This window comes from Epilithonimonas caeni DSM 17710, assembly GCF_000426465.1.
Classification (GTDB): domain Bacteria; phylum Bacteroidota; class Bacteroidia; order Flavobacteriales; family Weeksellaceae; genus Epilithonimonas; species Epilithonimonas caeni.
The window spans coordinates 210,543-325,885 of record NZ_KE384527.1 but is presented as its reverse complement, the minus strand read 5'-3'; the positions used below and the strand labels follow the sequence as shown (position 1 = coordinate 325,885).

Annotated in this window: 91 protein-coding genes (1 of these 91 only partly in view); 38 read left to right on the top strand and 53 right to left on the bottom strand. The window is 37.2% G+C overall.

From position 1 onward, the window contains the following. Positions 1 to 295, bottom strand: partial view of an SAM hydrolase/SAM-dependent halogenase family protein gene (locus K319_RS0116535; protein ID WP_027384611.1) — the start only. 533 nt of this gene lie to the left of the window's left edge; only the first 295 of its 828 coding nucleotides appear in the window; its start codon is at positions 293 to 295; the stop codon falls past the left edge of the window. A 102-nt stretch (positions 296 to 397) separates the two neighbouring features. Here K319_RS0116535 and K319_RS0116530 point away from each other — a divergent pair, with 102 nt between their 5' ends. The 8 genes from K319_RS0116530 (at position 398) to hemL (ending at position 9,251) form a co-directional block, all read left to right on the top strand. Then, a complete protein-coding gene (locus tag K319_RS0116530; protein ID WP_027384610.1) occupies positions 398 to 1,351 on the top strand; it encodes a PhoH family protein in 954 nt (317 codons plus the stop codon). Between the two features lie 54 nt (positions 1,352 to 1,405). Beyond that, positions 1,406 to 1,933, top strand: coding sequence for a hypothetical protein (locus tag K319_RS0116525; RefSeq protein ID WP_027384609.1), 528 nt, complete (start codon positions 1,406 to 1,408; stop codon positions 1,931 to 1,933). 173 nt (positions 1,934 to 2,106) lie between these two features. Beyond that, positions 2,107 to 2,958 (top strand): transketolase, encoded by an 852-nt coding sequence (locus K319_RS0116520; RefSeq protein ID WP_027384608.1) that lies wholly within the window; start codon positions 2,107 to 2,109, stop codon positions 2,956 to 2,958. 11 nt (positions 2,959 to 2,969) lie between these two features. Beyond that, entirely contained in the window at positions 2,970 to 4,070 is a 1,101-nt protein-coding gene (locus K319_RS0116515) for a hypothetical protein (RefSeq protein WP_156907121.1), read from the top strand. Positions 4,071 to 4,157: 87 nt separating this feature from the next. Beyond that, a complete protein-coding gene (locus K319_RS0116510) occupies positions 4,158 to 5,111 on the top strand; it encodes a transketolase family protein (protein ID WP_027384606.1) in 954 nt (317 codons plus the stop codon). Positions 5,112 to 5,675: 564 nt separating this feature from the next. Further along, entirely contained in the window at positions 5,676 to 6,602 is a 927-nt protein-coding gene (locus tag K319_RS0116505; RefSeq protein WP_034672003.1) for a 1-aminocyclopropane-1-carboxylate deaminase/D-cysteine desulfhydrase, read from the top strand. A gap of 134 nt (positions 6,603 to 6,736) precedes the next feature. After that, a complete protein-coding gene (locus tag K319_RS0116500; protein WP_027384604.1) occupies positions 6,737 to 7,801 on the top strand; it encodes a glucosaminidase domain-containing protein in 1,065 nt (354 codons plus the stop codon). Positions 7,802 to 7,970: 169 nt separating this feature from the next. Beyond that, complete coding sequence (hemL, locus tag K319_RS0116495; protein ID WP_027384603.1) at positions 7,971 to 9,251, top strand: glutamate-1-semialdehyde 2,1-aminomutase; 1,281 nt, start codon at positions 7,971 to 7,973, stop codon at positions 9,249 to 9,251. A gap of 34 nt (positions 9,252 to 9,285) precedes the next feature. Here hemL and K319_RS20655 read toward each other — a convergent pair whose 3' ends face one another. The 10 genes from K319_RS20655 to K319_RS0116440 all read right to left on the bottom strand — a co-directional run bounded on the left by K319_RS20655 (position 9,286) and on the right by K319_RS0116440 (position 22,680). Next, positions 9,286 to 10,074, bottom strand: a complete 789-nt coding sequence (locus K319_RS20655; protein WP_051230766.1) for a GLPGLI family protein — start codon at positions 10,072 to 10,074, stop codon at positions 9,286 to 9,288. 188 nt (positions 10,075 to 10,262) lie between these two features. After that, positions 10,263 to 11,165 carry an Abi-alpha family protein gene (locus K319_RS0116485; protein WP_027384602.1) on the bottom strand — a complete coding sequence of 301 codons (903 nt, stop codon included), beginning with the start codon at positions 11,163 to 11,165 and terminating at the stop codon, positions 10,263 to 10,265. 68 nt (positions 11,166 to 11,233) lie between these two features. Beyond that, complete coding sequence (locus K319_RS0116480; RefSeq protein ID WP_034672001.1) at positions 11,234 to 12,454, bottom strand: DUF3999 family protein; 1,221 nt, start codon at positions 12,452 to 12,454, stop codon at positions 11,234 to 11,236. Further along, on the bottom strand, positions 12,438 to 14,996 hold the full coding sequence (locus K319_RS20650; protein ID WP_051230765.1) for a DUF2339 domain-containing protein: 2,559 nt from the start codon (positions 14,994 to 14,996) through the stop codon (positions 12,438 to 12,440). Before K319_RS20650 ends, K319_RS0116480 begins: the two co-directional genes overlap by 17 nt. Positions 14,997 to 15,133: 137 nt before the next feature. Then, positions 15,134 to 17,464 carry a T9SS type A sorting domain-containing protein gene (locus K319_RS0116470; RefSeq protein ID WP_027384600.1) on the bottom strand — a complete coding sequence of 777 codons (2,331 nt, stop codon included), beginning with the start codon at positions 17,462 to 17,464 and terminating at the stop codon, positions 15,134 to 15,136. 108 nt (positions 17,465 to 17,572) lie between these two features. Then, positions 17,573 to 19,201 carry a tetratricopeptide repeat protein gene (locus tag K319_RS0116465; RefSeq protein WP_027384599.1) on the bottom strand — a complete coding sequence of 543 codons (1,629 nt, stop codon included), beginning with the start codon at positions 19,199 to 19,201 and terminating at the stop codon, positions 17,573 to 17,575. 170 nt (positions 19,202 to 19,371) lie between these two features. Beyond that, on the bottom strand, positions 19,372 to 20,856 hold the full coding sequence (locus tag K319_RS0116460) for a T9SS type A sorting domain-containing protein (RefSeq protein ID WP_027384598.1): 1,485 nt from the start codon (positions 20,854 to 20,856) through the stop codon (positions 19,372 to 19,374). 300 nt (positions 20,857 to 21,156) lie between these two features. Next, positions 21,157 to 21,471, bottom strand: a complete 315-nt coding sequence (locus tag K319_RS0116450; RefSeq protein WP_027384597.1) for a nuclear transport factor 2 family protein — start codon at positions 21,469 to 21,471, stop codon at positions 21,157 to 21,159. A gap of 77 nt (positions 21,472 to 21,548) precedes the next feature. Further along, positions 21,549 to 21,869: a nuclear transport factor 2 family protein gene (locus tag K319_RS0116445; RefSeq protein ID WP_235696127.1), complete on the bottom strand. Its 321-nt coding sequence runs from the start codon at positions 21,867 to 21,869 to the stop codon at positions 21,549 to 21,551. A gap of 19 nt (positions 21,870 to 21,888) precedes the next feature. Continuing rightward, a complete protein-coding gene (locus K319_RS0116440) occupies positions 21,889 to 22,680 on the bottom strand; it encodes an SDR family oxidoreductase (RefSeq protein WP_027384595.1) in 792 nt (263 codons plus the stop codon). A 127-nt stretch (positions 22,681 to 22,807) separates the two neighbouring features. Here K319_RS0116440 and K319_RS0116435 point away from each other — a divergent pair, with 127 nt between their 5' ends. Continuing rightward, the gene (locus K319_RS0116435) at positions 22,808 to 23,170 is read left to right on the top strand and encodes a winged helix-turn-helix transcriptional regulator (protein WP_027384594.1); all 363 of its coding nucleotides are present in this window, start codon (positions 22,808 to 22,810) and stop codon (positions 23,168 to 23,170) included. 154 nt (positions 23,171 to 23,324) lie between these two features. Here K319_RS0116435 and namA read toward each other — a convergent pair whose 3' ends face one another. From namA to K319_RS20645, 5 genes are all read right to left on the bottom strand, one after another. Then, entirely contained in the window at positions 23,325 to 24,386 is a 1,062-nt protein-coding gene (namA, locus tag K319_RS0116430) for an NADPH dehydrogenase NamA (protein WP_034671999.1), read from the bottom strand. A 106-nt stretch (positions 24,387 to 24,492) separates the two neighbouring features. Continuing rightward, a complete protein-coding gene (locus tag K319_RS0116425) occupies positions 24,493 to 24,939 on the bottom strand; it encodes a hypothetical protein (RefSeq protein WP_156907120.1) in 447 nt (148 codons plus the stop codon). Positions 24,940 to 25,054: 115 nt separating this feature from the next. Continuing rightward, complete coding sequence (locus tag K319_RS0116420) at positions 25,055 to 25,510, bottom strand: DUF1569 domain-containing protein (protein WP_027384591.1); 456 nt, start codon at positions 25,508 to 25,510, stop codon at positions 25,055 to 25,057. Positions 25,511 to 25,513: 3 nt separating this feature from the next. Continuing rightward, entirely contained in the window at positions 25,514 to 26,635 is a 1,122-nt protein-coding gene (locus K319_RS0116415; protein WP_027384590.1) for a tetratricopeptide repeat protein, read from the bottom strand. Continuing rightward, on the bottom strand, positions 26,632 to 28,203 hold the full coding sequence (locus K319_RS20645; RefSeq protein ID WP_051230764.1) for a helix-turn-helix domain-containing protein: 1,572 nt from the start codon (positions 28,201 to 28,203) through the stop codon (positions 26,632 to 26,634). Before K319_RS20645 ends, K319_RS0116415 begins: the two co-directional genes overlap by 4 nt. A gap of 254 nt (positions 28,204 to 28,457) precedes the next feature. Here K319_RS20645 and K319_RS0116405 point away from each other — a divergent pair, with 254 nt between their 5' ends. The 4 genes from K319_RS0116405 to K319_RS0116385 all read left to right on the top strand — a co-directional run bounded on the left by K319_RS0116405 (position 28,458) and on the right by K319_RS0116385 (position 35,318). Continuing rightward, entirely contained in the window at positions 28,458 to 30,455 is a 1,998-nt protein-coding gene (locus K319_RS0116405) for a GEVED domain-containing protein (RefSeq protein ID WP_027384589.1), read from the top strand. A 307-nt stretch (positions 30,456 to 30,762) separates the two neighbouring features. Further along, a complete protein-coding gene (locus K319_RS0116400) occupies positions 30,763 to 32,376 on the top strand; it encodes a CTP synthase (protein ID WP_027384588.1) in 1,614 nt (537 codons plus the stop codon). 169 nt (positions 32,377 to 32,545) lie between these two features. Then, positions 32,546 to 34,333 carry a membrane protein insertase YidC gene (gene yidC / locus K319_RS0116395; RefSeq protein WP_027384587.1) on the top strand — a complete coding sequence of 596 codons (1,788 nt, stop codon included), beginning with the start codon at positions 32,546 to 32,548 and terminating at the stop codon, positions 34,331 to 34,333. Positions 34,334 to 34,658: 325 nt separating this feature from the next. Continuing rightward, positions 34,659 to 35,318, top strand: a complete 660-nt coding sequence (locus K319_RS0116385) for a TrmH family RNA methyltransferase (protein WP_027384586.1) — start codon at positions 34,659 to 34,661, stop codon at positions 35,316 to 35,318. A 97-nt stretch (positions 35,319 to 35,415) separates the two neighbouring features. Here the strand turns inward: K319_RS0116385 and K319_RS0116380 are convergent, their stop codons facing one another. The 5 genes from K319_RS0116380 to tsaD form a co-directional block, all read right to left on the bottom strand. Further along, positions 35,416 to 36,537, bottom strand: a complete 1,122-nt coding sequence (locus K319_RS0116380; RefSeq protein WP_034671997.1) for an NAD(P)/FAD-dependent oxidoreductase — start codon at positions 36,535 to 36,537, stop codon at positions 35,416 to 35,418. 130 nt (positions 36,538 to 36,667) lie between these two features. Next, positions 36,668 to 37,399: an RsmE family RNA methyltransferase gene (locus K319_RS0116375; protein ID WP_027384584.1), complete on the bottom strand. Its 732-nt coding sequence runs from the start codon at positions 37,397 to 37,399 to the stop codon at positions 36,668 to 36,670. 27 nt (positions 37,400 to 37,426) lie between these two features. Further along, positions 37,427 to 38,305: a DUF808 domain-containing protein gene (locus K319_RS0116370; protein WP_027384583.1), complete on the bottom strand. Its 879-nt coding sequence runs from the start codon at positions 38,303 to 38,305 to the stop codon at positions 37,427 to 37,429. Between the two features lie 74 nt (positions 38,306 to 38,379). Beyond that, a complete protein-coding gene (locus K319_RS0116365) occupies positions 38,380 to 38,796 on the bottom strand; it encodes a hypothetical protein (protein ID WP_027384582.1) in 417 nt (138 codons plus the stop codon). Positions 38,797 to 38,958: 162 nt separating this feature from the next. Further along, the gene (gene tsaD, locus K319_RS0116360; protein ID WP_027384581.1) at positions 38,959 to 39,975 is read right to left on the bottom strand and encodes a tRNA (adenosine(37)-N6)-threonylcarbamoyltransferase complex transferase subunit TsaD; all 1,017 of its coding nucleotides are present in this window, start codon (positions 39,973 to 39,975) and stop codon (positions 38,959 to 38,961) included. Positions 39,976 to 39,980: 5 nt separating this feature from the next. On the opposite strand from tsaD, the gene K319_RS0116355 reads away from it, so the two are divergent. The 4 genes from K319_RS0116355 to K319_RS0116340 all read left to right on the top strand — a co-directional run bounded on the left by K319_RS0116355 (position 39,981) and on the right by K319_RS0116340 (position 46,153). Next, a complete protein-coding gene (locus K319_RS0116355) occupies positions 39,981 to 44,630 on the top strand; it encodes a translocation/assembly module TamB domain-containing protein (protein WP_027384580.1) in 4,650 nt (1,549 codons plus the stop codon). A 129-nt stretch (positions 44,631 to 44,759) separates the two neighbouring features. Then, positions 44,760 to 45,230: an Lrp/AsnC family transcriptional regulator gene (locus tag K319_RS0116350; protein ID WP_027384579.1), complete on the top strand. Its 471-nt coding sequence runs from the start codon at positions 44,760 to 44,762 to the stop codon at positions 45,228 to 45,230. Between the two features lie 65 nt (positions 45,231 to 45,295). Next, entirely contained in the window at positions 45,296 to 45,664 is a 369-nt protein-coding gene (locus K319_RS0116345) for a hypothetical protein (protein ID WP_034671995.1), read from the top strand. Between the two features lie 30 nt (positions 45,665 to 45,694). Beyond that, on the top strand, positions 45,695 to 46,153 hold the full coding sequence (locus K319_RS0116340) for a VOC family protein (protein WP_235696126.1): 459 nt from the start codon (positions 45,695 to 45,697) through the stop codon (positions 46,151 to 46,153). Between the two features lie 349 nt (positions 46,154 to 46,502). Here the strand turns inward: K319_RS0116340 and K319_RS0116335 are convergent, their stop codons facing one another. From K319_RS0116335 to radA, 3 genes are all read right to left on the bottom strand, one after another. Further along, positions 46,503 to 47,963: a hypothetical protein gene (locus K319_RS0116335; RefSeq protein WP_027384576.1), complete on the bottom strand. Its 1,461-nt coding sequence runs from the start codon at positions 47,961 to 47,963 to the stop codon at positions 46,503 to 46,505. Positions 47,964 to 48,070: 107 nt separating this feature from the next. Continuing rightward, on the bottom strand, positions 48,071 to 48,643 hold the full coding sequence (locus K319_RS0116330; protein ID WP_027384575.1) for an acyl carrier protein phosphodiesterase: 573 nt from the start codon (positions 48,641 to 48,643) through the stop codon (positions 48,071 to 48,073). A 35-nt stretch (positions 48,644 to 48,678) separates the two neighbouring features. After that, the gene (gene radA, locus K319_RS0116325) at positions 48,679 to 50,022 is read right to left on the bottom strand and encodes a DNA repair protein RadA (RefSeq protein ID WP_027384574.1); all 1,344 of its coding nucleotides are present in this window, start codon (positions 50,020 to 50,022) and stop codon (positions 48,679 to 48,681) included. Between the two features lie 141 nt (positions 50,023 to 50,163). Between radA and K319_RS0116315 the strand changes: the two genes are divergently transcribed. Next, a complete protein-coding gene (locus tag K319_RS0116315; RefSeq protein ID WP_027384573.1) occupies positions 50,164 to 50,664 on the top strand; it encodes an FKBP-type peptidyl-prolyl cis-trans isomerase in 501 nt (166 codons plus the stop codon). Between the two features lie 78 nt (positions 50,665 to 50,742). On the opposite strand, the gene K319_RS0116310 is transcribed toward K319_RS0116315, so the two are convergent. Both K319_RS0116310 and K319_RS0116305 read right to left on the bottom strand, forming a co-directional pair. Continuing rightward, positions 50,743 to 53,511 carry a M4 family metallopeptidase gene (locus tag K319_RS0116310; RefSeq protein ID WP_027384572.1) on the bottom strand — a complete coding sequence of 923 codons (2,769 nt, stop codon included), beginning with the start codon at positions 53,509 to 53,511 and terminating at the stop codon, positions 50,743 to 50,745. 143 nt (positions 53,512 to 53,654) lie between these two features. Further along, on the bottom strand, positions 53,655 to 55,097 hold the full coding sequence (locus tag K319_RS0116305; RefSeq protein ID WP_027384571.1) for an aminoacyl-histidine dipeptidase: 1,443 nt from the start codon (positions 55,095 to 55,097) through the stop codon (positions 53,655 to 53,657). A gap of 139 nt (positions 55,098 to 55,236) precedes the next feature. On the opposite strand from K319_RS0116305, the gene K319_RS0116300 reads away from it, so the two are divergent. Further along, positions 55,237 to 55,752 (top strand): FUSC family protein, encoded by a 516-nt coding sequence (locus tag K319_RS0116300; protein WP_027384570.1) that lies wholly within the window; start codon positions 55,237 to 55,239, stop codon positions 55,750 to 55,752. 175 nt (positions 55,753 to 55,927) lie between these two features. On the opposite strand, the gene ahcY is transcribed toward K319_RS0116300, so the two are convergent. The 3 genes from ahcY to K319_RS0116285 all read right to left on the bottom strand — a co-directional run bounded on the left by ahcY (position 55,928) and on the right by K319_RS0116285 (position 58,999). After that, positions 55,928 to 57,241 carry an adenosylhomocysteinase gene (gene ahcY / locus K319_RS0116295; protein WP_027384569.1) on the bottom strand — a complete coding sequence of 438 codons (1,314 nt, stop codon included), beginning with the start codon at positions 57,239 to 57,241 and terminating at the stop codon, positions 55,928 to 55,930. 87 nt (positions 57,242 to 57,328) lie between these two features. Next, positions 57,329 to 58,015 carry an FAD-binding oxidoreductase gene (locus tag K319_RS0116290; protein ID WP_169712677.1) on the bottom strand — a complete coding sequence of 229 codons (687 nt, stop codon included), beginning with the start codon at positions 58,013 to 58,015 and terminating at the stop codon, positions 57,329 to 57,331. Positions 58,016 to 58,135: 120 nt separating this feature from the next. Then, the gene (locus K319_RS0116285) at positions 58,136 to 58,999 is read right to left on the bottom strand and encodes an AraC family transcriptional regulator (RefSeq protein ID WP_027384567.1); all 864 of its coding nucleotides are present in this window, start codon (positions 58,997 to 58,999) and stop codon (positions 58,136 to 58,138) included. A 132-nt stretch (positions 59,000 to 59,131) separates the two neighbouring features. On the opposite strand from K319_RS0116285, the gene K319_RS0116280 reads away from it, so the two are divergent. Continuing rightward, on the top strand, positions 59,132 to 59,656 hold the full coding sequence (locus tag K319_RS0116280) for a HugZ family pyridoxamine 5'-phosphate oxidase (protein ID WP_027384566.1): 525 nt from the start codon (positions 59,132 to 59,134) through the stop codon (positions 59,654 to 59,656). A 149-nt stretch (positions 59,657 to 59,805) separates the two neighbouring features. On the opposite strand, the gene fabF is transcribed toward K319_RS0116280, so the two are convergent. The 12 genes from fabF to K319_RS0116215 all read right to left on the bottom strand — a co-directional run bounded on the left by fabF (position 59,806) and on the right by K319_RS0116215 (position 74,934). Beyond that, the gene (gene fabF / locus K319_RS0116275) at positions 59,806 to 61,041 is read right to left on the bottom strand and encodes a beta-ketoacyl-ACP synthase II (protein WP_027384565.1); all 1,236 of its coding nucleotides are present in this window, start codon (positions 61,039 to 61,041) and stop codon (positions 59,806 to 59,808) included. Between the two features lie 95 nt (positions 61,042 to 61,136). After that, the gene (locus tag K319_RS20640; RefSeq protein ID WP_235696125.1) at positions 61,137 to 61,472 is read right to left on the bottom strand and encodes a PaaI family thioesterase; all 336 of its coding nucleotides are present in this window, start codon (positions 61,470 to 61,472) and stop codon (positions 61,137 to 61,139) included. A 111-nt stretch (positions 61,473 to 61,583) separates the two neighbouring features. Continuing rightward, a complete protein-coding gene (locus K319_RS0116265; protein WP_027384564.1) occupies positions 61,584 to 62,306 on the bottom strand; it encodes an SDR family oxidoreductase in 723 nt (240 codons plus the stop codon). A gap of 13 nt (positions 62,307 to 62,319) precedes the next feature. Continuing rightward, complete coding sequence (locus K319_RS0116260; RefSeq protein WP_027384563.1) at positions 62,320 to 63,321, bottom strand: NADP-dependent oxidoreductase; 1,002 nt, start codon at positions 63,319 to 63,321, stop codon at positions 62,320 to 62,322. Positions 63,322 to 63,361: 40 nt separating this feature from the next. Continuing rightward, positions 63,362 to 63,955 carry a TetR/AcrR family transcriptional regulator gene (locus K319_RS0116255; protein ID WP_027384562.1) on the bottom strand — a complete coding sequence of 198 codons (594 nt, stop codon included), beginning with the start codon at positions 63,953 to 63,955 and terminating at the stop codon, positions 63,362 to 63,364. Positions 63,956 to 64,084: 129 nt separating this feature from the next. After that, on the bottom strand, positions 64,085 to 65,737 hold the full coding sequence (locus K319_RS20635; protein ID WP_051230762.1) for an ELWxxDGT repeat protein: 1,653 nt from the start codon (positions 65,735 to 65,737) through the stop codon (positions 64,085 to 64,087). A gap of 156 nt (positions 65,738 to 65,893) precedes the next feature. Then, positions 65,894 to 67,003: a tetratricopeptide repeat protein gene (locus tag K319_RS0116245; RefSeq protein ID WP_156907119.1), complete on the bottom strand. Its 1,110-nt coding sequence runs from the start codon at positions 67,001 to 67,003 to the stop codon at positions 65,894 to 65,896. Between the two features lies 1 nt (position 67,004). Continuing rightward, positions 67,005 to 68,438 carry a helix-turn-helix domain-containing protein gene (locus K319_RS0116240; RefSeq protein ID WP_027384560.1) on the bottom strand — a complete coding sequence of 478 codons (1,434 nt, stop codon included), beginning with the start codon at positions 68,436 to 68,438 and terminating at the stop codon, positions 67,005 to 67,007. Positions 68,439 to 68,592: 154 nt separating this feature from the next. After that, positions 68,593 to 70,038 (bottom strand): TolC family protein, encoded by a 1,446-nt coding sequence (locus K319_RS0116235; protein WP_027384559.1) that lies wholly within the window; start codon positions 70,036 to 70,038, stop codon positions 68,593 to 68,595. Continuing rightward, positions 70,016 to 73,207 (bottom strand): efflux RND transporter permease subunit, encoded by a 3,192-nt coding sequence (locus K319_RS0116230; protein ID WP_027384558.1) that lies wholly within the window; start codon positions 73,205 to 73,207, stop codon positions 70,016 to 70,018. Before K319_RS0116230 ends, K319_RS0116235 begins: the two co-directional genes overlap by 23 nt. Before the next feature lie 85 nt (positions 73,208 to 73,292). Continuing rightward, positions 73,293 to 74,375: an efflux RND transporter periplasmic adaptor subunit gene (locus tag K319_RS0116225; RefSeq protein WP_027384557.1), complete on the bottom strand. Its 1,083-nt coding sequence runs from the start codon at positions 74,373 to 74,375 to the stop codon at positions 73,293 to 73,295. Positions 74,376 to 74,556: 181 nt separating this feature from the next. After that, positions 74,557 to 74,934, bottom strand: a complete 378-nt coding sequence (locus K319_RS0116215) for a hypothetical protein (RefSeq protein ID WP_027384556.1) — start codon at positions 74,932 to 74,934, stop codon at positions 74,557 to 74,559. Between the two features lie 143 nt (positions 74,935 to 75,077). On the opposite strand from K319_RS0116215, the gene K319_RS0116210 reads away from it, so the two are divergent. Continuing rightward, a complete protein-coding gene (locus tag K319_RS0116210) occupies positions 75,078 to 75,689 on the top strand; it encodes a 4'-phosphopantetheinyl transferase family protein (RefSeq protein WP_027384555.1) in 612 nt (203 codons plus the stop codon). On the opposite strand, the gene K319_RS0116205 is transcribed toward K319_RS0116210, so the two are convergent. The 3 genes from K319_RS0116205 to porU form a co-directional block, all read right to left on the bottom strand. After that, a complete protein-coding gene (locus K319_RS0116205) occupies positions 75,665 to 77,923 on the bottom strand; it encodes an FUSC family protein (protein WP_027384554.1) in 2,259 nt (752 codons plus the stop codon). The two genes, K319_RS0116210 and K319_RS0116205, sit on opposite strands and share 25 nt — an antisense overlap. A gap of 71 nt (positions 77,924 to 77,994) precedes the next feature. Further along, positions 77,995 to 79,128 (bottom strand): type IX secretion system outer membrane channel protein PorV, encoded by a 1,134-nt coding sequence (porV, locus tag K319_RS0116200; protein ID WP_027384553.1) that lies wholly within the window; start codon positions 79,126 to 79,128, stop codon positions 77,995 to 77,997. 42 nt (positions 79,129 to 79,170) lie between these two features. Next, positions 79,171 to 83,145, bottom strand: coding sequence for a type IX secretion system sortase PorU (gene porU, locus K319_RS0116195; RefSeq protein ID WP_027384552.1), 3,975 nt, complete (start codon positions 83,143 to 83,145; stop codon positions 79,171 to 79,173). A gap of 160 nt (positions 83,146 to 83,305) precedes the next feature. On the opposite strand from porU, the gene gldJ reads away from it, so the two are divergent. Next, positions 83,306 to 84,916: a gliding motility lipoprotein GldJ gene (gene gldJ, locus K319_RS0116190; protein ID WP_027384551.1), complete on the top strand. Its 1,611-nt coding sequence runs from the start codon at positions 83,306 to 83,308 to the stop codon at positions 84,914 to 84,916. An 82-nt stretch (positions 84,917 to 84,998) separates the two neighbouring features. Continuing rightward, positions 84,999 to 86,270, top strand: a complete 1,272-nt coding sequence (locus tag K319_RS0116185; RefSeq protein WP_027384550.1) for a UDP-N-acetylmuramoyl-tripeptide--D-alanyl-D-alanine ligase — start codon at positions 84,999 to 85,001, stop codon at positions 86,268 to 86,270. A gap of 15 nt (positions 86,271 to 86,285) precedes the next feature. Here the strand turns inward: K319_RS0116185 and K319_RS0116180 are convergent, their stop codons facing one another. Beyond that, positions 86,286 to 86,897 (bottom strand): NUDIX hydrolase, encoded by a 612-nt coding sequence (locus K319_RS0116180; protein ID WP_027384549.1) that lies wholly within the window; start codon positions 86,895 to 86,897, stop codon positions 86,286 to 86,288. Between the two features lie 36 nt (positions 86,898 to 86,933). Between K319_RS0116180 and K319_RS0116175 the strand changes: the two genes are divergently transcribed. Further along, a complete protein-coding gene (locus tag K319_RS0116175; RefSeq protein WP_027384548.1) occupies positions 86,934 to 87,320 on the top strand; it encodes a hypothetical protein in 387 nt (128 codons plus the stop codon). Positions 87,321 to 87,430: 110 nt separating this feature from the next. Here K319_RS0116175 and K319_RS0116170 read toward each other — a convergent pair whose 3' ends face one another. From K319_RS0116170 to K319_RS0116160, 3 genes are all read right to left on the bottom strand, one after another. Further along, positions 87,431 to 88,486 carry an anhydro-N-acetylmuramic acid kinase gene (locus tag K319_RS0116170; RefSeq protein ID WP_027384547.1) on the bottom strand — a complete coding sequence of 352 codons (1,056 nt, stop codon included), beginning with the start codon at positions 88,484 to 88,486 and terminating at the stop codon, positions 87,431 to 87,433. Beyond that, positions 88,487 to 89,023: an LPS export ABC transporter periplasmic protein LptC gene (lptC, locus tag K319_RS0116165; protein WP_235696124.1), complete on the bottom strand. Its 537-nt coding sequence runs from the start codon at positions 89,021 to 89,023 to the stop codon at positions 88,487 to 88,489. It lies immediately after the preceding gene. A gap of 93 nt (positions 89,024 to 89,116) precedes the next feature. Next, positions 89,117 to 90,397 (bottom strand): membrane protein, encoded by a 1,281-nt coding sequence (locus K319_RS0116160; RefSeq protein WP_027384545.1) that lies wholly within the window; start codon positions 90,395 to 90,397, stop codon positions 89,117 to 89,119. A gap of 298 nt (positions 90,398 to 90,695) precedes the next feature. On the opposite strand from K319_RS0116160, the gene K319_RS0116155 reads away from it, so the two are divergent. The 6 genes from K319_RS0116155 to K319_RS0116130 all read left to right on the top strand — a co-directional run bounded on the left by K319_RS0116155 (position 90,696) and on the right by K319_RS0116130 (position 97,444). Then, entirely contained in the window at positions 90,696 to 91,802 is a 1,107-nt protein-coding gene (locus K319_RS0116155; RefSeq protein ID WP_027384544.1) for a DNA polymerase III subunit, read from the top strand. 328 nt (positions 91,803 to 92,130) lie between these two features. Continuing rightward, positions 92,131 to 92,763, top strand: a complete 633-nt coding sequence (locus K319_RS0116150; protein WP_027384543.1) for a TetR/AcrR family transcriptional regulator — start codon at positions 92,131 to 92,133, stop codon at positions 92,761 to 92,763. 29 nt (positions 92,764 to 92,792) lie between these two features. Beyond that, a complete protein-coding gene (locus K319_RS0116145; RefSeq protein ID WP_027384542.1) occupies positions 92,793 to 94,091 on the top strand; it encodes a TolC family protein in 1,299 nt (432 codons plus the stop codon). 67 nt (positions 94,092 to 94,158) lie between these two features. After that, positions 94,159 to 95,274 (top strand): HlyD family secretion protein, encoded by a 1,116-nt coding sequence (locus tag K319_RS0116140; protein WP_034671991.1) that lies wholly within the window; start codon positions 94,159 to 94,161, stop codon positions 95,272 to 95,274. A gap of 78 nt (positions 95,275 to 95,352) precedes the next feature. Continuing rightward, entirely contained in the window at positions 95,353 to 96,933 is a 1,581-nt protein-coding gene (locus K319_RS0116135; protein WP_034671988.1) for a DHA2 family efflux MFS transporter permease subunit, read from the top strand. Between the two features lie 109 nt (positions 96,934 to 97,042). Further along, a complete protein-coding gene (locus K319_RS0116130; protein ID WP_235696123.1) occupies positions 97,043 to 97,444 on the top strand; it encodes a hypothetical protein in 402 nt (133 codons plus the stop codon). A gap of 74 nt (positions 97,445 to 97,518) precedes the next feature. On the opposite strand, the gene K319_RS0116125 is transcribed toward K319_RS0116130, so the two are convergent. Further along, on the bottom strand, positions 97,519 to 98,274 hold the full coding sequence (locus K319_RS0116125; RefSeq protein WP_027384538.1) for a response regulator transcription factor: 756 nt from the start codon (positions 98,272 to 98,274) through the stop codon (positions 97,519 to 97,521). A 75-nt stretch (positions 98,275 to 98,349) separates the two neighbouring features. Here K319_RS0116125 and K319_RS0116120 point away from each other — a divergent pair, with 75 nt between their 5' ends. Next, positions 98,350 to 98,910 carry a sugar O-acetyltransferase gene (locus tag K319_RS0116120; RefSeq protein ID WP_034671986.1) on the top strand — a complete coding sequence of 187 codons (561 nt, stop codon included), beginning with the start codon at positions 98,350 to 98,352 and terminating at the stop codon, positions 98,908 to 98,910. A gap of 129 nt (positions 98,911 to 99,039) precedes the next feature. Further along, complete coding sequence (locus tag K319_RS0116115; protein ID WP_027384536.1) at positions 99,040 to 99,690, top strand: DUF1349 domain-containing protein; 651 nt, start codon at positions 99,040 to 99,042, stop codon at positions 99,688 to 99,690. Between the two features lie 330 nt (positions 99,691 to 100,020). Here the strand turns inward: K319_RS0116115 and K319_RS0116110 are convergent, their stop codons facing one another. From K319_RS0116110 to ligA, 3 genes are read right to left on the bottom strand one after another with little or no spacing between them, the layout of a single operon-like run. Next, positions 100,021 to 100,818, bottom strand: coding sequence for a WG repeat-containing protein (locus K319_RS0116110; RefSeq protein WP_027384535.1), 798 nt, complete (start codon positions 100,816 to 100,818; stop codon positions 100,021 to 100,023). A gap of 54 nt (positions 100,819 to 100,872) precedes the next feature. Beyond that, positions 100,873 to 101,385, bottom strand: a complete 513-nt coding sequence (locus K319_RS21165; RefSeq protein ID WP_051230760.1) for a hypothetical protein — start codon at positions 101,383 to 101,385, stop codon at positions 100,873 to 100,875. 21 nt (positions 101,386 to 101,406) lie between these two features. Next, the gene (gene ligA, locus K319_RS0116100) at positions 101,407 to 103,410 is read right to left on the bottom strand and encodes an NAD-dependent DNA ligase LigA (RefSeq protein ID WP_027384534.1); all 2,004 of its coding nucleotides are present in this window, start codon (positions 103,408 to 103,410) and stop codon (positions 101,407 to 101,409) included. 246 nt (positions 103,411 to 103,656) lie between these two features. Between ligA and K319_RS0116095 the strand changes: the two genes are divergently transcribed. From K319_RS0116095 to K319_RS0116085, 3 genes are all read left to right on the top strand, one after another. Further along, complete coding sequence (locus K319_RS0116095; RefSeq protein ID WP_027384533.1) at positions 103,657 to 104,403, top strand: glycerophosphodiester phosphodiesterase family protein; 747 nt, start codon at positions 103,657 to 103,659, stop codon at positions 104,401 to 104,403. A gap of 344 nt (positions 104,404 to 104,747) precedes the next feature. Continuing rightward, positions 104,748 to 105,461: a 3-ketoacyl-ACP reductase gene (locus tag K319_RS0116090; RefSeq protein ID WP_027384532.1), complete on the top strand. Its 714-nt coding sequence runs from the start codon at positions 104,748 to 104,750 to the stop codon at positions 105,459 to 105,461. A gap of 102 nt (positions 105,462 to 105,563) precedes the next feature. Continuing rightward, positions 105,564 to 107,132 (top strand): M20/M25/M40 family metallo-hydrolase, encoded by a 1,569-nt coding sequence (locus tag K319_RS0116085; protein ID WP_027384531.1) that lies wholly within the window; start codon positions 105,564 to 105,566, stop codon positions 107,130 to 107,132. 72 nt (positions 107,133 to 107,204) lie between these two features. Here the strand turns inward: K319_RS0116085 and K319_RS0116080 are convergent, their stop codons facing one another. After that, complete coding sequence (locus K319_RS0116080; RefSeq protein ID WP_027384530.1) at positions 107,205 to 109,328, bottom strand: Tex family protein; 2,124 nt, start codon at positions 109,326 to 109,328, stop codon at positions 107,205 to 107,207. Between the two features lie 526 nt (positions 109,329 to 109,854). Between K319_RS0116080 and cas9 the strand changes: the two genes are divergently transcribed. From cas9 to cas2, 3 genes are read left to right on the top strand one after another with little or no spacing between them, the layout of a single operon-like run. Next, the gene (gene cas9 / locus K319_RS0116075; protein ID WP_027384529.1) at positions 109,855 to 114,069 is read left to right on the top strand and encodes a type II CRISPR RNA-guided endonuclease Cas9; all 4,215 of its coding nucleotides are present in this window, start codon (positions 109,855 to 109,857) and stop codon (positions 114,067 to 114,069) included. 1 nt (position 114,070) lies between these two features. Beyond that, the gene (gene cas1, locus K319_RS0116070) at positions 114,071 to 114,964 is read left to right on the top strand and encodes a type II CRISPR-associated endonuclease Cas1 (protein ID WP_027384528.1); all 894 of its coding nucleotides are present in this window, start codon (positions 114,071 to 114,073) and stop codon (positions 114,962 to 114,964) included. Beyond that, positions 114,961 to 115,299 carry a CRISPR-associated endonuclease Cas2 gene (gene cas2, locus K319_RS0116065; RefSeq protein WP_007842732.1) on the top strand — a complete coding sequence of 113 codons (339 nt, stop codon included), beginning with the start codon at positions 114,961 to 114,963 and terminating at the stop codon, positions 115,297 to 115,299. The genes cas1 and cas2 overlap by 4 nt, the downstream gene beginning before the upstream one ends. The last annotated feature ends 44 nt before the right edge of the window (positions 115,300 to 115,343 follow it).

Here is a 115,343-nt window from a genome sequence, read left to right as displayed (position 1 = left end):
AATTTATTATACCATTGTCTGCGGAGATGAAATAATGTCCGTCTATTTTTGTAATGATATTTTTTCTGGCCTTGCTATAAAAGCTGTCCACACAGATTATGTGGATGCTTCCTTCCGAGAAGAATTTGTAAGCATTTCGAACGATGTAGGCTGTTTGTAAAAGATTATAAGGTGTAATGTCATGTGTTATATCTACCGCTTTCACTTCCTCGCTCCAGCTGAGGATTTTACCTTTCATACTTGCAACTCGGTGGTCTACAAGCCCGTAATCTGAAGTAAGGGTTATAACTGACATTGTTTTTCGGATTTGTTGCAAATTTAATATAATTCAATTTTTTAACCGCCATAACTTATCAAACTATTCATATATTTGTTACACTAACCACTAATATTATATATGTTCGAAATAAATTATGAACTTGAAGGGATAAACACCAAAACATTTTATGGTGTTCAGAATCAAAATTTCAATCTAATAAAATCCAGTTTTCCTACACTTAAGATCACGGGCAGGGACAATTTTGTATTTGCGATGGGAAATCGGGAGACCTTGGACCTGCTGAAGAAGAAACTTGATGATGTTTCGGATTATATATCTAAACACAATTCTCTGGAAATCAAACAACTGGAGTCTCTTCTGAAACTCAAAGACGATTCTGAGAAACACTTGGTCTTTGACCAGGACATCATTGTAAAAGGTGTTAATGGAAAAGTTATCAAGGCCAAAACGACAAACCTGAAGAAGCTGGTGAAAGTTTCGGAGAAAAAAGATATGGTCTTTGCGATAGGACCGGCGGGAACAGGTAAAACTTATACAAGCGTGGCCCTTGCAGTTAGGGCGCTCCGTGACAAAGAGGTCAAAAGAATTATTTTGACAAGACCTGCTGTAGAAGCCGGGGAAAGTTTAGGTTTTCTTCCGGGGGATCTCAAGGAGAAGCTTGACCCGTATTTACAGCCTCTTTATGATGCGCTGAGAGACATGATCCCACACGAGAAACTCGAAGGTTATATGGAGAAGAAAGTTATAGAGGTTGCACCATTGGCCTTTATGAGAGGGCGAACTTTGGATGAAGCCTTTGTAATTCTGGATGAAGCTCAGAATACTACACATTCTCAGATGAAAATGTTTTTGACGAGAATGGGAATGAATGCCAAGTTCATCATTACAGGTGATCCGAGTCAGGTCGATCTGCCCCCGAAACAACAGTCTGGACTTAAAGAATCTATGACGATTTTGAAAGATGTGGAAGAGATTGGATTTGTGCATCTTACGGAGGAAGATGTCGTTAGGCATCCCGTGGTCAAGAAGATTATTGTTGCTTATAATAATAGCGAGAAAAATAGGTCTTGACATTTGGTATAAAACTTGGTAATAGTTATTTGAAAAATTTAAATTTTTACAACTATGAAAAAGTTTTTTTTACTGACTGCTTTTGCGGTTTTCGGACTTGCCAGTGCGCAAGAAGGTTTCAAATTGGGTGCTCATATTGGTGTTCCTACAACAGGGAATTCTGATTTCACATTAGGATTAGATGCAGCTTACAGATGGAATCTTGCAAAAGGTTTTGATTTAGGTGTTGCAACTGGATATTCACATTACATTGCAAAAAGTTATGATTCTCCTGGATATGGATCTTTTAAAGGTGAAGATTTCGGATTTATTCCGGTAGCAGTGTCCGGTAAATATTCATTTAGTGGTGCTCCTATTGCTGTTGGTTTAGATTTAGGTTACGGAATATCAACAAATGATAATGTAAACGGAGGATTATATGCGTTGCCAAAATTTATGTATAATATGCCTGTTGGAGAATTATATGTAGGTTACCAAAGTATTTCAGGAAAGTATGATAGAGGGTATTATGATGATCATCCAGGAATAGGGAAAGAAACCGTAGGTGCGGTCATTGTAGGGTTCAACTTTAATTTGAAGTAGTATATTTATAATCACAATAGTTTAAAAAACTCCAGTTAATACTGGAGTTTTTTGATGTCCAAACTGTTTGTTTGGGAAGTTGGTTTGTTTCTCTTTTTGTGCAAATTTCATATGTATAGATTTTTAGAGGTCATTTAAAAATCGTATTTTCGCAAGAAAGCAAATCTAACAAAATGAGCAAATCAATCGAAGAGCTTAAAAGCCTTTCAACGCAGATCAGAAGAGATATTCTGAGAATGGTTCACGCTGTAAATAGTGGTCACCCGGGAGGGTCTCTTGGCTGTACAGAATATTTCGTGGCACTTTACGGAGAAATCTTGAATTACAAATTACCATTCACGATGGAAGGTAAGAATGAAGATCTCTTTTTCCTTTCCAACGGGCACATTTCTCCCGTATTTTATAGCACTTTGGCGAGATTCGGGTTTTTCCCGGTTTCAGAATTGGCAACTTTTAGAAAACTGAATTCCAGATTACAAGGTCACCCAACGACTCACGAGGGTTTACCGGGGATCAGGGTCGCGTCAGGGTCTTTGGGGCAAGGTCTGTCTGTAGGTTTGGGCGCTGCACAGGGTAAAAAATTGGATAAAGACGATGCATTGGTCTACACACTTCACGGAGATGGTGAGTTGCAGGAAGGTCAGGTCTGGGAAGCTTTTATGTATGCCGCTGCTAAAAAAGTAGACAATATCATTTCAACAATAGATTATAATGGGAGACAGATTGATGGAGATACAGATGATGTGCTGTCACTGGGTGATCTTCATGCAAAACTAGAAGCCTTTGGATGGTTGGTGCTGGAAGAGAAAAATGGTAACGACCTGGAGGCTGTTATCGCGATTCTTAACAAGGCAAAATCTGAGACAGGAAAAGGGAAACCTGTAGCGATTCTTCTTCATACGGAGATGGGAAGCGGAGTGGATTTCATGGTAGGAAGTCATGCTTGGCATGGCAAGGCACCAAATGATGAGCAGTTGGAAACGGCTTTCAAACAACTGTATTTAGAAGCACCCGCTGATTATTAATCATCATTGTTTTGAAAAAGATCACAGTATTTTTTCTTGTCTTTAGTTGTATTTTGACTTTTGCTCAGAACAAAAAGATTTTGTTCACAAAGGAACTGAAATACGGTGTTGTTGATTCTAAAAATAAGAATAGAACCATCGATATAGATGTTTTCGGGAATACATCCAATGAATTATTGGTAAATGCAAAGGTCGACCAGTTTCCACTGAATATCTTTGTTGATAATTTAGGAGTAAGTCCGGTAAGTTTTGGCATGAATAGTCAGTTGGAAAATAGTTTTTATTCACCTTTTTTTTCTCAGATAGCTTACGAGGCTTCTCCGGATGGAAAAGGCAAAGATATCGAGGTCAAAAAAATTGAAGGGACAGAGACTATCTTAGGATTACCTTGTCAATATTATTTGATGAATTTCAAGGAAGCCAATAAAGATGAATCCTTGAAGGTCTGCGTCAATGAGAATTATCCCATTAATACTTTCAGTGCGCTTAATGGTATAATCAAGGTTTTTACAAGAAGCAATTATTCCAATGGGTTGAAAGGTCTTGTTCTGAAAGCTGGAATTAATGATGATAAATTCGATACGGAACACTTTGTTCTGAAAAGTATCAAAGATTCTGAGGCCTATGTTTATTTTGATCATAAACAAAGTATGATGAAGCATCAGAGAAGAATGGACTCCCTGATGTTGGAACAGAAAAGATGGGAAGAAGACAATGCAGATTCTGCTGCCGTATATTCTGATAGTGCTTACAGTTATGACAAGTATATTCCGGAATATGTCTCTACTTACAAGCAAGAGAATGAGGAAATGGCGACGCTGTCAATAGATAACCCGGACTCAAAGGATTTATTGAAAGGGGCTCCGAAATACTGTACCAATATCCAAAATGGATTACCGACCTTTGAAAATAAGAACTTATCAAAACATCTATACAATTATGTAGGACAAGTTTGCGATATGTATCTTACGCAGTCATACTCGGAAACAGTGGATGAAAAAGGCACTATGGATGAGATTAGAAGAGAGGTTCTGTATCTTCTCAATATCCGTGATGAGCTTTCCAAATCCGACAGGAAAAAGCTAGACAAATATCTGGATCAATTGGATTAGATCTAAAAACAAGTACTTAAAAAAATTAAAATTACATTTTAGATTCTTAGTTCAATCTATATCTAAAATCAAAAATCACTCTATAAAATGAAATATACATACACAGAAAAAAAAGATACACGTTCAGGCTTCGGGGCCGGATTGGCGGAATTAGCTGATACAAACCCTAATGTAGTGGCACTTTGCGCCGACCTTATTGGTTCTCTAAAAATGGAAAAATTCATAGAGAAAGCACCGCAAAGGTTTTTCCAGACAGGTATTGCGGAAGCTAATATGATGGGCCTGGCGGCAGGGCTTACAATCAACGGCAAGATTCCTTTTGCGGGAACTTTCGCCAACTTTGCTACATCCAGGGTGTATGACCAGATCCGTCAGTCGATCGCTTATTCCAATAAAAATGTAAAAATCGCCGCTTCTCATGCCGGAGTAACATTGGGCGAAGATGGTGCTACACATCAGGTTTTAGAAGATATCGGGATGATGAAGATGTTGCCGGGGATGACGGTGATCAATCCTTGTGATTACAATCAGACCAAAGCGGCGACTTTGGCTGCAGCGGCACATGAAGGTCCTGTTTACCTTAGATTTGGTCGTCCTGTGGTTCCTGTGTTCATCCCGGAAGATATGCCTTTCGAAATTGGGAAAGGAATCCTTTTGCAGGAAGGAACTGATGTGACGATTGTTGCGACCGGGCATCTGGTTTGGGAATCTTTGTTAGCGGCTGATGAGTTGGAAAAAGAAGGCATCTCTTGTGAGATCATCAATATTCATACGATCAAACCTTTAGACGAAGAAATTATTCTTACATCTGTAGAAAAAACAGGGAAAATTGTTACTGCAGAAGAACATAACTATCTTGGGGGATTAGGAGAATCTGTTGCCGGAGTTTTGTCCAGAAGAAGACCAACGCCTCAGGAATTTGTTGCTGTACATGATACTTTCGGAGAGTCCGGAACGCCGGCTGAGCTGATGAAGAAATATCAGATCGACGCAGACGCTGTCGTAAAAGCCGTGAAAAAGATCATTGAAAGAACAAAATAAATTTCGAATTTATATTGCTTTAAAGTCCGCCATTGGTGGACTTTTTTATTTGATTTTCTGTATCTCTAATCTTCTGGGGATGAATGAAAATTGCCCTACTACCGAATGCTAAAATTTTATTCAGAAGCAGGGCGAATGATGATTTTCTCCATCATTTGTTTTTTTTATTTTTTGAGATTAAAAAAGAATATTGTTCCTTAAATCTTTAACAATATTACAAGGAAGATTTTGATTAAAAAACTAAAGTATTTAATGAATTCCGAAATTATTCTATTATGGAAAGTATTTTACAAATAAATATGTTTGATTTTCAGTTGTTTGTGTTTTTATTTATGTTTTTGATATTTATAATTAATTATTGTTAAATAATTCACTTTATGTTTTGGTCTAATTAGAATCGATTGTTAAATAGGGAAATAAGGTAAACTAATGAAATAGATCCATGTCCTGATATTTCAATTCTGTTGATTGATTTTCATATTGTTGAGGAATGATCAAAGAGGTTTTCAAAAATAGAGATTTGATTAATATTTACAGATCCAATGAATTTCTTTATTTTTGATAATGCTTCAGATTACGGAATATAAAATCCCAATTGTCGAGATCAAAACTGATTTTGATGTTCAGATTTTTATTAAAAGAGAAGACTTGATCCATCCGGAAATTTCTGGGAACAAATTCTGGAAACTCTTTTTCAATGTCAATCAATATTTGGAATCGAAACCTGAAAATCCTTTGTTGATCACTTTCGGTGGCGCTTTTTCTAATCATATCGCTTCAGTTTCTGCCTTTGGAAAACAGTTTGATATTCCTACAAAAGGGATTATAAGAGGAGATGAATTAGAAAATCATTGGCAAAATAATCCGACATTATTTGAAGCTTCCAGAAACGGAATGCAATTCTTTTTTGTTTCGAGAGAAGATTATCATAACAAAGAAAAATTAACACAAGAATTTTCCGGAAAATATCCGAATGCGCTCATTATCCCGGAAGGCGGAAGTAATGAAATGGCGGTTGAAGGTGTCCAATATATGACAGGAAATGACACCAAAGATTTTGACTATCTTTGCACCGCGGTTGGAACTGGCGGAACAATTGCCGGAATCTCGAAGTTTGCAGAGAAACATCAGAAAGTTTTCGGAGTCAAAGTTGTCAAGGATGATTCTTTGCAAAAAACAATTTCGGAATGGAGTGGGAGAAACAATTTTGAATTGATCGACGCAGATGAATATCGATACGGGAAAATATCGGATGAGAATATCCGTTTTATAAATTGGTTTTATAATGAATACGATATTCCGCTGGACCCGATTTATACCGGAAAGATGTTGCAGAAGATTTTTGATCTGGCTGGGAAAGGTTTCTTTCCGAAAGGTTCCAAGATTCTGACATTTCATACCGGAGGATTACAGGGGATCAAAGGAGCGAATCTGTTTTTGAAAAATAAAAACAGGGCATTGATTGATTTTGAAAATTCGATTTTTGACTAAAATTGGATTGATGTTGAGACCCATAGCCCCGATAGTAGCGACATCCTTTTTCTTTTTTGCTAAAAGAAAAAGATATAGCGGATAGCGGGAATTGCTCCTGAAAATTAGAAAATAAATATTTTAAAATATTGAAAATGAAAAAGTTATTGGCGATTGGTTTTGTTTGTGTTTTGGGATTCGTGAAAGCACAGACCTGGAAAACGGAAGACCAATATATCCAGAAATTTGCGCCTTATGCGGTGGAAGAAATGGAGAAATATAAAATTCCTGCGAGTATCACTTTGGCTCAAGGACTATTGGAAACCGGAGGCGGGCAAAGCCGATTGGCGCAATTGGGAAAAAACCATTTCGGAATCAAGTGTAAGGAAGACTGGACGGGAAAAACAATGAGCCATACAGATGATGCGCCCAACGAGTGTTTCCGCGTCTATGAAGACCCGAAGCAGTCTTATGAAGACCATTCGATTTTTTTGGCGACGAGAAAATATTACACAAAACTTTTTGACCTGGACCCAAAAGATTACAAAGCTTGGGCACACGGTCTGAAAAAAGCCGGATATGCCACCAATCCAAGATATGCATACATCCTGATTGATAAAATAGAGCGGTATAAATTGTATGAATTTGATAATACAACCAAGGATGAGGTTTATTATGCGATTTTGAAATTGTACCCGAATCTGAACAACGATGCGGTTTTTATGGCGCAACTGAACCAGGAAAAACAAAATGAAAAAGTAGCACCACCAACCATCAATGTGAATTACACCCAAGGCTCTTATGCCAGGCAGCAAAGTAAGGTTTCCGAATTGGTCGATGCAAAAAGCAAGGCTGAACTTCTGAAAAATATCCTTGTTAAAAATCATCCGAATGGCGACCTGAAATTCTTTGTGATGCCTGTGGATGCGGATGTCTCCGATATTGCCAAAAAATTCGGAATCAGCGAAAAGCGTCTGATGAAATACAACGAGCTGGAAACTGGTAAGCTGATGAAAAACGACATTGTTTTCTTGGAGGGCAAAAATTCATCAGGAAACAAGCAGACTTACAAAGCGGGAATTGGTGAGACCATGCACGACATAGCGCAAAAATTTGGGATAAAGGAGAAAAAACTTTACGCCAAAAACCGGATGGAATCCGGAGAACAGCCAAGAGCCGGACAAACGATTTATCTGCAAAGTAAAAAACCGAGAAGCTAGAAAAATCATTAACCAAAATAAAATTTCTCGCAGATAATGCTTATTAGTGGATTTGCTAAATCTGGAAAATCTGCGAGAAATTTTGAATTTAATTCAGGCTTATATCTTATACATAAACTAAAAGTTAGAATTTAGACTAACAACTATCAACCAACAACTATCAACTAAAATGTTATACCAAAGAAGTTCAGCGCTTTTTGAGGAAGCGTACAAATATATTCCGGGCGGTGTGAATTCTCCGGTTCGTGCCTTCAAATCTGTAGGCGGGGTTCCGGTTTTTATGAAATCTGCAAAAGGGGCTTACCTTACAGATGAGGATGACAGAACCTACATCGATTATATCAATTCGTGGGGACCAGCGATTCTCGGCCACACACATCCCGAAGTTTTGGAAGCTCTGAAACTGCAGGCTGAGAAAGGATTTTCTTTCGGTGCACCGACAGAATTGGAAACCGAAATCGCCAAATTCATTGTAGAAAACGTTCCTAATGTTGACCAGATCAGAATGGTCTCTTCGGGTACCGAAGCTTGTATGAGCGCGATCCGTTTGGCGAGAGGTTATACGGAAAGAGAAAAAATCATCAAGTTCGAAGGCTGTTATCATGGCCATTCGGATTCGTTTCTGATTCAGGCGGGAAGTGGAATGGCGACATTCGGAAGTCCCAATTCTCCGGGTGTTACCCAAGGAACGGCAAAAGATACTTTATTAGCCGAATACAATAATATCGAACAGGTTGAAGAACTTTTCAAAAATAATCCTGGGCAGATCGCGGCAATTATCGTAGAACCGATTGCCGGAAATATGGGTTGTATTCTGCCGGAAAATCACTTCCTTCAAAACCTTAGAAAATTGTGTGATGAGAACGGTGCATTATTGATTTTTGACGAGGTAATGACAGGCTTCCGTTTAGCTTTTGGTGGAGCGCAGGAAGCTCTGGGCGTAAAGGCAGACCTGGTAACTTATGGAAAAGTCATTGGTGGCGGTTTGCCGGTTGGTGCATTTGCCGGAAGAAACGAAATCATGAACTGGCTTTCGCCAAGAGGACGCGTTTATCAAGCCGGAACGTTGAGCGGCAATCCTTTGGCAATGAGAGCCGGACTTAAAACGTTGCAATTGATAAAGCAGGATGCTGATTTTTATAAAAAGCTTGATAAAACAACCGAAACTTTAGATTTTGAAATTGGAAAAATTTTGAATGAAAAAGGAATCCGACACAGAATCAACCGAAAAGGAAGTATGATGTCTATTTTCTTTGATGTGACTTCTGCAAGTAATTTTAATGAAGTGAATAATTCCAATATTGGTTTGTTCAACAATCTGTTTCATCAGGTTTTGGAACAAGGGATTTATCTTCCGCCAAGTGGCTATGAGACCTGGTTTATCTCATCTGCGATTGGCGATACAGAGATTGACAAAACGCTGGAAGCTTTTAGGAAGTTTCAGTATTAGTTAAAGAAAAACCTTCCGATTTTGGAGAGGTTTTTTATTTATAAATTATTTTATGATTTAATTCGATTGGATTATTTTCTTGTAGAAGATTATTTTGTATTTCTCTATTTTTTACAGAAATATCTACTGTTGTACCATTTGGGTCGGTAAATGTAGCTGTTTTCCACCCTCTTGAATTTATATTAAATGGGTCATTAAAATATGATTTTGCAAGTGCTTCATATTTTTTCCAATCAATTTTTATTGTTTTTGTGCGTGCGTCAAATAGATTCCCGCCTTTTTTGACTTCTATCAAATTAAATGAATAATCATTGTTTGAATCATGAATAGAAACAATCAATCCGGGTAAACCATTGAAAATATATGGACCATCTCCAAAAGGTAATTCTGTTGTAAACCAAGCAATCCAGTTTCTTCCTCCATACGTAGTTTCTGCTTTTTGAGATTTGTATTTTCCAATCATTTTTTGTTCGGAAGATATTTTCCAATTTAATATTTCCTCAATTGGAAGAAGATAATCTTTTCCCAAATAAGTTATTACTTTTTCAATTCTTTTTTGAGCAAGATTCTTTTTGACATAGAATTGGTTTTCAACGCCCATTTTAAATATTTCCTTTCCATTATTCAGCTTTAGTGAATCTGCTTCTTTTTCTACTGAATCTCTAAAAATTGAAATATTATCTTTTAAATCCAAAATCATTCTCTCGGAATTGACATCATCCGGATTTTCTGAATTCAGTTTGTATTTTGTTTCGTAAATGAAACTAATTTTTTGTGAGGAGCAAAAGGTAGAAATTCCAAGAAAAAATATAATTAATTTCATTTGTGACGAGTGTTTGTTTAAACTTCCTTCTAATACAAGGATAAACGAAGTTCTAATATTTATATTTTTTAAAAGTAAAACAAAAACGCTGGAAGCTTTCAGGAAGTTTCAGTATTAGATAAAGAAAACCTTTCCGATTTTGGAAAGGTTTTTTTTGGTGGATTATTTTCGACCACATTTTGCTAATATTATGTTACCTGCAGTTTCTCTTTGCATAATTTTATGAACAATTCTCCAAATTCAGTTAAATAATAATCAATGTCAGAATGAACATCTATTTCTAAGTCAACAGTAGTATGAGTTTCATAATCATCCCTTTCATTTGGGATTTTTAATGGTTGAGGGTTAGCATAAAACTCTTTTTCCTCTTTAATTAAACCTAATCTTAATAAATTTGATAACTCAAATTTTTCAACACTTCCTGTTGGAATCGTTTCTAATTTATCTAATGAATATTTTAAAATTACCTCTTTTTGCTTGTATGTATTAAGTTTACTATTAATTGCAGATTTTTCCCGATATAGCTTAGTTAATTCATAATCTATGTAACCATCAGTTTCATCAAAAAAAATAATTTTTCTATCAATATCTTTTAATTCTTTTTTAATTTCTTGCTCGATTTTTTCTCGATTTTGATAATAGTGATTTAAATCTTCTCTTATTTTTGATAATCTATTATCTTTTTCGTCAAAAACATTTTCTAATATTTGAAACTCTTTTGTTGAAATTTGACTTAAAATATATGGGAAAACGTGGTTTTGAATATTCTGTTCTGAATCAACAAGATTTGAGAGAAGTATTGCCCATTTATCTGTTAAGAAATCGTCTTCTTCAAGACTAGAATACTCTAATATTGGACAAAGTAATTTTAGTGATATTTGTTTGGGGGAAATATTGTTTTTGGCACATATTTCTTTTGCTTTAACCAAAGTTTTTATTTGATTTTTAAATCTCCAAAGTGAGATTTGGTCTTTCAATAAAAGTCCTGTTTCTTCAACGGAAGGAATAATTAGTTTATCAACAAAATCTTTAGCAATGTCAACTCCTTTCTCTAATAAACTTGAAGTAATATTTATTTTGTTATCGCTCATTTTGGTAGCATTTTTTTGTGATTTTGATTCTTCGTCCGGTTTTGCGTTTAAATAATCTCAATTCAAATTTACTGATTCTCCCTATTCATATCCTTAATCAACCCAACCGCAAAATAACCAATAATCGCTACAGCTAAAACAATACAAATCCACATAAAGAAAGGTGTTTGCCAAAAGGTTTTCGCATTTTCCTTGGATTTTGATTGTTCAATTTTTTCTAAGTTTGAAATAGTTGCAGTAGGATAATTCTGATTAAAATCGATTCCAGAGTTGACTAAATCATATTGTGGTGCAGACCAGGTGGAATCAATTTTTAAAGTATAATTTTCATTTGCCTTCAAATCGGTTAAAATACTGATTGGCGATTGGAAAAGATTGATTTTTTTAATTTCTAGAGCCGGATTATCTTGATTATCAATTTCGATTATGAATTCTTTGACAAAAAAACTTTGGACATCAAATCTGTTTTTACTTTTTGAATTGAGTTGAAAAGCAGAAATATTCTCAACATAATTCTCATTCGATTTTTTATAAACTCTGGTTTTATTAATCAGAATTCTTGCATCACGCAGATAATAACTCGGCGCAGAAATTTCGAAACCAATTCCGTCAATCACTTGTGGAGCATGAAAAGTAATCGTGATTTTGGTTTGTTTTAATTTTTTATCTGTCTCAATTTTTTGAGTGAAGTTTTGCAATTCAGTCTTCGATTGATTGACTGAATGATTTTCTTCTAAACTGGCTCCAAGAATATTAATAGGCAACGAGTTTTTATCGATGAAATCAAATCTCAGGAACTTGTAATTGTTCAAAGGAAAAGCAAAATCACGTTCCACAAAGTTTTCACCGGCATCATTCAGCCCGATTACTTTCTGGTTACCGACCAAACCAAACCATTCTTTCTGGTCGTTGCTTCCGCTGATATTGTACTTTTTTTCGACATCCGTATTGGCGATTTTCAGCGTCAGATGGTCAATGTTCAATGCGTTTTCATTGGAGATAATGATGGAAGTAGCGACATTCGGAACGGCAGTTTTTGAAATTATTGTAAAATTATTTGAACTGGAATTACTGTATTTTCCTTCATAGACCACATAAGGAACTTCGTTGTTTTTAGAATCGAAAATCCTTAAAAAATCGATATTATTCTGTGACGCAGACCGAACTTCTGGAGTTAGCAAGATCTGATGCAATCCGCTTTCCGGGACTTTATTGATTTTTCCCCGATAATTTTGAGCGAAGGAAAAACAGATTGTTAATAAAAATATGAGACTAATTGATTTCTTCATCGTTTGGGTTTTTAGTTTCTGTTGGGTCTTCAGGATTTACAATTTTATCCGAAGAGATTTTTGTTTCATCTACGACCAGTCTTTTAATCTTTTGATAAACGAACGAAATAATCAAAATCAACACACCTAATAAGATGAAAGCAATGATTTTCCCTGTTTCCGAAACGTTTTGGATGTCGTAAACAAATAATTTGATAATCGTAATGCCGAGCAAAGCCAAAGCGATAATCCTTAGCGGTTGATTTTGTTTTTTGATACCAATAATCAGGAAAACAAAGGATAAAACGCCCCAAAGAATCGGATAGCCAATTTTGATGATTTGAAGTTTTATAGCTTCGAATTTCTCATCGATGAAAATCTCTTTTTCATAGCTGTGACCCGTTTTATTCAATGGGTATTTTGCTAATTCGGCTGATGAAATAATGCCATTATTGAACATCAATCCGTGCATCATTACTTCATTGCTCAAAACGTAAACGATGCAAAATGCGAAAACCCACAGCGCCAATTTGTGATTCAGATATGTTGAAAAATGGCTTTCATTTCTGAATTTAATCAAAACATATCCAAAATAAGCCAGACAAATCAGTAAAATGTAATGAATAAAATAAGCTGATCTGGAAGACAGATTAATCACGAAATTTTCCGTCATCTCGTTGTAAGTCAATTTGTAGAAAATTGCGATATATAAAAGGATGTTAACAGAAGACAAAAGAATTGTAAAACTGTTCCAAAATTGATCCTTCAGTTTTAAAACGAAATAAATGATACCAACGCTGAACAAAAAATGATACAGAACCGAATACGATAATGCTGAATAGTAATTGCTCATATGATCGTTAGCTTGATAACTGATTTCCAGCATTCCGGTGAAATATCCGACCAAAATACCAACTCCTAAAATAATATTTCTGTAATAAGAAGGATGGAATTCGAAACTGAAAATATTGGTAATTTCTTTCTCTTTTTTTAATAAAATATAAGTAAAAATCAATGAGGCCAGGGAAACGATTCCTGTGATGAACATTCGGTTGAGGAAAGGTTTTAGTTCCATCACATTGCCGGAATAATATTTTTCCCAATCCATGATCAGACTTCCCAACATCAAAATTTGAACAATTATTGCACCCAATTTGAAGGTTGCAATTTTCGATTTTTGAGAAAGCCAGAACAATAAAACGGCTTCTCCAGCCCAGAATAATGTAATGTAATTGCCGCTAAACTGAATTGGAATTGCCAATGTAACAAAGGTTAAAGTCAGTCCTAACAAAAGATAGATCGCATTTTTGTCCAACCCGAATTTTCTATATAAAAATATCGCGTAGACCAAATTGTAAAAAGCCAATGCAATGGTAAACAAACCTTTCAATTCTGGTTTCCAATTTTCGATAATGCTGATTCCCATTCCGAAATAGAAGAACGTGTTAGCGACCATTATGAAATACTCCAGCTTCGTAAAAGTACCTTTATTCCTCAGGTTATTGATAACTGTAGCAACACTGAAAATAATATAAAATATTGTCGCAAAGAATAATGCACCCCGACAAGGTAATTGGTCGTCGTAAAACCCTTTTCCAAACCAAGCCGAATAAAGCAGGCAACTGAAAATGAAAGCCAGTAAAGTAACGAGATTCCATTTTTTGAAGTAAGCAATCATCAACATTCCAATATTGAGAACCGCAATGTAAGTGAACAAAACTTTGTAATTTCCTTCGCCTGTACTCACCATAAAAGGAACGGCAAAACCACCAATCAATGCTAAAACCGCCAATTCTTTCCGGTCATAAGAAACGGAGACAAACACACTGAAAATGGTGATCACCACCATAATAATGAACGCCACAGTCTGACTGAACAGGTGATAATCGTGGAATGCAATCCCAATCGTAAGATAAAAAATGCTGATCGCCCCAGCCACAAAAACCGAACTGAAAGCTGCATAATTTTTCCTCAATCGATGCGCAATGCCCATTACCAAAGCGCCAGCCAAAATACCGATTCCGACACGCGCAGGTTCATTGATCCAATCTTTGTCGATCGCATATTTTACGAAGAAACTGATTCCGAGAACCAGAATCAGAATTCCGATTTTATTGATGAGGTTTTCTCCGATGAATTTCTCGATGTCAGGATTATTTTCCTTGAAGCTTTCCAGCCACGATTTTTTAGGTGGCAGAATTTCCTTTACTCTGTGTTCTGCCAAGAAAGCGACCTTTTTTTCAGGTTGCTCAAGTTCTTCCACAATTGGTGGAATATTTTCAATGATTTCTGGCTGAATTTCTTCTTCCGGAATCTTTCCTTCTTCGATGATTTCTGGAGTTTCTCTAAAAGATATTTTATCTTCCTGTTTTATTTCTTCTTTTATAATTGGGATTTCAGGCTCGGTTTTGCTGACAGGTCTCGTATTGATTTCTGTTTTCAGGGCATTCAATTTTTCCTGAAGCTGATCAATTGAATTTTGAGTCGCCTGATGATTTGCAGTCGATTTGTTGTGAATGATGATCACAAAAACCAAAATGAGCAATAGTAAGAATATCTCCATAAAAAGTGTTTCTGTTAACAAATATAACGAAATAGAGTTTGGTTTTATTAGAATAGGAAATATGAGACCAATCTTTTATCTAAAAACAAAAGAGACTTAACAAAATTGCTAAGTCTCTTTCCTGATATGAAGAAATTTTAGTTTTTAATCACTTTTTTCGAGATAGATTTTCCGTTTTCCAGTGTTGCGTTCAGGATGTAAACTCCTTTTGGGAGATTCGATAGATCGATTGTTTTCGAAGTTGACTTCAATACGGTTTTTCCTGTGAAATCTGCAATCGCTGTTTCTTTGACTTTGTCACTGGCGATGTTGATGTAATCCGAAGTTGGATTTGGATAAATGATTAAATCTGCCTTTGATAAAGAATTATTATTTGTTCCCAAAGTTTCCAGACTGATCTGATATTTTATCAATCCTAGATCTGACGTACTGAAGTAGATATCAGCTTTTTCATCATCCAGAAAATCAATTGCAGAAGATTCTGAGAAAAGATAACCCAATTTCTCAGGAGCAACTTCATTCCAGGTTTGTCCGGAATTAGTTGAATAAATGATTCTCACTTGCGAAGGCGGATAAACATAACCTTCGCCGCTTCCGTTCATAAAATTGGAGGTTGCCACGATAGCACCGTTTTTATAAGGCGAAAATTCGGCTCTGTTGATGACATTACCACTATAGATTTGGGTCCACTTCACTCCGGCATCATTAGATATAAAGATTCCCTGAGTGGTAGACAAAAGCAGTTGGTCTTTGTTGAAAGGATTTTTGTTAATGTCATAAATGAAATCGGCATTGCTTTCCAGTATTTCCAATCCGCTTTCTGATGGTGTCCAGTTTTGTCCGCCGTCTGTGGTTCTGTAAACATTGTTATTCTGGGAAAGAATCACATTATTCTCATTAGTTTCATCAATGCTGATTCCGAAAACAGGTCCGAATGAAGGCAGCATCACTTCTTGACTTGTGATTCCGCTCATATCGGTGAAATCAAATTTCCTTACAGTCTCATCGAAAGAAACCCAGGAATGATTGGTGTTCGATTTGGATGTGGCGACTCTCATAATATTCAATCCATAATCACTGTAACCTGTAGAATAATTGGCGCCGTGATTGGTGCTTACAGCAAAGGTAGAACCCATGAAATTGCTTGAGGTGACATAAACTCTTCCTGCAACCAACGGGTCAGCATAGAGGCCGGTACTTCTGAAATTCGGAAAGAAGTTGATGGCCATAAGTCCAATTCCTGTTTCTTGTCCGGTCTGGAAATCCTGATGGATGAAACCTCTTCTCAAGCCATAATACAAATGCTTTTCCGAATTTTTATGAAAGGTGACTCTGTCGGTGTTGTTCGCAAACGGATTTTTGAATCTCGACAATGTAATTCCGCCATCCAAAGAATGGAAAGGGTAATAATTGGAACTGATGATCACTTCATTGCTGTTCGAAGGATTATAGGTTGCATTCAGTCCGTAATAATATTTATTTTCCAGATCATTGTTCGGATAAACATAATTCGTCCAGGTGTTTCCGCCGTCTTTTGAGATCACGATCTCATTTTCTTCGAGAACCATGATATCATTAGTGTTTTTTGGATTGATGACGATCTTTTGTATGCTGTTTGTAGAAAGTGTGGTCCAAGTGATGGGAACAATGTTCCAGCTTTCGCCGCCGTCTGTAGATCTGTAAAGATTTTCGGTCTGGGTCTCTGTTAGGTAGAACGATCCCAAAAACATCTTTTGAGAATCTGCCGGGTCAAATGTTATCGCAGAATAATTAGTACCAGCAATTTTTTCTGTCCAGGTTACTCCGCCATTGACCGAAACAAATAATCCACCGTTTTTTTCGCCGGGAGAAAATCCTCTTGCCAGGAAAAGCTTATTAGGGTTGTTCGGATTTATCGCAACATTATTGATGTGAACACCGTCATTATTAGAACTTGTATAAACTTTTTGCCAGCTGTCTCCGCCATTTTTGGTGTAAAAAACATCAGTTACAAGACCAAAATTGTACATATAGGTCGTATGCAGAAGAATGTTCTCGTAATCGTTTCCTGTAACAGAATAGGACATTATCAGGTTGCCGGACATATTCCCGTTCGGAGAATCTATCCTTTTGATCACGTTTCCATTGGCTGGGTCGATGATGATCACCTGATTATGAGTGGTTCCTTCGGCAGTCACAATAAAACTGAGGTATTTCTGGTCCAGTGTCCATCGCAGGTCCTTGATCGTTCCCAAACTTATGTCTAATGGGAAAGAATACAAAACTTCCCAGTTTTTTCCATTATCAGAACTTTTCACAATGTGATTAGTTACTGTATTGGCGTACAAAACATCTGGCTTGATAGGGTCATAAGTCACATCAAACACTTGTCCATAATCTGGGGAAGTTAAAAATGACAACTGAGCCGCCAACTTTGTAGAAAGGCTGGAGCAGATTGCCAATAAAAATAGAGTTAATATTTTCTTCATATTCAAAAATTTTATTGATGTAAAATTGATGATAAATCAAAAAAAATCTATCAATAAAGGCGTGACATTACGTGACATCAATCCAATTTCTGCGTGACATGGTTTTATCTATATTGCTGATATATAGTCATATAAGTTTATTTTGTCGGGAAGATTGAGTTTTTTGCTGATTCTTTCCTTTCTTTTTCTGCAGGATTCCGGACTGATGTTGAGAATCGAGGCAATTTCTTTATGACTCAGATTCATATAAACATAACAGATGAATCTGATTTCGGAAGAACTCAGATCCGGATGTCTTTCTTTCAAAGTGGTGATGAAATTCTGATTGACACCTTCAAAATGTTTGAAAAAACTATCCCATTGATTATTGCTTTTAAGCTGAATTTTCAAATCCTTGATAGAGTTGACCAATTTGGAATTGTTAGAGATCTCCGGTTGATTGACGATCGCTTCAATGATTTCTTCTACTACTTCATTTCTGCTGGAGATGGTTAAAGCTTGTGAAGTGAGCTGGCGGTTTTGTTGCTCGATTTCGTTTTTAAGACGCTCTTTTTCCAGTAAGGATAGAGTTTCCTGCTCTTTCAGTTGTTGAGTCAGAATCAGGTTGTCGCTTTGCTTTTTCTCAAATTCCAGCTGCGTGATCTTTTTCTGCTGTTTGTATTTTATCGAGTTATTATAAAGGAAAAGAAGCACCAGCAAAATGATGATGACGGCAGAAGCGATAATGATGTAGAATATTTTCCTCTCATCTTTCAAACGTTGATGGCTTTCTTTGAGTTCGAACTGGTAATTCTGCATTTCGAACTTGATTTTACCATTATTGAACAGCGCCGAATTATTAATTTTCGAAATCGAATCATTTGCAATAATGACCGAATCTTTATATTTCAAAGACTCATCATAATTCTTGGTTTCGGCATTGATTTTTGAAAGGTAATTGTAAACCTCTTCTCTGTTATTGATATTTGGAGAAAGTTTTCTGGCCTGCAAAGCCAAAGATTTTGCTGAGGTAAGATCACCTTTTTTCTCATTGATCTGAGCTTTTATCAGGAGAAGGAAAACCAGATTTTCATTTTCATCAGGTGATTGAAGCTGTGGAATCAGATTGTCAATGATAGCTTCGGATTCTTTATATTTTTTCTTGAGATAAAGATTTTCTGCCAAAGCCATCTTGTACATGATGTTGACTTTCGGGTCGTCTTTGGTCAGGGTTTCCGCTTCCTGAATGTATTTGTAAGCTTCGTTGACTTTCTTCAATTTATTCAACACCAAACCGAGATTTACGGCATAAGCGCCGGCTTTATCATTCCGGTTGTTTTCTTTTGCTGTCTGATAAGCTTTTAGGAAATATTCGTAGGCTTTTTTGTTGTTCTTTTCCTGAAAATAAAGGACTGCAATATTATTAACAACCGTCATCACATGCTTTTTGTCTGGCATATTGGTCGCGATATCATAAGCTTCGAGATAATATTTCAAAGCTTCGCCAAAGTCCGTCATCAGATAATAATTCAGTCCGATGTTATTCGTTGCTCGGAAGTTTTGCTTTGCCCACTTCTTCTGTTCGGCAACCGTTTTTACCCGAATCAGCATTTCCAGAGATTTCGTATGTTCTTTTCTGAACATCTTCTGAATAGCAGAATCGATGATGACTTCATATTCTTTTTCGGACTGCCCGGATATTGTGGAAGGCAGAATAAAAAGTACAATTATTGAGGTTATTTTCAGAAATAATTTCATCTTCTAGTCAAATCGATAACGAAATATAGATATAATTAATCGTAAAAACAAAAAGATGAGATTGTGAATGGTATAATTCAAACTCTTCGACTACGCTCAGACCGACACACTAGAGATATAAATTTAGTATTAGAGTTGTCACACTGAGCGAAGCCGAAGTGTTTTTATAATTATTGTTTGATCAGTTTCTGAATGGATGAACTTCCGTTCGAGAATTTTATTTTCAGAATGTAAATTCCCTTTGAAAGATGAGAAACATTGATCTTTGATTCTTTGGATTCAGAAATTCTTTTTCCGGATTGGTCCAGAATTTCAACCGAATTAATTTCCTTTTTACTCTTAATATGGACGAGATATTTAGCCGGATTTGGATAGATTTTCACATCATTTTTAGAAAGGTCATTTTCATGCGTCGCAAGATCTAATGAGGTGAATATATAAGCTGAACCTGCATCGTTAAGCTCGTTTTCACCATTATTGTCAAAGTTTTCTCTGGATGCGCCCACAATGATTTCATTATCATTCATAGCAAGGCTCCACCCATAAAAATCCTCGGTTACATCATCTTCAGGTTTCAGTTCCTGATCCAGTTCCCAATCGTTTTGGCTGTTCTTTTTGTAGAGCAGGGTTCTTCCTTCGTCTGTCCCATAAAGATGCGGGGCACTGATTATAAGTTTGTCATTTTTCAGTTCGCACATCCAGGCGAAATAAGTGTGTTCGGAAGATTCGTAACTCGGGATCTTCTGTATTTCTTCCCAGTTTCCACTATCATTTAATTTGAAAATATACGCCATTGATGGATTGCCTGTGTCGGCTTCCGTATAGGCGCCTACTACCAATTCATTACCAAAAATACTAACCGAATTTCCAAAATAAGAGTTCTCAAAACTATCTGATGAAGTTAAACTTTGATGAAAGATCCATTCTCCGGAAGTGTTCTTTTTATAAATATAGATTTTTCCTGCACTGTTGTTGACACCACTTGCGCCAATCACAAGATAATCGCCATAAAGTCCAACACCAATCCCGAAATTTCCAAAATCCACGCTTTCCGGCGAAGTGATTTTCTGTGTTTCTTCCCAATCATTGCCGTTTTTTTCAAAAATGTAAACTGCGCCGTTCCAACTGCTGAATCCAGGAGCTCCTGCAACGATCGTGTTTCCATCGACAGCAAGGGAAGTCGGATTGACAGCCAGCAAAGCATCGTTATCATAATCCGAAGCAACTAATTTCTTTGTAAAATTCCATTGATTATTAGAATCCAAATCGTAAACATACAGAGCTCCGGCCCGGATTGTATTTTCGATGTCCGCTCTGCCTGCGGCAATCAAAAGAAAATCGGTTCCAAACTTGATACTCCCACCGAATTCTGCCATTTCTACACCGTCTGGGGCTTTAATTTTTTGATTGAAGTCCCAATTGCTTCCATTTTTTCGATGAATGTAAACGGCACCTTTTGCAACTTCTTCCCTGGAAGCGCCGACAGCAATGAATTGGTCATTGATCGCAACCGATGTTCCGAATTCTGCCCGGCTTTCTCTGGTGGAAGCGGTGATTTTTTTTGATTGATATTGCCCTGAAACCAACGTCAAACTGAAAACAGCAATTGATAAAATGCCTGTGTTTAAAATTTTTGAGAATAGATTATTTTCCATATATGATTCTTTTGTTGCGTAAAGTTATATATTGGAAATTCAAATCTTTTAAACAGACCGTGACATTATGTGACAGCGGGTATGATTTTCTGTGAAAAAGAAAAAACTTTCCTTTTTGGAAAGCTTTTTTACAACACTATTCTTTGGAAGATAAAAAATCTTAATATTTTCGACGATAGATATAGGAGAGCTTCCTTCGATTTTTTATCAAAAGAAAGTAACTGACCAAACTGCTGAAAACTTTTTATCATTTATCAAATTTACTTTCCAATAGCCGAACAAATTATTCAAAACTTAATCCTAAACAATTTCTAGCGATTGAATCAATCCGTCCTCGAATTCATAATGATAAGTCATTGTGATCGGGCTTCCCGGGAAATTCCCCGAAACTTCAGTTTTTAGCGTCTGTTCTGTTTCCGAATATTCCAAGGGTTTCATTGTGGCGCGGTAATCCTGATTGGCTTTGTCTATCCATTGTTCAATTTCTTTTCTGCCTGTATGCGTTTTGCCCTCGTCATAGACTATTGCTGTTTCCGTAAAACATTGGGCATAGGCTGCGCTGTCAAAATCGTTTTGTGTTTTTATTAGTTCTTCGACTACTTTTGGTAAGTTCATAATTTTTTATTTTTAAAGATCATAAAATAGGTGGGCACTGTATCGCCATCAAACATTGTTTTTTTTAGACAGATGTTTTACTCGGTTACTTTTAGATTCTGAATTTTTCCATCGACAATCTTCAAATGAAATTTCAAAACAAGAGGACTGCCCGGAAATGACCCAGTAACTTTTGCCGACAATATATCTTCTTTTTCATCGTAATCAACGGGTTCCAGCGTATCTTGATGTTGTTTGTTGGATCTATCGATCCATTGCTCGATTTCTTTTCTGCCAGTATGTGTCTTGCCTTCGTCAAAAACTACGGCTTTCTCTGCAAAACATTCTGCAAAGGCAGCACTATCAAAACTGTTTTTTGCTTTTACTAATTCCTGAATTACATTTGGTAAGTTCATCATATTAAATTTTTAAAGGTTATTAAATAGTCGGTACAGTTCCGCCATCAATGACGAAATTGGTTCCTGTCAGATATTTTGCTCTTGGAGAAACTAAAAAGCCAACAAATTCTGCGACTTCCTGCGGTTCAGCAGGTCTTCCGAAAGGGATTCCGCCCAAAGCATCCATTACCCCTTGTTGCGCTTCTTCAACCGTACTGTTGGCATTTCTGGCAATCTCGCCCAACCAGGCTTCCGATGCTGTCGTATTGATCCATCCGGGTGAAACAGTAAGCACACGAACACCTTTTGGTGTCACTTCGTTGGACAGGCTTTTACTGTAATTAATCAGTCCTGCTTTTGAAGCGGCGTATGGCAAAGTAGAATCGTAAAGTGGTAATATACCTTGTATCGAAGCAATGTGAATGATTACACCTGTCTTGTGTTCAATCATTTGAGGCAGAAATCCTCTGTCCAGTCGGACCGGAGCCAGCAGGTTGGCCTGCAGTGTAGATTCCCAGTCTTCATCCGTTAATGCGGCAAAGCCTCCGGCAGGCGTGGATGAACCGCCAAGGTTGTTTACCAGGATGTCTAGCTTGCCATAAGCCGAAAGCACTTCACGGATTACTTTGTTGGCGCCCTCTGACGTGCTAAGGTCGGCCGCAATAAAATGCAGTTGACTGTTTTCTTGTTCAGGAGCGTTTCTTGCGGTAATGATGACGGTTGCCCCCGCTTGTAAAAGTCTTTCTGCAATGGCTCTGCCTGCTCCTTTTGTTCCTCCGGTTACCAAAGCAATCTTGCCGGATAACTCATTGTTGAAATTAAATTGTTCCATTTGTCTAAATATTTATAGGGCAAAATTGGGGCGTAAAAACAGTTCTTACAAGTACGGAAATACGATTCATATAGGGATAAATTTTTCCCCTATTGTACAAATCGGAACATAGGTTTAGTTTTGTAATATGTATGAAAGAAAAATAATCCCGAATCTGAACTGCGGCCTGGATTTGATAGGTGAAGTACTTTATGGCAAATGGAAAATCCGTCTGTTATGGTTTATCCATCAAGGGCATAAAAGGCCCAGTGAGCTGCAACGGAAGATACCGGATGCCTCGCGCCGGGTTTTGAATATCCAGCTGAAAGAATTGGAAGACCACGACCTGGTGACCAAGATCATCTATCCCGTGGTTCCGCCAAAAGTAGAGTACAGCTTGACCGAATTTGGTAAAACGCTGATTCCCGTGATCGCAGCAATTGGAGAATGGGGCGATGCCAATGAAGAGCATCTTAGAGAAGTTATCCTGAAAAGGTTGAATTTTAAGTAAAAACAAAAACTTTCCGAAAAGGAAAGTTTTATTGATATTCTGTCAAAAGTCAGCGCTGGAAAATTGGGACAGGTTTTCTTATTCTTTACCTTAGTAGTTCCAAAATGATAAACCCAAATTCATTTATAACCGTTCTTTTCTGTGAGAGCGGTTTTTATTTTGTTGGCTTCGCTCTCAGATATTGATGCGGATAAAAGCAATCATCCCCATTTTCCCAGGAAGATTGAACGGCGAAATATGGATTTCTCAGAATTTCTCTAGCCAGGAAAATCAAATCAGCTTGTCCGTTTTGAAGGATTTCTTCCGCCTGTTCTGCAGAAGTGATAAGACCAACTGCACCGGTCTCAATTTCTGAAATTCTCTTAACATCTTCTGCTAACGGAACTTGGTAACCAGGTCTCAAAGGAATGGTTACGCCATTGATATTTCCACCACTGGAAACATCAACTAAATCTACATTCTTGGTTTTTAGAACTTTTGCCAATTCTACACTGTCGGAGATTTCCCAGCCGTTTTCTGCGTATTCTGTTCCGGAGATTCTTACGAAAAGTGCTTGTTTTTCTGTGATCTCTGAATTAACTGCATCCACGATTTCCATTAGGAATCTTGCCCGGTTTTCTGGATTTCCGCCATATTCGTCGTTTCTGGTGTTAGAAAGTGGTGATAAGAATTGATGGATCAAATAGCCATGCGCACCGTGAATTTCTATTACATCAAATCCAGCGGTAACCGCTCTTTTCGCTGCTTTTCTGAAATCTTCTACCAGATTTTTGATTTCTTCCACTGATAATTCGTGGGGAACTCTTTCCGAATGATGAAACGGAATCGGACTTGGCGCAATGGTTTCCCAACCATCTTCCAAACTCATTTGTCGGTTGGTTTCAGCTGAAACAGAACCTTTTCGCCCGGCATGAGCCAACTGGATCCCGATTTTGCTTTCCGAATTCTGATGAACAAAGTCAACGATTTTTTTCAAGGCTAAAGCTTGTTCATCATTCCAGATCCCCAGACATTTGTTCGTGATTCTTCCGCGGGGTTCTACTGCGGTTGCTTCTGTTATTAATAAACCAACGCCGCCTTGAGCACGACTGCCATAATGAACAAAGTGGAAATCATTCGCAACGCCTTCTTCTGCGGAATACATACACATTGGCGACATTACGATTCGGTTTTTCAGTTCTATATTTCTGAATGTTATGGGTGTGAAAAGTTTCATTTTTAGAATTTTTATTATTGAATGGCTTCGAGAGCCTCAGTGTGACAACGCTTAGTGTTAGAGATGTCACACTGAGATTGTCGAAGTGTCTTTTGTTTATATTGATTTAGTTATTGAAATAAAAAGGAAATTTCAGAGTGTTTCCATAATTGGTCCATGTTCCTTCGAATTTCAGTTGGTTTGTGTCCGATGATTCTTTGATGATTAATTCTCCGGAGAAAATTCCATTGTGTTTGCCGTTTCCTTTTTCCGACAATTTCAAATCGTAGATTTTAGATTGGTCCTTTGCATTTCTTGTTTTTTCTGCGTCAAAAGTTATAGTTCCTTCGAAGTAAGCTTTTGTTCCTTCTACATCCGAGAAGCCAAAAACTTTGTAAATGTCTCTTTCCTGATCTTCTGTAGAAACAGTTTCGAAAAGAACTTTCAGATTGGCAGAATTGTCGATTTTTCCTGCGAAAAACCCGCTGTTGTTTTTGATTAATTTCTCGATATCTTGTGCATTGAAAACTGTAAATCCAAAAAACATTACTAAAAGAAAGAAAACTTTTTTCATAACCATAATTTTAAAATGTTGAATTGCCCGCAGCCCGACCTGAGTGGAGCTCTTTTTCTTTTTCTGAGAAAAAGAAAAAAGCGGGAACGGAGGGCGGATAAAGCTGCCCTAAAAATTAGACCCCAAATTGTGTCAAATGATGATCGAGATGTTTGGACATCATATTGTTCCATTCGGTTGCGGTGAGTTTCCCGAAGTTGAAACTTTCCTTACCTTCAAAAGCTTCTGCTCCCAATTGTTGCGTTTTCTGGATAAATCCGATAATTCTCTTTTTCTCTTCTTCAAAGCTTTTGTTGTCTGTAATTACGAACATTGCAGAAGTGGGGGAGTTATGTTTATAAGGTACCTCGTTTACGACTTTTGGTTTTACAAACTGTTTCAGAATCCATTTCGTTAGACGATTTGGTTTTTTGTGTTTTTCCTGTTCGTAGATGAGTTCATACGTTACGTTGCAGTGGGCCAGCATTTTGTCAACAGACATTACACCCCATTTTGGGAAAGAATCTTCCGTGAGCGCATTGATTCTTTTGATGAAATACGATGTGTCGTTTTGGTCAAAAATATTCTTCATTTTTCAGGTCGTGATTTTGTTTATTTGATTGAGCTTTTCTATTAATAATTTGTTGCGTTTTTTGTGCTGGATAAATTTAAGAAGAAACCAAATAAACAAGGTTGAAGAAATGGCGATAATAATGAAGCTTATGATTCTCAATCTGTTTTTTTGTTCCTCTATTTTTTTATTGTTTTCCTGATTCAGGACATCGATGCTTTTGTTGAGGGAAGCAAGCTCGCTTTGTTCTCTTGCAAATTTGGTCTCGATGTACAGCTTATTGTACACTTCATAATTGTTCCAATCTTGAAGAGCGAGATAATTGTCAGAAAAACCTTTATAAATTCCTTCGCTCAGGACAAGGTCGCCTACTTTTTTGGACAGATTGACAGATTTTTTCAAAAGCTCTATCGCTTCCTGATGTTTTCCCAAAACAGTGAAGTTTTCCGAAAGACCTTTGTAAGCGAAGGCTTCTAAACTTTCTGCATTAGCAGCTTTTGCGACTTCGGCAGATCTCAGGAAGTACTTTTCAGCTTCTTGATATCTTTTCAGATAAAAATAACAATAACCGATATTGTACAGGAAAACACTGGTGTTGGGAATGGCGTTATCATAGTTTCCGACTTTTTTTATGTAATCCAGACCGATGAGAAGTTTTTCCAAAGCCAGCTCGTTGTTGTCCTGAGATTTATAGACCAAACCTCTTAACGCAGAATTGAGACCAAGATAATAGGTCTTGAATTTTCCGTCCGGAAGCTGATTGCAAATTTGATAAGATTCATCCAGGATTTCCAAGGTCTTGCTGTTGAGTCCCATCTGCTGATATTGTATAGACGTGGCGTTTAGGATTTTTACTTTCTGTTCTGGGTTGGTAACATTTTTACTTAGTTCTTTCATCTTCAGGATCCAATCCAGCGATTTGTCAAAATCCCTTTTTGAAATGTAAGAATGTGACATCAGTTTGTAAAGCTTGATGAGGTTGTCCGGGTTTTTCTCATCTTTCAACATTTCCTGAGCTATTTTCTGGGAGTTATCAGGGTTTTGGTAAATGTCGGAAAGTGCCTTTTTATACAATTGCTCGTTGTACTGGGATTTGAAAATCCCGGCAAATGAGAAAATAATTAATATGAAAAGGTAGCGTTTCATTGTTTGTTCTGGGTCAATTGTTGGATGTAAGTGTTTGGAGAAATCCCAGTTACAGACTTGAAAACTGTAGTGAATGCACTGTGGGAGGAGAATCCTGCTTTCTCGGCCAAATAACTTACTTTATAATTAAGATAAGCAGAATCGGTTTTCAGGAGATAGGCAATGTAATTGATTCTTAGTTCGTTGATGTAATTGTTGTAATTTTTTTCTTTGTATTTGTTGATGACTTCCGAAAGATATTTTGTATTGGTTTCCAATTGTCCTGCGAGAACAGCAAGAGACATATCGCGATTCAGGAATTTTTCTGATTTTTCAAATTCTTCGAGACGGGAAAGAATATCCGCTTCTTTTTCTTTGGAAATGAGTGGCGTTTTTTTAGAAATATCTGAATCTATTTTACCAATTTTTGGTTCAACAACAGTTTTGTTTTCATCAATTTTTTTAATAAAATCCTGCTGTTTTGTGTAGAAATCGATTTGTTTCTGAATTGATCTGGCCTTTCTCTTCTCAGAAATACTCATGAAGATGACCGCTAAAATTCCGATCAGACAAACAACGGAAATAATCAGAACATTGCTCACGAAACTGTTGTGGGAATTTTCTATTCGTTTGGTCTCATATTGCTCATTAAGCTTGATCAGATCACGCAAGGCCTCTTTTTTATTTTGGTCGAGTTTATCCGTCTGTTCTTTGTAAACAGAATAATATTGCTGGTATAGTTTATCATTTTTCAAAGCCAGATAATTCTTGGACAAATCATCATAGATCCTGTTTTTCAAAGGATTGTAACTGGAATTTTGAATTAATTCCAGAGCCTTGTTAAGATGTTCGGCAGATCCAGCGTAATCTTTTTTGAGGAAATAGATTCTTCCAAGATTATCAAGATTGAAAGCTCTCAGGAAAATGTACTGAGGATTTTTATTAAGCTTTGCCTCTATATCATTAACAATGTTTTCGGCTTTATCAATTTGATTTTGAGTAATATAAATGAAAGTCTGATAGATTTGGTTTTCAATGGAAATTAAAAAATCTTCATCAGGATCTTTTAGCAATGCGTTACTTTGCCTCAGGTTTTCCTCGGCTTCTTTCAGCTTTTTCTGAACCATCAGATTGGAGGCATTCAGTTGATAGATGTACGCCATCAGGTTCTCCGGATAATTCTGGGACTTTATCTTCGAAGCTTTATCGACAAGATTCTGAGAGATCCTTATCGACTGTTTGTAAAGTCTAAGTGATTGATATTGCTGAGCTAAAGCGTAATCGGCATAGAGGGAATTGTTGTCGTTTCTATTTTCGTTCAGATTTTTATCAATGGACTGCTCTATGGATTTGGCATATTCGCCTTTGAAATTATAGGCTCTTGACAATATGATTTTAACACGTTGTTTGATGAGCTCCGGTTCCTTATTTTCATCAATATTCTGAAGAATCTGGAAAGCATTGTCCGGGTTTTCGTAAAGACTTTTGTAAGCTTTGTCGAGAAGTTGCAAAGTTTCTGGATTGCTTTGCGCCGATGTCAAAATAACGCCGGAATAGACCATCAACCACAAAAAAAATACCCTGAACATACTACAAAAATAGTTTTTTTATTTGTTATTTTGATGAATTTTAATAATTCTTTATCGAAAAAGTACTAATAAGTTTGTTTGTGTAAATTATTGATAATTAATATTTTAAAGTTTTTATATTTTAGAAATTCACGAATTATAAAAGATAAACTTTAGGAATTGACATCATTAAGATATAACATTGTAAAAGAGTTTTTAAAACAATATCATTATTTCTGCAGAAGAAAAATTACTATTAATATTAATTATTTATTATGAAAAAAGTTTACTTACTTTTCCTGGGCATTATGACAATGTCAGAGATCAATGCCCAGCAGATAGAACTGAAAGTTCTGGATGGCATGGGATCGCGTCTTTATGATATCAATGACAGCGGGAAAGGGATTCACTCTGGTGCCTACTATGATTTTGCTACTGGTATTACTACACCAACAGAAGGAGGGGAAGCTACTAACCGGCTTAATAGCTCTGGAGATGTCGCGGGAACAATGGCTTTCACAACAGAAGAGGGGGAAAGCATTGGCCAAGCCGGCTATAGAAAAAATGGGACTTGGACAGCTATAGGCTATTTTCCAGGGGATGTTCCGGGAAACAGTTGGTTCAGTAGTGCCAATGCTATTTCTGAAAACAGCAAATATGTAACGGGACAAATCTCAGTAGATGTTTCTGGCAGTTATGCCTACATCTATGATACAGAAGCAGGAACAATTAAAAAACTGGACGGTGACGGTTCTTTTGAGTACGGAAGAGGAGAAGGAATTAACAGTTCGGGAATTGTAGCTGGATTTGTGAATAAATATTCTATCAACGGAAGTACGTATTGGATTCCTGTCTATTATACGCCGGATGGTGTTGTACATTATATCGGTGAGCTGGGATATGGCGAAGCGGCTGATATCAATGATGCAGGACAAGTTGTAGGAAGCAAGGATTATAAGCCTTTCATCTATGATATCAATACAGGGGTTTTCAAATCATTCAATGTGCCGGCAGGATATGATTCTGCTACATTCACATCCATCTCGGAAAATGGGATTGCAGTAGGTTACGCAGGACAGGCTGGAAATAGAGAAGTAATTATCTATCATCCTTCTTTGAGCTCCAATCCTGTTTTCCTGAAAGATATTTTAACGAGCCAGAATGTAGCTGTTACAACTTTTGACGGAAAATTAGGAACAGCAATGGGGATTTCTGCAAACGGAAATTTTATTGCAGGGTTTGATAATTCTATTCCGCCATTCTTTGCTGCTGGTTGGGCAATTAACCTCAATAATCTTTTATTAAGCAGTAACGATTGTTCGATCACTTGTCCTGACAATATCGAAACAACAATATCAAGTGCTTCGGAAACTTCAGCAGTTGTTAATTATACATTGCCGGTGACTTGTGGTTCATCATCTTCTACAGGATTGCAGACCGTGTTGGTTTCTGGTTACGAGTCCGGTTCCCAGTTCCCGATTGGTGTGACAAACGTTGTCCACAATTTGGTGGATGCAGATGGAAAAATCGTTTATGTATGTTCTTTCCAAGTGACTGTTAATGATGTCTATTGTTCTGTAACACCACAATTCGGAGTAGATGCTATTACAAAAGTTCAGTTTGCAGGAATCGATAATGCATCAGACCCATATTCTAGTCAGGCTAACGAATATTATCTGGACAAAGTGGGAGAAGTGTACCAGGGCAGCGAATATCCAATCGCTATAGAAGCTAACACCAATACTGGTTACGATTATGCAACAGTTTTCGTAGACTGGAATCAAAACGGTGTGTTTACAGACGCCGGTGAAATCTATGAAGTAGGCGCAATGACTTCTGATGGAATGGATGGTGCTCAGATTACTGGTAACATTGCAGTTCCTTCTACGGCAACAGTAGGTAAAGCAAGAATGAGAGTGATGCTGAACTGGGATGCATCTATCACGACACCTTGCGACAACTCAATCTACGGTTACGGTCAGGCAGAGGATTACACATTGGATGTGAAAGAATCTCTTGGTGTAGATGATGTTAATTCAAAATCAGTGAGTTATTATCCGAACCCGGTAAAAGATATTCTGAATCTTGTAAGTGAGAAAGATGTAACCAATGTTTCAGTTTACAATATTGAAGGTAAATTGGTGAGAAGCTTCACAAGTCTTAATCAATCGAAAGTTCAATTGGATTTATCAACATTAATTACAGGAACTTACGTTGTGAAAGCAACAACCAAAGACGGAAAAATAAAAACGTTCAAGGTTATCAAGAAATAATTCTTCTTCATAAATATGAGAAAAACCTGCATCAATAATTGGTGTGGGTTTTTATTATTTGGGCAGCTTAATCCGTCTTCCGTTCCCGCTTTTTTCTTTTTCTCAAAAAGAAAAAGAGCTCCACTCAAGCCGGGCTGCGGGTAATTCAAATTTTCAGTATGATGCAAACTTTGCGACTTATAAACACAGATTTTATTTAAATTTTTTGGGACTTTGCTATATTTATTAATCGTTAACAAAACCCTAATTGTTCCCCTAAAATTGTTTTTTAAGTCCAGATGCTTTAACTTTGCACAAACCTAATCTAATGAGTAAAAAAGAAACGAAATACATCTTTGTGACAGGAGGTGTAACATCGTCACTTGGTAAGGGTATTGTTTCCGCATCTTTGGGACTTCTTCTTAAATCCCGCGGTTTCAAAGTTACCATCCAAAAGCTGGACCCTTATATCAACATCGATCCCGGAACCCTAAATCCCTATGAGCACGGCGAATGTTATGTGACCGAAGATGGCGCAGAAACAGACCTGGACCTTGGGCATTACGAGCGTTTTCTGGATTCGCCAACTTCTCAAAACAACAACGTTACAACCGGAAGGATTTACCAGACGGTTATTGAAAAGGAACGAAAAGGAGATTTTCTAGGAAAGACCGTTCAGGTAATTCCGCACATTACCAATGAAATCAAGCGCAGAATAAAAATCCTTTCCAAGAAAGATTACGACATCATTATTACCGAAATTGGTGGAACTGTAGGCGATATAGAATCTCTACCTTATATAGAAAGTGTTCGCCAGTTACAATGGGAATTAGGCAAGAATAATTCTATGGTTATTCATTTGACATTGTTGCCCTATTTGTCATCAAGTGGTGAATTGAAGACCAAACCTTCTCAACATTCTGTTCGTCAACTGATGGAAAGCGGGATTCAGGCGGACGTTTTGGTTTGTAGAACGGAACACACCATTCCGAAAGATTTACGTTCGAAACTGGCTCAGTTCTGCAACGTAGGACTGGAAAACGTCATCGAATGTATCGATATGGATACAATTTATGAAGTTCCACTATATCTTCAGAAACAGAATTTTGATGAAGTGGTTCTTAAAGAGCTGAATCTACCCGTAGGAAAAGATGTCAACCTGAAAGACTGGAAATCATTCCTTAAAAAATATAAAAACCCGAAACGAAGTGTGGAAATTGCATTGGTTGGAAAATATGTTTCGCTTCAGGATTCTTATAAATCCATTGCCGAAGCGTTTATCCACGCTGGTTCTGATATGGAAACCGAAGTGAAGGTAAGATGGGTTTACAGTGGTGATATCGAACAGGAAGGTGCCGAAAAACTATTGAATGGTGTTGATGGGATCTTGATTGCACCAGGTTTCGGAGACAGAGGTATCGAAGGCAAGATCCAGGCAGCTAAATATGCAAGAGAGAACAAGGTACCTTTGTTGGGAATTTGTCTGGGAATGCAGATCATGACGATAGAATTCGCCAGAAATGTTCTGGGACTGACCAAAGCCAACAGTATGGAGTTCGATACTTCTACACCAGACCCGGTGATTTCTTTGATGGAAGAGCAGAAAAATGTGGTAGACAAAGGCGGCACTATGCGTCTTGGCGCTTGGAAATGTGCTTTGAAAACGGGTTCCAAACTGGCAGAAGTTTATGGTGCGAAAACCATTTCTGAACGCCATCGTCACAGATATGAGTTCAATAGTGATTATAAAAAAGACTTCGAGGATAAAGGATTAACGCCAAGCGGGCTGAATCCTGAGACGGATCTCGTAGAAACTCTGGAACTGAAAGACCATCCGTTCTACGTTGGTGTCCAATATCATCCGGAATATAAAAGTACAGTGGCTACACCGCATCCATTGTTCAAAGCTTTTATCAGCGCAACGGTTAAGAATAAATCATAAATTAATGAATGGCTCAAAGTATTTCTCTGGGCCATTCGTCTTTATAACGGAATCTGAAAAATAAAACCTATTTTTGCAGACCAAAATGATGTAGGTTTCTGAAATGTCAGTCTGAGGTTCTCGAAGACTTTTCAAATCATTGACCTTAAACTTTAAACTCAATTCTATAATGCAACAAAACAACGGATTAGACAAAAAACAACTGATTAGCTTCGGTATTTTTTCTATGATTCTCATCGGTTTTATGTTTTATTTCCAAAACCGAAATGCACAGGCCGAACAAGAAAAATTAGCTCTGGAAGCTAAAAAAACAGAGCAGACTATAAAATCCAAACCTGCTGCAACCAACCTGAATGCGGCTACTGTAACACCAAATTCTGTTCAGAAAGTAAACCTTCAGAATGATGAGTTATCTCTTGAGTTCTCTAGTGTTGGTGGGCAATTGAGTTCTGTGAGACTGAATAAATTCGAGGCGTTTGGCGGAAAACCATTATATCTTTTCAGCAACAATAATGCAAGTTACGGATTCCAATTCACGGATAAAGCAGGTAAGGTTTTCAATACAAAAGATTTGGTGTTTGCACCACAAGTTGCAGGAAATGTAGTAACACTTAACTCTAAAGTTGGGAACGCCGTTATCCAATTCATCTATACGCTAAAAGCTAAATATACTGTTGATTTTCAAGTGAAAACACAAGGCCTGGCTAGTGTTGTGAATGATGGTAAAGCTAATTTCATCTGGAATTACAACGTAAGAAGTGCAGAAAAAGGACGTTCGCAGGAAGAAACTCACACCGAGTTTGCTTATGCGTTCAATAATTATAAAGATTACGATTACGACGCTCGTTCTGATATGGATGAGCCGGACGAAACACTTAACTGGATTGGTATCAAGCAACAGTTTTTCTCCGCAGTTATCGAGGCTAAAAATGGTTTTACAAAATCTAAAGGTTTCCAGGAAGCTATTCCGGAAGGCGAATACCTGAAAAAATTCAATTATGATGGCCAGGTAAACTTGGCCGGAAACGAGTTGAATCAGGATTTTACTTGGTATTTTATGCCTTTGGATATCGACCTTCTTAAATCTTATGACAAGAACTTTGATGAGATTCTGCCGTTAGGCTGGTCATTCATCGGTTCATTGAACAGATATGTATTTATTCCGTTATACAATTTGCTTTCAGGCTGGGGGATCGCAGCAGGTTGGGCCATTTTCTGGATGACGATCATCGTGAAATTGATTTTGTCTCCGGTAATGTTCAAACAGCACAAACTAAGTGCAATGATGAAGGTTATTCGTCCGGAAATTGATGAGGTTAATGCCAAGTTCAAGGATGCAGACCCGATGAAAAAACAACAGGAAACAATGGCGGTCTATAGGAAGGCCGGCGTGAATCAGATGGCGGGTTGTTTGCCGGCGCTGGTTCAGATCCCGTTGTTCTATGCACTATTTCGATTCTTCCCGAATATGCTGGACCTTAGAGGGAAAAGCTTCTGGTTCGTTCCGGATTTGACGGCTTATGACGATATCATCAGTTGGGGAACCAACATTCCGTTGTTAGGAAATCACTTGAGTGTATTTGCTTTGGCTTGTACCGTTGTGATCTTGATTTATACGATCATGACATCAGGTAACATTCAGCAGCCTCAACAAGAAGGGATGCCGAATATGAAGGTCTTGATGTACATCTTCCCGATCACGTTCTTATTCTTCCTGAATAGCTCTGCGTCTGGTCTATCTTGGTACTATTTTGTATCCAATGCGATTAACATCGTGATTATCTTGGTCATCAAGTATTTCATCCTGGACGAGAAAAAGATCCACGCTCAGATTCAGGAAAACAAAAAGAAAGAGCCTAAGAAAGAAGGTAAGTTCCAAAAGAGAATGAGAGAAATGATGGAGAAAGCACAAGAGCAACAAAAATTGCAGGAACAAGCAAGAAACAAAAAGAAATAAATATAGAGCGGTAAGTTTTACCGCTTTTTTATTGGGTCGTGCTGAAGTTTATCCTGAGCTTGGCGAAGGGCTATATCTTTTTCTGCCAAGGCTTTTCCCAATCCAGAAAAAGGATGCCGCTGCAATCACTTATGCGCTGACGCTTCTATTCAACACTTGTCTAAAATATAATATCAAAACTTTTATAAGCGAAGCGCCTTTGTGAACCTAAAACAGTTTTTAATAAAAATTTTTGTGCACTTTGTGTTCAATTTTTTGCAGAAAAACATTTAGCATTTTAATACTAAATTCCCGAAATTTACAACTCAATTTTAAACCCCAAACCTTGAACTTACAATCCACTTACGAATATCTCCAACAATTCTTAACACCAGAACGTTTCCAGAAAATCGAACATTACTCCAAAGAAAGTTCGGATTTTGTTCTGCCTGTTATGGAAGATATTTACCAGTTCAGAAATGCGGCGGCGATTGTCCGTTCTGTGGAAGCTTGCGGATTTCACAAAGTAGTGGCGATGGAAAAAGAGAATCATTTCGAACCAAATCTAAAGGTCACAAAAGGTGCAGATACTTGGGTTGAAGTAGAGAAAATGCCAAGAACCATAGAGTCTTTACAAAACATAAAAAATAGAGGGTATAAAATCGTTGCCGTCTCTGCCGAAAACAACGCAAAAATGTTACCGGATTATAAAATCGAAGAACCTTTGGCCTTGGTTTTCGGGACAGAGTGGGAAGGAACTACGGATGAATTGCTGGACTTTGCAGATGAAACTCTGGCCATTCCAATGTTTGGATTTACAAGAAGTTTCAATGTGTCTGTTGCCGCAGCGATCTGCATGTATGAGCTCAAACAAAAATTGTTGAAATCAAATATCGATTATAAATTATCCGAAGAAAAATTACTCCAAATGAAAATCCGCTGGGCAAAAAACTCTATTCCGAGTGGTGATATGATTTTGGAAAAGTATTTGAGAGAGAATTCTTAATCTAAGTAGTTGTATTACTTTGCTGAGTTTTACGTCTTTGCGAACTTAAAATATTTTCAATATTGGTGAAAACCTTTGTGGACTTTGCGTTAAAAAATCAAGAAACCAACTCACAAACCATTTCCCCAATCTTCGGAGCCAGCGCAACACCCATTCCGGAAAGCCTTATAGCGCAGAATTGTCTTTCAGAGATTTGTTTTACAATTGGTGTTTTTTCCGTTCCCATTGCCATAATTCCGGACCAGCGCATTGCGATTTTGAAATCCTGATTCGGAAGAATCACTTCTTTTAGAAATTCCTCAAGATGATTTTGCAGAAAATCCGTTGTCTCAAAATCGGTTGTTTTTTCAGTTTCAAAATCCTGATTTCTTGCGCCTCCAAGTAGAATTCTGTTTCCGAGATTTCTGAAATAATAAAAACCTTCGTCGTAATGAAATGTTCCTTTGAGTTTAAGGTTTTCAATAGGTTCTGTCAGGATGATTTGCCCTCTCGCCGGAATAATTTCTTCCGATTTCAGGAATTTTGAACTGAAGGCATTTGTACAATAAATGACTTTATGAGATTTCAGAATAAGATTGTCATCGATTTTAATTTCGATTTCATTATCAGTTTCTGAAACGGATTCGACTTCTGTTCCGAATAGAAATTCAATTTTCAGTTCGTGGCATTTTTCTAAAAGCTTGTTCAATAATTTTCCGGAATGTAAGCTTCCTTCACAAAGATTCTCAACCAAAAATTCTGATTTCCCTAATCCAAATTCTTCAATTTTTTCATTCGTGATTCTGAAAGTATTTTCGGTTTTTGTGATCGGAGCTAATTTTTCATTGACTTCACTCAGTTTCTCCAAAGCTGATTCATCATTCAAAATTTCATAACCGCCACAAAGTTCAAAATCAACTTCATCATTTGAAAAATAGCTTTGAATTTTCTGCAAACCTTCAAATCGCATTTTCACCAAATCCAGTGTTTTTTCCCAGTTCATTTTTTTGGAATCGGAAATAATTTCTGTCAAACTTCCGAAGCAGGCAAAACCGGCATTTCTTGTCGAAGCTCCCGTTGGAACAGAATTTCGTTCGATAATTAATACCGATTTTTCAGGAAGTTTTTCCTTGATCGAAATCGCAGTCCAAAGTCCGGTAAATCCCGAACCAATGATTGTAATGTCACGTTTTCTGTAAAAAGTTTCGGTTTCCCAAATGCTTGGATTGGCTGGTTTCATATTGATCAATAATGGCAAAGGCGCAATTTTTTTGGATGTTAGTATAAAAATAAAGCCGCAAAGGAATTTTGCGACTTAAAATTAAGGATTATTTGAAATAAAATTTTTGTGTCTTGCGATAATCAAAAAATCAGAACATCTTATCGTAATTCCAGGCAGCCACGAAAATTCCGGCGGTTTCTGTCCGTAATCTTTGATTTCCCAGAGAAACTGCTTTGATTCCTCTTTCTGCCAACAATTGAATTTCCTTATCTGAGAAATCACCTTCGGGACCAATTAGAAAAGTGATTGTGTTGCTGGTTGTTGGTTGCTGGTTGATTGCATTGTCACGCTGAGGTTCTCGAAGCGTATTTAAATTAATCCTTTCCAGATTTTCATTGCAATGCGCAACGAAAGTATTTTCAAAATCCAGATTTTTCATGAAATCAGAAAACTTGGTCAAATCATTGACTTTTGGGAAATGAAATCTGTGGCTTTGCTTCGAAGCTGAAATGACCTGTTTCCTCAATTTTTCGATGCTGATATTTTTGCGCTCGGTTTTTTCTGTCAGTATAAAACTGATTTCCGAAATGCCCATTTCGACCGCTTTTTCTACAAAGAATTCGATTCTGTCGATGTTTTTAGTAGGAGCTATTGCGATATGAAGTTTCGGAGAAAAATTGGGAAGATTTTCTTTAATTTCAGAAACGTTGAGTGTTACTTTTTTTCCTTCGAAAATTAAAGTTCCTTTGGCAAGGTTTCCATGGCCGTCGGTTACGAAAATTTCTTCACCTTCGCGCATTCTGAGAACTTTTGTGATATGTTGTTGTTCATCAGAATCGATCAATATTTCCGGAAAAATCTGTCCAAAGAAAAGTTTCATAGTTAAACTTTTGTGGTTGAATTATAATTATTTAGTGGGCTTGATCAAAGCAATAAATTTCTTTCCAACAGTCGCCAATAAAACAGCCACCAATCCAAACACAATTCCCAATCCGAATTTTGAAAGAACATTTTCTGGAAGTAAGTGATGGATATAGTCAATATTATGAAGGAAAATCTCACCAGAAACCAACAACAAAGCTATTGTTCCCACAACGCCGAGAATTTTGATAACGATTGGTAAAGCCTTGATCAAAACTTGCCCAAGACCAGAAAGAAAACCTTTGTTTCCCGATTTTTTCATCAGGAAGAATCCGGCATCATCCATTCTTACGATCAGCGCTACAATTCCGTAAACCCCAATAGTTGCGACAATTGCAACCAATGAAACCACAATGATCTGTGTCAAAAGTGGATGTTCTTTTTCGATAACTGTTCCTAGAGCAATGATGACAATTTCCAATGAGAGGATAAAATCGGTTTTGATCGCAGAGCTTATTTTTGATTTTTCAGAATTGGCATCATCTTCTGGTAAGACACTTTCCTCTACAACTTCGTGACCTTTTTTGTTGCGGTGAAAAAAGAACTCGATGATTTTTTCTACACCTTCATAAGCCAGATAAATTCCCCCAAGAACCAAGATAACTTTGATGGCGGCAGGGAAGAAAAAATTTAGGAGAAAGACGATCGGAAGGATAATGAGCTTATTGATAAAAGAACCTTTGGTAATGGCCCAAAGCACGGGGATCTCGCGGGAAGACAGGAATCCGGTTGCTTTTTCTGCGTTTACGGCAAGGTCGTCGCCGAGGATTCCGGCCGTTTTTTTCGTTGCGAGTTTGCTGGTCACTGCGATGTCGTCCATCAATGCGCCGATATCATCTAAGATTGCGAAGAATCCTGAAGCCATAACTTTTTATTTTGATGCAAAAATAAGTTTTAAACTTTAAAATTCAATGCTTAAAGTTAACTGGTGGATTATTTTTATTTGATGTTTTGAAACGCAATTTCATTCTCACTGATGAAAGCAACGCCGGTTTTCAAAGTGGTGTAGATATCGGTATCACATTCTCGGTAAGAACACATATAGACTTCCTCGATCCAAGTGTTGTTCAGGAAAATCAAATTCAGATATTCGTTTTTTCTCAAGTTGTTTTTGATAGATAAAAAGTCGCCTTCTTTTGGCTCGTAAGGAAAACTGAAAACATTTTCAGAATTGATTGTTTCCAGGATTTCTTCTTTGATGTTTTGGATAAAACCAGTTTCTGAACTTATCAAACCAAAATCTTCAGAATCTTCGGAGGCCTCATTTTTTCCTGTGATCGTTTCTAAAATCCAGTAATATTTTGAATTCTTTTTAGATCGTGTTCCGAGTTGTTTTTCTTCTAATAGTAGTTTCATAGATTGTATTTTGACTTTGAATGTCTCGTTCTAATGCTAGCGTCTCGCTCATATTTTGTTCACGAGCAAGATGCTCGCGCTAGCGTGGGAATTGAAAAATTGAAGTATTAATATTAAAATAAATATTCTTTTCATAATTCATTTTCAAATAAAATCTAATAATTACAAATCATACTTCGCAGTAGCAGTCGTTCTGATATCCGTAAACTCGCCACGTTCATATTTCAGTTTGGCGACCATGGCGATCATTGCGGCGTTGTCTGTTGTGTATTCGAATTTTGGGATGAAGATGTTCCAACCAAGTTTTTCACGATTGTCTTCCATATATTTCCTTAAGCCAGAATTTGCAGAAACGCCTCCTGCAATCGCAATATCATTGATGTTAAGTTCTTTCGCTGCTTTTTCCAGTTTATCCATCAGGATTTCGATGATTGATTTCTGGACCGATGCACAAAGGTCATTCAGATTATCCTTAATGAAATCAGGATTTTTTCTCACTTCTTTCTGAATAAAATATAAAACCGAAGTTTTAATCCCACTGAAAGAATAATCATAACCTTCCATTTTCGGTTTATTGAATTTGTAAGCATCTGGATTTCCTTCTTTGGCTAATCTATCCACAATTGGTCCGGCAGGATAATCGAGGTCAAAGATTTTTCCTATCTTGTCAAAAGCTTCACCTGCGGCATCGTCGATGGTTTTTCCGATGATCTCCATATCGAAATGATCCTTCACCAAAACGATCATCGTATGGCCACCGGAAACTGTTAGACATAAAAAAGGAAACTTGGGCGGCATAGGATTGGCATCATCTATAAAATGTGCCAAAATGTGAGCCTGCAAATGGTTGACCTCTATCAAAGGGACATCCAAACTCATTGCCAGGGATTTTGCAAAAGAGGTTCCTACGAGCAAAGAACCCAAAAGTCCGGGACCTCGTGTGAAGCCAATCGCACAAATGTCATTTTGTTGTATATTTGCTTTTGAGAATGCTTTTTCTACGACAGGGATAATGTTTTGCTGGTGCGCTCGGGAAGCCAATTCCGGAACAACACCACCATACTCGTTATGTATTTCCTGATTTGCAGCGATATTGGAAAGGATTTTGCTACCGCTGATGATGGCTGCAGAAGTGTCGTCACAAGAAGACTCGATACCTAAAATAATTGATGCACTCATAATAGATGGCAAAGTTAGAAAATAAAAATACAAATAACGAAGAACCCGATATTGACAAGCCTGTCAGCAAAAAGAAACGTCCGCTTTTCCTAACCGTTCTGAGCACCGTTTCATATAGCCTCATTGCATTGGTTGCTTTGATTCTGATTATAATTAATCTTCCCATTACCAAACGCTATATCGCCGATCAAGCTATCGATTTTCTGAATAAAGACCTTAAAATGGGAATGTCCGTAGAAGATATAGACGTTAATTTTCTGGGCGATGTTACAATTAAGGGACTTAAATTAAAAGACTACAAAAATTACGAATTTGTCAAGGCAAAAGAACTAAGAGTAAAATCTGATTGGTTTGCATTGGCATTCAATACGAGAGATATCAAATTCAACCAGGCGACGATCATCGATCCGGTTGTGAGGGTGATTACTTACAAAGGTGACAGTATCAGTAATTTTATAAGGTACGTAGACAATTTCGATGACGGAAAACCACGTGACCCGAAGAAGAAGCCTTTCCAGATGGGAATGAAGTTCGATATTATCAACGGAATTGCAAGTATCGTTAACGAAAACAGCCCGGGAGAAGCTGGCAGATGGCTGGATGCAAGAAATGTAAACCTGAATGTGACCTCTTTGAAAGTTGTGGGGCCTGATGTCTTTGCAGATATCAGGAATTTTAATTTCATAACAAAAAGATATGGGAAGGAGCATATCGTCGATACTTTTTCTACAAATTTTGAACTCACAAAAAAACATTTGAAATTAGGGAATCTGACCTTCAATACAGACCATTCTTTGCTGCAAGGAGAAGCTATCTTGAATCTTGACCCAAAAACTAAATTTGCTGATTTTGGAAATAAAGTCAATTGGGATTTGAAAATGGTTCCGGGAAGTCAGATCAGTGGTTATGATCTGAGCTATTTCGTACCGGACTGGGATAACTATACGCCAATCAATATCTCCGGAACGATGACAGGACCTTTGAACGGATTTACTTTGAATAATTTTCTGATCCGTTCGCAGGAAATCAATCTGAACACTAAAAAGATGACCATCTCCAGTGTTTTGGACAAGAAGTTTTTCATTGAAAGTAAAGATGTTTCTGCCGATTTTACATACAAAGGTCTGAAGGCCTCGCTTCCGAAATTTATCTCTTCGAAGTTGGGAAATATAGCGGATGATTTTGGAAGATTAAAATATAAGGGTTCTGTAAAAGTGAATCCAAAACAGATCTTCGCTACCGGAAACATCATTACTGGGATTGGACAGGCGAAAATGAAAGATTTCAATCTTGTGGATTACAGCACAAAACGTCCAAAATACAGAGGTTATGTCGATGTAAAGGATTTGAATGTAACTGCTTTGACCAAAAACAAACAAGTTGGATTGATCTCTGGGAAATTCAATGTGCAAGGGGAAGGTTTTGATGTGAACACGATGTATGTGAAAACCACTTCGAATGTTAATCATATAGATCTGATGGGCAAAAGCCTTAATAATATTGCTATTGATGGTGTTCTGAACAAAAGAAGATTCACAGGAAACGTTGATGCCAATGACGCGAATGTAAAAGGAAATTTCAAAGGAATTGTGGACTTCAGCACCAAAAGATTGTTTGCTGACTTTGATGCTAATATTCAGTATGTCAATCTGAAATATTTCGGAATTTCGGCTGGTGATACCAATTCTGTTAGCGGACATCTTATTGGGAAAGTCTCTATGACGGATCTGAATGACCTAAATCTTGATACCAATATCAAAGAATTAACGCTTAATTCTTCTTCTCAAAAATTACACATTCCTGATTCTAATATCAAAGCTTTTTTTGAAAATGGGAATAGGATTGTTTCCGTAGATGCGCCGGGCGCGGTTACAGGAAGGATTTCTGGTAAGTTCGATTTGGAAGATATCGGGAATATGGTAATGAACAGTGTCAATAAAATTTTGGTTGGTAATCCTCCGAAGAAAACTTACAATGGACAGAATTTCGATTTCGATTTTGATGTGAAACAAGGCCTGGTCTCATTCTTTGTTCCAGATCTGGAATTGCCGGAGGGTGCAAAAGTCGCTGGAAATTATGTCGGTGCTACCAATGACTTGATTCTAAATGCAGATGCTGCTCGAATCAAATATATAATGACCAGTAAAAAAGAACTGAGCGAAGCTGAAAAATTTTTGGCAGAAACCGATGCGACTTATCAACCTGATCTGAATAAAGTAAGAGATAGTGTAATAGTCGATAGTCTAAGTTTGAGGGTTAATACCGCTAACATGCAACAACAATTGCTTGCAAGTGTGAAAAGAGGTCAGTATGGAAATAATGTTCTTCAAGATGTGAAGCTGTCTGCTAATAATGAAAACACACAGGTCTTACATATTGGGACGGTTTTCAAGTTGGGAAGTCCAGAAGATGAGACGGAAAAACAGATGAAGGAATATGCCGTCAATATCAATCAAACAACCAATGCTGTTGGAGATTATGTTTTACGATTTGAGCCTACGACAGTCAAATTCAATGATGTGGCATGGACAGTTGACACAAGTCCCGAGCTCAATCATTCGATTACCTATAGAAAAAAAGAGAAGGATTTTATAATAGAGAATCTAAGGATCTATTCTGATGAAAGCGCTCTGTTGATAAAAAATGCAGACTTCAGATCTGGAAAAGATTTTACAGCCGATGCAGAGATCAAAAATCTTGATATATCAAAACTACTGGCTTTCGGGAAGGATAAGAATGCCATGGATATCAAAGGAACAGCAAACGGAACTATTCAGTTGAAAAAATCAGGGAATAATCTGGAGCCTTTGGTTGACCTGGATGTGAATGATATTTTCATGAATGGCAATAAAATGGGGGACCTGGAAACAAGAATCACCAAAAGCGAAAAGCCCAATGTCTTTGATGTGAGCATCCAGGCATTATCTTCCGGTCTTTTGGGCCAGAATACATTGGACGTTAAAGGAACGATCGATAACAATCATTCTTCACCAGTTCTTGATATGAATGCCAAAATGAATGAGTTCGATCTTGGATTTGCCCAGCAATTCGTAAAAGAGATCTTTGGAAATTTCCGAGGTAAAGCATCTGGTGACCTTAGAATATCAGGACCTACCAACGATATAGATTACAGTGGTGATATTGCCTTGAAAGGCTTTGGATTGAAGCTGATGTTCACCGGAGTTGATTATTCATTTGATGATACAACGATTAACCTTTCGAAAGGACAGGCACTGCTTTCCGGGATTGGTATAAGAGATGGCCGGGAAAATTCTAAAGGAAGGATCTCCGGGGGTATTTATTTCGAAACACTTTCTTCTATGTCGGTCGAATTGATCATGGAGGCTGATAATCTTCTGGTGCTGAATTCCACCCAGGATGATAATGACCTTTTCTGGGGAAGAGTTACTGCTAAAGGGGATGTCTATGTTTATGGGCCGGTCTCGGGATTATCCATTTCAACTCCCAATGATGGACTTCGGGTTCTTAATAATAGCACATTCACTTTTAACAGTGCATCAACAGCAAACATCGAGGAATTCAAGATCTTAAGATTTTTGAAACGAGATGATGAGGGCAAGGTCTCCGTTGAGAAGAAAAAGCGTTCTGGGGCCAATATGCTTATCGATTTTGATGTAACAATTGATAAAGGTTCTCTGGTGAATGTTTTGGTTGGTGACGATGTTGGTAATATTTCGGTAAGGGGAGATGCCAGAAATTTGAAATTCAAGATGGAAAGAAGCGGTAATATTTTCATGAATGGAAAATATACAGTGGATAATGGGACCTTTGTCTCCAAGGCAATTCTTAACAGGACATTCCAAATAGCAAGGAACAGTAATATCCAATGGAGTGGTAATCCGATGACGCCAGAGCTAGATATTACAGCAAATTATACAAGGACGGTCACCAACGCGGGAGAGTATCTCGGGATGTCACTTTCTCAGCCGATCAATGTGGTTTTGACAACCAAGATCACAGAAACTCTTACCAAACCGAACATTGAATTTGGACTTTCTGCGCCCGATGTTTCTTCGCAGGTAAGAGAAACTTTGGCTACTAAACTTAGTAACGAAGATGAGAGAATTATCCAGTTTGGATCGGTGCTTGTCCTTAATAATTTCAACGTTGTTAATTCAGGAGGACTGAATATCAATGTTTCCCAGGCTGCCGTAAGTACAGGATATAGCATGGCTTTCAAACAATTGGGTTCTGTCCTTAACACGATCAGTAGTGCTTTTCAGATCAACCTGGACTATATCAGTGGTGACCCGAGTTCTAATACTTCCGATCGTGCCAACACCAATGTTAGTTTGGCATTGTCTCCAAGAATCAAATTGAAGACAGGCTTGGGAGTTCCAATTACCAGAACAGAAAATACGAATGCTAATTATCTTTCGGCCGAAGGAACGATAGAGTATGACTGGAGTCGAAATAACAACGGCAGCAGGCTACTGCGAGCTTATTCCAAACCTTCTAATTTGGGGTTGGGAACATCAGGTGCTAACAATCAGAGTTATGGTGTTGGGGTTGTGTATAGTAAAAGTTTCGATTCTTTCAAATATATGTTTAAAAGACGGAAAAGGTTAAAAACAGACTCTGTAGCTGTGGAGCAGAATAAAGCGGATTCTTTAAAAAATAAGTCAAATAAATGATAATTATCATTAAAAAATGAAGGTTTTGTTAAAAGCTGTTAATGTTTTAATATTCCTTTTTATTTAAAATATTTTTTTTAAATTTGCAAAAAAATTAGATATATTTTAAATAAATAACAAAATCATACAATGAACTATCAATTAGACGATATCGATAAAAAGATTCTTGATTTCCTAGTAGAAAACACAAGAATGCCTTTCACGGAAATTGCTAAACAAATGGATGTTTCTGCTGGAACTATCCACGTAAGAGTAAAGAAAATGGAAGATGCGGGAATTATTCTGGGGTCATCCCTTAACATCGATTATGGTAAATTAGATTATAACTTCACTGCTTTCATCGGTATTTTGCTTACAAAATCAAATCATACTCAGGAGGTTTTGAAACAATTGGCTTTGATCCCGAATGTAGTGGAGGCTAGTGTAACATCTGGAAAATATAATATCTTCTGCAAAATGAAAGCTAAGAATACAGAAGATGCTAAGAGAATCATTTATCAGATAGATGATATCCAAGATGTGATGAGAACAGAAAGTATGATCTCCATGGAAGAGTACATCAGTGATAAGAACCGTCTTATAAATGCGGTTAGCATATAGTTAGTTAATAGAAATTTCTATAGTAAAGGGCTTATTCATTAAGCCCTTTTTTGTACTTTTATAATATGAAAGCTGCAGACAAAAGTTTTAATAATAATAAAGACCACTACATCATTTTCGGACTTATTATTTTGGTTTATTTACTGAGTATCAATACAGACCTTGCGGAACTTTCACAGCATAGGGTTATCAATATACCTTCCGGATTTTTCTATTATACTCTAGGAGTAGATATCCTTGTGGTCATGAGCTGGATATTGATCCTTTTTTACAGGAAATTAGGTGTTGTGCTGTTTCCTGTTTTCGTGATGGTTCATTTTGGACTGCATAACTATTTTCTAAGTACTTATCTTTATTCAGACATTACAGTTCTTTTCCTCTATGTGGGACTCGGATTGCTAGCAATTATTCCCAGGTGGAATTATATGAAGTAAGTACGTTGATAAAAGTTCAAAAAAATAGAAATGAAAACATTCTTTACCTTAATGGTTTTTTTGCCGACCGTGTTATTTTCTCAAGAGTCTAATTCGAAAGATCCTAATAAAGACAAATTACCACTTGGTGCATTTTCTGTGAGTCTTAATGTCAAAAATCTTGCTAAGTCAAAAGAGTTCTATGAGAAACTCGGATTTTCCCAGATGGGAGGCGATATTAAACATCGTTATGTCATTATGAAAAATGGAACGGCTCTTATCGGTCTTTTTGAAGGAATGTTTGAGGGGAATATTCTTACGTTCAATCCAGGTTGGGATGAGAATGCAAAAGAGGTCGATCCATTCACAGATGTTCGTGACATTCAGAAAAAACTTAAAAACGACCAAATACAATTCAATACAGAAGCAGATGAAAAATCAAAAGGTCCTGCTTATATAGAATTTACTGATCCTGATGGAAATAAAATTTTGGTAGATCAGCATAGATAAGTATCAGTCTATGACATAAAAAAAGCTCTAGAAATTTCCAGAGCATAATGTCGTTACTTTTTACCAGCGATTTGATATGAAAAATTAAAACAGTAAGAAACAACTGATAATAATAATCTGGAAATTGAACAGTTACAGACCTTATTCGACTTTTTGTGCTTTTAGAATCCTTGTGTTTACGAAAATGATGGGACAATAAATTTTTTTTCTTTTCTATGAACCTTCCTTTTGTTCATGGCAAAGATTGCATTTTAACATAATATCATGCAAAAAATCATCTACAACATATCTACGACAGGTATGTAATGGTTTTATTTTCAGGATTTTAAATTTGAATTTGGTGATGATTTTAAAAATTCATCATCCAGTTATTGAGGTCAACATCAGAAGAAATACCCAATTGCTTTCTTAACCTGTTCTTCTTCATCTCGACACTTCTGACGGAAATATGGCTGAATAGTGCAATTTCTTTGGTAGAAAAATTGAGTTTCAGAAGTGCACAAAATTTTAACTGCCCGCTTGTCATGTCCGGGTATTCTGCTGTAAATCTATTGTAAAAACTTGGATATACGTCCATGAATCTACTCAGGAAAGAAGAATCATTATTTTTTGCTAGTTCCAGCAATTCAGCGAAAGCATCATTTACTTTGGATTCTAGATTGTTCAGCTCGGTTTCTTTTTCTATCAGATCAATTTCTGTTCTCTCTTTCTGTTCTTTTTCGGTCTGATATCTTTTGAAATAGTTCAGCGCAAGGAATATGGATAAAATAATAAGTCCAATAATGGTCCCTATAAGAATATAAAAATTCTTGTACCAGTTAAGCTTTTCTTGTTCCAAGATATTATTGGCGATTTTGTCTGTCTCGATTTTCTCTTTTTTCCTTGCAAGATCGGATAATTCTTTAGCCTTTTTAGAATAATAGCTGTAAACTTTGTCTTCCCCCATTTTTTCGTAGATAGTCGCAAGGTCTTCGTAGATGTATTGCATCCTATAGATGTCCTGGGCTTTCTCGAAAATTGGAAGGGCCTTCTTATAGTAATAGATAGAGCTGTCTGCAACATTCATTTCCAGATATGCATTTCCAATGCCATATAACCCGAAAGCTTGATTTATAGAATCATTCTCAATTTTTGATAGTTCATAAGCTTTTCTATTATAGTAAAGTGCTCGGTCATATTGGTCCAGGTCGATATAGGTATATCCAAGACTAGAGTATTGTATACCAAGCCAGCCATTCCTTTTCTTAGGGTCTCTGATCTTTTTGTAATATTCTACACTTTTGAGGTCGTATTTTATTGTTTTTTCCGGGGGTTGGTATTCCAGATTCATGATCTCAGATCTGCCGGAATAGACCTGTCCTAGTGAGATGTAACGATTATCATTGTCAGATATCTTTTGACTCTCTTTTTCTGCCTGATCACTAGTGCTATAGGCTTTTTCAAAGAATCCCAAATAGGCATATGCCAATGTCTTTGCAATAAGAGCCTGGGATATGTGGAAATCATCATTTTCTTTTGTAGCAAGATTCAAAAGTTTTTCTGCTGCTTCCAGGGCTTTTTCTTGCTCACCTAATCCAAGGTAACAATTGATCTGTCCTTTTAAGGATTTGGCCTTCCCTTCATAATAACCTATTTCGTCAGAAATATCATAGGTTTTGATGTTTTGTTGTAGCGCTTTTTCCCGATCCGCCATTTGGAAAGAGATCGCGATCAATTGGTCAATTTTTTTAGGAGTGTATTGCTGTGCTTTCGTTTTGAATGAACACGAAATAATAATGAGAATTAATATTAAATTTTTTTTGAATTCCACAGCTTTGATGTAGCTACAAAAATATTAAAAATTCATATACTATCTAATTATAATTGGACTTTTAAATAGTAATTAGACCCAAATTAGTAAGAAATACGTAATACCTCTTATGATAAGTTGAATTTTAGTTGACATTCTTTCAAAATATCAGGGAAAAAATCGTCAAAATGATTTTTCAATTGTTCTTTGTTTTTTAAGAAAATGTTAAAAACAGGAATATCCTTGTCCAAATATTTTGCCTTGTTCAATACATTTTGCATACTGAATTTGACTCCTTGATCCTGCCTGTAATTGGTAAGCCAATCATCTTGCTCCATTCTTACCAGCATTTTTTTATAATTTTCCGGAAGCCATTTTTCATTCTCCCATAGAATTTTATAAGTTTTCAGAGAATGTTTTTTCAAATCTTCCAACGGATAAGAATGTGCCACAAAATAATCAAAAGCCACATCTACAAATGCCCCAGAATAAAGTCTTACAAGTGGGCTGAAAATTTTTTTCGCCTCTGAGACCGAAGGGTGGGAATCCGTAAAAGTATCAATGAACCTGTGAAGTTTTATTCCTTCCTGTATCTCAATTGGGAAGTTTTCCCGCTCATTATTCCTGATAAAATCAGCAATCATATTGCCCACGAGTTGTCCGTTGGTAAAAGATAGAATAGAGTGGGCCAGGTAATTCATCAGGTGAATTTACGAATTATTGATCACGAATGAAATTAAAAAAGCAATTCTACAAAATCCTCAATTTTACTGATCTCCTCAATTTTGATCCCGAATTTTCTCTTAGGAAGTTTGTTCAAGTTTGAAATAAAGATCTTCTCATAGCCCAATTTTTCCGCTTCGGTTATTCTTTGCTCTGCTTGCGCAACAGGGCGGATCTCGCCACTTAAACCAATTTCACCGGCAAAACAGTAATGTTCCGAAATCGCAATATCTTCGTTGCTTGAAAGGATAGACGCAACAACAGCCAGATCCAAAGCTGGATCATCCGTTTTAATTCCGCCGGTGATGTTAAGGAAAACATCTTTTGCTCCCAATTGAAAACCTGCTCTTTTCTCCAGAACAGCCAAAAGCATATTCAGCCTTTTGGAATCAAAACCCGTGGAGCTTCTTTGTGGGGTTCCATAAACTGCGGTCGAGACCAAAGCCTGGATTTCCAACAGCATAGGTCTGTTTCCTTCCAAAGTCACGGCAACAGCATTCCCGGAAAGTTCTTCAGATTTTTTGGTAATAAGGATTTCAGATGGATTTTTAATTTCTTTCAGACCCTGTGAGATCATTTCATAAATGCCAATCTCTGATGTGGAACCAAAACGATTTTTATTAGCTCTCAGCAATCTGAACAAGTGATTTCTATCACCGTCAAAATTAAGGACCACGTCCACCATGTGTTCTAAAACTTTTGGTCCGGCGATCTGTCCGTCTTTTGTAATATGCCCAACCAGAAAAACGGGAATGTTGTTTTCTTTGGCAAATTTGATGATCTCATTCGAACATTCCCGGATCTGTGAAACTGTTCCTGGCGAACTTTCGATCAATTGTGATTGCAAGGTCTGAATAGAATCGATGATCATAAAATCGGGCTGGAGTTTTTTGGCTTCGTGCAAGATTTTCTCAACATTCGTTTCGGTAAAAAGAAAACAGTTTGGGTTTTTGACTTCGGCTAAACGGTCAGCTCTCATTTTGATTTGCGACGCACTTTCCTCTCCCGAAACATACAGGATTTTTTTCTTCATCTTCAAAGCCAACTGAAGAAGTAGAGTTGATTTTCCGATCCCAGGTTCTCCTCCGATCAGAGTCACGGACCCCAATACGATTCCTCCGCCCAAAACCCTGTCCAGTTCTTCTGAGGGCGTTTTGATTCTTGGTTCTTCGCTGGTTTCAACTTCGATGATGTTGATGATATGTGATCTGGATTTTGTAGCAACCGATTTGGTCGATTTTTCTACGATTTCTTCCACCAGCGTGTTCCATTCGCCGCAGGTTTTGCATTGCCCGTGCCACTGAGAATATTGTGCCCCGCAGTTCTGACAGAAATATTGAGTTTTGAGTTTTGCCATTCTGCTAAGTTCCAGAAAAATTCGGAAAATAAAAAATCAGAATCGGGTTTAAAATGTAGATTAATGTTTTATTTTGAAAACAGTAAATTTGCCGATCATACAACATACTGATATTATCAGAAAATTTTAAATTAAATAAAAATGGCATTAGACAAAAATCACGTAGTAACTCTGAAATACGTTCTACATACTAATGATGAAGCAGGAGAAAAAATCTTTGTAGAAGAGACTTCTGCTGAACAACCGATGACTTTTCTTTACGGTGTAGGAATGATGATCCCAAAATTCGAACAAGAGATTCAAAACTTGAATATTGGTGAGACAGCTTCTTTCACCATCGAGCCTAGTGAAGGTTATGGAGAAAGAGACCCGCAAGCAGTTACTCAATTGCCTTTGGATATGTTTCAAGGTCAGGAGCTGCCTCCGGTTGGTGCAGTTTTACCATTGTCAGACAATCAGGGGAATAATTTCCAGGCACTTGTGGTAGAAGTTACGCCTGAGGCTGTAATTGTAGATTTGAATCATCCTATGGCGGGAAGACCCTTGCATTTCGATGTTGAAATTCTGAACTCACGTCCTGCAACAGAAGAAGAGCTGGCGCATGGTCATGCTCACGGAGAAGACGGCCATTCCGGACATTAATTATATAAATACCCAATTATATAAAATGCAAAAGCTTCCCACATGGGAAGCTTTTGTTGTATTTGGAAATATATTTTTCTATTTTTTAATGAATTTCTGGGTTGATTTCTCACCTTTTTTATTCACTAATTCTATGATGTAATTTCCTGTAGAAAGTTTGTTCACATCGATCTTGTTGTCGACAGATTTTCCATTAGCAACGGATTGCCCTGCTGTGTTGAAAATTCTGTAAGTAGAATCTCCACTTTCGTTTGATTTGATATTAAGAACATCTTTTACTGGATTCGGGTAGATTGAGATCCCATCTTTGTTGTTAGTTTCAGAAACAGTCAATAGATCATGAATATCTATGGAGTAATCTTCTACTTGACCATAGTTGATGGTAGCACAAGAAGTTGGTGTTTGAGAATAAGCTGCCTGAACCCTAATTCTTACCCTTCCTGTTGTAGCGGTTGCAGGTATTGTAAATGTTCCGGTAACTGTAGCAGCGCTGGTAGCTGTTGTTTGTGACCAAGCTGTTTCCCCGGTATCTGTAAATACGCCATTATTGTTGTAATCTATGTACAATCTGTATCTTAAAGGATATGTTGTACCAGACCATTGTGGCGTAATGGTAATTGTATAGGTGTCGCCTTTTGTAACATCAGTTGACAGGTAGGAGAAATCTTCATAACCTGTACTGCCGGTACTTGCATTGTCAATTGTATTCAGTTTTACATTTTGAATTTTCATAAAGCTTGTATTGGAAGCTTGAGAAGTACAATAAGTATTGCCTGTGGCCAATGTTGTAACCGGAACAGTATTACTGAAGTCAGATTTGTTACCCGCTTCATCTTTTGCCTCAACTTTGAAGTTGTAGGTTGTAGAAGCCGATAATCCTGTCACATAATAAGAGGTTTTGTAAGTGGAACCAAGCAATATACCATCTTTATACACGTTATAGCCATCCAGGGCAAAATTATCTGTGGAACCTGTCCATGTCAAATATGTAGAAACATTGGTTGTTGATGTTGCTGTCAGATCAAGTGGAGTAGTAGGTGCGGTTGTATCTGGTCCGTTAGGATTGTACTTTGAACCCAGACCAACAGCATAGAAAGCATCCTGAGTAGCAATTGCTTCCGGAGAGTCTGCACCATACAAATCAACGGCCGCCTGGATTCCAAAGTTTCTGGCGTTGGTGTAATTTGAGTTTGATGAAAGATAAGCTGTCTCCAGTCGGTAAACAATCTTTGATGCTTTTTCAAATCCAATTCCTGTTACGTTATAAGATTTTCCAATATCGTTGGTCCCGGTTTTTCCCTGTACAAGAACATAATACCAATGATTCAGAATGCCACTGTTTGTATGGACACCACAATAATCATTGAGGTCTCGGTCAGGCGTGGTACAACCTTCTGCAGCAGTAGCCGGTTGCCAGTTGATACCTCTGTATGTGTCCGGTTGTCCTGCAGACTTAGGATCACTCAGGGATCTTAGATAATAAGGAGCATACAATGTGATGTCTTCTCCGATTGTGAAAGCCTCCTTGTTTGGCAGATAGGTCTCTTCAACAACAGATCCCCAGATATCGGAAAGTCCCTCATTCATAGCCCCGGATTCTCTTTGGTAGGCTAATGCTGCTGTATAAGCACAGACGCCGTGTCCCAATTCGTGAGCTGTTACGTCAAACGCCGTCAATACATTGAAGTTGCTTGTTCTGTCCCCATCGCCATAAAGCATATAAGAACCGGACCAATAGGCGTTGTTCACATTATTTCCGTAATGAACATAGCTTCTCAATATCGAGCCGTTGTTGTCATAGCTATCTCGGTTATGAAAATTTTTAAAGTAATCATAAGTTTTTTCTACTCCGAAGTGTGCATCCAAAGCAGCATTGTCCCAAGTAGAATTATCGAATTCTGCTGCTGTCCAATCGTTATCAGCATCCGTGAAATCAGTATTACTTATCGCGGTGCTCTTTTTCAGGTTGTACGTCCTTACACCATTTCCCCTTGTGGTATCGTACAAAATGTAATTTGTTTCAGCCGTGTTCAAAGAGGTTTCAATGGACTGGGTTCCGTTGTATCTTGTTGCAGCATTACCTGTTGCAAGTTTAGAGATTGTATTTTTTAATTCAGAGTCTTTTACTTCAGAAGTGATTTTTTCTGTATCAAGCTCATCTTTTAGTATATTATTATGACCGTGTCCATTGGCGTGTTTGATAATGGCGTCAGATAATAATACTTGTCCATTGATAGCATCCACATAGATATAAGCTCTGCTCATTGGCTGAGATGCAAAAACATCAAATTTATAAGCCAGGGCTAGCTTGTAGCTTTCATCTCCTTGTTGGATCGGAAGAAGAACAAGTTCGCCAGTTGGTTTTTTGTAATTATCTACATTGCTTTCAGCATCATCCCACATATATTTTTGTGCACCTACACTTTGGATAGCACTATTCAAAGCCACTTGTGAAGAAATTCTTGCGGATGTACTTACATTATTTGTTGGGAAGATCTCACCATTCATACTGGTAAGTTCACCATTTTTATAATGCAGATTGTAAGTTCCGAATTCAACTTTTACGTTGTTGTAGTACAATTGATACTTTTCATCCAAAAAATTGCCAGCTGCATTTTTATCCGATTTAGTAAGTCTAAGTTCTGCTATGGCAGGTAGTTTTAAAATTTCTCTAAACAGATCAACTTTTGCAGTAGATCTTAAATTTGCACCACTCTTAAAAGTTACTAAACTAACATTCCCGTTCTTCTCGGTAATTTTCTTGTCAACGTATTCCTGTGCATTTGCGGATAGGGTAAATCCAACAACGCTGCACAAAATACCAATACGTAAAAGTTCTTTCTTCATATAATAAGTATTAAATTCAAGGCGAATTTAGTAAATTTTTAACAATAATTATCTTTGATGCTGTGTAATTTAGAAAAATATTAATGATAATTGGTTAAAATAAAAAATCCAGTAAAAATTACTGGATTTGGTTCATTGGATTATTAATTCTTCAGAGGGATATTCTTTAGTATATCTTGTGTATACGTCCAAAATTTTTGAACAGATGATATATTGGCTCTTTCATCCGGCGAATGTGCGCCTTTGATCGTTGGACCATAGCTTACCATTTCCATCTTTGGATAATTGGCTCCGATGATGCCACATTCCAGACCAGCGTGACAAGCTACGACCATTGGCTTTTCTCCGAAATTTGATTCATAAAGTTCCGTCATTACTTTGATGATCTCAGCTTCGGGTTTTGGTTTCCAGCCTGGATAAGAACCTCCGAATTCTGTTTTCAATCCACTACTTTCAAAAGCTGCTTTCAATTGATTGGCAACTTCCCATTTTGTAGATTCTACGGAGGAACGTGTTAAATTTAAAATTTTAATTTCTCCATTTTTCAATTCAACTCTTGCAACGTTGTTAGATGCTTCTACCAAACCTTCTACATCCGGACTCATTCGGAAAACACCATTATGTGCCGCATTGATTGCAAAGATTATTTTTTCCGAATTTTCAATAGAAACAGCTTTCTCTGATGAATCTGTTTTTTCAATATTGATAACCAGGTCTTTTTCTAAGGAAGCAAATTCCTCCAAAATCTCAGATTTTAATTGTTCAATTTTTGAAGTGAAATCTTCTGAATTGTTGACAGAAACAATTGCTTTTGCTTCTCTCGGAATAGCATTTCTCAAACTTCCACCGTCAATTGATATTAATTGAATTTGATTTTCCAATCCTAAGAATAAAAATCTTCCCAATAATTTGTTCGAGTTCCCAAAACCTTTGTGGATGTCCATTCCAGAGTGTCCACCTTGTAAACCTTTGATCTCGATTTTGAAAGTTTCTCCTTTTGCTTCTTCCAGATCGAATTTTGCAGACGCTGTTACATCCACGCCACCAGCACAACCGATATCGATTTCGTCATCTTCTTCGGTATCAAGATTTAAGAGAATTTCACCTTTCAATTGTCCGGGTTTCAAAGCTAATGCGCCTGTCATCCCTGTTTCTTCATCAATTGTGAAAAGAGCTTCCAGTTCCGGGTGCGCAATGTCGTTGCTTTCTAGGATAGACATAATTGTAGCAACGCCCAAGCCATTGTCAGCCCCCAAAGTCGTTCCTTTTGCCCTTACCCAATCGCCGTCCACGTACATCTGGATGCCCTGGGTATCGAAATCAAAATCTACATCATTGTTTTTTTGGCAGACCATATCAAGGTGGGATTGCATCACGATTGGCGTTCGGTTTTCCATTCCCGGAGTTGCGGGTTTTGTGATGATGACATTTCCAACCTCGTCAACCGTTGTCGGTAATCCTAGTTTATTCCCAAATTCCTTTATGAATTGTATAACTTTTTCTTCTTTTTTTGAGGGTCTCGGAACGGAATTGAGTGCTTCGAAATTTTTCCAGATCACTTTTGGTTCCAGTTGTGAATATTCCATTTTTTTTGAAATTTTTTGAATTGCAATTTACTAATTATGGAAAGGAAAATGAAATCTTTATGATATAAATAATGTTTTCAGAATCTTGCAATAGATTTATCTTTTATAATTTTGAAGTCTGAATTCTAGCAAAATATTGATGTCGAATTTTATACAACAGTTTTCCAGATTTTTAAGATTAAGAGTTTCTATTTCCGAATGGATCTATCTCATAAAATGTGTTATTGGCGCAGCAATCTGTTATCTGTTTTATATTTTTCTTCCTCAATATCCTGTTTACTGGGCATTGATCTCTGTTGTGATTGTGTTTTCGCCGGATAACAGTAACAAATTGGCTTACGACAGGATCAAATCCAATCTTCTCGGTGCTTCTATCGGAATGATTTTGTTCCTGATTCCGATTCCGAATATTTTATTGATCTGTTTTGGAGTGGCTTTGACGATTTTGGTTGGAATTGCCTTGAAGCTTGATAATACGTTACGTTCAGCTTTAGCGGCAATGGTGATTGTTTTGATCGAGGAAAATCAGGCTCACGACTGGCTTATTCCGATTGAGCGCGTAATCTGTGTTTGTATCGGATGTTTTGTTGCGCTGATCATCACATTTGTTTTTTCTAAGTTCAAGACTTGTGGCCAAACCTATCTGAAACATTGATGAAAAGATATGATCTCTAGACCCGAGCAGTTACCCCGTAGTGTGGAAGAGCTGGAGATTTTCGTGCTAAGCAAAGCGCTGGAACGAAGGAGTATGAGCAGATAGCGGGATTAAGTTCCTAAATAAAAAACCTTCCCAAATCTGAGAAGGTTTTATTATTTATTAAAACAGAAAATTAATATCTGTAATACTCTGGTTTGAAAGGGCCTTTCACATCAACACCGATGTAATCTGCCTGTTCAGGAGAAAGAACTTCTAGTTCAACGCTTAATTTCTTAAGGTGCAATTCAGCTACTTTTTCGTCTAGGTGTTTTGGTAACATATAAACTTCATTTCCGTAAGCTTCAGAATTTGTCCAAAGTTCGATTTGGGCCAAAGTCTGGTTAGAGAAAGAATTAGACATTACGAAACTTGGATGACCTGTTGCACAACCAAGGTTTACTAAACGACCTTCTGCAAGAATGATAACTTCTTTACCTTCGATGGTGTAGATATCAACCTGAGGTTTAACTTCAGATTTCGTGTGACCGTAGTTTTTGTTCAACCAAGCCATATCGATTTCGTTATCGAAGTGACCGATGTTACAAACGATCGCTTTATCTTTTAATTTCAAGAAATGCTCAGCTCTTACGATATTGAAGTTACCGGTAGTCGTGATTACAATGTCTGCATTGTCCACAACAGTATCCAATCTTTTAACTTCGTAACCGTCCATTGCAGCCTGAAGCGCACAGATCGGGTCAATTTCAGTTACAGTTACGATAGAGCCAGCTCCTCTGAAAGATGCAGCCGTACCTTTACCTACGTCTCCATATCCGCAAACTACAACCCTTTTTCCGGCAAGCATTACGTCAGTCGCTCTTCTTACAGCATCTACTGCAGATTCTTTACATCCGTATTTATTATCGAATTTAGACTTAGTAACAGAATCATTTACGTTGATCGCAGGCATTACCAAAGTGCCGTTTTTCATTCTTTCGTACAATCTGTGAACTCCGGTTGTTGTTTCTTCAGAAAGTCCTTTGATTCCGGCAGTAAGTTCAGGGAACTTATCAAAAACCATGTTCGTTAAGTCTCCACCATCGTCAAGGATCATATTCAATGGTTTTCTGTCTTCACCAAAGAAAATAGTTTGTTCTATACACCAATCAAATTCCTCGGCATTCATTCCCTTCCAAGCATAAACCGGAATTCCGGCAGCAGCAATGGCAGCAGCAGCGTGGTCCTGAGTAGAGAAGATATTACAAGAAGACCAGGTCACTTCAGCACCCAGAGCCACCAAAGTTTCAATCAAAACAGCGGTCTGGATCGTCATATGCAGACATCCTGCGATTCTTGCACCTTTCAAAGGCTGAGATGGTCCGTATTCTTCACGGATTGCCATCAAACCTGGCATTTCTGCTTCAGCTAAAGTGATTTCTTTTCTTCCCCATTCTGCTAAGGAAATGTCCTTAACTTTATAAGGAACATATTGTGTTGTTGTACTCATATCTGTAATTAAAATAAGTTTGAAAACTAAAGTGCAAAATTACGATTTAAGTTTTATATAAAAAATTCGAGTACCAATGTTTTTGTCTCACAGCCCTTTTCGGCCTTCTATCCAGTAAGCTTGAGAGAAGATCTGATCGCCGGAAATATCATTTTGTTTCAATGATTTGCGGACCGACTGTAATGTTTTACCATTTCCGGTAATGTAGAAAGCGGTATTGTAAGGGTCAATTATTCCCTCTTTAATAAGGATATCAATGGATTCGATAATTTTATCAGGCTCATTTTTTAATGTATGATATCCGTATAGTCCAAGGTCTTTCAGGACTTGATGGTCGTCCAGCTCAAAAATGCTGTCGAAAGAATAATATCCGTAACCATCGGTTTCATACTTTATAGATAAAGCTGCTCCCAGAGAGGTTTCATCGCCAATGGCAATATGATGCTTGAAATCGCTTTTGAACATATCTTTTCCCCGTGGAATGATATATTTTATCGTTTCTCCTACTTTCAGATTCTCTATAAAATCACAGCCGGACGCGCTTCCATGAAGATGGCAAAGGATCTCAAAAGTACCATCAGCCTTATCATAATTATAAGGGGTGTATTTCCTATAATCCGTATCGTTTACCCGAAATTCGATAGCATATCCGGGTTTATATTCCAGACCGAGCAGATTGCCGGAGAATTTGATCCTTTTTAAATTGTCGGAAATGTTTTTGGTTTCTATGACGGTTGTTTCACGAATATATTTGGAAGCTAATATGTTTTCCATTGTATCATTCAACCATTTTGGCATACTTGGCATAATCAATAATTTTCTACAAAGAAAATCAGATATACGAAAGAAAACGATAGCTATTTTAAGGAAATGATTGGACTTTTTGAGGTGAATTTATTCAGTGGATTCTACTTTATTCATTTTCCTGAAATCCAAAGCTGACTGTTTCGTCAGTTTTGAAAATAGACGCGAAAAGTATGCATAATCATCATAACCAAGTTCATTGGCTATTTCCTTTACTGTCAAATCCGTATAAAATAGCAGGCGTTTTGCCTCGATCATAATCTCCTGCTGAATCCAATATCCTGCTGGATTTCCAGTGATGTCTTTCACAACTTCCGATAAATAGGATGGGGAAATATTCATCAACTCAGCGTAAGAAGATGGACTTTTCATGGTTTTGAATTGCTGTTTTACCAGGATTTTAAATTGCCTTGTTAGTTTCAAAGCACGGCTTTCTTTTATTTGTTCCTGATTCGGCGTTTCCGAGAAGACCGATGCCAGCATTGCAACATAAGCGTCCAATAATGACTGGACTATATTCAACTCATTTTTTGCTTTTTTATGATAGAAATTCAAGAGCTGAGCACACTGATCTAGGTTTTTTGCAAATACCTTTTCTATTTTTACAGGAAGAATCGGGAATATGGATTCCTCAAAAACTGCACGAACTTCAGCCGATAACAATTCGGAATTGACAGCTAAAAACCAGCCATAAATATCAAAGTTCTTTGAATAATGAACCTGCCCCGGTGTGATGCAAAAAATGGCGGGACCTTCTACTCTGAAATCTTTAAAATCTACCATAACTTCTGCTTTGCCGCTTTGCAGGAAAAGAAAAAGATAATGACTGTCCCTGTGAATGCCTTTTTCCTCAATATCCTTATTGGTTTCTCCAGAATTTTCCCGAATGATTTCTATAAACAATCCATCTTTTGTTACATCATTGAGATTATATGTCGGGATATTTTTGTTCATTTAGAAATTAATGAGTAAAATTATTCAATAATCCTTTACTGACAATTTTTAAAGATATGAAATTATACATGATAGAAAATTATTTGGTTTGATTCTAAATAACTACTTTTGTAACATCTAAAAATATATATCATGAGTGAACAGACAGAAGAAGCAAAGAGACAAGCGAAACCAGTTGCTCCAAAAGTGAAAGAATTAATTGCTAGAACGCTAAGCGTAACTTTGGCAACTGTAGATGCAGAGGGAACGCCGAATGCGAGCTATGCACCGTTTGTAGAGATCGATAACAAATTCTATATTTTGGTTTCTTTTATGGCGAGGCACACCAAAAATCTTGCTGAAGGCAGAAAGGTGTCTGCAATGTTCATCGAGGATGAGTCTGCTACGAAACAGGTCTATGCAAGAGAAAGATTGACTGTCGAGGTTTCTACTTCTCAAATCGAAAGAGATTCTGACGATTGGAATAACATCGTTGGAAAACTGAAAGAAAGACACGGGAAAATCATAGATGTTTTGAATGAAATGACAGATTTTATCCTAATTGCGCTTCATCCTGTAAAAGGTGCTTATGTGAATGGTTTTGGAAGCGCCTATTTCGTAGATGCCGATCTTGAGATCATGGAACACAGGAACGATATCAATCACACACAGAAATAATATCGATTTTTGAATATATATGAGAGGCTTAGTCAGAAAACTAAGCCTTTGTTATTTTTTATGTCTTCGAGAACCTCAGACTGACATTGCTAAAATTCGAACATTTATTATTAAAAATGTCACACTGAGCGGAGTCGAAGTGTTTTAATTTAGATTTTCCTAAAAATAACCGTCGAGTTATGACCGCCAAAACCAAACGCATTGCTCATAGCGATGTTGATTGGTTTTTCTTTTTTTTCAGTAACGATATTAATGCCTTCCGGAATATTCTCATCCAATTTTGAAACATTGATTGTCGCTGGAATAACATTCTCCTGAATCGCTTTGATGCAAATAATCGCTTCTACAGCGCCCGCAGCACCCAATAAATGTCCGGTCATAGATTTGGTTGCACTAATGTCAAGATTCTGGCTACCGTTGAAAACTTTATTGATGGCATTTAGTTCTGCTAAGTCTCCAAGTGGGGTAGAAGTGGCGTGTGGATTAAGATAATCGATTTGTTCTGGTAGAATTTCTGCATCTTGTAAAGCTAATTCCATAGATTTTGCGGCTCCAATTCCTTCCGGATGAGGTGCGGTCATATGATAGGCATCCGCGGTCATTGCTGCGCCAATCAATTCTGCATAGATTTTGGCTCCTCTGGCTTTAGCATGTTCATATTCTTCCAAAATCAATGCTCCGGCGCCTTCGCCCATTATAAAACCATCACGTTCCACATCATAAGGCCGGCTTGCGGCTTTTGGATTATCGTTTCTTGTAGACATGGCTTTCATTGATGAAAAACCACCAACAGATGCTGGAGTAATCGGAGCTTCCGAACCACCGCTCACAATCACTTTCGCTTTTCCCCAACGGATATAATTGAAGGCATCCATAAAGGCAGTGTTTGAGGTTGCACAGGCAGAAACTGTAGTATAATTGATTCCCCGCAAGCCATATTTCATAGAAATCATTCCCGAAGCCATATTGGCAATGAGTTTCGGAACAAAAAACGGACTGAATCTCGGTGTTCCATCGCCTGAAACATATTCTGTGACTTCATTTTCAAAGGTTTCCATTCCGCCTTGTCCGGTTCCCCAGATGACGCCGATATCAAAAGGGTCGAAGTCATTAAAAGTCAATCCGGAATCTTCCATTGCCTGAGCGGCTGCATAAAGGGCGTATTGTGTGAAAAGGTCACTTCGTTTGATTTCGTTCCTGTCCAGATATTTTTCCGGCGTGAAGTTTTTGGCTTCGGCTGCAAATTGTACTTTGAATTTCTCTGCATTGAAATGAGTGATCTTGTCCACACCACTTTCGCCTTTCAGGATGTTGCTCCAGAAAGTTTCTACGTCATTTCCCAATGGCGTTACTGCGCCCATTCCTGTGATTACGACTCGTTTCATTATCTTGTAATTTGAGTTTTGAATAAGTTTGAGGTGCCTTTTGCAATCAGTCTGGTTTTTTCTGCATTCCAGATCTCGCAAGTAGCGTTGATGAATTATTTTCCCAATTTGGTGATATGTGTTTCGGCAATGATATTTTCGCCTTCTTTCCCGATTGAGAAATAATCGATGACATTGTTAATGGTTGTATAGAAAGTTGGTTCATTAAGAGAAAACATTGTTGCGCCCAGAACATCATCAATGATAGCTGCTGTTACACCACCATGAAGATTCCCAATTGGATTGAGCCATTCCGGACGAATTGTATATCGAAATTCCAAATGTCCCTTTTCTGCAGAAACAACGATCGGTTTCAGCCAGCGCATAAAAGGTGAAGGCGAATCTGTAAACTCTTCTCCGATCAACGATCTCAAATGTGCTAATCTATCCATAATTTTTATATTTAATCGCAAAGGCGTAAAATCCCGTATTTATTAAAATGTTTATAAGTCGCCAAGGCAATTTCTGCGTCTTAAAAATAAGTTTAATTTTGTTTAGCAAATTCAATTGTGACTCAATTTCGCTAAAGCTTCTTGAAAAACACTGAGAACAACTTTGGTCTGCCCAACAGGGACATCGAACTGATTTTGTTCCAGAGCTGTCAATAATTCGTCTGCCACTTCTTTTGGCGGAATTCCGTTTTCGCCACCAATTTCTGCTGAAAAACTAGTATTGACCAAAGGTGGCAAAACTTCGAAAATCTTAACTGATGTTTCCTTCAAAGCGTTTCTAAGTGATTGTGTATAGCTTCTAAGCGCAGCTTTGCTGGCAGCGTAAGTCGGAACAGGCGCATAAGAAACCAATGATGCAATGGATGTTACATTGACAACTGCAGAATCTTTTTGCAATAGATGTGGAAGCAACAATTCCGTAAAATGGATGATCGTCAGATAATTGGTGTTTATTTCTTTCCTGGCTAGTTCATAAGAATCGGAATTATCCGCCAAGTTGTAATAATAAGCTTCGCCGGCATTGTTGATGACAATGTTGAGGTCCGGATGATTCTGGATCAATTCATTTGCTATTCTGATTCTTTCACTTTCAATGGACAAATCGCCCTGAATTCCAATGGCATTTTCCAATTGTTCCAAAGCTTTATCGAGGCGTTCCTGATTTCTTCCGTTGATGATAACCTTGTTTCCTTTTTCTGAAAATGATTTTGCGATTTCTAGTCCGATTCCAGCTGAACCGCCGGAGATAAATACTGTGTTGTTGGTTGTTTTCATAATGTGAGATGTATTATTTTATTTTGATAACTACTTTTCCCTTTGCTCGTCCGCTTTCGACGTAATTGATGGCGTCATTTGTTTGTTCAAAAGGGAATATTTTGTCTATGGTTGGTTTTATTATATCAGCTTCGATAAGCTTTCTGATTTCTGAAAGTTGTTTTCCATTGGCCTGCATAAACAGAAAGGAATAATCTATATTTTGTTTTTTTGCTTCTTTTCTTGTTTTGCGACTTAAAAGTGATATAATAAACTTCAAAAAAAAGTTGAGTCCAATTTCTTTTGCAAAAGCCGGATCTGGCGGACCTGAGATTGAGATCAATTTTCCGCCGGCTTTCAATATTCTGAGTGATTTTTCCAAAGTTTCCTGATTTTGGCTGTTCAGGACCAGGTCATAACTGGTTAGAATATTTTCAAAGTCCTGAGTTTTATAATCGATGATAACATCGGCCCCGAGCCGTTTTACCAAATCGAAATTCTTTTCGCTGGTTGTGGTTGCAACGAAAGCGCCCAAATGTTTTGCCAGCTGAATCGCAATGGTTCCGACACCACCAGAACCAGCCTGTACAAATACTTTTTGACCTTTTTTCAAATTAGCCTTTTCAATCAATGCCTGCCAAACAGTCAACGCTACCAATGGAATCGAAGCCGCCTCTTCCATCGAAATGTTTTTTGGTTTCAGAGCGACAAAGTTTTCATTGATCGTAACATATTCTGCAAACGCACCAATATGGAAATCGGGAAGTCTGGAGAAAACTTCGTCTCCAACTTTAAAATTCTGCACTTTTGAACCATTTTTTTTGACAATTCCTGCGATATCGTGTCCCAAGATCAGAGGGAACTTGTAGGGAAGTATCATCTTGAATTCCCCACTTTTCAGTTTGCTATCCAGTTGATTGATACTTGCAGAATGAATCTCTACCAAAACTTCATTTTCCTGTAGACTGGGTTCTGGAAATTCTACTAACTCAAGTTTGTCTGTTTTGCTGTAGCGTTGTAATGTAAATGCTTTCATAGTTTTTTTGTACCAATCGGTATATTTTAAGTTAAAAAAATTATTTGATCAATTCTGTGTCGATGATTTTTTCGATTCTTTCTAAGGCGTTGAAAAGATGAGTTTTGTTATTCATCGTTTTTGAAAGCAGAATTCCACCTTCTATCAATGCAATGAATTGATAAGCATATTTCTGAGAATCAATACTTTCTATAATTTCGTTTTGAGTTTTTCCTTTTTCTAAAATTCGATTCCATTGATTCGCCCAATTTTCAAAATTCTTAGCAACTTCAGCTTTAAGGAAAGGCATTGTATCGTCAGCTTCTACAGCAGTATTAAGATGTGGACAACCACCACGGGAGAAATTGACTTCCCAGGTTTTTCTGTAATAATCTATAATTGTGAATAGTTTTTCACGAGTTGTCATTTCGCTGTTTAATTGATTAACGAAATCTGTTTGGAGCCTTTTAGAATTATAAAGATAAACTTCTTTGGCCACTTCATCTTTGTTTTCGAAATTTCCATAAATGCTTCCTTTTGTTAATCCGGTTGCAGAAGTAATGTCGGACAAAGACGTTCCTGCATAACCTTTCTTATTGAAAAGTTCTGAGGTTTGTTCTATGATGAACTGTCTTGTTTTTTCTGCTTTTGACATTATTTATTTTGAATTGACTTTGCAAAGATAAACAAATTATATACCAATTGGTATATTTTGAAAATTTATTTGAAAACAAAAACCCGAAAGCCAAAAAACTCCCGGGTTAAACTTAAAAATTGAAAAATCTTACTTTTTGATAATTTTATACGAACTGCTTTTTTGTTCAGATAAAATTTTAATAACATAATTTCCTTTTGGTAAAGAAGAAACGTTCATCTGTAGTTTTTTTGTATTAGCTGGATTACCCAATAATAATTTCCCGGAATAGTCATAAACCTGAACAGAAGAGATCTGCGAATCTCCGGAAATATTGATAATATCAGCAACTGGATTTGGATAAACAGAGAATTTATTTTTATTAAAATCGGTTACAGCCATTGCTGCGTCAGCAGCTACGGTCCACAGTTCATAACCGCTATCGTTATATTTTGCCGTGAAATATAATTTATCACCCATTGCAGTAAAATAAGGTGTGTAACCTAATGCATCCTGTGACGGATTCTGTGGGTCAGCCGCTATCTTTTGGGTTCCTGCTAAAGTTCCGTCTGACTTCCATAGTTGATAGAATTCGTCATTGTTCACCGCTCTGAAGTATAGTTTACCTCCCATCACCTGGAAAAGCATTGGTGAAATAGTGACACCCATAGAATCACCGGGACCTGGGAAGACATCCATAAATAATTGAGTTCCTTCCGGTGTTCCGTCGGTTGCCCAGATTTCTCCTCCATGTTCAGCATCCTTCAATGTCATGAACAATTTATTGTTATAAATGATATATTTAAACTGTGGAATTACACCATTGTCAATTCCTTCGTAGACATCTTTTAAAATGTTAGTTCCAGCTTCAGTACCGTCTGTCGTCCATATTTCCCTACCGGTTTCGCTGCTATATGCTGTGAAAAATAATTTTCCGTTGAAATCAATAAAATCCGCAGGGATAGAGTTCCCGTTTCCGCCGGTATTGATGTTTTTGACCATGTAAGTTCCGGTGCTTGTGCCGTCTGTAGCCCATAGTTCGATGCCGTTTGTACCATCATCGGCATTGAAATAGATTTTATTGCCAAACGCTTTCAGGTTGGAAGGGTTGGAACTTTCTGCGTGAATATCTTTTACCATATGGGTTCCGGCCTCGGTTCCGTCTGTAACCCAGAGTTCGAAACCGTGTTGTCCATTGTCAAAATCGAATCCGTCAAGGGCATTGAAGTAAAGCTTATTATTCAGAACAGTAAAGTAAGAAGGATTAGAACCAAATTCTCCTTCACGAAGGTCTGTAACCATTACCGTTCCAGCTTCAGTACCGTCTGTTTTCCAAAGTTCGGTTCCGTGGACACCATCCTCTGACCTGAAATATAAAGCATTGTTGAACTCCACAAATTCAAAAGCATAAGAGCCGCCACTTCCCGGATACATATCTTTCACAAGTACTGTTCCGGCTTCTGTACCGTCAGATGTCCAGAGTTCGTTTCCGTTCGTTTCATCTGTGGCAGTAAAAATCAATTTTCCGTTAAGAATTTTTAGATTGCTCACATCAGAACCGTTACTTCCGGGATTGATATCTTTTACCAGCTTTGTCTCTTCACCATCTGTTACCCAAAGTTCTTTTCCGTGTTCACCATCATCAGCTACAAAATAAATTTTTGACTCAAGTTTGATAAGATTCTCTGGTAAAGAATCGCCGGAAGGATTGATATCTTTTACCATTTTAAAGACTGGCGTCTGCTGAGCATTGATTTTCAAAAATGAAACCAATAATGCTACAAGGATAAATTTACTCTTCATATAAAATTTCTTTTGAGTAAAATTAGAACCATAATTTCATAAAGCGGAGAAATATGCTTTTAGATATCTGAAAATTTCAAGAAAACAAAAGTTTTTTATTATTAAATGACTGGAAATCAGATAATTTTTCTCATGATATTTTTGTATTAAGCAATTTTATTTTTCGATGTTTTTATTAATTTTTCTCAACTTTTTCACTAAAAAATAACTTAATATAAAGATTGAAAAAATTAAAATCCCAAGAAGAACCCAAATGATGATTTTAGAATTTTTCTGTTTTGATTCATAAGTTTTCTGCTTGAACTCATTTCTCTTTTTGATAAGGTCGTTAACCGTTCTTATTTCTTCTTTAGAAAATCTTGACTGGATAGAATCAAATAAATTTTGGTATTTCAAATGATTTTCAAAATCATCAAGCTCGATATAATTTTCAGCCAATAATTTGTAGATCCGACTTTCCATTTCGATTTGATTCACTTCTTTGGAAAGAGGAAGTGCAGAAAACAGGATGTCGTTAGATATTTTGAAATCATTCTTTGAGTTTTTGATTTCAGAAAGCCCGATCAATGCAATGCATTCCAGAGATTTCGCACCGTTTTTTCTCGCATTGGCCAAACCTTTTTCAAAACTGACTTGCGCCGAATCTTTATCGATATCCAGATAACAATTACCTTTCTGATTGTAAGCCTGCCCGAGATTGGCAACCGCAAATCCATTGCCTTTATCTTTCTGAAATTCCGCAATAGCTTTATTAAAATGCTTAATCGCATAACCACAATCGAGACTTCTTTTATAAAGAAAACCTTTCAGCAAGTTGATATTTCCAATCAGATATTTCATAGAATCTGGCAGAGAAACCGATTGCGAAAGTTTGTCCGCTTTGTCCAGATAATGCCACGCTTCGTCACGCATTTCTATCCGGATATAGAGATTTCCAATTAATCCTAAAGTTCTGATTTGATTAGCATTATCTTTTGTTTTTTCGGATAATTCGTTGGCTTTCAGGGCAAATTCAATCGCTTTTTGGTAATTGCTCAAACCCGAATACCCGTTGGATATCAAGATGTAAGATGAGATCTTATAGGAATCAGAAATATCTTTTTTCTTCAAAATTTCTTTTCCGATTTCAATGGTCTTTTCAGGATTTTTGAATAAAAATGTATTGGCAGAACCAATCAGACTGTCGATTTCCTTATTGTTTTGTGCGAAAGAAAAGCTTCCCAAAACAACCAAAATCATTAATATGAAAATTCTAAATACGCTCATCTTATTGATTTTTGATTGTTTTAATAAACGAAGCAGGCGAATGTCCTGTAACCTGCTTGAAAACGGTAGAAAACAAACTATGTGAAGAAAATCCGGCTTCTTGGGCCAAATGACTGACCTTGTATTTCAAATAGACCGGATCGTTTTTTAGTTTACTGATGATGTAATTGATTCTCAGTTCATTGATGTACGAGTGGAAATTTTTATTCTTATAAGTATTGATGATTTCGGATAGGTACTTGGTGTTCGTGTTCAGGTTTTCTGCAAGGAGATTGAGCGAAATTGCTGGGTCAAGATATTCATTATTTGACTCGAATTTTTCCAATTTTTCCAGCAAAAAACTAATTGTTTTGTCAGGGATTACAATTTTTCCGCCACTTTCCTGCGCTTTATTTTCAGCAATGAATTTCTCCCTGTCTTCGGCTTCCTGTCTGGATTTTTCGTAATCGTTCCGTTTTCGGTTTAATTTTCGATTAAAGAAATAAGCAACCGTGAACACAAGCAAAACCGCGATTGCAATGAGGTAGATCATCTTTATTTGTTGCTCGGCCTTTGTCTCCAGAATTTCATCCTGTTTTTGACCGATCTTATTCAAAAAAGAGATTCTGGCGTTTTCTTTTACTGTGCTCAATGAATCTTGAAAAGCAGTCTGAAGCTGATAATATTCACGATATTTTTCCTTGTTTTTTAATTCATCATAATTCTCAACAAACCAATTATAGATCTCGTTTCTCAGCCAAATATCCTGAACTTTTTTATTGATTGGCTTCAAATATTCGAGATGATCAATAGTCTTATCGGACTCTTTTCCTGAAGATTCAATCTTTGCTTTCGTATAAAAATAATAGGGTTCATAATTCTTAATTTTTTGAGCATAATACCGAGCCGAATCCAGCTTTCCAAGATTGGAATAGGAGAGTGCGTAGTAGAAATTGCTCAGTTCTGGAAACGATTTATTTTTCTGTTTTTCAAATAGTTTTAGATCCTTGATCGTTTGATGCCAGTTAGAATCGGAGTAAGATTTTATGGCTTTTTCATAATAATTCTGAGTGATTTCCTTTTCATCTTTGATAAGATATAATTGAGAAAACTCAATTCCCAATTCATCACAAAGTCTTGCCAGTAGAAAGTTGATTTGAGATTCATTTTCCGGACGATTAGATTTTTTTGAGAGTTCAAGACATTGAAATAATGTTTCACTCGCAGAATTGTAATCGCCTCTTATCAAATAACTTTCGGTAAGAAGCAAAAGTGCTTTTATTTTATCATTATCATCCGAACTGTTTTTGGAAAGGAATTCTGAAATAACAGCAGATTCCGAAGGTTTTTTATAAAGTAAATCCTTGGATTCCAGGAACAAAGTTTCTGCATCCCGGCTATTTTGTGCTTTGATGATTGTACCGATGACGAGAAAAACTGTTAAAATTAATTTCAAAATGAAACTACCTGATTGACTTATAAACCAGTAAATTTATGTAAATATTTTTTCAAAAAAACAGCTTTTATATTGCAAATATTGAATATGTCACAAAAAAATGCTCCCGAAAAAATTTCCGAGAGCATTACGTATAGAGAGAATAATGAATGTCTTATTTCCAACCGCCACCTAAGCTTTTGTAGATATTCACAACGGTGCTCAGCTGTCTTTCTTTGGCTTCGATGAGTTCCATTTTGGCGTCTAAGGCATCACGCTGATTCATCAGAACTTCCAGGTAATCAGCTCTCATATTTCGAAATAGTTGGTTTGCGATATCGATTCCTTGGTCAAGTGCCTGGACTTCCTGGGACTTCATTTCGTAATATTTATCGAGGTTTTTGATCGCTGACATTTGGTTGGTAATATCCAGATAAGCGCTCAAAATGGTTTTGTCATATTCATACAAAGCCTGGATTTGTTTTGCATCAGCCGATTTGAAGTTCGCCTGTATCGCACTCTTATTGATCAGCGTGCCAGCTAATTCCCCAACCAAACTGTAAGCAATCGATTCGGGCATTTTCACAAGATAAGTTGGTTTGAAAGCTTCCAGACCAAGCGCAGCATTGATCTCAAGGCTTGGATAGAATTCTTTTCTTGCCGCTTCCACATCCAATTTTGCAGATTGTAACTCCAATTCCGCTTGTTTGATGTCAGGACGGTTCGCCAATAACTGAGACGGAATCCCGGTATAAACCGTTTGTGGAACAATCGACATAAAGCTTTCTTTGGTTCTTACAATCGGTTGTGGGTAGCGTCCCAACAAAGCATTGATCTGATTTTCCTTTTCCGTGATTTGTTGTTTCAAATCATATTCAGTCGCATTGGATTTTGCCAATTCAGCCTCGAATTTTTTAACGGCCAATTCCGTTGCAGCCATTGCTTGCTTTTGGATTTTAGCCACTTCGAGTGCTTTTTTCTGCAAATCCATGTACTGATGAATGATATCCAACTGATTATCAAGCGACAATAATTCATAATAATTATCAGCAACTTCTGCAATCAAACTTGACAAGACAAAATTCTTTCCCTCAACTGTTGACAAATAATGGGCGACAGCTGCTTGTTTCTCGGTTCTTAACTTATGCCAGATATCAACTTCCCAGTTGGCAACCAATCCACCTTCAAAATTTCCTAAATTCTCAGGAACTTCTTTTCCATCCGTTATTTCTGTTGAAGCATCACCAGCTCCTGTGCTTGTATAACGGCCGACTTTTTCAATTCCGGCTCCTAATTTTGCAGCAACAGTCGGACTTAGCTTTCCATTTTTGTACATCACATCGCTTTTTGCGATTTCGATTTGCTGAAGCGTAATCATTAATTCCTGATTATTTTTCAAAGCTTCATCAATCAATTTCACGAGATTGGGGTCTGTGAAAAACTCTTTCCAGGGCGTAATTCCGGAATTGTTTTCCGAAGCAGTCTGATTCTCAAAATTCTGAGGGATGGTTTCTTTTACTCTATCCTGAATTTTGGTCGCCATTGGTGCCTTGCATCCAATCAATGCTAATGAAATGAATACTCCAGCTATTATATTTTTATTTATCTTCAAATTTTCCATCATGTTGGTAAGGTTCAGTTTGTTCTGTTAAGGGATTTTCTTCTTCATAGTAAGTCAGTTTGGACTTAGCAGCAATGTTGGCAAAAATGTAGTACAATCCAGGAATAATCATCAATCCGAAAATAGTTCCGATGAGCATACCTCCTGCAGCCGCAGTTCCGATGGTTCTGTTACCAACGGCTCCAGGTCCGGTTGCCAAAGCTAATGGAATCAATCCAGCGATAAAAGCGAATGATGTCATCAAAATTGGACGGAATCTCAAAGATGCACCTTGTAATGCGGCTTCTTTTGTTGATAATCCTTCCTCCGCTTTTTTCTGAACTGCAAATTCGACAATCAGCACGGCATTTTTTCCGAGTAATCCGATGAGCATTACCATCGCCACCTGTGCATAAATGTTATTTTCTAGTCCGAAAAGCGAGAGACATAAAAACGCTCCGAAAATCCCTGTCGGTAAAGACAAGATAATTGGTAATGGAAGTATGAAACTTTCGTACTGAGCAGAAAGGATCAGGTAAACAAATCCAAGACAAACCAGGAAAATATAGATCGCTTCGTTACCTCTGGAAACTTCGTCTTTGGAAATCCCTGCCCAGTCGATTCCGAAACCTCTAGGCAACGTTTTGTCCGCCACTTCCTGAATGGCTTTAATCGCATCTCCGGAACTATATCCGGGAGCTGGTGTTCCACTAACCTCGGAAGAGTTGTACATATTGTGTCGTGTGATTTCCGATAATCCATATACTTTTTCAAGATGCATAAAATCAGAATAGGGAACCATCTGGTCTTTATCATTTTTGACATATAATTTTAATAAATCACTTGGCAACGCACGGTATTGGGGACCGGCCTGAACAATCACTTTATAAGGTCTGTCGAATCTGATAAAACTCGTCTCGTAATTGGATCCGATCAAAGTCGAAAGGTTGTCCATCGCTTTTTCAATTGTCACACCTTTTTGTTCAGCCAGATCATTATCTACTTTCAGCATATACTGAGGAAAACTTGCGGAATAGAAAGTGAAAGCTGAACCCAATTCCGGACGTTTTTTCAATTCTTTGACAAAATCATTGCTCACTTGTTCCATCTTGTGATAATCTCCGCTTCCGGCTTTGTCCAGAAGTCTTAATTCAAAACCGCCGGCTGCTCCATAACCAGGAATTGATGGTGGTTGGAAGAATTCTATATTCGCTCCAGGGATTTCCTTCGCTTTTTGTTCCAGCTGCTCAATGATCTCTGTTGCGGATTCTTTTCTTTCGTCCCATTTTTTTAGATTGATCAAACAAGTTCCGGAGTTGGAACCTGTTCCTTCTGTCAAAATCTCATAACCTGCCAAAGATGAGACCGATGAAACACCGTCTATCTCTTCGCATTGCTTCTGAAGTTCAAGAGCGATCTGATTGGTTCTTTCCAGCGTTGATCCGGGCGGTGTCTGGATGATCGCATAAATCATTCCCTGGTCTTCACTTGGAATAAATCCGGAAGGCAATCTGTTGCTTAGGAAAAAAGTTCCCAAACAGAATAGTAAAAGCAATGGAAGCGTGATTATTTTTCTGGTTACTACTTTTGTAAGCAGGTTATGGTATTTTCCAGCCCCAACTGTAAACAGATTATTGAAGCCATCCAAAAATCTGTTGATCGGTGTTTTCTTTTTCTCTTTTCCGTGATTGTTTCTCAAAATCAAAGCACACAATGCTGGTGTCAATGTCAATGCGACAACTCCTGATAAAATAATCGAAGACACCATTGTGATAGAAAACTGGCGATAGAAAACACCAACCGGACCGGACATGAACGCAACAGGAATGAAAACCGAAGCCATTACCAAGGTGATGGCGATAATTGCCCCGCTGATCTCGTGCATTGCTTCTTCCGTTGCCTTGAGTGGTGACAGGTGTTTCTCTTCCATCTTGGCGTGGACCGCTTCTATTACCACAATCGCATCATCGACAACGATCCCGATGGCCATTACCAAAGCAAAGAGTGAAATCAAATTCAGTGTAATTCCAAAGGCTGACATCACTGCAAATGTTCCTATCAAAGAAACCGGAACAGCGATTGTCGGAATCAAGGTCGAACGCCAGTCTCCCAAGAACAGGAAAACCACTATGGCTACCAGTATGAACGCTTCGAATAATGTATGAACTACTTTCTCGATCGATGCATCCAGGAATCTGGAAACGTCATAACTGATCTCGTAATGCATACCTTTTGGGAATGTTTTTTCCAAATCCTTCATCAGAACTTTGACATTCTTGATAACATCACTTGCGTTGGAACCGTAAGATTGCTTCAAAGTAATCGCTGCGGACGGTTTTCCGTTCAAAGTAGAATAGATGTCGTACATGGATGAACCAAATTCGATATCTGCTACATCTTTAAGTCTTACGAATTCTCCATTTGGATTGGCTTTCAGGATGATATTGCCATAATCTTTCTCGTTATTGAAACGACCCGGATATTTCAAAATGTATTCAAATGACTGGGAGCGTTTCCCGGAGCTTTCACCTGTTTTTCCGGGAGAAGCTTCCAAACTCTGCTCGTTGAGAGATTCCATCACTTCATCTGCGGAGATTCCGTAAGCCGTCATTCTGTCGGGCTTCAGCCAGATTCTCATCGCATATTCTCTCGTTCCCAGGATGTCGGCAAAACCAACGCCGCTTACCCTTTTCAATTCCGAAATCAGGTTGATGTCTGCGTAGTTGAAGAGGAATTTCTGGTCCGCTTTAGGATTATCGCTGTAAAGGTTGATATACATTAGCATATTCGGTTCCTCACGGGTGATTTTCACACCTTCACGAACTACCAAAGGCGGAAGCTTGTTAACAACTGAAGAAACACGGTTCTGAACGTTGACCGCAGCAACGTTCGGGTCCGTTCCAAGGTCGAACACGACTTGGATTGACGCTTCACCGTCGTTTCCGGCGTCAGAGGTCATATATTTCATTCCGGGAACACCATTTAGTCCGCGTTCCAAAGGAATGACGACAGATTTTATGAGCAATTCGTTATTAGCACCCGGATATTCTGCTGTGATGTTTACTTTCGGTGGAGAAATAGAAGGGAATTGCGTTACAGGAAGTTTTACCAGAGACAAGACTCCCATAAATACGATGATCAAAGAGATCACGATCGATAGAACCGGTCTGCGTATGAATTTCTTAAACATAAGGTTTTATTTTTAAGATAATAGATGAGAGATGAAAGGATCATAGATTGAAATCAAAATCAATCAGCAATCATCATTTATATTATTAGTTCGCTTGTAATTTCAATGAGTTCAAAACTTTTTTCGGATCTTGGAATTTGGTTTCCACTTTTTGGTCATCCTTCACTTTCTGGACACCTTCCAAAAGGATCTTATCATTAACATTGATCCCTTCCGAAACAACATAGATGTCAGGAAGTTCATAGGCAATTTTGATGTTCTTAGATTTTACAACGCCGTCTTTTCCAACAACAAAAACATATTTCTGATCCTGGATCTCGTAAGTGGCCTTTTGGGGAATGATCAATGCGTTTTTAAGAGGAAGTGTCATTTGGATTTTTCCGGTTTCTCCATTTCTCAGTAGTTGATCTGGATTTGGAAACTTGGCTCGGAAAGCGATATTTCCAGTCTCACTATCGAATTCGCCTTCGATGGTTTGGATGGTTCCCTTGTCTGGGAAAATTTCGCCATTTGCCATTATCAAAGAAACCTGATTGTTCCCGCGTTCTGCAGAATGTGTCTGATAATTGATATATTCCGGTTCGGAAACATTGAAGTAAGCATAGATTCCGCCATTATCGGAAAGCGTTGTCAGCAGGTCTCCTTCATCGATCAAACTCCCCAATTTCAAAGGAAGACGGTCGATGATTCCGGAGAAAGGTGCTTTGATCGTCGTGAATGACAAATGTGTTTGAGCAAGATTAAGTTCAGCTTTTGCCGCATCCAATTTGGCTTTTGCCATTCTTTTTTCATTAATAGAAACCACATTGTTATTTGCTAATGTGCTGGAGTTTTGTAACTCTATTTCTGCCTGGGCAACCTCAGCTTTAGCTTTTAAAACATCGGCTTGGTAAAGTTGTGGCATTATCCTGAACAAAACCTGCCCGGCTTGCACATGCTGGCCCTCATCCACATATATTTTTTCCAGGAAACCTTTTTCCTGAGCTCGGATCTCGATGTTCTTTTCCGACCTTATCTGTGAAACAAATTCCTTGTTGATCACAGTGTCCATTTTTACAGGAGAAGTTGTGGGATAAACGACAGATTCTTCTTTTTCTTCTTTTTTGTCGTTGCAGCTTAAAATCATCAGTAATGTGCTGAAAATAAGAGTAAGTGTGACTCTCTTCATTTTAAATAAATTTTATTTTTTTTGATTGGATATATTGAAAGAATAATCGATCAGATGTTCAATTTTAGAATTAAGATCACAACCAATGATTACTCAAAATGTTGAATAGGAAATTTTCAAAAGCAAAAGAGATTGTTACCACTTTGGAATAAGGGTAATTTTGTTTTTGAAACATCGAAATTTAAATACGGATGGTACGCAGCAGAATAAATCTTTTGACCGAAGAAAGAATGAGTTCCGGCTTGTGAAAAGTTTGTGTCCTACGTCTGAAATATAATTGTAAAAGATAACCAAACCCGAATGTGGTTACAATCGCAATAAAATTATAAGCATTAGAAAAATTCAGATTAGTTTCTTCGGGAGAATCCAAAGAGTCGTTGATCTGCTGCAAAGATGCCTTTTCCAATGAATGATTCAGACGATGTTTCTTTGCAAAAGAAAGAAGATGCAATGATATATTCTGAGTTCCAAAATCTTGCTGGAAATCAAGTGTCTGTTTGTTCTCTGCCGTGAACAGCAGAAAAATAAACATTAGAACATATACGATCGCTTTTTTCATTTTGATACTGCAAATTTACATTACTTAACTGTTAAAATAATCCTAAAGCCTCATTTTTAAGGCATTTTTAAGTTCTGATAATCAGGTTTGTAATTTCCAGAGTCGTGTTTTTTTATTAATTTTAGACATTCAAAAAATAATTGATGCCTCTTTATAAAGATTTCTCTGATGACGTTGCAACAGTTCTGGTCTGGGAATATGATGAGAATGAGATGCTTGACCCGGTAGAATTATTGGAGCCGGAAAATCAATATAAGATTTTGGGCTATCATCCTAACAAGATCGCTGAAGTTCTGATGGTAAGAAAAATGCTGAAAACTGTTCTTCCTGACCATAAAATCCTTTATAGAGAAAATGGCGAGCCTTATCTTTTTCCACAAGATCAGCATATTTCTGTAAGTCATTCTTTTCCATTGGCCGCCTTGGCCATTTCAAAAAATAAAGTCGGAATCGACCTTGAAAAGAGAAAGGAGAAGATTAGATACATCCGACACAAATTCATTCTTCACGAGGATATTTTCATTGATAATAATGAAGAAGTAGATTTTTTAACGGCAATCTGGTGTGTGAAAGAGGCACTTTACAAGATCCATCACAGCAAACATTGGTCGCTTAAAAAGCATTACGATGTTCTGCCTTTTGAACTTCATGCAAATTTTACCGTAAAAAGCAGAGTTTATGACCTTGAAAATGAAGATTTTTTCAAGGCCAGAATTTCTTTTTTTGACAATTATTGTTTAGCAATCGTTGATTGATAGATCAGATATTCTTCGATGATCTTTCTCTGATCTTTTGCAACGTCATTGATTAATTCAAGTAATTCTTTGATGTTTTTAATTTCAGTTAAATGACTTACTGTGAAAGGCTTTCTTTCATTAGAAATGGCCTGGGATTCTAATTCTGCTTTTCTTTTTTCCAACAGATCTGTGACATGGTCTTCCGGTTTTATATGGCTTTCAGCTCTGGTTTTCTCATCCAGATCTTTCTGAAAGAGCAGGGAAGAGGTTCTCAACAATTCTGCAGAGATCTTGATTTTCCAGTTTTCAAAATCAATTTCCGGAAAGTCGTGACCTGTTTTTGCGTATTGGGATAATGATGCTGTATAGGCTGTGATCAAATGCGTCGTGGTCACAAATTGATGGACGGTTTCTAATTTTCTTTGCTGATTTTTCGGGTCAGAGATCATTCTCTGGAAATTGTCTGAAAGATTCGCTAGGTCAATAATTGCATTTTTTCTTTTCAACCGGAAGTCTTGATCATCAAGCTCATGCCTGAGGAAATGATCCATGACCAATCGGAAATATTCCAGATTACTTTTGGATGATTTTTTCATTAAGTCGAGATTCTGGGTGTGTTCCCAAACCGGTAAGATGAAATAAGCGACTAAAAACGTAATGACACCGCCAATCAAAGTATCCAACAATCTATCTTTGAAAATAAGATTGACGTTGCCGGGTCTTAGAAAATTGAATGACAGGAAAATATAGATCGTCATAAATAAAACCGCCCAAAAATAATTGGATTTTAAAAGGCTGAAACAAATGATCATACTTACGAGAAGTATTGCCAAAAGCACGGACGGTTCATCTAAAAAATATAAGATTATATAGGCAATGATCGCCCCGGCCAAGGTTCCGAAAAAACGAAGAAGATTTCTGTGTTTGGTAGTTGAATAAGCAGGTTTCAGGATGGCGATAATTGTAATAAGGATCCAATAAGAATGCCCAATGCCGAGAATCTCAAACCTGGATACAATATAACCTAACAACAACGCGATCGTTACTCTGATCGCATGACGGAAATGCCCGGATTTAAGAGAAAAATTAGATAAGAAAACCTTATGGTTAAGCTGTTCCTCTTTTGGTAAAAATTTGGAATAATCCAATCCTGTGGACAAACTTTTTGCCAGCTTTATATCTTGAGAATTGACTTTCAGGATAGTATTGACTTCGTCGGTAATTTCAGTGATCCTCATCAAAACCTGACGTAGCATCATAAAATCTTCCAGAGTTTCTGAAGAAAATCTTTGAGAACGGTGCTCAAAAAACTCATCGTAGATCTTTTTCAGCTCTTCATCAAAATTTGTGATCTGTTTGTATGACAGACCACTTTGCAGAGATATTCCGAGATTGGTGATCTCATCCGCCATCAGCATCAGATAATAATGAATGTTTTGAATCAGTTTTGTATCTCCAAAAACCTGATTCATCCTTTTGTAATCATTTTCTGAAGTTAACAATTTATCATAGAGGTCGACAGAATTGAGAAACATCAACATAAGGATCCTACTTTGGGTCGTAGATTCGTTAACGATCTTTCTGGTTTTAAAAACGATCTCCCGGGTATCTTCCTGATGGTTCTTTATTTTGATCTGTTGAGAGATCAATTGATTTAATAATGAATCAAAGTCTGGATCTTTTGTGTAATATTTGGCTTTGATCCGTAGATAGTCCGCCAATTCCAAGTAATTTTCTCCAACAACCTGACTTGCCAATTTATAAGGTTGTAATGTAGAGACCACCATGAATACTATAAAAAACCAGAAACAACCTAAGAAGAATATAAAAGAGCTTCTGAAAATATCATCGCCTGTAAGATGTCCGTCAATAAAGATACTTAGGACAACAAGTGCCAAAGAACCGAATGTTGCCAACCGTAACCCGTAAACACCAATCATCGAAAAGAAAAATCCACAAAGGATGATCTCCAGATAAACTGCAATCGGGAAATCTTTGATAATACTTGCGAATAAAGCAATCAGAAAGAAAGAAAATATGGATAGTAATAAAGTATTCCTTCTTCTGATAAAAGGTCCTGGCTGGTCTGTAAGTCCAACAAAACTGGTTCCGAGTGGAAATAGGAAATATTCTTTCAATAATCCGAACTGTGCCAAAATAATACTGGGAATTACAATTGCCAAAGCAATCCTTGCCCCGGAATAGATGTACTGGCTCGTCAAAAATTTTTTGAGTTCGGAACTATAGTTCATACTACAAATTTAAAAATAAAATGCCTCTTATGAGAAGAGGCATTTTAAAAAATATAGTTAATAAAATAATATTAATAGTCTGTTGCGTTATAAGTTTCGCTACCAATGTTCCAGGTCAAACCAAATCTAAGCGTATTATCCAAGGCCGAATTGATCTTAGACGTATTGATAAGATAAGAAAGGTCTAATCCAAATGAGGCATACTTGAACCCAACACCCACGGTTGCATATTGTCTGGCACCTTGTTCCGGTGCTTCTGTGAAATAACCGGCTCTTAAAGCAAAAGTTTCATCATACGAGTATTCCGCAGCTCCGCTGAACATGATACTTTTCTTATTACTGAATGATTTTCCGATTCCTTCCATTACACCAACATTTGGAATTTGTCCTGTGGTTTCATCCGGCCCAGGGACCAATATCTTAGAAGCTTCTCCGCTTAAGCTGAAACGGTTTTGATCATCAATCAATAAATCATAGCCTAAACCTAATCTTGCCATAGTAGGAAGATAAGACCTGGATTCTTCATCTCCTGTGTAGTCTAGTTTTGGACCTAAGTTCTGTACTGCCCAACCTGCTTTTACACGGCCTTCATAACCACTGATACTTTCATGCTTTGGAGACATAAAGTATCCAGAAACATCTACAGCAAATGTATTGGCAGGTTTCAACGTTCCATCTGTAGACCCGAAGTTTCCTCCTAGATCTGATCTGATGAATCGCCCGGTAACTGCCATGGAGTAAGTGTCTGTCAATTTCAGGCCATAGGCAAGGTCAATAGAGAATTCATTTGGTTTTGATGTTCCCATTTGTTGTACGTCATTTCCTACAATGCTTGTAAGATCAACTTCCCCCATATTGAAATAGTAGATACTCGCACTAAGTGTCGATCTTTCCTCATCTCCTAAAAATGTATAGAATGACCCGTAAAGTAGGAATACATCGCTGGTAAGCTTACTCATATATGGAGTATAGTTAACACCGAATCCTGAAGATACTTTTGCAAAAGGATATTTTGCAGCATTCCAAAATTGTGAGAATACATCGGTAGATGTGACCACCCCTTGGTCACCCATACCACCAGCTCTTGCATCTGGAGAAATTCTCAGAAATGGAGCACCTGTTAATACAGGTTGGACGTTTTGAGAAAAAGCAAAGGCAGATACGCCAATTCCTAATCCTAAAAATAATCTTTTTGTTAAATTCATTTTTGCTCTTTTAAGGTAAAATTTACCGATATATTATGTTTTTTATTTTAATAACACCATTTTTTCTACAGCTGTTGCACTTCCGGAACATTTTTCCTGATTCTGGCTGCGTGCAAATATCTTAAAAATATATGTACCTTTTGCAACAGTATCACCAAAATCATCTTTTCCGTCCCATTCTATTGCTTGTCTTGGTGTTCTGAAGCCTTGTAAAAATGGTTCTGCCGAGATACTTGTGGACAAGGTCCTCACTACTTTTCCTGTAATTGTATAGATCTGGACATTCACATCTAATATGTCATCACAGTTATGTTCGAACTGGACATAAGTTTTATTAGTAAAAGGATTTGGCCAGTTAAGTAGTCTGTTCACAACTAATTTTTGGTTGGCCTCGTCTTTTACTACAAAGTTTAACGTAGAGGTTGTGGAATTATTGTTGATGTCCCAAACTTTAAAAGTCAATTGATGTTCGCCGGGAGTCAAACTTTTTAATGGGAAGGTTACTGATCCTTTTTGATAATCCTGCAGGTCCTCGTATTTGCATCCATTATTATCACCTGAAACAAAATAGTCATTGATAGCGGTAGTATTTACCACATCGCCGTCTAGGATAAATGTGATGTCATGTCCAATCCCCGCACCTGTAGAATTGATTCCCATATTATCTCTAACACAGGCAAGTAACATAGGATTTTGATCTGTTATACCTCCATTGGCAAAATTAATATTGTTCATATAAAGATTGACCATAGGTGCTTCAGAGTCATTGATGCCATCTGGGTTTATGCCGCCTACGGTTTGAGTTTGATTGTTAAATACATCGTATGCATTTGCTTTCTTATCTTCGAAGTTTTCGGCATATACAAGAATTCTGCCGCTTCCCAATTCGTAATTGATATCTTTTGGTACATAGAATTCTACTGAAAAATTGCCATCATTGACTTGGCCGGAAGCTTTTACGATAGCACTTGGCTCTTCGGTAAATTTCATTACCATTGGAGCCGCGCCGGGATCTATATTGTCATTGTTCAGTGTGCTTTTTTCAATTTTTTTATCAAAGATATTGACTACAACACGTCCTTTAAAAGTATTGTCTAATGTCCCATTAGCTTTTAAGACACGTCCTTTGACTTTAACAAAGTCTAATGCCCTTATTTGGTTTGGGACAGGGGTTTCTATTTCATCTATTTGAAGCAGTCTCTTTGGCCTGCTCAGTTTCATGGCCGGATCACCTAAAAAATTAACTCTAAGACTGTTGACGTCAGATCCGTATCCGGAAGTGGTGAAAAAGGCTCTTTTCGCAGCAAGATGCGCATCTCCAATAGTAGCGAAATCGTCAGTCGTAGGGTTTATTTTGAACAAATTATTTATGAAAAGTGGAGTGATCTTCCTCCCATAATCTACGGAAATTGCACGACTAGAAGTAATTAGTGTCGCTGCACCGCCGGTAGTATGTTTTATCATTTGTTCACCTACAGAATTAGTAGTGGGTTCATCCCAGAGTGTAAACTCACATGTTATGGTGGAGACAAGGGGAAATCTACTGTAGACAGAAGAGAAATTATTAAAGCCCTGGACTTCTGTAGAGGTCAGCACTCTTTCTTGCGCCCATCCATTGATACCACCATGACCAAAGTAAAATAAAAATAGACTGTTGCCAATATCATTTGTAATGGCTTGATTCACTTGCGGGTATCTCTGTCCACCTGCACTTGTTACGGCCGGGAAAGCGTCTAGATAAAGTTTTTTGATATTGTATTCTGGTTTATTAGTAGCTGTGAAGTTCTGAGTTATAGCATAATCAATAAGATAATGGAATGGGCCTGGTATGCCTGCTGGTGTACCGGCACCTTCATAATCATCATCAGCTACGTAATCCATTTTCATTCGCCATTCTCCAAAAGGATTGGTCTGGCCAGGCAGGTCATTGTAATAGGCAAGTGTCTTATCTATCATGACCTTGGCCTCTTGCACATTGTCTGCGGGTAGCCTCCCAATAGGAAGGTCGGGTAAGAATTGACTAATATTGAACGTTGAGTTGGGGGAGACTGTTTGTTTACTGGTCAATACAAAATAGTCGTCCGTCACATAGGAATTTTTTACATCTGCACTGCTTTCACTTTGGTAGCTAGGTATTACGTCTGTATTATTCGGGATACGGTTTTTGTAGTCGTATGATGTGTCTCCTATCAGAAGAACATACTTTAATGGGTGTGCGGGCGTGTTCAATTTGGTAATGAAATCTCTAATGGCCGTAATGTCTTTTCCACCACTACTGAACTCATTATATATTTTATTTACGTCTACAATTTGAACGTTATATGCGTTTTTTGATTGATGATGATTGGCTAATCTCTGTGCCTGGCTAAAATATGCAGGCTGGGTAATAATAAGATAGTCAACATTGGTAAGAGCGGACAGGTCCTGATTCTCTATCCTTCCAACAAAGCTAGGTTCGAAAGCAGCAGAGTTTTTAAATGCAGTAAACTCATTGTTGAAATTCAGGCTACTTGCCAGATATCCAAAATTAAAGGTTGAGTTTTGTGAATTCCTGTTAGTTACTTTTTTCGGAGTTGTAACGTCGGAAACATCCCATATCTGTTCTATGTTAGACGCGTTGGCTACGGAAAAGCCATACAAGCTATTGCTTCCTTCTACAATTCCAAAATCTCTAAAATTCATTTGAGAATCATTGTAACTTAGATCCTCTTTATATTGTACCTCTGCATAATCAAAATAAAAAACACCATTTGGATTTGCACTTGTGTTTGGAGTGTATCTGAATTTAATACTATTCCCGGTTTGGTTGGTCAATGTTCCAAAATGTTTCTCAGTATCAAAATTATTATCTGTCCCTACTACAGACAGCTCAGTCGAATTTCCGTTTACATCAATGTTTATCCTTGCCAATTGAGCATTAAAACCGATAGTCTGTGTCCTGAAGAGTATAGCATCAGTAGCTCTCATTGGACTTCTTGTAGTAAATGTAATTTCTCGGCTTCCGGATATGGCATCACCGGTCCAAATTCTACCTAATTTTACAAGATTGAATTTTTCTTCGTTGATGTACTGATAATCATCATATCTTGTGATCAAGGTACTTGGAAGTGCGCTGTCAACTGTCTGAACCCTTTTGCCCGGGCCAAGGTCAAAGTTTATAAAATAATATGAATAGTCGTCATAGATATTCACGAAATTATTTGATGGATCTGATCTATATTCCCTTCTTTTAAATCCTTTACCATTATTTGTATTGAATAAATTATATCCGTTTGGTCCTTGTGCGTAAAATAATGCATAATCATTATCGTTCCACACGCCATCTTCTTCTCCCACTACTTGTATAGCATCTTCTTGCAAAGCATCGTATCGTCCATCCTGATTATACTCCGGCAATGCCAATCCTCCATTTCCGTAAATTCTGAAATTCTTAGGATTGATGCTATTGGGATTGATACCATTTTGTTGTAAAAATTGTTTGGTGATTTTGAAGATACCGCTTTTATTTACTTTTATTTTATAAAAAGTACCTGATTTTAAAGGGTTTTCAGTTGTTCCATACTTTAAATCGCCGATTTTATCCGTTTCAGTAATTTTCTTATTGGTTTGGGTAATATTGAAGGAAACCAATTTATATATCTTATTGTTTTCAGATTTTATAGTTTCTATAAGAATATTGGCATTCTCAGAATTCTCAGAATTATTGAAAAAATAGGCTATACTGACCTTTGGAGATGAGGAAACCGAATGTATGTTTAAGTCACCTTTGTCCTTTGCGGGCAACTCCTGCCACTGTAGTTGATCTATATTGATTTGGTTACTGGTCTTAAAATTTAAACCGGCAAAGACGGTATTGTTCTCTACCTGATGATTGTAATTGGTGAAAAAAGGATAGTTTAATTTTTCCGACTCCCCGCGGTCTATCTGTTTAAGCCCTTCCCAATTGAGAACTATTTTTTGAGCGAACCCGGAAATAGAAAGAAAACACAGAATGACAATATAGAATTTGAATTTCATCAATGATATTTTATTTAAGATTACAAAATAAACGATTTTTTTAAAAAAATGGTATATAATAAAATTAATTTAATTGCGTTTTATCAAAAAAAGGCAAACAATATTTGATTAATTAAAGAATTTATTTTTTCTTTGTACTTTGAAAATTTCTATATCAATTATGAAAAAAACCAAACTGTTTTCAATAGTTACTTTAAGCGCCACAATTTTACTGGTAAGCTGTGGGGGAGGAGGCAACTCCAAGAATGCAAAGCCTGGCGGAAGCGGATTTGTAAGCAAAACCGGTTGGAAACCCAATGATAAAAATGGTTGGGCTTTTTCAGGAAGAGAACAAAAAGCAAAGGCATTGCCCGGGATGGTCTATGTAGAAGGAGGAACCTTTACAATGGGATTAGTGGCTGACAATGTAATGCATGATTGGAATAATACGCCAAGAAGAATGCAGGTTAGCTCTTTCTATTTGGGAGATACAGAAATTACCAATTATGAATATAGATCATATGTCACTTGGCTAAGATTGGTATTCCCTTCATCAGACCCTAATTTTAAAAATATCCAAGTTGGTGCTCTACCAGACACTTTGGTTTGGAATAATAAGCTTTCTCGTAACGATTATGCTGAAACTTACTTCCGCTCTCCGGAATATGACTACTATCCTGTTGTAGGTGTCTCTTGGTTGCAGGCTACAAAATATTGTGACTGGCTTACAGACAGAGCCAATGAAAAAGCTTTGATGAATCAAGGTGTCATAGCCAAAGATCTTTACAGTGCTGATAAAGGTTCAACGGCTGGAGCTACATTCAATATGGACAAATTCAAATCTGGTGACCCTGAATTGGATTCTTACATAGATAAGCAAAAACTTCAGAAGAGAACGGGTATCAAAACTACTAATGAGAAGATTATCGCTGCTAACAAAGGTGCAACATCTGGTCTTGTAGAAAAATTCAGACTTCCAACAGAAGTAGAATGGGAATTCGCGGCATTAGGTCTTCAAAAACAAAGAGAATATAACAATTATCTAGGTAAAAATACAGAGATTTCTAACCTGAAAGGTAAGAAAGGAAGAAACAGAGGTATGTACCTGGAAAACTTTAAGATCGGTAGAGGTGACTACTCCGGTGTTGCCGGTTGGAAGAATGACGGTGCGCCTACAACTGCTGATGTAAAACAATATCCATCCAATGATCTTGGACTTTATGGTATGTACGGTAACGTTGCAGAATGGGTAGCGGATATCTACAGACCAATGATAGATGAAGAATTTAGTGACTTTAATTACTATAGAGGGAACGTAGTAACACAGCCTGTAAGAAATGAGGACGGAACATACAAGAAAATAGATAATGCGAGTATCAAATATGACACTCTTGCCGATGGCCGTGTGATCTATAGAGGATTACCAGGTGAGTTTGAAAGAAAAACCCTTGAGGATAACAGCAATTATAGAGATGGAGATTACCAGTCTTCACTTGACGCTGGAGGAACACCACCTAGTGATAGCGCAGAGTTTAATATGTACAATTCTGTTAAACCAAAATTCATTGTCAATAAAGATGGAAGTGTAGTTCTTGAAAAAGATAAAGCTAAAGTTACTTCACAAATATCAGATTATGTCAGAGTGGTGAAAGGTGGTTCTTGGTTAGATTCAGCTTATTGGTTGGATCCGGGACAAAGAAGATTCAAAAATCAAACAAAAGGTTACGGCTGGATTGGTTTCCGTGTAGCACAAGATGCTAAGAATAGCAAAAAAGGACGTACAAAAAGATAATTGATATAATATCAGATAAAAAACAGCAGAATTTTCTGCTGTTTTTTGTTTTTATATAGATGCAATTTAATATTTTTGAACCATGAATATCAGCGAATTTTATCCAATATTTTTACAGAGCAGGAATGTTGTAATAGATAGCAGAAAAGTTGAAAAAGAAAGCATATTCTTTGCTTTTTCCGGTGAAAGCTACAATGCTGCAGAAAAGGCCATGGATGCAATAAATAAAGGTGCTTTGGCAGTAATAGTTGAAGATGAAAAGTATGTTGATATCTCAAATAATATATTCTATGTACCTTCTACTCTGATGTTTTTACAGCAACTGGCTATATTTCATAGAGATCAATTAGATATTCCATTCATCGGACTTACGGGAAGTAACGGAAAGACAACTACCAAAGAATTGATCAGCAGTGTACTTGCAGAAAAATTCAAGGTCCAATATACATTTGGAAATCTTAATAATCATATTGGTGTTCCTTTGACAATCCTTTCAGTAAGAGACGGGCATGAGATTGCGGTTATAGAAATGGGGGCTAATCACCAGAAGGAAATCGGATTCCTGTGTACGATAGCAAAACCTAATTTAGGTTATATTACCAATTTTGGGAAAGCACACCTCGAAGGTTTTGGAGGTTTTGAAGGTGTGATCAAGGGCAAATCTGAACTTTATGATTATCTAAAACAACACCAGCAGACAATCCTTGTTAATGAGAATGATAAGATCCAGTATGAGAAGACTGAGAATTATTCACCAAAAATAACCTTTGGCGTCTCAGGATCAGACTATTTCTTCGAACCGATATATAAAGACCATTTTGTTGGAATCAATTATCAGGGAACAGAGATGTTCTCAAACCTTACAGGAAGTTACAATTATGATAATTTATCAGCAGCAGTTGCATTAGGTCTACATTTTGGTCTTGATATTCCTCAGATAAAGAAAGCAATAGAAAATTATATACCCTCCAACATGCGCTCCCAGATCCAGAAAAAGGGAGATAAGACTTTGGTCCTGGATACTTACAATGCAAATCCAAGCAGTATGCAAGTGTCTTTGGAGAACTTCAAAACATTTGAAGGAAGCAAGCTGATTATTATTGGAGATATGTTGGAGTTGGGAGAAGAGAGCCTAAAAGAACATCAGAGTATTTTAGAATTTGCCAAAACTTGTGGCTTTGATGAAATGATAACCGTTGGACCCAATTTCAAATCGGTTTACAACTCAGATCGTGCATTTGAAAATACAACACAACTCATTGAGTGGTTAAGATCCAATCCGGTTAAAAAACAGAATGTCTTGTTAAAAGCTTCTCGCGGAATAGCACTCGAAAAAATAATCGATTATATATAAAATAAAAATTCTCACCTATTGAGAATTTTTATTTTTTAAGTTGTTAAGGATCAATTTGATATTCTGGAAAGTCGAAGGCAAAATTATGTTTTCAATTTCTTCCCCGGTTTTCCAACCCACTTCATTGATGCCTTCTTCTATCTGGGGTTTAGGCGTTTCATTTCCATTATAGAACATTTCGAACCAGTAAGTGGTCTTCAAAACTTTTTGTCCGTCTCTTTCGGTATAGACATGGTAAGTCGGATTGATAAAGTCTTTCAGCTCAAGGTCGAAGATCCCACATTCTTCCTCTACTTCTCTTACGGCAGCAAGTTCTCGGGATTCGCCAGCCTCTATTTTACCCTTTGGTAGATCCCATTTTCCCAATCGGTGAATGAAAAGTATCTTGTTTTCCGGATTTAGGACAATTCCTCCAGCAGCTTCAATGTTTTTGAAAAATTGTTTGAAATCTGTCCATAGTTTATCAATATCAGAATGATAAATATTCAGGCCTTGTGATGGTGTGTTTTCTAATAGGTCAATAGCGAAATCAAAACTATGCGCCCCATCATAATTCAGTATTTTAGGGCTGTTTTGAGGCTCAGAACTCAAAATTAATTTTTTCTCATTGATAAAAACTTTATACATTTGTAGGGCTATTAATATTAATACAAAAATATAAAAATGAATTTAGAAGGACGAAAAATTATAGTAAATAAATCTTCATCAGAATTGGCCGGGATGCTGAAAAATCCTCAGGATTACAAAGACCTGATGCCGGAAGGTCTCCAGAGTTTTGAAGCCAGAGAAGATGGTTTCAAGTTCGGGCTGAAGGGGATGCCGGAAATTGCTTTAAAAATAGATAATGTTTCTAATGAGCAGGTTGTATTGAAATCAGCAAGCTCAAGCCTGGATTTCGCTTTGACTGGTTCTATGAATCCTTTAAATGAAAATCAAACCGAGGTTCAGCTATTATTTGAAGGGAAATTCAATCCGTTCATCAAAATGATGGTGGAAAAACCGTTACAGAATTTTATCAACTCTTTGACAGACAAGATCGAGAAGTTGTAAGATTTAATTTATAAATTAAACAAAACCCTTTCAGAATCCGATACTCTGAAAGGGTTTTGCTTTTATTTAAAATTTTATTAATTATTAGAGAATAATGGATTTTTATAGAATTAGCAAATCAATCCTGAACAATGGTCATGGATACTTCCGGTTGCGGATGACAAAACATTGCTGATATTTTGTAATTTCAAAATACCCATAAAAGCAAAGATCAGGGCTTCTTTATATTCAATGATCTCTTTTTCAGGAATATGGATCTCAGTTCTGGTCTTAGCTTTTATTTTTTCTATAAGAAAAGAGTTATAAGCGCCACCGCCGGTTATCAGTACATTTTTAATCATGAATTCATTACAGATCTTCGCAATTTGGATTGCCGAATGTTCAGTGAAAGTTGCCAAAAGATCTTCTGATCTCTGACTTTGAATTAAAAAAGAAATGTTTTCATTGATCCATTCAATTCCTAAAGATTTTGGAGCTATTTTGGAATAAAATTCTAATCCATTGAGCTTGTCTAAAAGAATTTCATCAGCTTTTCCTGTTCTTGCCAAATCTCCATTCTTGTCAAATTTTTTTCCCAATTTAGAAGCCAGATCGTTCAGTATAATATTGACAGGACAAATATCGAAAGCGATCCTTTTTCCATCTCGTTTCAGAGAAATGTTGGAAAATCCGCCCAAATTGAGACAAGCATCGAACTTTGAAAATAATAATTCATCACCAATAGGAACCAACGGTGCACCATTTCCTCCAAAAATCACATCTTGGCTTCGGAAATCATAAATAACAGTTTTATTGATCTTGGATTTGATAGCTCTGCCGTCACCAATCTGTAAAGTGAATTTTTTCTGTGGCTGATGGAAAACAGTATGGCCATGAGATGCTACTAGATCAAGATCTGCAATCTTGTTTTTTGAAATGAATTCTTGCGTTTTTTCTCCCAAATAGAATCCATAATTAACATTCAGTTTCAGAAGTTCTTCGCTGGAAAGATGGTTGGCATATCTCAGAGATTTTTCCCAGTCGGAAGAGTAGGAGATTGTTTCAGAATTCAAAATCTCAAAATTCCAATTGGATTCTTGTTTTACAAATTTTGTATAGCAAATGTCCAGTCCATCAAGACTTGTTCCAGACATTAGACCAATTGCATAGAAAATTTGTGTTTCCATTTACTTGCTGGTTGCGGGTAAATTAGCAGAACTGAAACTCCCGGAATTGTTATAAAATGTATATTCTGAAAAGTCATCTTTTGCAACCATGCCGTGTGCACCAACGAGAATGTTACCTTCTTTATCCGAAACAAATACAGTGTCTTTGGTGTACATCTTATGTTTATTTTGATCCCAATTGATGGTTTCTGTCACAAACGTTTGTCCTTCTGTCGTGATGATCTTCACTCGGCCTTTTGCAAAATAGAAATTTTTCTTGATATTATTTTTGGCATATTTTGCCCAGATCTTACCGGGAACCTTCGGATTTTTCTTATCAAAGAATTCCAGATAAATACCTTTGCGGGCTTCTATATAAGGAGAGTCTATCAGTTCATATTGCTCTATAAGTGGTGCTTTGAATTTTACTTTTACGATCCCGGAATCTTTTTGAATGATAGTTCCGTTATGAATAACGGTGGAAGCAAAATTGGTGTTTTTTTTCTGATTATTCACCTTGGCAATATCTTCTTCGCAGGACTGAATAAGAAAAAACATCAGCAACAAAATAAGTTGTGATGTTTTTGTATTAAATATTTTGAAACAATGACTACTCATAAAATTATCAATGTTCAAATCAAATTTCCGTTATTAATTATAAAGGCGTTTAGCAAACCACTTATCCGCGAAATTGATTCCAACTCTCAAATTTATGAAATTTTGTCGAATTAAATTATTATCCAATGTTCCCCTTTTCCCAAGCTCTATCCCAAGGTCGATGCTGTTCATACGATTAATGGTACTTTTCTGGAATGGAAGTGTAACACCTGCAGTAATAGCATATTTATTGATGTTAGTGCCATTCAACTGTAGATTTCCTTTTTCATAATAGGCTCCGTATCGGTAAATTACTCTTGCGAAGTAAGAACGGAAGTTATTATAGTTCGGCAAATACCAGCCTCCGACAGAATATCTGTAAGAATCCTGGTAGAAGAACGGAACGCCAAGGAAGTTGATGTTTTCTCCTTTCTTATAGTCAACTTGTGTACCTAAGAACCATTTTGCTTCTTTTCCATACCCTAAACCAAGAGATGCTTCCTGAGGCAGGAATTTCTTATCATAATTCACCTGTTCCTCGATGATGGTTTCATAGGCTTTGGTTTCACCAATAAGATAATAATAGGTACTGTTAGTATAGGTGTTTTTTAGTTTTCCACTGTTTCCGATAGTATAAGTTGCACCGACGGTCAGTTTATGGTTGTTTTCCAATTTTTTCTGGTAAGTAGTACCAAAAGTAAAATTGAATGCACTGACTCTGTAACTATTGGAGTATCCGCTGATTAGTTCGGCCCCCGTGAAGGCTACTTCTTCTATATCATAGATCTTCCCAAAATAATAATTAGATCTGAGACCTACTGCAAACTCCGGGTTTATCTGATAAGAAAGAGCCGCCTGCACTGTATTGACAGAGCCTTCACCGTGGAAGTTATGAACTTCCTGAACTCCATTGCTGTTACTCAGTTGGTTCGATGTCACAATATCATAGCTCTTGGAACTATAAGGTTGGAATCCCATCCCGAATTTTATTTTTCTGGAAATTGGGAAAGCTATCGTAATATTTGACAGATATGTCGAATGTTTGTCGGTTTTTATATTATTAAAGTCAGATCTGTAATAATTATTCTCGTTCGTTCCCTCTACTTTCAGGGTTGTAAGTTCCAGATTGGTATTTGCGGCCGGATTTCGGAAATTAAAATTATTATTAAAATCCCAAATGTAAGCCGTAGAAATCCCTCCCATAGAACTGATATCGACTGTGTTATCATATTTTACATCTCCAATTCCGTATGCTCCGTATGGCGAATTGCCGATACTCTGAGCGTTCAGGAAATATCCTGCCACCAATGATGATAAAACAAAAATTCTCTTCATCCTTTAAAATTTCAATGCGCAAATATCTTAATTAATAATGAATTGCAAAAATATATTTGGGTTAAAGTTTGTTAAGTAGTTTCGATAGATTGTTGTTATTTTCCGATAATTTAGATTGATTGTTAGATTACTTGATTTTTTGACAGATAATGATAAAAACTTCTGTCATCCGATATCCGACTTCTGTTGAAAATATTATCTTTGCTTTTATGAAATCGCCAGTTGCAAATTTGTTAAAGTTGACTAATTCTAATTGAGGCGATTACATATGACCTTTAAAAAAAATTGAAAAATACGTATGAAATGGGAACAGATCGTTGGTCAGCAATCAATCAAAAATCTTTTACGGGATAGTATTCAGGATTCCAGAGTTGGACACGCCCAGCTTTTTGTAGGAGAGGAAGGCTTCGGTGTCTTGCCTTTGGCTTTGGCGATGGCCCAGGAGATCTTTGAAAAAGAGAATCCGGCTTCTGTTCATAAAGTTGAGAATCTCAATCATCTCGATCTGCATTTCAGTTTTCCTGTTTTTTCTGAGAAGAATGTTTCTTTGAGCAAACGTTTTTTTGATAATTTCAGAGAGATGGTTCTTGAAAATCCATATTCATCTTTTGATGATTGGACAAGCTTTCTGGAATCTGAGAACAAACAGTTCTTCATTTCAGCAGATGAAGCGGAAGATATAGGACAGAGGTTCAACCTGAAAAGTTTTGAAGGCGGAAGTAAAATCCTCATTGTCTGGAGAGCCGACAAAATGAATGACTCAGCAGCCAACAAAATCCTGAAATTCCTGGAAGAACCACCGAAAAATACATTCATTATCCTTTGTGCTCCAAGTACCAATGATATTTTGCCCACCATATTATCAAGATGCCAGATCGTTAATGTTCCAAGGATCAGTGATGATGATATTTTAAAGAATCTTCAAAATCACGAATCAGCAAAAGAAATTGCTTATCAGGCGCAAGGCGATTGGAATCTTGCCCAATCATTATCTGAAAACAGTGAAGGAGCTTCGGAATTCGAAACCTTATTTATACAATGGGTTCGAAATGCCTTTCAAGCGAAGAAAAAGCCCGAAGTTCTCCGTGAAATTGTAAAATGGGCGCGTCAAATTTCCGAATGGAATCGTGAAAAGCAAATGAAATTCCTTAATTATTGTATTGAGATTTTTCGTTTGGCAATGCTTCAGAATTATGGAAATGATAATTTGGTTTATAAAAAACTTAGTGAAGGGAATTTCAACTGGAACTCATTTTCCAAATTCATTCATGGGGCAAACATCGTTTCTATTGTCGAAGAGATCACGGATGCTTCTTATCATATTTCGAGAAATGCCAATTCCAAGATCGTCCTTACAGATATGGGAATCAAGTTGACGCGTTATATCCATAAATCAGCTTCTTGAGTTTTGTTATTACGAATAAAAGCCAAGTGATCTTTTTAAGAAATTTGTTAAATTTTGGATAAGTGTCGCTCCTACGGAGCTCCGCATGCTTTTAATTATAAAATCTAGAAACATTCAGCTCCTCCGGAGCTGCTTACGAAATGATCAAACTGCTTGTCGTACTGAAATTTAATCATTTTCCTTAGTTTCAAACCTTATAACCTTTTGTCAGATATTCTTTTGCGGATTATAGACAAACTCAATATATCCTTAATAAAAAATTAATCAAACAAATGTTTGATTGAATGTGTTTTTTGATTTAACTTTGCATCGTCAAAAAAAATCAATTATGGCAACAAAGGAAGAACATATTATGATGGTTGCGGAGAAGCTCTTCGCTGCCAATGGTTATAATGGGACTTCTGTAAGAGATATTGCAACGAAAGCGAAAGTTAATGTTTCGATGATTTCCTATTATTTCGGGTCAAAGGAAAATCTTTTGGAAGAGCTTTTCAAATGGAGGATGGAGGAAGGACTTAACTTCGCCAAAAATACTTTGGAAAATAATGAATTGAGTGAAATCGAAAAAATCGAAGGTTTCATTGATAATTTTGTAAACAGAGTTCAGAGGTTGAGAGATTTCTTTTTACTGGTTCACACACAACAGGTTATTGCTCAGAACAAGAATATTCAGAATTTTTTGAAAGATTATAAAATCAATTACATAGAGATCAATCAAAAGATCATAGAACAAGGACTGGAAAAGGGAATTTTTACAATAAGACCTTCTTATCATCTTTTGCAGTGTACCATTTCCGGAACGATATTCAACGCGATGCACGGAATGAAACTGTACAAAGAATATCTGAAAAAACACAATCCCAATTTCGACGAAAAACATTACGAAAGTCAATATTTCGAAGAAGTCAGAAGTCATGTGAAGTCCATTGTAAGAGCAATGGTCGGCTACAAGGAACAATAAGATTACTCAAACCTTAACAATAAATAACAGTGAATAAATTTTTAACCGCAGCAATAATTGTCGGGGCTTTCTATTCGGTTTCCGCACAGGAAAAAAGATTATTAAGTCTGGAAGAAGCTGTGAAACTAGGAATACAAAACAGCAAAAGTTTAAAGATAGACCAAGCCAAAATAGAAGAATCCACGGCCGATCTTTTGGATGCCAAAAACAAGCAATTACCAGAATTAAAGGTTTCAGGAAGCTATTTATATTTACCTTTTGAGCCGAACGTTGATTTTAAAATTCCAGGCGTGGCAGGTGGCGGACCTAAGGTGAGCAACGTATTGTACGGCTCTGCAAATCTTTCGGTTCCAATCTATTCAGGAGGTAGAATCAAATATGGGATCAAATCGGCAGAATATCTTGTAGAAGCTTCAAAACTAAGTACGGAAAATGATAAAAATGCAATTGCATACAACATTTCCCAAGCTTATAATAATCTTTTCAAAGCATCTGAAGTAGTGAAATTGTTGAAGGAGAATCTGGCTTCATCACAGAAAAGAGACCAATCCTTCATCAAACTGGAAAACAATGGCGTGATTGCTAAAAATGACAGACTGAAAGCTCAGCTTCAGACTTCAAATATAGAATTGCAACTAATGGAAGCTGAGAATAATTACAGCATTGCCAATATCAATATGGATTTGCTTCTAGGACTTCCTGACAACACGGAAATCGAGGTTGATCCTAACTACATAGGAGCAGACGACCTTGGGAAACCGGATGATTATTACCTGAATCTGGCAAGAGAGAACAGAAAAGATATCCAGGCTTTGGATTATCAAAGGAAAGCTGCAGCGCTTGGAACTAAGGCTGCCAAGGCGGAAAATCTTCCTTCTTTGGCTTTTACAGGCGGTTATGTTGCAGCAGATATTCCGAAGCTTTTGACAATTACGAACGCTGTGAATGTCGGAGTCGGGATTTCTTACAACCTGTCCAATATCTGGAAAAAGAATTCGAGTCTGATGCAATCAAAAGCTAAAGAGCAGGAATTACTTGCTAATAACGAATTGTTAAATGACAATATAACTCTGGAAGTGAAACGTGATTATCAGAATGATCTGTATGCTCACAAGAAGATCGATGTTTATCAGAAAACGTTGGAACAGGCAGAAGAAAATTACAGGATCACACTTAATAAATATAATAACGGTCTGGAAACCATTACCAACCTTCTGGATGCTGACACCGCAAAAATTACAGCCAACGTGAATGTCATCACTTCAAAAGCGGACGCAGCTCTGGCTCACAAAAAATTATTGCAAACAACAGGAACAATTAATCAATGATAATCGATTAATGATAATTGATAACAAAGAACTTTAAACTTAGAACAAAAAACTTTAAACAAATAAAATGGCACAAGACAATATAAAATTCGAGCAGGGAGAGATTCCGGTTAAAAAGAAAAAAAGTCCGGTTTTCTATGTCGTAGTTACAGCTGCGGTTTTGGCAGCGGCTTTCTTTGGTTTCAGAGAATATCAGTACAGTCAGGCTCACGAGGAGACCGATGATGCACAAATCGCGGCAGACGTAAGCCCTGTAATTTCTAAAATAGCAGGTTACATCGCTGAAGTAAAAGTGAAAGATAACCAATTTGTTAAAAAAGGAGATACGTTGATTGTCCTTGATAATAGAGACCAGAAAATGGCATTGGAGCAGGCAGAAGCAGCTTTGGGAACGGCTCAGAGCAATGTAGCTTCTGCTCAGGCTGGGTCAGAAGCAGCTAAAACAGGAATTGGTAACTCCAGAGCAGCTGTTCAGACGGCTAATGCACAAATCGAAGCTGCAAAGGTGAATGTCTGGAGAACAGAACAGGATATGAAAAGATATTCTGAATTGGTAAAAGACCATACGATTACACAGCAACAATATGAGCAGGCTTTGGCAGCTTACCAAACGGCTCAGAAACAACTTCAGGTTTTGATCGACCAAAAAAATCAGGCTAACGTTCAGACCGGCGTTGTAACATCACAGTCCAACGCTACTTATCAAAATGTTGGCATTGCTAATTCTCAATTGAAGCAAAGACAGGTTGATGTAGAAAATGCAAAACTTAATCTTTCTTATACAGTGATCACGGCTAAAGAAAATGGCTATGTTTCTAAGATTCCTGTTCAGGTTGGACAATACATCCAGGCAGGCTCACAATTGTTCAGCGTTGTTTTGAGCAATCAGAAATGGGTTGTGGCAAACTATAAAGAAACTCAGGTTGAGAAAATGGTGGAAGGACAGAAAGTAGAGATCGAGATCGACGCTTATCCTGGACAGAAATTCGAAGGAACAATCAGTTCTTTTTCTCCGGCTACAGGGTCTGCGTTTGCATTGCTTCCTCCGGATAATGCAAGTGGGAACTTCGTGAAAGTCGTTCAGAGGCTTCCTGTGAAAATCACTTTTGACAACCTTAACGAAGATATTATGAAAAAACTGCGTGTTGGAATGAACGTTCAAACTGTAGTTTCATTAAAATAAAAAAAGGAAGCTGGAAGAGGTAAGCATGAGTTATTAAAAACTCCTGATATCCGACCTCTGACTTCCAACTAAGAAATTATGCAAGACGATTCATTAGTAGAATATGGATTTCGCAGAACCATTATTACCATTACGGCGATTATGTGTGCACTTCTTGAGATTGTGGATTCCACAATTGTGAATGTGGCACTGAACGAGATGAAAGGTAATCTTGGGGCGACACTCTCCGAAGTGGGCTGGGTTATCACGGCTTATGCTATCGGTAACGTGATTATCGTTCCGATGACGAGCTGGTTATCCCAACAGTTCGGACGTAGAAATTACTTTGCGGTATCCATTATCATATTCACGATTTTCTCTTTTCTCTGTGGTAATGCGACCAATATTTGGGAACTGGTATTTTTTCGTTTGATGCAAGGGATTGGTGGAGGAGCACTTTTGGTGACTTCACAAACCATCATCACCGAATCTTACCCTATCGAGAAAAGAAGTATGGCCCAGGCCATCTACGGATTGGGAGTTATTATCGGACCAACGCTTGGTCCGCCATTGGGAGGTTATATTGTTGACAATTACAGCTGGCCTTATATCTTTTACATCAACATTCCGTTGGGGATTATTGCAACATTACTGACACTACAATTCGTAAAAAGTCCGAGATATTCTGAGAAGCGTTCGGCTTCCGATGTCGATTGGATTGGGATTGGATTATTGGCAGCGTTCGTAGGTTCTTTACAATATATTTTGGAAAGAGGACACGAGGACGATTGGTTTGCAAGTAAAGCCATTGTCGTATTGACGATTACTGCTGTTGTAGGATTCGTCCTGTTCATTTGGCGGGAACTCACCTTTAAATATCCGATTGTAGAACTCCGGGTTCTCAAAAACGGAAACCTGAGAATTGGAACCGTGATGTCCTTCATTTTAGGATTCGGGTTATATGGTTCAACGTTTATCGTTCCGCTTTATACGCAGAGTATTTTGGGATGGACGGCATTACAATCCGGAGCACTGATGATTCCGGCCGCGTTGACGACCGCTTTTATGATGCCAATCATTGGTCAGCTTTTGACCAGAGGGGCGAAACAGCAGATATTGGTAGCATTAGGCTTATTCATCTTTTTCGTTTACAGTTTCTGGGGTTACAAAATCCTGACACCGGACACAGGAAAAGACGCATTCTTCTGGATGCTGATCGTGAGAGGAATGGGATTAGGTTTACTATTCATCCCGATTACATCATTATCACTGAGTACGCTGAAAGGTCCTGAAATTGGACAAGGCGCTGCTTTCACAGGAATGATGCGACAGTTGGGAGGTTCGTTCGGGATTGCAGCGATTACAACTTTCATTGCTAACAAAAGTGAGCTTTACAGAAGCAATCTTGTATCGCACCTGGATGTCAACGATTTTGATGTTCAGCAGAGAGTTGCAGCTCTCAAAGCGAGTTTTATAGCAAAAGGATATACACAGGACAGAGCGTTAGATGCAGCTTATCAAATGCTTGATTTCTCTGTTACGAAGCAAGCGACCGTTTTATCATATATGGACGTTTTCCTTTATCTGGGATTGATGTTCCTGATATGTATTCCGTTTGTGTTGTTTGTAAAAGAGCGAAAAGGCAAAGGCGAGAAAATCGACCTTAGCTCAGCGCATTAATATTTATTTTTTTAGTTATTTGTTAGAAACTCAGAATCTTGATTGGTTCTGAGTTTTTTTGGCATTGATTTTAATAATAAAAAGTAACAATCAATTCAAGACCAGCGTTATGATGCCACTTTTATCCCAGATTATTCATCTTTTACTGATAGCCATTCCGGTTGCCTGCATTGCGTGGACTGTGACACACGAAGAGATCTTCCGCGAACCTAGGGAGTATTGTCAAAAGATCTGTGGCAGCACACAATCTATTGTCAAAAGAAAATTTTTCTATCTCTTCACCTGCGAGTATTGTTTCAGCCATTACATCAGCATCATCTTTTTGATCATTACGCAATTTCAATTACTGTATGATGATTGGAGAGGCTATCTCTTGGCATTTTTTTCATTGGTCTGGATTGCCAACTGGTACATGAGCCTGTTTGGTTACCTGAGACAAAGCCTGAAAGTCGAGAAAATCGAGGCTAAGATGAAGGACGAGAATCTGAAGGAAATGACCGGCGATAAATAGGAATTCTGACAAAGATTTTTGCCCGCTCGAGCAAAGATTGTTTCTCAAAAAATTTCTCAAACTCTCCAACCCATTCAAATCCACTTCAGCTTGGCTGCCAGCGTGCAAGCTTCGGTAGTATTAGAAACACGCATCTTTTCAAGGATATTTTGCCGATGACGATTCACCGTATTGACACTTATGAAGAGAAGTTCCGCAATTTCCTTACTCCTTTTTCCTAATTGGATCATCTTTAGGATTTCCTTTTCACGGGCTGATAGGAAGTTGAAATTCTCTGCCTCGGTCTGTTGGATAATGGTTCCATTGGTCGTATTGATGATCATTCCTGTATAATCTGAGGAGGGCAGGAAGTCAAAATGATAAAGGCAAAGTGCCAGTTCTACATTTTTATGATATGCATCCGAAAAATAAAACATTTTATGAATTAAAGATTTGGAACTTCCCGATAATCTCAGCTTACTGATAACACTGAAATCTTTTCGTTTCTCAAACGCAACCGTCTTGATAAACTGAAAGAACTGAAGCTCCAGAATATGCTTCTGCAAAACGTCGCCAGGATTCAGAATGTTGAACAGTTCATCTTCCCAAATACTTTCGATTTCCAGATTGGCTTGATTCTGAAAGATATGCAGTTCATCCGCAATCTTTCCGGAGTAGATGTAGCTTTTGTTATTCTTGAGGTCGCTAAGAATGGCAATACCGTTTTCCAGTTCCACAAAGTTGCGGGCCATTATCTGACATTGCTCCAACTGTAATTGCTCTGTTTCGGTTGAGAAAACAAAATCTTGTTTTAGCAGTTGATCGTTGAGGTCAGCTTGTACGGTTTGCATCAGAATGGTTATTTATCAGTATTGATTATTGACAACTAAGCAACTAAATTTGCCTTGTTAATATGTAAAAATACAATGAATAATCTGAACGAAAAAGAGAAAATGCTCTCCGGCGAGCTTTATGATGCAGGCGATGCCACTTTGGTGGAAGAAAGGGAAAGAAGTAAGGATTTATGCTTCCGTTACAATCAGATTCAGCCTTCCAAAATGAAGGAGCGAAAAGGCATCATCAAAACACTCCTGGGAAAAACCGGGAAAATGTTCCTGATAGAGCAACCTTTCTATTGCGATTACGGTTACAACATCGAGATTGGGGAAAACTTCTATACCAATGTGAATGTCGTAATTCTCGATTGTGCCAAAGTGACTTTCGGCGACAATGTTTTCATTGCACCAAACTGTGGATTTTACACGGTAAATCATCCGCTGGATGTGGAAAACAGAAACAAAGCTCTGGAATATGCGCTGCCTATTACCGTTGGTAATAATGTCTGGATTGGTGCAGGATGCAGTATTCTTCCGGGTGTTACCATTGGCGATAATGCGGTTATTGGTGCAGGAAGTGTAGTTGTGAAGGATATTCCTGCCAATGTTCTGGCCGTCGGCAATCCTTGCAAAGTCATCAGAGAGATATAAATCAACCACAAAAGGCACAGAAGTTTAGTTCAGAAAAACTTAAAGCTTATGTTATTTCTTATAATCCAAAAACTAACAACCTGCTGAATTCTTCTTTTGTGTCTTTTTATGGTTCAAAATAACATTTTTATGGACAAAATAATAATTGCATCTTTATTGATGTCTATAATATTCCAAACATTCAAAGCTCAATCTTTAGAAAAAATGACCTGGTTCAATGAGCCTTCTCAATGGGAAATCAAAGACAAAAAGCTCACAATGACCGTCACGCCACAGAGCGATTACTGGAGAATTTCGCATTATGGTTTTACGGTTGATGATGCACCATTTTATTATTCAACTTACGGCGGAGAATTTGAGACCAAAGTCAAAATCACCGGTGATTACAAAGCCCGTTTTGACCAGATGGGACTGATGCTCAGGATCGATGAACAAAATTATATAAAAGCCGGTGTTGAATTCGTTGATGGGAAATTCAATCTCAGCACCGTAGTGACTCATAAAACCAGTGACTGGAGTGTGATTGTTCTGGAAAAAATACCACCGTTTGTCTGGATAAAAGCCGTAAGGAGATTGGATGCCGTTGAGATTTTCTATTCATTTGATGACAAAGACTACGTAATGATGCGAAACGCTTACCTGCAGGACAATACGCCGGTTCAGGTTGGTTTTATGGCCGCAAGTCCGGATGGAAACGGTTTCAAAGCCACATTCGAAAACTTCTCGGTCAAGCATCTTCCGGACCAAAGACGTTTGGAATGGCTGAAGAAGAATCAGTAGAAAAAAACTCTCAGAAAATTATCTGAGAGTTTAATTTTTAGGAGCCGGAACCTGCTGTCCACTATATCTTTTTTGTCATTGCGAACGAAGTAAAGTAATCTTTAGAAATTTTCACCGCAATGCCAAAAAAGGATGCCGTTCCCATCAGGGCTAAGGTGATTCAACATTCAATCATCATTGGTTTTAAACGCTTCCAATTTCAAACTCTCAAACCCTCCAACTCAAATTATCCAATCAAATCCAAAAACTGCTGCTCATCCAGAATCGTAATCGTTCCGATATCCTGGGCCTTCTTCAGTTTGCAAGTAGATAAGATTATAATAAATAATTCTAAATTTTTTCTCCGTTCTTATCAATTATATATTCTTCACCATTTATATTAACTTTTGCTATATTGTTTGAAAATGGTTCAGCTAAATCATAAATTGCGTCAATCTGCATCACATTTTCTTTATTAATGTAACCATATTTATTACCAACCATAACCACAGCGAGCTCATTAGAAAAATTTTGGGCCAAGTTGTATTGAAATGGAATAATGGTATTTCTACTATCATCTACAAAACCATAATTAAGATTTTCGTCAATTGCTAGAGCTAAACCCTCGTGATAACCTTCAATAATATTAAAATTGCAAATAATGTCGCTCTCAGAGTTTCTATTTTTTTTCTCTAAACTTTGTAATAAGTCTATTTTTTGCTTAAACTCGCACTCGCTCAATATGCCATTTTTATAAAGTGATTCAAGATTTTTATATTCTACACTATTTTCAATTATATGTTTATCAATCTGGTTTTCTATTCTTGCTTTCTTTTCAAGGTATTCAATATCGCTGATTATATTCGAATTTCTTAGCTCATTTAATTTATTTTGTGAATCTTGTAAAGTATTGATTTTAATTTTATTATCACTTAGTTTTTTTCTATTTTTATTGGTAGTATTCTTCAAATAATTATAAGTGTAAAATATTGAAATTGCTACATATTGTAAGGGTGGGAAAATTATAAATATATATAATAACAAGATTTGGAGATGTGTAAATCTTGAAGAGTTTGATGCATATTTGTAAAGAGTTATTGAAAAATAATATGCTCCTCCTACTAAGCAGCCAATAAGTATTGTTTCCATTATTATTAGTGTTTTATAAAGATTGAAAATAAAAAGTTATTGTGTAAAAATTACTTATTTTATATCATTCTGAAAGTTTTCTTTGACAACATCGTTTAAATTAAGCCAATCATTAAATATTATTATTGAATTATGTAATAATTTATAATTTCTTCTTTCATCTTCTTTGAATGTCCCATTGAATTTCCCACCGTGAAAAAGATTATTTCGTACAGTTCTTATACAAATTGATAATTTTTTTATCAGTGGTTCGTTACTAAAGACACGTTGTTTCCACAGAACACAATTATTATCATAGATTTGGATTTTTGGTGGGTGATTTATAATATAGTTTACTGCATTTTTTAATTCAGTAGTGATGTCAGGATTGAATTGGTCTTGAATGCTTTTTATAAATAAGTCCCAATTTACTTCTAATCTTTCTGGCGAATGATTATGAAACGAAGATTCCTTTAATGCACATTCAAATCTCGAAAAAGTAATCATAAACAAAAAAATTAATTCCTTTCCTTTTATGTCAAATGTATTTTCAACTTTTTCCCTAAATATTTCTATATTTTCATTCATTTTATTGTTTTTTTTTTATTTTTATCCAATCAAATCCAAAAACTGCTGCTCGTCCAGAATAGTAATCGTTCCGATGTCTTGTGCTTTTTTCAGTTTGCTGCCAGCTTTTTCGCCGACCACCAGATAATTTAGGTTTTTCGAAACGGCAGAGATGTTTTTTCCATTGTGTTTTTCCACCATTTCTTCAGCCTGTTCTCTTGTGAAAAGCGATAACTTACCAGTGAATAGAAAAGTTTTTCCTTCCAAGACATTGGATAAAACTTCATTCGTGTTTTCTCCTTTTTCCAATTGAACACCGTAAGATTTCAAACGTTCAATCATCAGGATGTTTTCAGAATTCTGGAAAAAGTCTGTGATGCTGACTGCGATTTTCATTCCGATATCTTCAACCTGACAAAGTTCTTCCAAAGTCGCATTTTTCAATTCATCAATAGTAGAAAAATTCTTGACCAATTTCTTCGCCACCGTTTCCCCGACGTGTTTGATTCCGATTCCGAATAATACTTTTTCAAATGGAACTTCTTTCGATTTTTCAATCCCGTCCAGAATATTCTGAGCAGATTTCTCCGCCATTCTTTCAAGCGGAAGAAGCTGTTCTTTTGTCAATGTGTAAAAATCAGCAGGATTTTCAACCAATTTTTCGCGATAAAGCTGCTCAATCGTTTCTCCGCCAAGATTCTCGATATTCAAAGCTTTTCTGGAAACATAATGAATCATTCTTCCCACTACTTGTGGAGGACAATGCAGTTCATTAGGACAAAAGTGGATCGCCTGGTCTTCAATTTTTATCAGTTCAGTTCCACATTCCGGACAATTTTTGATGTACTCGATTGGGGTTTGTAAAAGCGTTCGTTTTTCAGTATTCACACCAACGATCTTCGGGATAATTTCGCCGCCTTTTTCGACGTACACAAAATCGTGCTCGTGCAGGTCCAGTTTTTTGATGATATCTTCGTTGTGAAGAGAAGCACGCTTTACTGTTGTTCCGGCCAGCAGAACAGGCTTCAGATTTGCAACGGGCGTAATGGCGCCGGTTCTTCCAACTTGATAAGAAACGCTCAAAAGTTCAGTTTCCACCTTTTCAGCCTTGAATTTATAAGCCATTGCCCAACGTGGCGATTTGGCGGTGTAACCCAATTGTCTTTGTTGTTTTAATGAATTAACTTTCAAAACAATGCCGTCAATTTCAAAAGGTAATTGGTGTCTTTCGGTATCCCAAAATGTGATGAATTCTTTTACTTCATTCAATGTTTTACACAATTTCGCCTGGTCTTCCGAAACCCGGAAACCCCAGTTTTTGGCTTTTGCAAGGATATCCCAATGCGTATCTGCCGGAAATTCATCCGAAATATATTGATACAAAACGGCCGACAATCCACGTTTTCTCACCTCTCCGGAATCCTGCATTTTCAGACTTCCACTGGCGGTATTTCTCGGATTCATAAATAAATCCAAACCTTCCTCTTCACGAGCTTTATTGATTTTATCAAAGTTTTTTCTGGTAAGATAAATTTCGCCACGGATAAAAAATCGGTTAGGAAAATCACCTTTCAAGGTCAAAGGAACATCAGAAATCGTTCTTACATTATTAGTGATTTCGTCACCCTGAAAACCGTCTCCACGTGTTACGGCCTGCGACAATTTTCCGTTTTCGTAAAGAATGGAAATCGAAGCGCCGTCATATTTCAATTCAGCTACAAATTCTACGGGCTCATCAATCGTTTTGATAATTCGTTTTTCCCAGTCTTCGAGGTCGTCAAAATCGTAAGAATTATCGAGAGAATACATTCTGTACTGATGTTGGATGGTCGGGAAGTTCTTCGTGATTCCACCTCCGACACGTAAAGTAGGAGAGCCGGCATCAAAAAACTCAGGGTGCGCCTTTTCCAGCTCCTGAAGTTCTTTCAGCTTGGCATCGAATTCGAAATCAGAAATCGAAGGTTCATCCAAAATGTAATAACTGTAATTATGCTGATGAAGTTCTTCTCTCAGGGATTCTATCTTTTGCTGAATGTTTTCGGACATTGGAAAAATTTATTTAAAGCAAAAATAACCAAAACATCAAAGTTTACAACCAAGAAAGTTATAAATTTAGACACTTCGAGAATCTAATTGATTATCCTTCGAGAGCCTCAGGATGACAGCTGTTGTCACATTGATTGAAGCCTGTAGTGAGCTTGACGAACTATCGAAATGTTTAAACGCTGTCAGGCTGAGGTTCTCGAAGCCTTAATAATAATTGACTAAATTAGTCATCCTAAAAATTGAAAAATGAAGAACGTATTTTGCATTTTATCTCTCGCCACAACTATGTTTATCAACGCCCAAACTCAGATTATCGCCCATCGTGGGTTCTGGAATACACAACCAAAAACTAGTGAAAACTCTATCAAAGCTTTAGAAAATGCTCAGAAATTGAAAGTTTATGGTTCCGAATTCGATATTCATATGACCAAAGACGGGGAACTGGTTGTCAATCATGATGAACATCACGGTAAAATGGAAATCTCGGAAACGGATTTTTCTGATTTAAGAAAGCTGAGATTATCCAATGGAGAAAAACTCCCAACCCTGAAAGATTATCTGAAACAAGGCAAAAAAGATGCTTCCGTCAAATTAATCATCGAAATCAAACCAACCAAATCCAAAGAACGTGAAAACGAAATGGTCACAAAGGTTCTGAAAACTGTAAAAGAACTAGGACTAGACAGCCAAAGTGATTATATCTCATTCAGTCTTAATATTTGTAAAGAAATCAAGAAACAGAATCCTTCTGCAAAAGTCCAGTATCTGGAAGGGAATCTTTCGCCACAGCAAATCAAAGCCGAAGGTTTGGACGGATTGGATTATCATTACAGTGTTTTCGAGAAAAATCCGACCTGGATTTCAGAAGCCAATTCGCTTGGTTTGATTACGAATTCCTGGACTGTAAATGATATCAAAATTTACGAAGAACTCAAAAACCAAGGTATCCAATTCATTACAACCAATATTCCTGACCAATTGAAGAACCATTAATAGGAATGGGCTTTAGCCCGTTCTTAGAAATTTTTAATAATCTAGTTTTAGCCAAAATGTAAGTTTCGGCTAAAGCCAATCTTGATTTTAAATTAACATCGGGCTAAAGCCCGACGCAATTAAATCCAATTGAATTAAAGAACACTTCGAGAGACTCAGTGTGAAAGTTCTAATACTCTTGTCACATTGAGCTTGTCGAAATGTCTGAACATTGTCAGTCTGAGGTTCTCGAAGACTTTTTATAGAATCTCTCAATGATAAACTTGTATTAAATCATAAGACTTTATTCGGATTTTAAACGTGTGTTTGGTAAATTTGCACCTTCAAATTTTATAAATCAGATTATGAATCTTAAAGGTAAAAATGCCATTATCACAGGTGGAGGAAGAGGACTTGGAAAAGCTGTAGCTCAGATTCTTGCCAACGAAGGTGTGAATGTTGGTATCACGGGAAGAAACGAAAATTATCTCAAAATAGCAGCTAACGAACTGAAACAAACCGGCGTAAAAGTAGCTTACGCAGTGTTCAGCGTCGATAATGAATTAGAAGTAAAAGCAGGAATCGAATCTTTGGCAAATGAATTAGGCGGAATCGATATTCTGGTCAACAATGCAGGAATCGGAGACTTCGGAAGCATCGAGGAAATGCCGTCTGAAACGTGGGAACAAGTGATTAAAACCAATCTTTTCGGCGTTTATTACACTGCGAAAGCTGTTTATCCGTTTTTGAAAGAAAAAGGACAAGGTGACATCGTAAATGTTGCTTCTACTGCTGGTCTCAAAGGGGGGGCGAATATGTCAGCTTATGCGGCTTCCAAAGCGGCTGTCGTTTCTCTTTCGCAGTCGATGATGGCAGAATGGAGAAAGCAAAATATCCGTGTAATTACATTGACACCGAGTACAATTGCTTCCGATATGAGCATCAACGGTGGCTTGACAGACGGTAATCCGGACAAGGTTCTTCAGCCGGAAGATTTCGCAGAATGGCTAAGAGATATCCTGAAAATGAACCGAAGAGCAATGATTGCGAATGCATCCATTTTCTCGACCAATCCTTAGTATATTCGACTTAGAATCATTATTAATATTACAATAAACGCCTCTTTTTCGAGGCATTTTTTTAATCATAATCCTTACCTTTATCGGAATCAAATAAAAGATATGAAGAGAAACACGTTTTTAACAATGTCTGCAGTTTTCTTTGCAGCTCAGATCACTTTGGTCAACGCTCAGACCAAATCCGAAGAACAACTTAAGCCCATCATTCAAAATTTCGTTAACGAAGTCAATAATAACTCCCAATTAGAAGATATGGCTTATGAACTTTTGGATGAAATCGGACCACGTCTTGTTGGAACGCCCGAAATGTTGGCTGCTAACAACTACACAGCCGACAAACTGAAATCTTGGGGAATCGAAGCTGATCTTCAGCAATTCGGAACCTGGAAAGGCTGGCAGCGCGGAACAACACACGTAGATTTGGTTTATCCAAGAACCAAAACCTTATCTGCTACACAATTGGCGTGGAGTCCGGCAACTAAAAAATCGGTAGAAGCAGAAGTGGTTATTCTTCCAAAAGTATCTTCTAAAGCCGAATTTGATAAATGGCTACCTTCGGTGAAGGGTAAAATCGTTTTGATGGCACAATACCAGAAAATCGGACGTTCAGACGAACAAATCAAAGAGTTTGCAACTCCCGAATTATATGAAAAACTGAAAGCTGAAAAAGAACAAGCTAAAAAGGATTTTGCAGATTATATCAAATCAATCGGTTATGATAATTCTACTTTGCCGGAAGCTTTAGAGAAAGCAGGAGCTGCGGGAATCGCCATTTCCAACTGGACCGGAATCCACAGCACTAACCGTATTTTCGGTGCTAAAACCAAATCAATCCCAATGTTCGATGTCGATTTGGAAGATTACGGAATGCTTTACAGAATGGCAGAAAAAGGGGCAAAACCGAGAGTCAAAGTGGATGCTCAATCCAAAGTGTTGCCGGAAGCCAAATCCTTCAACACCATCGGGATGATAAAAGGCTCGGAAAAACCGAACGAATATGTGATTCTTTCCGCTCACCTCGATTCCTGGGACGGTGCGCAAGGTGCGACGGATAATGGAACGGGAACTCTGACAATGCTGGAAACTATGAGAATCCTCAAAAAATACTATCCAAACCCAAAAAGAACCATTGTCGTTGGACTTTGGGGAAGCGAAGAACAAGGTCTGAACGGTTCAAGAGGTTTTGTAGCTGACAATCCGGAAATTATCAAAGGTGTGCAGGCCGTTTTTAATCAGGATAACGGAACAGGTAGAGTGGTGGACATCAGCGGGCAGGGTTTCAAAGACTCTTATGCTTATGTCGGAAGATGGCTGGATGCCGCACCTAAAAAAGTAAAAGACCAGATTAAAACTAACTTCCCCGGAATGCCCGGAGGTGGTGGTTCTGACCATGCATCGTTTGTGGCAGCAGGAGTTCCGGGATTTTCCCTGAGTTCGCTTAACTGGGGTTATTTCGGGTACACCTGGCACACGACAAAAGATACTTATGACAAGATCGTTTTTGATGAGTTGAAAAATAATGTGATCCTGACTGCTACTTTAGCTTATATGGCTTCGGAGGACCCGGAATTTGTAAGCCGGGAAAAGCGCATCATGCCCAACAACGAAAAAGGCGAACCGGCAAAATGGCCGGATGTGAAAGAGCCTAAAAGGAGTAGTAAGGATTTTTAGAGAATGAAGCATCTTATCATCCATCTTCGATAAAATACAAAAAGCGACAAATGACTGTCGCTTTTTCTGTCTTTATAAAATCATCGTCAGCTGAATCCTTTTCCTCGCCTCATCCACTTCTGTGATTTTGACCTGGACGTGTTGATGAAGCTTTACCACCTCATTCACATCAGATACGAAACCATCTTTCAGCTGAGAGATATGCACCAACCCGCTTTCCTTGATTCCCAGATCTACGAAACATCCGAAAGCCGTAATGTTATTGACAATCCCTGGAAGAATCATTCCGGGTCTTACATCTTTGATCGATTTTACATTCGGGTGGAATTCAAAAACTTTGGTTGCTTTTCTTGGGTCTAATCCTGGCTTTTCCAATTCCTTTAAAATATCCTTGATTCCCAGAATTCCGATGTCGTTGGTTACATATTTCTCAGGATTTATCAAAGCAATTTTCTCTTTATTGGAAATCAGATCTTCGGTTTTCAAACCCAGATCTTTCGCCATTTTTTCAACCGTTTTGTAAGCTTCGGGATGCACGGCCGAATTATCCAGAGGATTCTTCGCATTCTTGATCCTTACGAAAGCAGCGGCTTGCTGATAAGCCTTTTCACCCAGCCTTGGAACTCTTTTCAAATCTTTTCGTTCTATAAAAGCACCATTTTCTGTCCGGAAATTCACGATATTCTCTGCCATTTTCTCTCCGATTCCGGAAACGTAGCTTAATAATGCTTTACTGGCGGTATTCAGATTGATTCCGACCGAGTTTACAGAACGAATCACGGTATTGTCCAGTTCTTCTTTCAGTTTGGTCTGATCTACATCGTGTTGATATTGTCCGACACCAATGGATTTTGGGTCGATTTTTACCAACTCGGCTAGTGGGTCGGCCAAACGTCGCCCAATGGAAACCGCACCACGAACTGTGACATCGTAATTCGGGAATTCATCTCTGGCAATTTTACTCGCCGAATAAACCGAAGCACCGGCTTCCGAAACCACAAAAACCAGAATAGGTTTATCGAATGCGATCTTCTTGATGAAGAATTCGGTTTCACGGCTGGCTGTTCCGTTTCCTATGGAGATGGCTTCTATGTTGTAGGCGTTCACCATGGACCGGATTTTTTTCATGGCCATTCCTGTCTCGTTTTGTGGTGCGTGCGGATATATATTTTCGTTGTGAAGCAGGTCGCCTTTTTCATCCAGACAAACGACTTTACAGCCAGTTCTGTAGCCCGGGTCGATTGCCAGAATTCTTTTTTCTCCCAAAGGCGAGGCCAGTAGCAATTGCTGAAGGTTTGCGGAAAAGACCTCAATGGCCTTGATGTCCGCTTTTTCTTTAGCTTCTTGCAAGGCTTCATTGGAAAGCGCAGGTTCCAAAAGACGTTTGTAAGCGTCTGTAATTGCCAATTCTATCTGTTTGGCAGATGAATTATTACTTTTAATAATAGCTTTATCGATCAGATCAAGTGCTTCATCTTTTTCGATGTCAACCGATACTTTTACAAAACCTTCATTCTCTGCACGCAACATAGCCAATAAACGATGAGACGGAATTCTGTTCAAAGCTTCCTGCCATTCAAAATATTGTGAGAATTTCTGAGCGGCCTCGTCATCCTTTTTAGCTTTGACTAGTTTGGATGAGATCATTGCCTTTCGTTGAAAAAGTCTTCTCAGGTTTTTTCGGACATAGAGATTCTCATTGATCCATTCTGCAATGATGTCCCTTGCGCCCTGTAGCGCTTCATCTTCATCAGCAACGATACTATTGATATATTTTGAAGCGATAATATCAATTTCATCAGAACGCTGACCCATAATGATCTTTGCCAAAGGCTCCAATCCTTTTTCTCTCGCCGTATCTGCTTTTGTCTTTTTCCGTTTTTTGTACGGCAGATAAAAATCTTCCAACTCCTGAAGGTCAAAACTCTGTTCTATCTTTTGTTTAAGTTCGATTGTTAAAGCATTTTGTTCTTCGATAGATTTCAGGATGCTTTCCTTACGTTTGGTAATATCTTCAAACTGTTTGTTCAGTTTTGAGATATTTTCAATTGCCACCTCATCCAGGTTACCTGTTTTGTCTTTTCGGTAACGCGCAATGAAAGGAATTGTACAATCTTCAGACAGAAGTTGAAGTGTCGCTCCAATGCTATTGGCGGGGATATTTAGTTGATTTTGGATAAATTCAGTTGTATTCATTCAGGATTTTTAAAAGGATTAAAATACAGACTTTTTGTTTTAGTAAGATATCTTATTGAAGATTGATTTTGACAATATTATATTTTTTAATTTAATATCAATTATGAGAAAATGACTTCTATATAAATAAAAATCCCACGGAGTACGCAGGATTAAAGATTTTCTTCGGCTTTTAGCCTTATTGTGAATTGCTTTTTACAAATATAAAAACAATTTTTTTATTGTAAATATGGAAAACCGTAATTTACTACAGAAAAAACATTGTAAATTTAAAAATCCCTGATAATACAGGGATTAAAGCAATTCACAACTTACATATTAATTAATTTAATTAATAAATAATTAGAAAGAAAGCTAAACATCTAAGGTCAGAATATGCTTTTGGAGGGCGTATTCAATTTATTTCCGGAAATAAACTTTCACTTTCTAAATCAAAGATATATAATTATTTTTTATATTTAATATGTAATGAACCTGAATTTTTGTATATTCGTATTATGTAATTGATAACCAGTGTGATAATTTTATGAAAAAAGTTTTAGGAATTGACCTTGGTAGTAATAGTACCGGTTGGGCAATTAGAAATTTAGACTTAGATGGCAATCAGATAGAAGATTTTGGAGTGATTACTTTTGAGAAAGGCGTTGCTTCAGAAAAAGGTAATGAATTTCCTAAAGTTCAGAAAAGAACGGAGAGCAGAGGTAAAAGAAGAAATTACCAAGCTGAAAAATACAGAAAGTTCGGAATTTTACAATTTCTTATTGAAAGAAATATGTGTCCTCTGTCTATCGAAGATTTTAATAATTGGAAAACGTACAGAAAAGGTAAGAAAAGAGAATACCCTCAATCCGAAGAATTTCTGAATTGGATAAGATTTGATTTTGATGGTGACGGTCTGCCGGACTTTCACTTGTTCGGAAAAGACAAACATGAGAGTTACTACGTTTTTAGAGCCTTTGTAGGTAATCCAGAATATAAAGATGTATTTGTAAACAATCCTAAAATATTAGGAAGAGTTTTTTATCAGCTTGTTCAAAGAAGAGGTTTTAAAGGAAGAGATGAGGAAGAAGCTAAGACGATGTTAACCGGAAGTGATAAAAACGGAACAAAAGGAAGAAATGATATTGAAGAATATTTAGAGAAATACAAAACTTTAGGTGCTGCACTATATCATTATCAAAAAGATTTCGGAGGAAGAATAAGACAAAGATATAATCTCAGAAAAGATAGCGAAACAGAATTAAAAATTATCTGTGATTTACACGATATTTCTAGAGAAGATTATTCTAAACTATGGAAAGCAATTATTTGGCAGCGTCCTTTAAGAACACAGAAAGGCTTGATCGGAAACTGTATTTATGAAAAAGGAAAAAAAAGAGTAGCGGTAACTCATCCTCTTTATGAGGAATATAGAACCTGGGTTTTTATTAATAACTTAAATATTATCCCACCTTTAAATGAAGATAAGCAGGAATATACTCAAACCAAGATTTATCCATTATTTTACAAGTCAAAACCAGATTTTGAACTAATCGATATTGATAAGCAACTTAAGAAAGATGGAGCCAAAAGAACATCAAAGCATCATGAGAAAACGAAAGTACTTTCTGTAAAATTACTTAAACAGTTTCAGGATGTTTTTGGAGAAGACTGGAAAGATATATTAAAATGGGATATTAACGGAGAAAGAAGTTCGCAGCCTATTAAAAAATCTCACACTGAATATACTTTTGAAGATGTATGGCACGTCCTAATGACTTTTGACGGACAAGAAAATCTTAAGAAATTTGCTTTAGAGAAATTAAATTTAGATGAAGAAAAAGCGAATAAATTTTCTAAAATCAAATTACAACAAGGTTTTGCAACTTTAAGCCTTTCTGCAATTAAGAAAATTCTTCCCTATTTACAAAAGGGGTTTTTATACAGCCATGCCGTATATATGGCTAACCTTTATAAGATGCTTGGGGAAAATAAAATTTCCGAAACACTTATTAATCATTTCTCCGAAGAGATTTTTAAGATTTTAAATCAAGATTCAGCAAACAGAAAGAATGCAACGATTGTTAACAGTTTGATATCAGAAATGCTTAATGATGAAAACCGTTATTACATTACTGACGACAGAAACTTGGATAGTACTGAAAACAAACTTGTTTTAAAAAGTATTATTGACAATTACGGACAGGAAAGCTGGGATAAACTTGAAGAAGAAAGTAAAGCAAATATTGTTACATACGTTTCAGTAAAATACCTTGAGTTTTTAAAGAAATCTTTTTTTGATAAGAAGAATCTTTTTGTACAGCCTGAAAGAATTGATCAAAAGATATTTAATTTTTTAAGAGAAACTTACCATGTTTCAGAAGATAAGAAGAAATATCTTTGGCATCCGTCTGAACAGGAAAATTATGCGGAAGCAGAAAATTATTTAGAATATTCTTTAGGTAAGAAAAAGTATTATATTAAAGAAAAAAACAGAGGCGGTTTCTTGACAAGAAATCCAGATGCAGAGTTTGAAGGTCGGGAAATAAAATTATTAGGCAATCCAGAGCCACTGAGCAAAGGATTTAAAAATCCTATGGCGTTGAAGTCTTTGCATAAACTGAAAAAATTGGTGAATTATCTTTTACAGACAGGAAAGATAGATGAAGAAACAAGAGTAGTGATTGAGATTGCAAGAGAACTCAACGACAAAAATAAAAGAAAAGCAATTGAGATTTGGCAAAAGGAAAGAGAAAAAGAAAATGATACTTACAGAAAAGAACTTGCAATTTATCGGGAACAGTTTCCTAATGTGAATCTTATCGATGAAGATACATTAGTTCGTAAAATCAGATTGTGGCACGAACAAAACAAAATTTGCCTTTATACAGGCAAGCCAATTTCCTTTTCAGACTTAATCATTGGTAGCAAGTATGATTTTGAACATACAATTCCTGCGAGTATTAGTTTTGATAACGAATTGAAAAATCTCACCATTGCCGACTCGGGATATAACCGTTTACAAAAAGGAAAGAAATTTCCGACACAATTAGCTAATTATGATACTGAGCAGTTTATTAATGGTGAAAGTTATAATCCAATAATCAGGAATATCGAATTTATTTTTGGAGAAAGAAAAATAGAATACAAAGAGTTAAAAGGCAAAACAGAGAAAATAGTTACTTGGAAGAAAATTGAGGAGCTTGAAAAACTATTTGATGAATGGAAAAAGAAGGCTTCTTATGCAAGTACAAGAGATTATAAAGATTTTTGTATTGTAAAATATCACACCATAAAAATGGATTTGGATTATCTGAAATCCAAGTTAGCAACCTTTACGATTACAGAATATAAAGCTGGATGGAGAAATAATCAGTTGAGAGATACTCAGATTATTACAAAGTACGCTTTGCCATATTTTAAAACACTGTTCAAAAGGGTTTCTGTAGAGAAAGGTGGTGTCACGGATATTTTTAAGAAAGTTTATAAGGTACAATCAAGGGATTCTAAAAAAGACAGAAGTGTACACAGTCATCACGCTCAGGATGCCGCAATTCTTACGTTAATTCCAAATGCTTTTCATAGAGAAAGAATTATTAAGGCTTACCAAAACGAAATTGATAACAGAACCGGAAAAACATATCACGAACTTCCTATGGGCTGGAATAATTTTTCTGAAAATTATATTTTGGAATTAAAAGATAAGGTTTTAATTAATAATTTGACGGATAGCCGAACTATTACTCAAACATCTAAAACAATAAGAAAAAGAGGAAAAATAGTTTATGATACAGACAAATCAGGCAATAGAAAAAAACGAGTTGCAAAAGGTGATACAATTCGTGGGCAGTTGCATGGAGAAACTTTCTATGGAGCCATCAAACAGCCTGTAAGGGATAAGGATAATAAGATTTTGTTTGATGATAATAGAAAAATGATTCTTACAGATGAAATTTTTCTAGCTGTCAGAAAACCTTTGGTTTATAAAAAGGATGCTAATTCTCCGGGATTCAAAAGTCTTGAAGAAATTGAAAAAGCAATTGTTGATAAAGATTTGTTTAAAATAATTAAAAGGCAAGTTGAAGAATCGGATTTTAAAACAGCTTTAACCGAAGGCGTTTATATGCTTGATAAAAAAGGAAATAAAGTCAACAAAATAAGAACAATACGCTGTTTTGAAAACGGGTTAAAATATGCAACAGCAATTAAAGTTCATAATCACAGTTTTGTTTCAGGCAAAGAATATAAAAAGTCTACATTAGCAACTAATGGTGAGAACACATATTGTCTGTTTTACAAAAGTGATTCCGGTAAAGCTATGAGAATTCTTTCTATTATAGACGTAGCGGAACTCAAATTAAAAAATATTCAAAATCTTTTTGTCGAGCCAGAGTTTTCAAATTTTGAAGCAGGAAAAGGGAAAAATAAGATACAGCTACCTCTTTATTCTGTCTTAAAAAACGGTGATAAAGTCTTGTTTTATAAAGAAAGTATTTACGAATTAAAAGATTTAGAAAAACCTGAGTTATCCAATAGAATGTTTAAAATGTATCAATTTGAAAAAGACGGAAGAATAAAGTTTAGACATCATTTAGCAGCAGGTATAGATACTGAATTGAAAAAAGATAATCCAGAATATTCGTCTATTAATTTCGATGAAAGACAGATATTTTTAAGATTAAGACAAGGACAGTGGAATTTTGCAATAGAAGGCAAAGATTTCGAAATGCATATTGATGGTACAATAAATTGGAATTTTTAAAATGATAACCCGCTCCATCTACATCGGCAATCCCGCTTATCTGAAACTCAAAGATGAGCAGATGAAAATCCTCTGTCCGGAAACCAAAACCGAAAAGGGCAGTGTTCCGGTAGAAGATTTGGGATTGTTGATGTTGGACCATTTTCAAATTACTATTTCTCATAATCTAATTCAAAAAATGATGGGAAATAATGTGGTGGTTGTGAGTTGTGATGCTCATCATTTGCCACACGGAATTATGTTGCCGTTGTATGGGCATACAGAACATTCGGATAGGGTAAAAGATCAGCTGGAAGCCAGCGAGCCTTTAAAAAAACAACTTTGGAAACAAACTGTGGAATGTAAGATTGAAAATCAGAAAAACGTTTTGATAAAGTTGGAAAATTATTACGAACCCATGATTGAATATCAAAGAAATGTAAAATCCGGAGATATTACCAATATGGAAGGCATTGCGGCGCAACATTACTGGAAATATCTCATCAGTCTGGATTTTTTGAGACAGCGTTTCGGAGATTCGCCTAATCAGTTTTTCAATTTCGGGTATGCCGTTTTGAGAAGTATTGTTGCAAGAGCCATTGTAGAAACAGGACTATTGCCCGTTCTTGGTATTTTTCACAAAAATAAATACAATCCGTATTGCCTTGCAGATGATTTGATGGAGCCTTATCGTCCGTTCGTTGATTTGTTAGTGATGCAGTGGCTAAAAATTTATCCTGCCACAGAAGAATTGACGAAGGAATTCAAGGCGCATATTCTCCAGATTGCGACCAAAGATGTGCGTATTGATGACAAAACAAGACCGTTGCTGGTTGCGGTAAAAATGACCGCGTCATCGCTTTACAAATGCTATACAGGAGAAAAACGATTGATTTCCTATCCTGAACTGATATGAATGCCGAAAGGTTTAATGCCTATCGAATTATGTGGGTTTTAGTGTTATACGACTTGCCGACTGAGACCAAGGCTAATATGAAAGATGCGAACCGCTTTCGTAAGGCACTCATTGATGATGGTTTCACATTATTTCAGTTTTCGATGTATGTTCGCCATTGTCCGAGCCGGGAAAATGCTGAGGTTCATATCAAAAGAGTCAAGTTTATGCTTCCGAAAGCGGGTAAAGTTGCCATTATGTGTATTACTGATAAACAATTTGGGGACATTGAAATCTTCTTTGCCAGAAATAAGGAAGAACCGCCACCGACTTTCCAACAACTTGAATTGTTCTAATTTTTTGAATCCTAAATAAATAAAAAATCCACTGAATTTCAGTG

Excerpts from the sequence above, each read along its gene's own strand:
- K319_RS0116530 (WP_027384610.1), top strand. The coding sequence starts at position 398 with ATGTTCGAAATAAATTATGAACTTGAAGGGATAAACACCAAAACATTT.
- K319_RS0116525 (WP_027384609.1), top strand. The coding sequence starts at position 1,406 with ATGAAAAAGTTTTTTTTACTGACTGCTTTTGCGGTTTTCGGACTTGCC.
- K319_RS0116520 (WP_027384608.1), top strand. The coding sequence starts at position 2,107 with ATGAGCAAATCAATCGAAGAGCTTAAAAGCCTTTCAACGCAGATCAGA.
- K319_RS0116510 (WP_027384606.1), top strand. The coding sequence starts at position 4,158 with ATGAAATATACATACACAGAAAAAAAAGATACACGTTCAGGCTTCGGG.
- K319_RS0116505 (WP_034672003.1), top strand. The coding sequence starts at position 5,676 with ATGCTTCAGATTACGGAATATAAAATCCCAATTGTCGAGATCAAAACT.
- K319_RS0116500 (WP_027384604.1), top strand. The coding sequence starts at position 6,737 with ATGAAAAAGTTATTGGCGATTGGTTTTGTTTGTGTTTTGGGATTCGTG.
- hemL (WP_027384603.1), top strand. The coding sequence starts at position 7,971 with ATGTTATACCAAAGAAGTTCAGCGCTTTTTGAGGAAGCGTACAAATAT.
- K319_RS20655 (WP_051230766.1), bottom strand. The coding sequence starts at position 10,074 with ATGAAATTAATTATATTTTTTCTTGGAATTTCTACCTTTTGCTCCTCA.
- K319_RS0116485 (WP_027384602.1), bottom strand. The coding sequence starts at position 11,165 with ATGAGCGATAACAAAATAAATATTACTTCAAGTTTATTAGAGAAAGGA.
- K319_RS0116480 (WP_034672001.1), bottom strand. The coding sequence starts at position 12,454 with ATGAAGAAATCAATTAGTCTCATATTTTTATTAACAATCTGTTTTTCC.
- K319_RS20650 (WP_051230765.1), bottom strand. The coding sequence starts at position 14,996 with ATGGAGATATTCTTACTATTGCTCATTTTGGTTTTTGTGATCATCATT.
- K319_RS0116470 (WP_027384600.1), bottom strand. The coding sequence starts at position 17,464 with ATGAAGAAAATATTAACTCTATTTTTATTGGCAATCTGCTCCAGCCTT.
- K319_RS0116465 (WP_027384599.1), bottom strand. The coding sequence starts at position 19,201 with ATGAAATTATTTCTGAAAATAACCTCAATAATTGTACTTTTTATTCTG.
- K319_RS0116460 (WP_027384598.1), bottom strand. The coding sequence starts at position 20,856 with ATGGAAAATAATCTATTCTCAAAAATTTTAAACACAGGCATTTTATCA.
- K319_RS0116450 (WP_027384597.1), bottom strand. The coding sequence starts at position 21,471 with ATGAACTTACCAAAAGTAGTCGAAGAACTAATAAAAACACAAAACGAT.
- K319_RS0116445 (WP_235696127.1), bottom strand. The coding sequence starts at position 21,869 with ATGATGAACTTACCAAATGTAATTCAGGAATTAGTAAAAGCAAAAAAC.
- K319_RS0116440 (WP_027384595.1), bottom strand. The coding sequence starts at position 22,680 with ATGGAACAATTTAATTTCAACAATGAGTTATCCGGCAAGATTGCTTTG.
- K319_RS0116435 (WP_027384594.1), top strand. The coding sequence starts at position 22,808 with ATGTATGAAAGAAAAATAATCCCGAATCTGAACTGCGGCCTGGATTTG.
- namA (WP_034671999.1), bottom strand. The coding sequence starts at position 24,386 with ATGAAACTTTTCACACCCATAACATTCAGAAATATAGAACTGAAAAAC.
- K319_RS0116425 (WP_156907120.1), bottom strand. The coding sequence starts at position 24,939 with ATGAAAAAAGTTTTCTTTCTTTTAGTAATGTTTTTTGGATTTACAGTT.
- K319_RS0116420 (WP_027384591.1), bottom strand. The coding sequence starts at position 25,510 with ATGAAGAATATTTTTGACCAAAACGACACATCGTATTTCATCAAAAGA.
- K319_RS0116415 (WP_027384590.1), bottom strand. The coding sequence starts at position 26,635 with ATGAAACGCTACCTTTTCATATTAATTATTTTCTCATTTGCCGGGATT.
- K319_RS20645 (WP_051230764.1), bottom strand. The coding sequence starts at position 28,203 with ATGTTCAGGGTATTTTTTTTGTGGTTGATGGTCTATTCCGGCGTTATT.
- K319_RS0116405 (WP_027384589.1), top strand. The coding sequence starts at position 28,458 with ATGAAAAAAGTTTACTTACTTTTCCTGGGCATTATGACAATGTCAGAG.
- K319_RS0116400 (WP_027384588.1), top strand. The coding sequence starts at position 30,763 with ATGAGTAAAAAAGAAACGAAATACATCTTTGTGACAGGAGGTGTAACA.
- yidC (WP_027384587.1), top strand. The coding sequence starts at position 32,546 with ATGCAACAAAACAACGGATTAGACAAAAAACAACTGATTAGCTTCGGT.
- K319_RS0116380 (WP_034671997.1), bottom strand. The coding sequence starts at position 36,537 with ATGAAACCAGCCAATCCAAGCATTTGGGAAACCGAAACTTTTTACAGA.
- K319_RS0116375 (WP_027384584.1), bottom strand. The coding sequence starts at position 37,399 with ATGAAACTTTTCTTTGGACAGATTTTTCCGGAAATATTGATCGATTCT.
- K319_RS0116370 (WP_027384583.1), bottom strand. The coding sequence starts at position 38,305 with ATGGCTTCAGGATTCTTCGCAATCTTAGATGATATCGGCGCATTGATG.
- K319_RS0116365 (WP_027384582.1), bottom strand. The coding sequence starts at position 38,796 with ATGAAACTACTATTAGAAGAAAAACAACTCGGAACACGATCTAAAAAG.
- tsaD (WP_027384581.1), bottom strand. The coding sequence starts at position 39,975 with ATGAGTGCATCAATTATTTTAGGTATCGAGTCTTCTTGTGACGACACT.
- K319_RS0116355 (WP_027384580.1), top strand. The coding sequence starts at position 39,981 with ATGGCAAAGTTAGAAAATAAAAATACAAATAACGAAGAACCCGATATT.
- K319_RS0116350 (WP_027384579.1), top strand. The coding sequence starts at position 44,760 with ATGAACTATCAATTAGACGATATCGATAAAAAGATTCTTGATTTCCTA.
- K319_RS0116345 (WP_034671995.1), top strand. The coding sequence starts at position 45,296 with ATGAAAGCTGCAGACAAAAGTTTTAATAATAATAAAGACCACTACATC.
- K319_RS0116340 (WP_235696126.1), top strand. The coding sequence starts at position 45,695 with ATGAAAACATTCTTTACCTTAATGGTTTTTTTGCCGACCGTGTTATTT.
- K319_RS0116330 (WP_027384575.1), bottom strand. The coding sequence starts at position 48,643 with ATGAATTACCTGGCCCACTCTATTCTATCTTTTACCAACGGACAACTC.
- radA (WP_027384574.1), bottom strand. The coding sequence starts at position 50,022 with ATGGCAAAACTCAAAACTCAATATTTCTGTCAGAACTGCGGGGCACAA.
- K319_RS0116315 (WP_027384573.1), top strand. The coding sequence starts at position 50,164 with ATGGCATTAGACAAAAATCACGTAGTAACTCTGAAATACGTTCTACAT.
- K319_RS0116310 (WP_027384572.1), bottom strand. The coding sequence starts at position 53,511 with ATGAAGAAAGAACTTTTACGTATTGGTATTTTGTGCAGCGTTGTTGGA.
- K319_RS0116305 (WP_027384571.1), bottom strand. The coding sequence starts at position 55,097 with ATGGAATATTCACAACTGGAACCAAAAGTGATCTGGAAAAATTTCGAA.
- K319_RS0116300 (WP_027384570.1), top strand. The coding sequence starts at position 55,237 with ATGTCGAATTTTATACAACAGTTTTCCAGATTTTTAAGATTAAGAGTT.
- ahcY (WP_027384569.1), bottom strand. The coding sequence starts at position 57,241 with ATGAGTACAACAACACAATATGTTCCTTATAAAGTTAAGGACATTTCC.
- K319_RS0116290 (WP_169712677.1), bottom strand. The coding sequence starts at position 58,015 with ATGGAAAACATATTAGCTTCCAAATATATTCGTGAAACAACCGTCATA.
- K319_RS0116285 (WP_027384567.1), bottom strand. The coding sequence starts at position 58,999 with ATGAACAAAAATATCCCGACATATAATCTCAATGATGTAACAAAAGAT.
- K319_RS0116280 (WP_027384566.1), top strand. The coding sequence starts at position 59,132 with ATGAGTGAACAGACAGAAGAAGCAAAGAGACAAGCGAAACCAGTTGCT.
- fabF (WP_027384565.1), bottom strand. The coding sequence starts at position 61,041 with ATGAAACGAGTCGTAATCACAGGAATGGGCGCAGTAACGCCATTGGGA.
- K319_RS20640 (WP_235696125.1), bottom strand. The coding sequence starts at position 61,472 with ATGGATAGATTAGCACATTTGAGATCGTTGATCGGAGAAGAGTTTACA.
- K319_RS0116265 (WP_027384564.1), bottom strand. The coding sequence starts at position 62,306 with ATGAAAACAACCAACAACACAGTATTTATCTCCGGCGGTTCAGCTGGA.
- K319_RS0116260 (WP_027384563.1), bottom strand. The coding sequence starts at position 63,321 with ATGAAAGCATTTACATTACAACGCTACAGCAAAACAGACAAACTTGAG.
- K319_RS0116255 (WP_027384562.1), bottom strand. The coding sequence starts at position 63,955 with ATGTCAAAAGCAGAAAAAACAAGACAGTTCATCATAGAACAAACCTCA.
- K319_RS20635 (WP_051230762.1), bottom strand. The coding sequence starts at position 65,737 with ATGAAGAGTAAATTTATCCTTGTAGCATTATTGGTTTCATTTTTGAAA.
- K319_RS0116245 (WP_156907119.1), bottom strand. The coding sequence starts at position 67,003 with ATGAGCGTATTTAGAATTTTCATATTAATGATTTTGGTTGTTTTGGGA.
- K319_RS0116235 (WP_027384559.1), bottom strand. The coding sequence starts at position 70,038 with ATGGAAAATTTGAAGATAAATAAAAATATAATAGCTGGAGTATTCATT.
- K319_RS0116230 (WP_027384558.1), bottom strand. The coding sequence starts at position 73,207 with ATGTTTAAGAAATTCATACGCAGACCGGTTCTATCGATCGTGATCTCT.
- K319_RS0116225 (WP_027384557.1), bottom strand. The coding sequence starts at position 74,375 with ATGAAGAGAGTCACACTTACTCTTATTTTCAGCACATTACTGATGATT.
- K319_RS0116215 (WP_027384556.1), bottom strand. The coding sequence starts at position 74,934 with ATGAAAAAAGCGATCGTATATGTTCTAATGTTTATTTTTCTGCTGTTC.
- K319_RS0116210 (WP_027384555.1), top strand. The coding sequence starts at position 75,078 with ATGCCTCTTTATAAAGATTTCTCTGATGACGTTGCAACAGTTCTGGTC.
- K319_RS0116205 (WP_027384554.1), bottom strand. The coding sequence starts at position 77,923 with ATGAACTATAGTTCCGAACTCAAAAAATTTTTGACGAGCCAGTACATC.
- porV (WP_027384553.1), bottom strand. The coding sequence starts at position 79,128 with ATGAATTTAACAAAAAGATTATTTTTAGGATTAGGAATTGGCGTATCT.
- porU (WP_027384552.1), bottom strand. The coding sequence starts at position 83,145 with ATGAAATTCAAATTCTATATTGTCATTCTGTGTTTTCTTTCTATTTCC.
- gldJ (WP_027384551.1), top strand. The coding sequence starts at position 83,306 with ATGAAAAAAACCAAACTGTTTTCAATAGTTACTTTAAGCGCCACAATT.
- K319_RS0116185 (WP_027384550.1), top strand. The coding sequence starts at position 84,999 with ATGAATATCAGCGAATTTTATCCAATATTTTTACAGAGCAGGAATGTT.
- K319_RS0116180 (WP_027384549.1), bottom strand. The coding sequence starts at position 86,897 with ATGTATAAAGTTTTTATCAATGAGAAAAAATTAATTTTGAGTTCTGAG.
- K319_RS0116175 (WP_027384548.1), top strand. The coding sequence starts at position 86,934 with ATGAATTTAGAAGGACGAAAAATTATAGTAAATAAATCTTCATCAGAA.
- K319_RS0116170 (WP_027384547.1), bottom strand. The coding sequence starts at position 88,486 with ATGGAAACACAAATTTTCTATGCAATTGGTCTAATGTCTGGAACAAGT.
- lptC (WP_235696124.1), bottom strand. The coding sequence starts at position 89,023 with ATGTTTTTTCTTATTCAGTCCTGCGAAGAAGATATTGCCAAGGTGAAT.
- K319_RS0116160 (WP_027384545.1), bottom strand. The coding sequence starts at position 90,397 with ATGAAGAGAATTTTTGTTTTATCATCATTGGTGGCAGGATATTTCCTG.
- K319_RS0116155 (WP_027384544.1), top strand. The coding sequence starts at position 90,696 with ATGAAATGGGAACAGATCGTTGGTCAGCAATCAATCAAAAATCTTTTA.
- K319_RS0116150 (WP_027384543.1), top strand. The coding sequence starts at position 92,131 with ATGGCAACAAAGGAAGAACATATTATGATGGTTGCGGAGAAGCTCTTC.
- K319_RS0116140 (WP_034671991.1), top strand. The coding sequence starts at position 94,159 with ATGGCACAAGACAATATAAAATTCGAGCAGGGAGAGATTCCGGTTAAA.
- K319_RS0116135 (WP_034671988.1), top strand. The coding sequence starts at position 95,353 with ATGCAAGACGATTCATTAGTAGAATATGGATTTCGCAGAACCATTATT.
- K319_RS0116130 (WP_235696123.1), top strand. The coding sequence starts at position 97,043 with ATGATGCCACTTTTATCCCAGATTATTCATCTTTTACTGATAGCCATT.
- K319_RS0116125 (WP_027384538.1), bottom strand. The coding sequence starts at position 98,274 with ATGCAAACCGTACAAGCTGACCTCAACGATCAACTGCTAAAACAAGAT.
- K319_RS0116120 (WP_034671986.1), top strand. The coding sequence starts at position 98,350 with ATGAATAATCTGAACGAAAAAGAGAAAATGCTCTCCGGCGAGCTTTAT.
- K319_RS0116115 (WP_027384536.1), top strand. The coding sequence starts at position 99,040 with ATGGACAAAATAATAATTGCATCTTTATTGATGTCTATAATATTCCAA.
- K319_RS0116110 (WP_027384535.1), bottom strand. The coding sequence starts at position 100,818 with ATGGAAACAATACTTATTGGCTGCTTAGTAGGAGGAGCATATTATTTT.
- K319_RS21165 (WP_051230760.1), bottom strand. The coding sequence starts at position 101,385 with ATGAATGAAAATATAGAAATATTTAGGGAAAAAGTTGAAAATACATTT.
- ligA (WP_027384534.1), bottom strand. The coding sequence starts at position 103,410 with ATGTCCGAAAACATTCAGCAAAAGATAGAATCCCTGAGAGAAGAACTT.
- K319_RS0116095 (WP_027384533.1), top strand. The coding sequence starts at position 103,657 with ATGAAGAACGTATTTTGCATTTTATCTCTCGCCACAACTATGTTTATC.
- K319_RS0116090 (WP_027384532.1), top strand. The coding sequence starts at position 104,748 with ATGAATCTTAAAGGTAAAAATGCCATTATCACAGGTGGAGGAAGAGGA.
- K319_RS0116085 (WP_027384531.1), top strand. The coding sequence starts at position 105,564 with ATGAAGAGAAACACGTTTTTAACAATGTCTGCAGTTTTCTTTGCAGCT.
- K319_RS0116080 (WP_027384530.1), bottom strand. The coding sequence starts at position 109,328 with ATGAATACAACTGAATTTATCCAAAATCAACTAAATATCCCCGCCAAT.
- cas9 (WP_027384529.1), top strand. The coding sequence starts at position 109,855 with ATGAAAAAAGTTTTAGGAATTGACCTTGGTAGTAATAGTACCGGTTGG.
- cas1 (WP_027384528.1), top strand. The coding sequence starts at position 114,071 with ATGATAACCCGCTCCATCTACATCGGCAATCCCGCTTATCTGAAACTC.
- cas2 (WP_007842732.1), top strand. The coding sequence starts at position 114,961 with ATGAATGCCGAAAGGTTTAATGCCTATCGAATTATGTGGGTTTTAGTG.